General features: G+C 69.5%; 87 protein-coding genes, 4 tRNA genes and 1 pseudogene (2 of these 92 running past the window's edge). 26 read left to right on the forward strand and 66 right to left on the reverse strand.

Annotated elements, in window-relative coordinates:
* Positions 1-59: the 5' end (the start) of a DNA polymerase III subunit delta gene (gene holA, locus ABZ348_RS07115; RefSeq protein ID WP_358930196.1), read on the reverse strand. Its footprint begins 928 nt before the window's first position; only the first 59 of its 987 coding nucleotides appear in the window; it begins with the start codon at positions 57-59; its stop codon lies off the left edge, out of view.
* A gap of 56 nt (positions 60-115) precedes the next feature.
* Here holA and ABZ348_RS07120 point away from each other — a divergent pair, with 56 nt between their 5' ends.
* Entirely contained in the window at positions 116-361 is a 246-nt protein-coding gene (locus tag ABZ348_RS07120; protein ID WP_358930198.1) for a hypothetical protein, read from the forward strand.
* A gap of 97 nt (positions 362-458) precedes the next feature.
* Here ABZ348_RS07120 and ABZ348_RS07125 read toward each other — a convergent pair whose 3' ends face one another.
* Positions 459-1,340, reverse strand: a complete 882-nt coding sequence (locus ABZ348_RS07125; protein ID WP_358930200.1) for an arylamine N-acetyltransferase — start codon at positions 1,338-1,340, stop codon at positions 459-461.
* Between the two features lie 65 nt (positions 1,341-1,405).
* Here ABZ348_RS07125 and ABZ348_RS07130 point away from each other — a divergent pair, with 65 nt between their 5' ends.
* Complete coding sequence (locus ABZ348_RS07130; RefSeq protein ID WP_358930202.1) at positions 1,406-1,876, forward strand: pyridoxamine 5'-phosphate oxidase family protein; 471 nt, start codon at positions 1,406-1,408, stop codon at positions 1,874-1,876.
* Positions 1,877-2,113: 237 nt separating this feature from the next.
* Here the strand turns inward: ABZ348_RS07130 and ABZ348_RS07135 are convergent.
* The 5 genes and pseudogenes from ABZ348_RS07135 to leuS form a co-directional block, all read right to left on the reverse strand.
* Positions 2,114-4,684 (reverse strand): annotated as a pseudogene (locus ABZ348_RS07135) (ComEC/Rec2 family competence protein); the annotation flags it as partial.
* Complete coding sequence (locus ABZ348_RS07140; RefSeq protein ID WP_358930203.1) at positions 4,684-5,910, reverse strand: helix-hairpin-helix domain-containing protein; 1,227 nt, start codon at positions 5,908-5,910, stop codon at positions 4,684-4,686. The pseudogene ABZ348_RS07135 and the gene ABZ348_RS07140, both read right to left, overlap by 1 nt.
* Positions 5,911-6,126: 216 nt before the next feature.
* Entirely contained in the window at positions 6,127-6,972 is an 846-nt protein-coding gene (locus ABZ348_RS07145) for a DegV family protein (protein ID WP_358930205.1), read from the reverse strand.
* A gap of 294 nt (positions 6,973-7,266) precedes the next feature.
* The gene (locus tag ABZ348_RS07150; protein WP_358930207.1) at positions 7,267-8,055 is read right to left on the reverse strand and encodes a hypothetical protein; all 789 of its coding nucleotides are present in this window, start codon (positions 8,053-8,055) and stop codon (positions 7,267-7,269) included.
* A gap of 231 nt (positions 8,056-8,286) precedes the next feature.
* Complete coding sequence (gene leuS / locus ABZ348_RS07155; RefSeq protein ID WP_358930209.1) at positions 8,287-11,151, reverse strand: leucine--tRNA ligase; 2,865 nt, start codon at positions 11,149-11,151, stop codon at positions 8,287-8,289.
* An 808-nt stretch (positions 11,152-11,959) separates the two neighbouring features.
* Here leuS and ABZ348_RS07160 point away from each other — a divergent pair.
* Both ABZ348_RS07160 and ABZ348_RS07165 read left to right on the forward strand, forming a co-directional pair.
* Entirely contained in the window at positions 11,960-13,510 is a 1,551-nt protein-coding gene (locus ABZ348_RS07160) for a hypothetical protein (protein ID WP_358930452.1), read from the forward strand.
* Positions 13,507-15,093: an NADH-ubiquinone oxidoreductase-F iron-sulfur binding region domain-containing protein gene (locus ABZ348_RS07165; RefSeq protein WP_358930211.1), complete on the forward strand. Its 1,587-nt coding sequence runs from the start codon at positions 13,507-13,509 to the stop codon at positions 15,091-15,093. The genes ABZ348_RS07160 and ABZ348_RS07165 overlap by 4 nt, the downstream gene beginning before the upstream one ends.
* Before the next feature lie 222 nt (positions 15,094-15,315).
* Here ABZ348_RS07165 and ABZ348_RS07170 read toward each other — a convergent pair.
* The 8 genes from ABZ348_RS07170 to ABZ348_RS07205 all read right to left on the reverse strand — a co-directional run bounded on the left by ABZ348_RS07170 (position 15,316) and on the right by ABZ348_RS07205 (position 20,478).
* A tRNA-Ala gene (locus ABZ348_RS07170) sits at positions 15,316-15,388 on the reverse strand.
* A gap of 161 nt (positions 15,389-15,549) precedes the next feature.
* On the reverse strand, positions 15,550-15,783 hold the full coding sequence (locus tag ABZ348_RS07175) for a hypothetical protein (RefSeq protein ID WP_329018660.1): 234 nt from the start codon (positions 15,781-15,783) through the stop codon (positions 15,550-15,552).
* 325 nt (positions 15,784-16,108) lie between these two features.
* A tRNA-Ala gene (locus tag ABZ348_RS07180) sits at positions 16,109-16,181 on the reverse strand.
* Positions 16,182-16,534: 353 nt separating this feature from the next.
* On the reverse strand, positions 16,535-17,191 hold the full coding sequence (locus ABZ348_RS07185; RefSeq protein WP_358930454.1) for a histidine phosphatase family protein: 657 nt from the start codon (positions 17,189-17,191) through the stop codon (positions 16,535-16,537).
* Positions 17,188-17,622 carry a ribosome silencing factor gene (gene rsfS / locus ABZ348_RS07190; protein WP_358930213.1) on the reverse strand — a complete coding sequence of 145 codons (435 nt, stop codon included), beginning with the start codon at positions 17,620-17,622 and terminating at the stop codon, positions 17,188-17,190. The genes ABZ348_RS07185 and rsfS overlap by 4 nt, the downstream gene beginning before the upstream one ends.
* Before the next feature lie 229 nt (positions 17,623-17,851).
* Positions 17,852-19,627, reverse strand: coding sequence for a LytR C-terminal domain-containing protein (locus ABZ348_RS07195; RefSeq protein WP_358930215.1), 1,776 nt, complete (start codon positions 19,625-19,627; stop codon positions 17,852-17,854).
* A 19-nt stretch (positions 19,628-19,646) separates the two neighbouring features.
* The gene (gene nadD, locus ABZ348_RS07200; protein ID WP_358930217.1) at positions 19,647-20,270 is read right to left on the reverse strand and encodes a nicotinate-nucleotide adenylyltransferase; all 624 of its coding nucleotides are present in this window, start codon (positions 20,268-20,270) and stop codon (positions 19,647-19,649) included.
* Positions 20,271-20,316: 46 nt separating this feature from the next.
* Positions 20,317-20,478 carry a hypothetical protein gene (locus ABZ348_RS07205; RefSeq protein WP_358930219.1) on the reverse strand — a complete coding sequence of 54 codons (162 nt, stop codon included), beginning with the start codon at positions 20,476-20,478 and terminating at the stop codon, positions 20,317-20,319.
* 274 nt (positions 20,479-20,752) lie between these two features.
* Here ABZ348_RS07205 and ABZ348_RS07210 point away from each other — a divergent pair, with 274 nt between their 5' ends.
* Entirely contained in the window at positions 20,753-21,817 is a 1,065-nt protein-coding gene (locus tag ABZ348_RS07210) for a M48 family metallopeptidase (RefSeq protein WP_358930221.1), read from the forward strand.
* Positions 21,818-22,070: 253 nt separating this feature from the next.
* Here ABZ348_RS07210 and ABZ348_RS07215 read toward each other — a convergent pair whose 3' ends face one another.
* From ABZ348_RS07215 to rplU, 11 genes are all read right to left on the reverse strand, one after another.
* Positions 22,071-23,333, reverse strand: a complete 1,263-nt coding sequence (locus tag ABZ348_RS07215) for a hypothetical protein (RefSeq protein ID WP_358930223.1) — start codon at positions 23,331-23,333, stop codon at positions 22,071-22,073.
* Positions 23,334-23,659: 326 nt separating this feature from the next.
* On the reverse strand, positions 23,660-24,250 hold the full coding sequence (locus ABZ348_RS07220) for a hypothetical protein (protein WP_358930225.1): 591 nt from the start codon (positions 24,248-24,250) through the stop codon (positions 23,660-23,662).
* 155 nt (positions 24,251-24,405) lie between these two features.
* Positions 24,406-25,698 (reverse strand): glutamate-5-semialdehyde dehydrogenase, encoded by a 1,293-nt coding sequence (locus ABZ348_RS07225; protein WP_358930227.1) that lies wholly within the window; start codon positions 25,696-25,698, stop codon positions 24,406-24,408.
* A 573-nt stretch (positions 25,699-26,271) separates the two neighbouring features.
* Positions 26,272-26,853: a hypothetical protein gene (locus ABZ348_RS07230; protein ID WP_358930229.1), complete on the reverse strand. Its 582-nt coding sequence runs from the start codon at positions 26,851-26,853 to the stop codon at positions 26,272-26,274.
* Between the two features lie 134 nt (positions 26,854-26,987).
* A complete protein-coding gene (proB, locus tag ABZ348_RS07235; protein WP_358930230.1) occupies positions 26,988-28,115 on the reverse strand; it encodes a glutamate 5-kinase in 1,128 nt (375 codons plus the stop codon).
* A 354-nt stretch (positions 28,116-28,469) separates the two neighbouring features.
* Complete coding sequence (locus tag ABZ348_RS07240; protein WP_358930232.1) at positions 28,470-30,587, reverse strand: hypothetical protein; 2,118 nt, start codon at positions 30,585-30,587, stop codon at positions 28,470-28,472.
* Positions 30,588-30,823: 236 nt separating this feature from the next.
* Complete coding sequence (locus tag ABZ348_RS07245; RefSeq protein WP_358930234.1) at positions 30,824-32,323, reverse strand: bifunctional cytidylyltransferase/SDR family oxidoreductase; 1,500 nt, start codon at positions 32,321-32,323, stop codon at positions 30,824-30,826.
* A gap of 233 nt (positions 32,324-32,556) precedes the next feature.
* On the reverse strand, positions 32,557-34,614 hold the full coding sequence (locus tag ABZ348_RS07250) for a glycosyltransferase family 4 protein (protein WP_358930235.1): 2,058 nt from the start codon (positions 34,612-34,614) through the stop codon (positions 32,557-32,559).
* A gap of 375 nt (positions 34,615-34,989) precedes the next feature.
* Complete coding sequence (gene obgE / locus ABZ348_RS07255; RefSeq protein WP_358930237.1) at positions 34,990-36,429, reverse strand: GTPase ObgE; 1,440 nt, start codon at positions 36,427-36,429, stop codon at positions 34,990-34,992.
* A gap of 118 nt (positions 36,430-36,547) precedes the next feature.
* Complete coding sequence (gene rpmA, locus ABZ348_RS07260; RefSeq protein ID WP_329018704.1) at positions 36,548-36,802, reverse strand: 50S ribosomal protein L27; 255 nt, start codon at positions 36,800-36,802, stop codon at positions 36,548-36,550.
* A gap of 14 nt (positions 36,803-36,816) precedes the next feature.
* Positions 36,817-37,137 (reverse strand): 50S ribosomal protein L21, encoded by a 321-nt coding sequence (gene rplU, locus ABZ348_RS07265; protein ID WP_016643790.1) that lies wholly within the window; start codon positions 37,135-37,137, stop codon positions 36,817-36,819.
* A gap of 283 nt (positions 37,138-37,420) precedes the next feature.
* Here rplU and ABZ348_RS07270 point away from each other — a divergent pair, with 283 nt between their 5' ends.
* The 3 genes from ABZ348_RS07270 (at position 37,421) to ABZ348_RS07280 (ending at position 41,661) form a co-directional block, all read left to right on the forward strand.
* Positions 37,421-39,367 (forward strand): hypothetical protein, encoded by a 1,947-nt coding sequence (locus tag ABZ348_RS07270; protein ID WP_358930239.1) that lies wholly within the window; start codon positions 37,421-37,423, stop codon positions 39,365-39,367.
* A gap of 169 nt (positions 39,368-39,536) precedes the next feature.
* Positions 39,537-40,136, forward strand: coding sequence for an acyltransferase (locus ABZ348_RS07275; RefSeq protein WP_358930241.1), 600 nt, complete (start codon positions 39,537-39,539; stop codon positions 40,134-40,136).
* Positions 40,137-40,473: 337 nt separating this feature from the next.
* On the forward strand, positions 40,474-41,661 hold the full coding sequence (locus ABZ348_RS07280) for an acyltransferase (RefSeq protein WP_358930242.1): 1,188 nt from the start codon (positions 40,474-40,476) through the stop codon (positions 41,659-41,661).
* A gap of 128 nt (positions 41,662-41,789) precedes the next feature.
* Here the strand turns inward: ABZ348_RS07280 and ABZ348_RS07285 are convergent, their stop codons facing one another.
* From ABZ348_RS07285 to ABZ348_RS07380, 20 genes are all read right to left on the reverse strand, one after another.
* Positions 41,790-43,073: a nucleotide sugar dehydrogenase gene (locus tag ABZ348_RS07285; RefSeq protein ID WP_358930243.1), complete on the reverse strand. Its 1,284-nt coding sequence runs from the start codon at positions 43,071-43,073 to the stop codon at positions 41,790-41,792.
* Positions 43,070-44,701: a glycosyltransferase family 2 protein gene (locus tag ABZ348_RS07290; RefSeq protein ID WP_358930244.1), complete on the reverse strand. Its 1,632-nt coding sequence runs from the start codon at positions 44,699-44,701 to the stop codon at positions 43,070-43,072. Before ABZ348_RS07290 ends, ABZ348_RS07285 begins: the two co-directional genes overlap by 4 nt.
* Entirely contained in the window at positions 44,698-46,290 is a 1,593-nt protein-coding gene (locus tag ABZ348_RS07295) for a glycosyltransferase family 4 protein (protein ID WP_358930245.1), read from the reverse strand. Before ABZ348_RS07295 ends, ABZ348_RS07290 begins: the two co-directional genes overlap by 4 nt.
* A 20-nt stretch (positions 46,291-46,310) precedes the next feature.
* Positions 46,311-48,899, reverse strand: a complete 2,589-nt coding sequence (locus ABZ348_RS07300; RefSeq protein ID WP_358930246.1) for a glycosyltransferase — start codon at positions 48,897-48,899, stop codon at positions 46,311-46,313.
* Positions 48,900-49,004: 105 nt separating this feature from the next.
* Positions 49,005-50,030 carry a Gfo/Idh/MocA family oxidoreductase gene (locus tag ABZ348_RS07305; RefSeq protein ID WP_358930248.1) on the reverse strand — a complete coding sequence of 342 codons (1,026 nt, stop codon included), beginning with the start codon at positions 50,028-50,030 and terminating at the stop codon, positions 49,005-49,007.
* A complete protein-coding gene (locus ABZ348_RS07310; RefSeq protein ID WP_358930250.1) occupies positions 50,027-51,145 on the reverse strand; it encodes a DegT/DnrJ/EryC1/StrS family aminotransferase in 1,119 nt (372 codons plus the stop codon). Before ABZ348_RS07310 ends, ABZ348_RS07305 begins: the two co-directional genes overlap by 4 nt.
* Before the next feature lie 336 nt (positions 51,146-51,481).
* Entirely contained in the window at positions 51,482-55,591 is a 4,110-nt protein-coding gene (locus ABZ348_RS07315) for an Rne/Rng family ribonuclease (RefSeq protein ID WP_358930252.1), read from the reverse strand.
* A 276-nt stretch (positions 55,592-55,867) separates the two neighbouring features.
* Positions 55,868-56,629: a TIGR03936 family radical SAM-associated protein gene (locus tag ABZ348_RS07320; protein ID WP_358930254.1), complete on the reverse strand. Its 762-nt coding sequence runs from the start codon at positions 56,627-56,629 to the stop codon at positions 55,868-55,870.
* A gap of 256 nt (positions 56,630-56,885) precedes the next feature.
* Entirely contained in the window at positions 56,886-57,719 is an 834-nt protein-coding gene (locus tag ABZ348_RS07325; protein WP_358930256.1) for a hypothetical protein, read from the reverse strand.
* Between the two features lie 200 nt (positions 57,720-57,919).
* Positions 57,920-59,863 (reverse strand): TIGR03960 family B12-binding radical SAM protein, encoded by a 1,944-nt coding sequence (locus ABZ348_RS07330; RefSeq protein WP_358930257.1) that lies wholly within the window; start codon positions 59,861-59,863, stop codon positions 57,920-57,922.
* A 154-nt stretch (positions 59,864-60,017) separates the two neighbouring features.
* Positions 60,018-61,544, reverse strand: a complete 1,527-nt coding sequence (locus tag ABZ348_RS07335; protein ID WP_358930258.1) for a CYTH and CHAD domain-containing protein — start codon at positions 61,542-61,544, stop codon at positions 60,018-60,020.
* 58 nt (positions 61,545-61,602) lie between these two features.
* The gene (rodA, locus tag ABZ348_RS07340; protein ID WP_358930260.1) at positions 61,603-62,805 is read right to left on the reverse strand and encodes a rod shape-determining protein RodA; all 1,203 of its coding nucleotides are present in this window, start codon (positions 62,803-62,805) and stop codon (positions 61,603-61,605) included.
* 3 nt (positions 62,806-62,808) lie between these two features.
* Positions 62,809-65,028, reverse strand: coding sequence for a penicillin-binding protein 2 (mrdA, locus tag ABZ348_RS07345; protein WP_358930262.1), 2,220 nt, complete (start codon positions 65,026-65,028; stop codon positions 62,809-62,811).
* 22 nt (positions 65,029-65,050) lie between these two features.
* Positions 65,051-65,713 (reverse strand): rod shape-determining protein MreD, encoded by a 663-nt coding sequence (mreD, locus tag ABZ348_RS07350; RefSeq protein WP_358930263.1) that lies wholly within the window; start codon positions 65,711-65,713, stop codon positions 65,051-65,053.
* Between the two features lie 13 nt (positions 65,714-65,726).
* A complete protein-coding gene (gene mreC, locus ABZ348_RS07355; RefSeq protein WP_358930265.1) occupies positions 65,727-66,854 on the reverse strand; it encodes a rod shape-determining protein MreC in 1,128 nt (375 codons plus the stop codon).
* A 142-nt stretch (positions 66,855-66,996) separates the two neighbouring features.
* Entirely contained in the window at positions 66,997-68,016 is a 1,020-nt protein-coding gene (locus ABZ348_RS07360) for a rod shape-determining protein (RefSeq protein ID WP_358930455.1), read from the reverse strand.
* A gap of 252 nt (positions 68,017-68,268) precedes the next feature.
* Positions 68,269-68,682 carry a nucleoside-diphosphate kinase gene (gene ndk, locus ABZ348_RS07365; protein ID WP_358930267.1) on the reverse strand — a complete coding sequence of 138 codons (414 nt, stop codon included), beginning with the start codon at positions 68,680-68,682 and terminating at the stop codon, positions 68,269-68,271.
* Positions 68,683-68,831: 149 nt separating this feature from the next.
* Entirely contained in the window at positions 68,832-69,182 is a 351-nt protein-coding gene (locus ABZ348_RS07370) for a DUF4233 domain-containing protein (protein WP_358930269.1), read from the reverse strand.
* Between the two features lie 7 nt (positions 69,183-69,189).
* Positions 69,190-70,704: a folylpolyglutamate synthase/dihydrofolate synthase family protein gene (locus ABZ348_RS07375; protein ID WP_358930271.1), complete on the reverse strand. Its 1,515-nt coding sequence runs from the start codon at positions 70,702-70,704 to the stop codon at positions 69,190-69,192.
* 66 nt (positions 70,705-70,770) lie between these two features.
* Positions 70,771-71,931 (reverse strand): ATP-binding protein, encoded by a 1,161-nt coding sequence (locus tag ABZ348_RS07380; protein WP_358930273.1) that lies wholly within the window; start codon positions 71,929-71,931, stop codon positions 70,771-70,773.
* 829 nt (positions 71,932-72,760) lie between these two features.
* Between ABZ348_RS07380 and ABZ348_RS07385 the strand changes: the two genes are divergently transcribed.
* Positions 72,761-73,246 (forward strand): hypothetical protein, encoded by a 486-nt coding sequence (locus tag ABZ348_RS07385; protein ID WP_358930275.1) that lies wholly within the window; start codon positions 72,761-72,763, stop codon positions 73,244-73,246.
* A gap of 489 nt (positions 73,247-73,735) precedes the next feature.
* Here the strand turns inward: ABZ348_RS07385 and ABZ348_RS07390 are convergent, their stop codons facing one another.
* Positions 73,736-76,357: a valine--tRNA ligase gene (locus ABZ348_RS07390; protein WP_358930277.1), complete on the reverse strand. Its 2,622-nt coding sequence runs from the start codon at positions 76,355-76,357 to the stop codon at positions 73,736-73,738.
* A 135-nt stretch (positions 76,358-76,492) separates the two neighbouring features.
* On the opposite strand from ABZ348_RS07390, the gene ABZ348_RS07395 reads away from it, so the two are divergent.
* Positions 76,493-77,491, forward strand: coding sequence for a hypothetical protein (locus ABZ348_RS07395; RefSeq protein ID WP_358930279.1), 999 nt, complete (start codon positions 76,493-76,495; stop codon positions 77,489-77,491).
* Positions 77,492-77,617: 126 nt separating this feature from the next.
* Here ABZ348_RS07395 and clpX read toward each other — a convergent pair whose 3' ends face one another.
* From clpX to ABZ348_RS07420, 5 genes are all read right to left on the reverse strand, one after another.
* Positions 77,618-78,901 (reverse strand): ATP-dependent Clp protease ATP-binding subunit ClpX, encoded by a 1,284-nt coding sequence (clpX, locus tag ABZ348_RS07400; RefSeq protein WP_358930281.1) that lies wholly within the window; start codon positions 78,899-78,901, stop codon positions 77,618-77,620.
* A gap of 145 nt (positions 78,902-79,046) precedes the next feature.
* Complete coding sequence (locus ABZ348_RS07405; protein ID WP_358930283.1) at positions 79,047-79,721, reverse strand: ATP-dependent Clp protease proteolytic subunit; 675 nt, start codon at positions 79,719-79,721, stop codon at positions 79,047-79,049.
* Positions 79,722-79,814: 93 nt separating this feature from the next.
* Positions 79,815-80,420: an ATP-dependent Clp protease proteolytic subunit gene (locus tag ABZ348_RS07410; RefSeq protein WP_358930457.1), complete on the reverse strand. Its 606-nt coding sequence runs from the start codon at positions 80,418-80,420 to the stop codon at positions 79,815-79,817.
* Between the two features lie 238 nt (positions 80,421-80,658).
* A complete protein-coding gene (gene tig / locus ABZ348_RS07415) occupies positions 80,659-82,080 on the reverse strand; it encodes a trigger factor (protein ID WP_358930285.1) in 1,422 nt (473 codons plus the stop codon).
* Positions 82,081-82,260: 180 nt separating this feature from the next.
* A tRNA-Pro gene (locus ABZ348_RS07420) sits at positions 82,261-82,337 on the reverse strand.
* Positions 82,338-82,514: 177 nt separating this feature from the next.
* Here ABZ348_RS07420 and ABZ348_RS07425 point away from each other — a divergent pair.
* Positions 82,515-82,588 (forward strand) — tRNA-Gly (locus ABZ348_RS07425).
* Between the two features lie 218 nt (positions 82,589-82,806).
* Here the strand turns inward: ABZ348_RS07425 and ABZ348_RS07430 are convergent.
* A complete protein-coding gene (locus ABZ348_RS07430) occupies positions 82,807-83,001 on the reverse strand; it encodes a hypothetical protein (protein WP_358930287.1) in 195 nt (64 codons plus the stop codon).
* Between the two features lie 410 nt (positions 83,002-83,411).
* Here ABZ348_RS07430 and ABZ348_RS07435 point away from each other — a divergent pair, with 410 nt between their 5' ends.
* A complete protein-coding gene (locus ABZ348_RS07435; protein WP_358930289.1) occupies positions 83,412-84,605 on the forward strand; it encodes an acyltransferase family protein in 1,194 nt (397 codons plus the stop codon).
* A 65-nt stretch (positions 84,606-84,670) separates the two neighbouring features.
* Here ABZ348_RS07435 and ABZ348_RS07440 read toward each other — a convergent pair whose 3' ends face one another.
* Entirely contained in the window at positions 84,671-85,117 is a 447-nt protein-coding gene (locus ABZ348_RS07440; RefSeq protein WP_358930291.1) for an HD domain-containing protein, read from the reverse strand.
* Positions 85,118-85,410: 293 nt separating this feature from the next.
* Between ABZ348_RS07440 and ABZ348_RS07445 the strand changes: the two genes are divergently transcribed.
* Genes ABZ348_RS07445 through ABZ348_RS07455 form a run of 3 tightly spaced genes read left to right on the forward strand, consistent with a single transcriptional unit; the run spans position 85,411 to position 88,932 of the window.
* Entirely contained in the window at positions 85,411-86,682 is a 1,272-nt protein-coding gene (locus ABZ348_RS07445) for a lycopene cyclase family protein (protein WP_358930293.1), read from the forward strand.
* Complete coding sequence (locus ABZ348_RS07450) at positions 86,642-87,382, forward strand: class I SAM-dependent methyltransferase (RefSeq protein WP_358930294.1); 741 nt, start codon at positions 86,642-86,644, stop codon at positions 87,380-87,382. The genes ABZ348_RS07445 and ABZ348_RS07450 overlap by 41 nt, the downstream gene beginning before the upstream one ends.
* A gap of 56 nt (positions 87,383-87,438) precedes the next feature.
* Positions 87,439-88,932, forward strand: a complete 1,494-nt coding sequence (locus tag ABZ348_RS07455; RefSeq protein ID WP_358930459.1) for an FAD-dependent oxidoreductase — start codon at positions 87,439-87,441, stop codon at positions 88,930-88,932.
* A 40-nt stretch (positions 88,933-88,972) separates the two neighbouring features.
* Here ABZ348_RS07455 and ABZ348_RS07460 read toward each other — a convergent pair whose 3' ends face one another.
* The 5 genes from ABZ348_RS07460 to ABZ348_RS07480 form a co-directional block, all read right to left on the reverse strand.
* Positions 88,973-89,968 carry a DUF5914 domain-containing protein gene (locus tag ABZ348_RS07460; RefSeq protein WP_358930296.1) on the reverse strand — a complete coding sequence of 332 codons (996 nt, stop codon included), beginning with the start codon at positions 89,966-89,968 and terminating at the stop codon, positions 88,973-88,975.
* On the reverse strand, positions 89,965-90,978 hold the full coding sequence (locus ABZ348_RS07465) for a phytoene/squalene synthase family protein (protein WP_358930298.1): 1,014 nt from the start codon (positions 90,976-90,978) through the stop codon (positions 89,965-89,967). The genes ABZ348_RS07460 and ABZ348_RS07465 overlap by 4 nt, the downstream gene beginning before the upstream one ends.
* Positions 90,975-92,543, reverse strand: coding sequence for a phytoene desaturase family protein (gene crtI / locus ABZ348_RS07470; RefSeq protein WP_358930300.1), 1,569 nt, complete (start codon positions 92,541-92,543; stop codon positions 90,975-90,977). Before crtI ends, ABZ348_RS07465 begins: the two co-directional genes overlap by 4 nt.
* Complete coding sequence (locus ABZ348_RS07475; RefSeq protein ID WP_358930302.1) at positions 92,540-93,940, reverse strand: polyprenyl synthetase family protein; 1,401 nt, start codon at positions 93,938-93,940, stop codon at positions 92,540-92,542. Before ABZ348_RS07475 ends, crtI begins: the two co-directional genes overlap by 4 nt.
* Before the next feature lie 420 nt (positions 93,941-94,360).
* On the reverse strand, positions 94,361-94,816 hold the full coding sequence (locus ABZ348_RS07480) for a MarR family winged helix-turn-helix transcriptional regulator (RefSeq protein WP_358930304.1): 456 nt from the start codon (positions 94,814-94,816) through the stop codon (positions 94,361-94,363).
* A gap of 89 nt (positions 94,817-94,905) precedes the next feature.
* Here ABZ348_RS07480 and ABZ348_RS07485 point away from each other — a divergent pair, with 89 nt between their 5' ends.
* The 7 genes from ABZ348_RS07485 (at position 94,906) to ABZ348_RS07515 (ending at position 103,623) form a co-directional block, all read left to right on the forward strand.
* On the forward strand, positions 94,906-95,256 hold the full coding sequence (locus ABZ348_RS07485) for a DoxX family protein (RefSeq protein ID WP_358930305.1): 351 nt from the start codon (positions 94,906-94,908) through the stop codon (positions 95,254-95,256).
* A 363-nt stretch (positions 95,257-95,619) separates the two neighbouring features.
* The gene (locus ABZ348_RS07490) at positions 95,620-96,321 is read left to right on the forward strand and encodes a Crp/Fnr family transcriptional regulator (RefSeq protein ID WP_358930307.1); all 702 of its coding nucleotides are present in this window, start codon (positions 95,620-95,622) and stop codon (positions 96,319-96,321) included.
* Positions 96,318-99,305, forward strand: coding sequence for a CHAT domain-containing protein (locus ABZ348_RS07495; RefSeq protein WP_358930309.1), 2,988 nt, complete (start codon positions 96,318-96,320; stop codon positions 99,303-99,305). The genes ABZ348_RS07490 and ABZ348_RS07495 overlap by 4 nt, the downstream gene beginning before the upstream one ends.
* Positions 99,306-99,361: 56 nt before the next feature.
* Entirely contained in the window at positions 99,362-100,639 is a 1,278-nt protein-coding gene (locus tag ABZ348_RS07500) for a hypothetical protein (RefSeq protein WP_358930311.1), read from the forward strand.
* Between the two features lie 143 nt (positions 100,640-100,782).
* The gene (locus tag ABZ348_RS07505) at positions 100,783-101,931 is read left to right on the forward strand and encodes a hypothetical protein (RefSeq protein ID WP_358930313.1); all 1,149 of its coding nucleotides are present in this window, start codon (positions 100,783-100,785) and stop codon (positions 101,929-101,931) included.
* Positions 101,931-102,830 (forward strand): hypothetical protein, encoded by a 900-nt coding sequence (locus ABZ348_RS07510; RefSeq protein WP_358930315.1) that lies wholly within the window; start codon positions 101,931-101,933, stop codon positions 102,828-102,830. Before ABZ348_RS07505 ends, ABZ348_RS07510 begins: the two co-directional genes overlap by 1 nt.
* 73 nt (positions 102,831-102,903) lie before the next feature.
* Positions 102,904-103,623 carry a hypothetical protein gene (locus ABZ348_RS07515; RefSeq protein WP_358930316.1) on the forward strand — a complete coding sequence of 240 codons (720 nt, stop codon included), beginning with the start codon at positions 102,904-102,906 and terminating at the stop codon, positions 103,621-103,623.
* Positions 103,624-103,817: 194 nt separating this feature from the next.
* Here the strand turns inward: ABZ348_RS07515 and ABZ348_RS07520 are convergent, their stop codons facing one another.
* Complete coding sequence (locus ABZ348_RS07520) at positions 103,818-104,798, reverse strand: MerR family transcriptional regulator (RefSeq protein ID WP_358930318.1); 981 nt, start codon at positions 104,796-104,798, stop codon at positions 103,818-103,820.
* 178 nt (positions 104,799-104,976) lie between these two features.
* Here ABZ348_RS07520 and ABZ348_RS07525 point away from each other — a divergent pair, with 178 nt between their 5' ends.
* The 3 genes from ABZ348_RS07525 (at position 104,977) to ABZ348_RS07535 (ending at position 106,518) form a co-directional block, all read left to right on the forward strand.
* Entirely contained in the window at positions 104,977-105,597 is a 621-nt protein-coding gene (locus ABZ348_RS07525) for a sigma-70 family RNA polymerase sigma factor (RefSeq protein ID WP_358930320.1), read from the forward strand.
* 102 nt (positions 105,598-105,699) lie between these two features.
* Positions 105,700-105,939 (forward strand): hypothetical protein, encoded by a 240-nt coding sequence (locus tag ABZ348_RS07530; RefSeq protein ID WP_358930322.1) that lies wholly within the window; start codon positions 105,700-105,702, stop codon positions 105,937-105,939.
* A gap of 153 nt (positions 105,940-106,092) precedes the next feature.
* Entirely contained in the window at positions 106,093-106,518 is a 426-nt protein-coding gene (locus tag ABZ348_RS07535; RefSeq protein WP_358930324.1) for a DUF6003 family protein, read from the forward strand.
* A 15-nt stretch (positions 106,519-106,533) separates the two neighbouring features.
* On the opposite strand, the gene ABZ348_RS07540 is transcribed toward ABZ348_RS07535, so the two are convergent.
* From ABZ348_RS07540 to ABZ348_RS07560, 5 genes are all read right to left on the reverse strand, one after another.
* Positions 106,534-106,983, reverse strand: a complete 450-nt coding sequence (locus tag ABZ348_RS07540; RefSeq protein ID WP_358881813.1) for a response regulator — start codon at positions 106,981-106,983, stop codon at positions 106,534-106,536.
* Positions 106,980-108,653, reverse strand: a complete 1,674-nt coding sequence (locus tag ABZ348_RS07545) for an ATP-binding protein (protein WP_358930326.1) — start codon at positions 108,651-108,653, stop codon at positions 106,980-106,982. The genes ABZ348_RS07540 and ABZ348_RS07545 overlap by 4 nt, the downstream gene beginning before the upstream one ends.
* Entirely contained in the window at positions 108,650-109,975 is a 1,326-nt protein-coding gene (locus ABZ348_RS07550) for a fused response regulator/phosphatase (RefSeq protein WP_358930328.1), read from the reverse strand. The genes ABZ348_RS07545 and ABZ348_RS07550 overlap by 4 nt, the downstream gene beginning before the upstream one ends.
* Before the next feature lie 583 nt (positions 109,976-110,558).
* Positions 110,559-113,021: an FtsX-like permease family protein gene (locus ABZ348_RS07555; protein WP_358930330.1), complete on the reverse strand. Its 2,463-nt coding sequence runs from the start codon at positions 113,019-113,021 to the stop codon at positions 110,559-110,561.
* Complete coding sequence (locus tag ABZ348_RS07560) at positions 113,021-113,860, reverse strand: ABC transporter ATP-binding protein (RefSeq protein ID WP_358930332.1); 840 nt, start codon at positions 113,858-113,860, stop codon at positions 113,021-113,023. The genes ABZ348_RS07555 and ABZ348_RS07560 overlap by 1 nt, the downstream gene beginning before the upstream one ends.
* 265 nt (positions 113,861-114,125) lie before the next feature.
* On the opposite strand from ABZ348_RS07560, the gene ABZ348_RS07565 reads away from it, so the two are divergent.
* On the forward strand, positions 114,126-115,295 hold the full coding sequence (locus ABZ348_RS07565) for a cation:proton antiporter (RefSeq protein ID WP_358930333.1): 1,170 nt from the start codon (positions 114,126-114,128) through the stop codon (positions 115,293-115,295).
* Here the strand turns inward: ABZ348_RS07565 and ABZ348_RS07570 are convergent.
* Positions 115,227-115,343 carry the final stretch of an ATP-binding protein gene (locus ABZ348_RS07570; protein ID WP_358930334.1) on the reverse strand. It continues 375 nt past the right edge of the window, so 117 of the gene's 492 nt are visible here — the last part of the coding sequence; its start codon lies off the right edge, out of view — the gene reads right to left on this strand; the stop codon is at positions 115,227-115,229. The genes ABZ348_RS07565 and ABZ348_RS07570 overlap by 69 nt on opposite strands.

Genomic DNA, 115,343 nt, shown 5'->3' on the forward strand with positions numbered 1-115,343 from the left:
CCCACCGCGAGGGTGACGGGGGCGAGCGGATCGTCGTTGGGATTCTTCCTGGTGGCCATCGCGTCCAGCATCCCATGCGCCACTGACACTGCTCGGCGTGGAGGACAATGGCCGGGTGAGCGAGGAACGACACGTACTGGTGCTCCCCGACCGCGACACGGCCGAGGACGTGGCGCAAGAGCTGACGGAGCGCTTCGGGGTGCACGAGGAACCGCAGCTGATACGCGACGCCCTGGCCGGCGAAGACGACGCAGAAGACGCCCAATGGCTGGTCGTGGTCGAGGACCCGAAGGGCCGTCTCGACCCGCGGGCACTCGACGACTTCGCCGCCGAGTACGAAGGCTGGTTGGAAGCTCCCTAGCCCCGGCCCCAGTGAGCGGGAACTCCCTGACCCCGACCAGTACGGACGGTAGCTTCCTGACCCCACCCTATGCAGACGGGTGCTTCCCAGCCCCGACCTATGCGGACGGGCGCTGCTCCGGAGACCCCTGGACCGGCAGGCCGCCGTCAGCCTGCTCCACGGCTTCACGCGGGTCGACCGGCACCCGGTCGAGGTGCAGGCCGAAGTGCTCCCGGTAGGCAGCCAGGATCTCCGTGTCGTCTCCGAGCAGTTCTTCGCGCCGGTCGCCGTGCTCGGTCGTGACCAACTTGCGGCCGCTGAGGGTGATCCGGCCGTCGACCGTGAGCCGGGTGCAGACGGGCGACCGGGTGAAGTGTGAGGCAGGCGAGGTGCTGTGCCACCAGGCGCCGGCACGGAAGTCCGCCAGTGCCCTGGGGCGCGTCTCCAAGCGGTACTGGGGCCTGCCGTCCCGGAGCACGTCGAGATCCCCCTGTCCCGGCGCCCCTCCCACGGCTTCCACAACCCTGAACGAACCTGCGGGATCCAACTGGTCCTCGCGGTCGTCGAGGGCCAAGGGGTGGTGCGCGTGCTCACCGAACCCGACGTCGACCACCCATCGCCCGCTCCCATCAGCCGGCTCCACCAGGAGCGCCATGTGGTCGTAGGGGATGCCCCACCGGCCATCCGCGTTGTGCACTCGACCTGCGAGGAGGCTGACGGTGAACCCAAGGTCACGCAGCAGTGCGGCGAACGCTCCGTTGACCTCGTAGCAGAACCCGCCCCGACGACCTCGGACGATCTTGGTGAGGAGGGCGCCTTCCTCCAGCACGATCCCCTCGCCCAGATGCACCGACAGGTTCTCGAAGGGCACGGTGCGCAAGTGCCGCAACTGAAGCTCGCGTAGGGCCGCGATGTCGAGCGTGGCAGGTCGATCGGCGCCGATCCGGCCGAGGTAGTCGTCCATGGTGCCCATGGTGCCCGAGATGATCTCCACGTCCATGCGTCGCTGGTCCTAGGGCCGTTGGCCGAGGCGCGCCAGCGTGGAAGCGGACTAGCGTGCCGGACATGGTGACAGAGACCCCGAGCTACGATCCGCCCCGCTCGGCAGAGCAGCGCAAGCACGACGTCCTCACCCGGCTGAGCCAGGACCAGGACGTCTGGGTGGCGACCTCCTCCCTCGACGGCGGACCCTGTCTGGTGCCGCTGTCCTTCGTCTGGGACGAGGACACCGTGTTGATGTCCACCCGACGAACCAATCCGACCGCGACCAATCTGACCCCACGGGGGCCTGTCGTCCTCACATTGGGCACCACGCGGGACGTCGTTCTCATCAAGGGGAGCGCCGAAGTGGTCGAGCACTCGGCCTTGGCGACCCGATCTGGCGATGCGTTTGCCACGAAGATGAACGGCTGGGACCCGCGCGGCCAGCCACAGTGGATCTACCTCCGGGTCACCCCAAAGGCCGTACAGGCATGGCGGGAGGTCAATGAGCTCGCCGATCGCGATCTGATGCGCGAGGGCGCCTGGCTGGTCTGAGACGCGGCGCAACCGCATGCGCAGGGAGCACGAATACGACGCTGTCCACAAACAGCGCACAGTCCTCGTTCTGGGCTCGGGGCGGGGGCCGGGGCAGGGGCCTCGGCGACCGGAGCGGCAGCTGCGTTGCCCTGTGGGACGGGGTGACGAACGGCCCGTGGCGAGCGCGTGGTTGGCGCCCGGCTGGGGCCGCGGTGATGCGAAGGAACCTTCGGACCGTGTACTCCCGCCGACGTGGGCACGCAGACCTCGCCGGGCTCCGGTAACCGCGATGGGTCCGTCCCGGTCCGTGCGCAGGACCCGGGCGCCAGCGGCCTGCAAGGCGCTCACCGTACGGGGCGAGGGATGACCGTAGGTGTTCCCTCGGCCCACGGAGATCAGGGCGAGCCTGGGACGGGCGGCAGTGAACAGTTCGGGGTGTTGATGGGCTGAGCCGTGGTGGGCGACCTTCAGTACGTCCACCCGCGCGAGCCGTGGGTGTTCGATCAGCAGACCGCGTTGGGCGGGCGGTTCGAGGTCTCCGAGCATCAGCAGGGTCGGGCCCTCGGCGATGTCGACCAGCAAGGTGACACTGGCGTCGTTGGGCCCGTCCGGAGGGCCGGATCCGCCGTGCCCATGGGGTGTCCCAGCGTGTGGCAGTCCCGTTGTGGATGTGTGAGGCCGCGGCCAGAGCACCTGCCAGGACAGTCGTCCGTCCTTCCTCCGTTCTCCCATGCGGGCGTGGATCAACGGCACACGGGCTCTGGCGGCGACCCTGCGGACGAATGCGCTCTGCTCCCAGGGCTCCTGAAGGGTGGTGGTCTGCACTGCGCCCACGGTTCTTCCCTTCAACACTCCGGGCAGACCTCGCACATGGTCCGCGTGAAAGTGCGTGAGGAGGACGAGGGAGATCTGTCGGACACCCAGATCTCTCAGGCACGCGTCGACCGCTGTGGGATCGGGCCCGGCGTCCACGACCACCGCTCTGCCGTCATCTGCGGCGAGCACCGTGGCATCTCCCTGACCGACGTCACACATGGCGAACGTCCAACCAGGGGGTGGCCAACCGGTGAGCACCCGGGTGAGGGGTGCCGGACGCACCACGGCACACAGGAGCACCAGGGCGCAGACGGCTGCCACCCACGGGTGGGACGGCAATCTGCGGAGGAGGAGAACGAACATCGCGGTGAGCACCGCCAGCAAGAGCCCTCCTCGCCAACCGTCCTGCCAGTCCAACTGGGCTCCCGGTAGTGAGGCGCCTGCCCGGGCGACGGAGGCGATCCAGCCGCTAGGCCAGCCCGCGATCTGAGCCAGCGCCTCGGCAAGCGGCATGAAGAACGGGGCAGTGGCGAGGGCGGCGAAGCCGAGCACGGTCGCGGGGGCGATCGCCAGTTCGGCGAAGAGGTTGCACGGCACGGCGACCAGACTGACCCGGGCGGCGAAGATCGCGACCACGGGGGCACAGACTGTCTGCGCCGCTGCCGCCGCGGCCAGCGCCTCGGCAAGCCTCGGTGGCACGCCGCGGCGCTGGAGCGCAGAGCTCCAGCCCGGCGCGATGGTGAGGAGGGATCCGGTTGCCAGGACCGACAGCAGGAATCCATAGCTCCGGGACAGGCCCGGGTCGTAGAGGACGAGCACCACGACCGCGGCGGCGAGGGCTGGGATCAAGGATCGTCGGCGCCCGGTTCCGATCGCGAGCAGGATGATCGCTCCGCAGGCGGCGGCTCTCAGAACGCTTGGCTCCGGCCTGCACACGATGACGAAGGCCAGCGTCAAGGCACCTCCGAACAGCGCCGTTCCCCTCAGGGTGATGCCGAGTCGGGGTGCGAGTCCGCCCCTCTCGGCGAGCAGGGCGCGACCGGGTGGGCCGATCAGAAGAATGAGGACGATGCTGAGGTTGCTTCCGGACACCGCTAGAAGGTGTGTCAGGTCGGTCGCTTCGAACGCCCTTTGCAGATCGGGAGTGATCCTCGTGGTGTCACCGACGACGAATCCCGGCAGCAGGGCGCGGGCATCCGTACTCAGGTCCTTCGAGGCTTCGCGCAGCCCGGCTCTGAGGTCACCCGCCTGCTGTTGGAGGGAGGAAGGACCCCGGATGATGTCCGGCCGGTCTCCTCGCGCCTTCAGCACGGCGGCGAAGCGGTGGTCTCCGTCCAGGGGCGGTGCGAGTTGGCCTCGGACGCGCAGCCGGGTCGACGGGAGAAGTCGTTGCCAGCGCGCCAGGGCAGCCCGCGGCAGGCCCGGTCGCACGATCACCAGCACGGGGTTCCTGGTGACGGTCGTCTCTCCACCGGATGACGTGACCTCGGTGACCTCTGCGTCAAAGACCACAGCGCGCTGCGTCCAGGAATCACTCGGGGCACGGGGTCGGGTGAACCTGGGGTCGGTGGAAACCGTCAGTTCCAAAGTGGCCCGGGCGTGGGCAGCTGCCATGCCCGGCAGGGGGCCACGCCGCTGATCTGCGCTGTGGAGCCCGCCGGCCGCAGCACCCGCGGCTGCCGCCAACAACACCGCGGCGAGCGCGGTGGCGTTCAACCGCCGACGCCGGCCCTCGCGGTCCCACCCACCCTCCGCGGTGGGGATGCTCGTGCGGGCGACTGACAAAGGACTGCTGCCGTGGTGCACCGTCCGGGCCAGGAGCAGGATCGCCAGAGAGACGCAGAGCACGATCCCGAGGATCGTCAACCACCCCGACAGACCCACGGCAAGGGCCGCCGCACCCCAGACGGCGAGGGCGGGGAAGACCAAGCGCAGATCGACGGGCCCTTCTCTCCTGGAGGGGGAGTCACCCGAGGGGCGTACAGATCCACGGCCTGTTTCCTGGCTCATCACGGTCGCACCCGGGGCTTGAGATCGGCGAACCGTCGCTCCCCGATGCCGTCCACGTCTCGGAGTTGATCGACGGAGCGGAATCCACCGTGTTGGGTCCGGTAGTCGATGATGTGCTGAACCAGTACCGGTCCGACGCCGGGAAGAGTGTCCAACTCCTCCGCTGTGGCCGTGTTCAAACTCATTGTGCCGGCTGTTCGATCATGGCCCGTCGTCGAGTCGCTCCGCCCGGGACCGTCAGGTACACCTGCGCCGTCCGCCGCGGCGCTGCCGGCCCCACCGGGGCCCGGGGTGGTGGCCGCTGGCACGCCGACTGCCACTTGTTCGCCATCGACGAGCACGCGAGCCCGATTGAGGCCCGAGGTGTCCACACCCGTCCGTACCCCGCCGGCAGCCACCAGGGCATCGGCGACGCGGGAGCCCGCCGGCAACTTCAGCACACCGGGACGCCGTACCTTGCCGGCGACGTCGACGACGATCCGCCCGGCGGTCGACGGTTCCGGTCGAGGCATCGGCGCCGGTCCGGGTGTGGGCGTTCGCTCCGCGACCACCGGCTCCGACAGCACTTCCGGAGCGCGCACGGTCTCCGGCCGTCCGGCCCAGAAGTGCTGTACCGCGAAGACCGCCGCCACGAGAAACACGATCGCCAGCGCCATCAACGTCTTCGGTTCGAGCCCGCACCGGAGCTGCATCCAGAGCGGCAGCCGCTCCCGGGTGGCGAGAGCGAGCCGGTGCCAAGCACGGTGACCGCTTCCCTCGTCCGCCACTGCTTCGCCGGCAGGACGGGCTGGATCCGCGGCGGCCGAGGGCACCGTGTCCGTCATCCCTTGGGGCCCGCCCGCTGCTCCCCCTGATGAAGTCGCTCCCGTGGGGTCCCTGTCCCTTGGGCCTTCGGCCGCCCTCGTGGTGCCGTCGCCGCTGTCCGAAGGCGTGCCGAACACGGCGAACGCCCCGCGCCTGGCCACCGCGTGGGAAGAGGCCGGCGTCCTCGGACGGGAAGGTCGGGAGACACGGTGGAGCCGCCCTCGACCCGGGCCCGTCCGGGAGCCGGGACCGCCGGGTGCAGGTCCGCGGCCATGGCCTCCTGGTCGGGTGCCGAAGTCAACAGCAGGGCGCGAACGCGAAACCGGGGCGGTCGAACCCGCGCCGCGCCGGCTACGGGCACGACCATCGGACGCCGGGGCACGGCCCGGCCCACTGGTTGCAGAACGTGATCGGAGATCCATGCAAGGACGGTAAGCAGCCCTGCTCCATCTCGCTGAACGGCCTCAATTACGGTGGATGACTGCGGTGTTGTGGATAACCAGATCACCCACAGGAGTTCTGTTGCACCTCTCCCTGCACCAAGAACCCAGGGACCCGCCCAGCCACATGGAACAAGAACGGGTCGCGCACAGCCCGCCCCGAGCCCTGACAGTGACGTATCGATCGATCCGGCCCTGTCAACGCGGTGAGATCACGGCTCCCAGGAGTCCCGGACCCGTATGCGCCCCGATCACCGCGCCCACCTCGCTGACATGGAGGTCGACCAAGCCCGGCACCCGCTCGCGCAACCGGCTCGCCAAGGCCGCGGCCCGTTCGGGAGCGGCCAGATGATGGACTGCGACATCCACGGTGCCGCTGCCGGCCTCGGCCACGGCGATCTCTTCCAGACGGGCGATCGCCTTCGATGCCGTGCGTACCTTCTCCAGCATCTCGATCCGCCCGTCGACCAGTTGGAGCAACGGCTTCACCGCGAGTGCCGAGCCGAACAGGGCCTGCGCCGCCCCGATGCGCCCGCCGCGCCGCAAGTACTCCAAGGTGTCGACGTAGAAGAAGGCCGATGTGTTCGCAGCACGCTTCTCGGCCGCGGCGACCACTTCGTCGAGTGTGCCGCCGCTTCCGGCGGCTTCGGCGGCAGCCAAAGCACAGAACCCCAGCGCCATCGCGACCATGCCGGTGTCCACCACCCGCACCGGCACGGGTGCGTCCTTCGCGGCCAGCACCGCAGCGTCGTACGTACCCGAGAACTCGGACGACAGATGGAGCGAGACGATTCCGGTGGCCCCCGCCTCGGCCCGGTCGCGATAGGTCTCGGCGAAGACCTGTGGGCTGGGACGTGACGTGGTGACGGCACGCCGCTTCTGAAGGGCCAGAGCGAGTGAGCGGGCCGAGATCTCGGTGCCCTCTTCCAACGCCTCATCGCCGAGAACCACGGTCAGGGGAACGGCCACCATGCCGTGGCGCTCCATCGCCGGCTGCGGCAAGTAGGCCGTTGAATCGGTGACGATAGCGACATGGCGGGACATGAGCGGGAGGTTACCGTTCAGCGCTCGCAAACGGGAGTCCGGCCCCTCACTGGCCCGCCCGGTCCCGCCCGGCCCGGCCGTTCCAGCCCTCACCGTGCGACCAGGAAGACCCCTGCGCCGCCCCGTCGCACCCCACGAGGTGGGACGGTGGAGTGGTGGGGCCGACCGCGGACCGTTCCATCGATGCGACTCATGGTCTCTCGGATGCCCTGAACCGCCCGCGGCACGCAACGGATAGCAACCCCGGCCGGCAGCACAGGGGCCCCGGGATCCCGGAGCCTCTCCCTCGCCGTCTCAGTTGGTGGTCTCGGGGCGGGCGGACTTCTCCCACGGGTAGCTCGCCTGCCGGGGGTCGCGTGCCGTGATGGCCTGCGGCTGCTGAGCCGCCGGGCCGGCACCGGACTGACCCGAGTGCTCACCCGCCGTGCTCTCGGACTCCACGTCCGACCAGGACTGATTCGCCACGGTACGGCCGTCCGCCGTCGGCCACGACGATTCAGCCGCCCCTGAGGTGGATCCCGAAGCCGCCGGGGTCTCCGCGTCCGACCAGTGCCGCAGGGCTCCGGCCTCCATGTCGATCTCGCTGCTCAAGGTGTCCAGATCATCCTCGGCGAAGCGACGTGCCCGATCCCGGGCCGCCCAGCGGAGCGACTCGGCCGAGTGGGTGATCCGCTCCATGCGCTCACGCAGCTCGGGCATCTTGGCGGACACGGTCGCCCGGTCGGGCTCGCGCTCCAGGCGCTTCAGCTCGTCGTCCAACTCCCGCCCGTGCACGCTGAGCCGCTCGAACAAGCTGATGGATTCGGAGAGCGAAGCATCCTCGGCCACGCCTGCGTTCAGGGCGTCCTGCGTCGCCCGCATGGAGGTCCGCAGTTTCAACCGCAGCTGCGCCAGCTCGCCCGCGACCCCGATCTGGCCGTAGCTCTTGGCGCGCAGGGTGGTGTCCTCGACCGTACGGCGCGCCTGGGTGACCGTACGCTCCACGCCCTTCTTGGCGACGCGCACCGCCTTGACCGTCGCATAGACCCCGAGCGCCACAAAAGCGACAAAGAGCAGCGCCAGTATCAGAATCGCGCTTTCCATGGGCGCCCCTTCGGCTTCGGTTGTCCTGCATCCACCGTAGTCGTGCTCCTCCCACCGTAAACGCCGCAGGCAGGCCGAGGGTTCCTCGGAACCCCCAACCTGCCCTTAGTGGATACCCTGAGTGCCCCCCGGGTCGTCCTCCGCAGCCGTCGCCTCGGGACGCACCGTGCCCGGGAAAGACCTGAGACGGCCGTCGCGATCAAGCGCGGACGACCGTCTCAGGGAAGTCGACTACTCGGGGACGATGTTGACGAGCTTCGGGGCCCGCACGATGACCTTGCGGATTCCCGCACCGCCGAGGGCGTCGACGACAGCCGCGTCACCCAGTGCCAACGCCTCCAACTCCGTGTCCGAGATCGCCGGAGACACCTCCAGCCGCGCCTTGACCTTGCCCTTGATCTGAACCACGCAGGTCACGGCCTCGTCCACCACATAGGTGGGGTCGGCGACCGGGAAGTCCTGGTGCACCACGGATGCGCGGTGTCCCAGCTTCCGCCACAGCTCCTCGGCGATGTGCGGGGCGAGCGGGGCGATCAGCAGGACCAGCCGCTCGGCCACGCTCCTCGGCAGCGGGCCACCCGTCTTGGTCAGGTGGTTGTTCAGCTCGGTGATCTTGGCGATGGCCGTGTTGAACCGCAGTGCCGCCAGATCGGCACCCGCGCCGTCGATCGCCTTGTGCAGGGCGCGCAGCATGGCCTCGTCCGGTTCGCGGTCCTCAACGGTGACCTCGCCGGTGGACTCGTCCACGACGTTGCGCCACAGCCGCTGCAGCAGCCGGTACTGACCCACCACGGCACGGGTGTCCCAGGGGCGGGACACATCCAGGGGCCCCATCGCCATCTCGTACAGGCGCAGCGTGTCGGCACCGTACTCGGCGGCGATCTCATCGGGAGTGACCGCGTTCTTCAGGGACTTGCCCATCTTGCCCAGCTCGCGCTTGACGGGCTCGCCCTCATGGAAGAACTTGCCGTCCCGCTCCTCGATCTCTGCGGCGGGCACCGGGAACCCGCGGCTGTCACGGTAGACGTACGCCTGGATCATGCCCTGGTTGAACAGCTTGTGGAACGGCTCCGGGGAGGAGACGTGCCCCAGGTCGAACAGGACCTTGGACCAGAACCGTGCGTACAGCAGGTGCAACACGGCGTGCTCGGCGCCGCCCACGTACAGGTCGACACCGCCGTGCGGCATCCCCTCGCGCGGTCCCATCCAGTAGCGCTCGATGTCGGGAGCGACCAGCTGCTCGCTGTTGTGCGGGTCCAGATAACGCAGCTCGTACCAGCAGGAACCGGCCCAGTTGGGCATGGTGTTGGTCTCGCGGCGGTACCTGCGGGGACCGTCACCGAGGTCCAGGGTGACGTTGACCCATTCCTCGTTCCGCGACAGCGGGGTCTCCGGCTCGGTGTCCGCGTCGTCGGGGTCGAACGTACGCGGCGAGTAGTCGTCGACCTCGGGCAGTTCCAGCGGCAGCATGGAGTCGGGCAGCGAGTGGGCCACGCCGTCCTCGTCGTAGACGATGGGGAACGGCTCGCCCCAGTAGCGCTGGCGGCTGAACAGCCAGTCGCGCAGCCGGAAGTTGACGGTCCCCTCGCCGATGCCCCGCTCGGTCAGCCAGGCGGTGATCTGCGCCTTGGCCTCGACGACCTCCAGGCCGTCCAACGAGATCTCGTCGTTCGACGAGTTGATCGCCGGCCCCTGGCCGGTGAACGCCTCGCCCTCCCATCCGGCGGGCGGCTGGACGGTACGGATGATCGGCAGGCCGAACGCCTCGGCGAACTCCCAGTCCCGCTCGTCCTGCCCGGGCACGGCCATGATCGCGCCGGTGCCGTATCCCATCAGCACGTAGTCGGCGACGAAGACGGGAATCCGGGTGCCCGTGACCGGATTGACGGCGTACGCACCGGTGAAGACGCCGGTCTTGTCCTTGTGCTCGGTCTGCCGCTCGACGTCGCTCTTCGTCTGTGCCTGCTTGCGGTACGCGGACACCGCATCGGCGGGTGTGGCCGCGCCGCCGGTCCACTCCCCCTTGACGCCTTGGGGCCACTCGGTCGGCAGGATCGTGTCGATCAGCGCGTGCTCGGGTGCCAGCACCATGTAGGTGGCACCGAACAGGGTGTCGGGGCGGGTGGTGAAGACCGTGATCCGGGCGTCGTCGCGGCCCTCGATCGAGAAGTCGACACGGGCACCCTCGGACCGGCCGATCCAGTTGCGCTGCTGCAACTTGATGGCCTCGGGCCAGTCCAGTGCGTCCAGATCGCTCAGCAGACGGTCGGCGTAGGCGGTGATGCGCATGTTCCACTGGCGCAGCTTGGCCTTGAAGACGGGGAAGTTCCCGCGCTCGGACCGGCCGTCGGCGGTGACCTCTTCGTTGGCCAGCACGGTGCCCAGGCCGGGACACCAGTTGACCGGGGCGTCCGAGGCGTACGCCAGACGGTATCCGCCCAGGACCTCGGAACGCTCGACCGCGCTCAACTCGCCCCAGGCACGCGCGGTGTCGGGGACCGGCCGCTCACCGGACTCGAACTGCGCCACCAACTCCGCGATCGGACGGGCCTGCTGGATCTCGTGGTCGTACCAGGAGTTGAAGATCTGCAGGAAGATCCACTGGGTCCACCGGTAGTACTCCGGATCGATCGTCGCGATCGACCTGCGCTGGTCGTGGCCGAGCCCCAACCTGCGCAGCTGGCGCTTCATGTTGTCCATGGCGGCTTCGGTCGACACCCGCGGGTGCGTCCCGGTGGCGACCGCGTGCTGCTCGGCCGGCAGGCCGAAGGCGTCGAAGCCCAGGGTGTGCAGCACGTTGTGGCCGGTCATCCGCTGATGACGGGCGAAGACGTCGGTGGCGATGTACCCCAGCGGGTGTCCGACGTGCAGACCGGCACCGGACGGATAGGGGAACATGTCCATGATGAACTTCTTGGGCTTGGCGACCAGCGCGGGATCTCCCGCCAGGTCACCGCTCGGGTTCGGTGCCGCGTACGTGCCCTCGGCGTCCCAGAAGTCCTGCCAGCGTGCCTCGATATCGGCAGCCATCGCCGCCGTATAGCGGTGCGGCGCAGCCACCTCGGCAGCAGAAGCAGCAGAATTCGTCTCGCTCATGATCCTTAAAGCTCCATCGATCGTCTCTGCCCAGCGGTCGGAATGGGCATAGCCCGCAAACAAAAGGACCCCTCGCACAGGAGGGGAAGCCGCGCCGATTCCGACCGGACCTTTTCATCCGTCGGGACTGATCAGCGCGGCTCGCTAAGCAGAAGGCGTACGGCACGCATAGCGTCAGAGTACCGCAGCGGCCGATCCGGACGCGCGCTGGCATGCCCCCGGGCACACGGAGTGATCGACGGCACGACACCGGGCCAGCAGGCACGGAGCCGCGGTCACCACCGAGAAAGCGGGCGCCGGGACGACCGGTAAAGCGGATGGTGTCGTGACCAACGGTAAAACCGATGCGGCCGAGAGGCGAAGGCCCCACGGGAATGGTGGGCGGCGAAGAAGCCGCAGTGACCGGAAATTTCATCCGACCGCTCTCGGCATCGAGACGATCCGGGACGAACCCCGTATCGAATCGCGTGGACATCGCCGACAGCTCCGGAAGCCGAATGCCTCCTGCCCCTCGCAGGTCACGGGGCCCTTCCCCCATCTCGACCCCGGGATCGCCAACTCCCCCTGCTGGACGCGCATATCAACCCTATCCGGGGCAACCCCAGCATCCGGTGGGCGCAGGTCAACCCCGTAAACGCCAAAACGTCGTTCCGCCCGCCAAGGGTCGACTTAGCATTCCTCAACGGGACCGCATTTCCCGCACCCTCGGAGTTGCCCCATGAAGCCTCATCGCAAGAGCCGTTCATCGCCCGCCCCGAGTTCCGGACTCGGTCGCCCCGTGCAAGGCGGCCTGACCGTAGCGGGATTGGTGCTCATTCCTCTTCTCGCCATCGGCGGGAGCGAGAGTTTTCGCGCAGCGCTCGACTTCACCACGGGAGTCCTGGCCTTGGTGGCCCTGACGGCCTCGATCGCCTGGGGTCTGATCGCCACCGACCGACTTCTGCTCTCTCCGCGTCACCGACTGCTGGCGCAGGCCGTGCACCGTGCCACAGCGGCAGCCGCTCTGGGTTTCCTCCTCCTCCATGCCACCGTGAAGGTCGCTCTCGGTCATGTGGGCCTCGTCGGAGCGTTGGTTCCGTTCGGGCTCGGTGTCAGCGGTACGTCGGGGCTCATCGGCTTCGGTTCGCTGGCCGGGCTGCTCATGGTGATCACAGCGGCGACCGGCGCCCTGCGCAGCGCTCTGGCGGGCAGCGGAACGGCCGCAGGCCGCTGGCGAACGCTGCACATGTTGGCCTACCCGGCCTGGTGCTTCGCGCTGCTCCACGGCCTCTTCTCCGGTCGCCCCGCGGCGCCCTGGGTGGTGCTGATGTACGGCCTGGCGCTGGTCAGCGTGGCCGGGGCGCTCTCGATACGACTGCTGCCGCGTCCGGTCAAGCGCGAGATCGCCGGCAAGATCCTCGCCGTGACCAACCGCGGCAGCGCCGAAGCACCCGTCCAGGAGGCGACGCCACCTGCCCGTCCCACCACGGCGCCCTTCCCTGGCACTGATGAGTCAGAGACCGAGATCGGGCTGGAGCGGATGAACGGCATCCCCGCCCAGCGGCCCTACGGGGCGGTGCCCCCGGATCGAAGCGCCGTCGGGCGTCGTCGCCGGCAACCGGGGATCGCCCCGCCGTCCCCCCGGTTGTACGAGGTCCCACCGCGGCCTGCCGCCGAGCCGACCGGTGCGGCGGTCACGACGGGCAACGGGCCGGCAGGCGCGGGAACGGGCATAGCGGCTGCCTACCACGCCGTCTCCCGCGCGGGTGAGCCGTTCGTTCCGCTCGCGCAGCGGGTGCCGATGACCGAGGAGCTGCCGGTCATGACGGAGAGCGGCCCGGCGGGCGGCGGCTGGCCGACCCCCTCACCGCCGCCTCCGGCCCCTGCCTTCCCTCCGGCCCCGTTCGCGCCCCCACATCCCAGCGCGCCTCCCCGCCCGCACGTCCCCACCGGATACGAACCCAACAGTCCTGGATCGACCGGCTACGGATCCCACGGCTACGCATCGACCGGCTACGGATCCAACAGCGGGCCGCATCGCTACGCATCGACCGATTCCGGGTCAAACGGCTACGCATCGACCGGCTTGGGAGACGGGTTCTTTCGGCCACCCCCTGCCGACAGCCCCTTCGACGCCTTCTCCAGGCGCCCGGCGCCCACCGTTCCGACGCCGCCACCGCAGGGCCCTCCCCCGCCCTACGAAGCCCCCGTGATCGGCACCTACGAGACCGTCCGTCCCGGCTTCGAAGGATGGGACTACGGAGGTGCCCCCGGCACCGAACGCCCGGACCCGTACGGCACCGCGGAAGCCGTGCCGGGACCCTTCTTTCCGCCCCTGGCCGGAGAGCCCTGGAACGCGCCCGCAGGAGAACGACCTTGAACACCCCCCTCCCCGACGTCCCCGAGGTCCGCGTGGTCGGGCTGCCCCAACTGACCCAGGGCTTCGATCTGGTCGAGCGGCTCGATCTTCAAATGCACCTCAAGGTCCACGGCCCCTTGGAGCCGATGACCGGCGAACGGCTGGCGCAGCTCACCGAGGAGATCTCCCTCCGCGGGCGTGGAGGAGCCGGTTTCCCCTTCGGACAGAAGCTCCGTGCCGTGGCCAAGTCGGCCATCCGACGCGGAGTGCGGCCCGTCATCGTCGTCAACGGCAGCGAGGGCGAACCGGCCTGCCGCAAGGACACCGTCCTGCTCAACCGGGCCCCGCACCTGATCCTCGACGGCGCGCTGTTGGCGGCCGAGGCCGTGGGCGCGCGCACGCTGGTCGTGGCCGTCACCCGCAACTCCACCGAGATCTCCATGCGCGCCGCACTGGCGGAGCGCGGCCTCTCCGACCGGCGCGGCCAGCGGATGCGCGCCCGGGTCGTGCGCACCCCCGAGCGCATGGTCTCCGGCGAGGCGTCTTCGGTCATCCGCGCGATCAACGGAGGTCCCGCACTGCCACCCGGCCGCCGGGTGCGCGCGTCCGACAGTGGTGTCGGCGGCGCGCCCACCCTGCTGTCCAACGCAGAGACCTTTGCACAGGTCGCCGTCGCGGCCCGGATCGGCGCCCGCCGCTACGGCAATACGGGGGCGGGCTCCGAGCCGGGCACGGTGATGCTGACCATTTCGGGTGCGGTCCTTCGTCCCATGGTGGTCGAAGTGCCCACCGGGGTCCCGTTGAGGTACGTCCTCCAGATGGCCGGTGCTCCCCCCGTTCCGCAGGGGGTGCTGACCGGCGGCTACCACGGGAACTGGATCGACTCGGCCGCCGTGCAGGACGCCGTCGTATCGCGCGAGTCACTGTCGGCCGTGGGCGGTTCGCTGGGCGCGGGCGCCATCTTGCCGATCGGTCCGGAGACCTGTCCGCTGGGAGAAGCCCTGCGGGTGGCGAACTGGCTCGCGGCGGAGACAGCCGGGCAGTGCGGCCCCTGCAAGTTGGGACTTCCCGCGGCGGCAGGGGGCCTCGCGGATGTGATGAACGGTGGCGGTCCGGCGGCTCTTGAGGCCCTGCGGGAGGTCACCCAAGCGGTGAAGGGACGGGGGGCGTGCAAACATCCGGACGGTTCGGCCCGGTTCTTCGCCTCGACGCTCTCGGCGTTCACCGACGATCTGGCCGCCCACGTGCTCTACGGGGGCTGCGGCAGGGATACGACGGGTGTGCTGCCCCTGCCGCTGCCCGGCTACCAGGAATCGGAGGAGTCCATCCCGAGCGGCGAGAAGGTCCTGATCGACTGGACCCTCTGCCAGGGGCACGGCCTCTGCGCTGACATCGTCCCGGAGTTGATACGGATCAATCCCGACGGCTACCCGTCCGTGGCGGACGCCGTCGTTCCGGTGCATCTCCAGGGACGGGCCCAGCGGGCGGTACGTCGATGTCCCGCCCTGGCGATGCGGATCGAGCAGACCGCGGTTCCGACCTCGCTGGCGCGTCCCGGACTGCCGGTGTCACGCCGTAGGGAGCTGGGCAGCGGACGCGGCTGACGTCCCTCAGCCGGGTCCCGCAGTCAGGGTCTTTCAGAGACGACCGTGGCGAACACGACGACCACGGGGAACACGAGCACGTGCGATGGCTCACCGATCGGCTGGCGAGTCACCGCGCTGCCGTGGCCGAGCAGATCCCGGTGCCGTCCACCATGAAGAGGGTCTCCACGCAGAAGGTCCCGTCGGGTCATCTGACCTGACGGGACCTCGGGAGTGATTCTGTGGAGCTAAGGAGAATTGAACTCCTGACCTCCTGCATGCCATGCAGGCGCTCTACCAACTGAGCTATAGCCCCTTGCGAGATGTCGTCCGGTCGAAGCTTTCCCCCGGCGACGTCGACAACATTAACGCTCCTCGGGGCGCTTCACCAAATCCATTCCCCGGTGCTCCGAGAAGGCCACCGGCAAGGCTTCCGGGGAGCCGGACCAAGGCGGTCCGCGGGCCTGACCGCGGGGGTCAGGCGGTGGCGAACGAGTAGAAGCGCTTCAGCGTGCAGTGCTCTTCGAGCAGTCGACCGTAGATCGGCTCGCCCTCAAGCTCCCGATAGGTTTCGATGGGATCGCCCTTTATGATCAGCGCCCGCGCGCACTCCTCGCACCAGTACTGGAACTCCGGATTGAGCGGGTCCATGTCCCGAACGATGGGCGTACCGCTGCCACACCAGTCGCACTTGCGCCTATGGGCTCCCATTACTCAGCTCCAGCGGTGACGACAGGACATCCGTCCGGCCGAGAACCGTCCGAACGAGACTTCGCCACGGAGGCCGTGAGCCTGGCCGAGGCATACCGATCCATGGGAGGAAAGTCCGGGAAGGGCGGGTGTGTCCGCTGCGGCAAGCAGATCATCGGTCTCCTCGCTCCTACTGGCGGACGTCATGCTCAACCTCCCCGTACCGACCGGTGTCCACTCCGGCCGTCCGATTCTGCCATGACCGCGGTAGGGGGGCGGTGACGTTGGCGGGAAGGTGACGGGAAACGCCAGATCCCGCCCCTCGTAAGGGGCGGGATCCGAATTGTGGAGCTAAGGAGAATTGAACTCCTGACCTCCTGCATGCCATGCAGGCGCTCTACCAACTGAGCTATAGCCCCGCGTGTTCTTCGCGCTCGGCGCTGCGAACAAGTAGAACTTTAGCCTGCGACCTACCGGAAAGTGAAATCCGGGGTGCGGGCCGGCTGCCCGGTCAGGGAGCGGCCCGGGTGGGTCGCCCCCACCGGCCCCGGGGTCCTTCAACAGCACGAACTCGCGGCCGGCGGAACCGAGCGACTGTGGGCCTCGGCGGACGCTCCGAGCCCAACGCGCCCACGTGACGGCCTGCCGGGAACCGTGCGTGAAATCCACGACCGACCCACCGCCACGGGCCCGATCCGCCGGCTCCGGACGCCGGCGAGGTCGCTCACAGGACAGGCACGACCGGGCTGACCACCGAAGCCGGAACTGCGGATCAGTCGTCGTCGCCGAGGACCGGTTCGGGAAGGGTCCCCGCGTTGTGCTCAAGCAACCGCCAGCCGCGCGCGCCCTCACCGAGGACCGACCAGCAGCAATTCGAGAGCCCGCCCAGGCTCTCCCAGTGGCGGGACTCAAGGCCGAGCAGCCGTCCGATGGTCGTACGGATCGTGCCGCCGTGGCTGACCACCACGAGCGTGCCGTTCTCCGGGAGCTTCTCGGCGTGGCGGAGCACCACCGGTGCCGCCCGGTCGGCGACCTCAGTCTCCAGTTCTCCGCCGCCCCGGCGCACGGGCTCACCGCGCTTCCAGGCCGCGTACTGGTCGCCGTACTGGGCGATGATCTCCTGGTGGGTCATGCCCTGCCACACACCGGCGTACGTCTCGCGCAGTTGGGGGTCGAAGGTGACGGTGTGACCCGTCAGCCCCGACAGTTCACCGGCAGTCGTGGAAGCACGTTTGAGGTCCGAGGAGATGATCGCGTCGGGCTTGAGGGAAGCCAGGAGCCTGGCAGCCCTACGGGCCTGGGCGATGCCCGCCTCGGTGAGATCGATGTCCGTGGTGCCCTGGAAACGGCGCTCCACGTTCCATGCGGTCTGGCCGTGTCGCCAGAGGACGACACGGCGACCCGTGCGCTTGTAGGCGTCCTCGTTCAGCTCAACTCACCGTCCGGATCGGCGGCGGCCCCCTGGTGGTGCTCAGCGGCCTTGCCGCGGGTCTTCTGCGCGTCCTCGGGCAGCGTCAGCTCGGGGCAGTCCTTCCACAGTCGCTCCAGGGCGTAGAAGACCCGCTCCTCGGAGTGCTGGACGTGGACCACGATGTCGACGTAGTCGAGCAGGATCCAGCGGGCGTCCCGGTCGCCCTCGCGCCGTACGGGCTTGGCGCCCAGCTCCTTGTTCAGCCGCTCCTCGATCTCGTCGACGATCGACTTGACCTGGCGGTCGTTGGGAGCGGAGGCGAGCAGGAAGGCGTCGGTGATCGACAGCACATCACTGACGTCGTACGCGATGATGTCGTGCGCGAGCCGGTCGGCGGCTGCCTGGGCGGCGGCGTTGACGAGCTCGATGGAGCGGTCCGTAGCGGTCACTAGCTGGCTTTCGTCGGCGGTCGGGTGTCAACCCAAGGATCTCATGTACCACCGACACCGCCCGCGACTTATGCGCGGGGGCCCAGGTACGGGGCATCCTGGCTGGTCAGCCGGGTGCGCGACCTGCGGCCACCCACCCGGCGAACGTCGGCGTCTCCCAGCTGACCGCCGCACCCGACGCCGCGCCGCCCGCCCTGCGGAACGCAAGCGTCGGTACACATCGGCCGCGTCACTCGGTCTTGAAGTCCTGGCCGAGGACAACGCTGATGTCGGCGTTGGGCGGTGCCGTGCCCTTGGCCACGACGCTCACGGGCAGCCCCAGGGTCTTGGCGACCTCAACGGCTTCCGCCTTCTGGGCATCGTCACCGTACGTGATACGAGAAGTGCCGATCGTCGCGACCTTCCCGCCGTCCACGACCGCATAGCCACCGTTGACCAGCAGGATCCGTGCGGATTCCGAGACGGGTGCCTTGCCCGTTCCATTGCGGATACCGATCCGGACGGCCGCGTTCTTGTCCGGTGCGGTGATGGAACCCCCCAGAACGTCCTTGACGCTCGCGGCTGCCTGCTGGGTCAGTGTGCCGTCCGCCTGGACCGGCAGCAGGGCCGTTTGGTAGTCGCCGCCCTTTGCGTGGTCGGCGAGCTTCGCCAACGAGGCCCCGAGGTCACTCTCCGTCAGGGATGGGTCAAGGATCTGTGCCAGAGTTTCGACCGTTACGGTGGCGGACTTCTGCTCGCTCGGGAACTTCCGCAGGACGGCGTGCATGACCTGCCCGAAACGCTGGAGCTGCTTGGCCTCCACCTCGCCGGGCGCCAGATGGGTCGCGTAGGCGGCAGCCGCCCGACCGTTCAGGGTCTGGCCCTCGCCACGGGTCACCAGCGGAGGCTCGCCCTTCTTCGCGCCGGGGACCACGACGTCCGTCGTGACGTCGATGGTGCCGACCAGATCGACCAGGTTCTCCAGGAACGGGGTGTCGAGCCGCCAGGTACCGGTGATCTTCGCGCCGAGCAGGGCGCCGACCGCCTCCCGGGTGCCCTGTGAACCGTCGTCCTCGACCGACTTGCCCAAGGTGGTACCGGTGCCGTCGTCGCCGGCGACGGAGAGCGAGTTGGGCAGGAGGACCGTGGTGCCCTTCTTGGTGGTGACGTTGTCCACGAGCAGGGCGGTGGACGTGCCCTTCTTCTTGGTGTTGTGCAGATGGAGAACGATCACGTCCCGCTTCTGCGGGCCGGTGGCCTGACCCGCGGTCTCCTTGGGGTCGTCGCCGGAAAAGATGAGGTAGCCGAGTCCGATCACCAACACCAGCCCGAGGACGACCCCGAGCGCGATGCCCCGGTTACGCCCGCGCCGCTTGGCCTCCTCCCGTCTCTCCGAGCGGCTCTCGGTGAACTTCAACCAGTCGATGACGTCTTCCGAGTCGCCGTCCGGATCCTGGATGAAGGCGAACTGCTCGGTGCGGTAGTCGCGTTCGTCATCGGAACGACGGGGTCCGGGCACCAGGAGCTGATCGGCGTACTCGTCGTCGTTTCCGGGAGCCAGATCAGAGAAGTCGGACATCGGCGATTCGGGTGGAGCGATGGGCGGAGCCTGTTGCGGGATGTTCCACTCCGCCGTCTCCACTGCGGCGGTCTGCTGGGCGGCGTTCTGGCCACCCTGGTCGGCCGCATAGGGCTCGTACGCATAGGTGTAGCCCTGGTCCCCCTCGGCCGCCCCACCGTGTCCCTGGTCCGCACCGTGTCCGTAGGCGTCGTACGTCGGGGAGTGGCCCGGCTGCTCATACCCCTGAGGGAGGGATTCCTCCGTCTGAGGGAGCTGGCCGTAGGCGTCGTAACCGTACGTCTGCTCTACGGGCTGCTGCTCGGGGTAGTCGTACTGGGCACCCTGGTGCGCGTCGTACTGCTGCTGCTCCTGGGGCTGCTGGTAGACCGGCTGCCCGTACTCGTCGTAGCCGATGATCTGCGGCTGCTGGTAGTACGGGTCGAACGGGCTGTGCTGGTCGTTCACCGGGGCCCCTCTCCGTGGCTCACTCGCCGCGGTACAACTGGCGCTTGTCGATGTAGCGCACCACACCGTCGGGCACGAGGTACCAAACCGGATCGCCCTTGGCGACCCTCGCCCGGCAGTCGGTGGAAGAGATGGCGAGCGCCGGAACCTCCACCAGGGAGACCTTGCCTTCGGGCAGGCCGTCGTCCGTCAGATCGTGCCCCGGTCGGGTCACGCCGATGAAGTGGCTGAGCGAGAACAGCTCCGAAGCGTCCCGCCAGCCGATGATCTGCGAAAGGGCGTCGGCACCCGTGATGAAGAACAGGTCCGCGTCCTCGTTCTGGAGGTGCAGATCCCTCAGGGTGTCGATCGTGTAGGTCGGGCCGGGTCGGTCGATGTCGATGCGGCTGACCGAGAACTGCGGATTGGACGCCGTGGCGATGACCGTCATCAGATACCGGTCCTCAGCAGGTGACACGGCCTTGTGACTCTTCTGCCACGGCTGTCCCGTCGGTACGAACACCACCTCGTCGAGGTGGAACAGGGCAGCCACCTCGCTGGCGGCAACGAGGTGTCCGTGGTGGATCGGGTCGAACGTCCCGCCCATCACACCGAGCCGCCGCCGGCCGGAACCCGGGCCCGTAGGCACTTCCTGCTCTCCCATGCGTGCAGAGCCTACTGGCCCGCGAACCTGACTCGCTCCGCCCGGCTCAGCGGTCGCGGTTGAAGCTCATGGTGATCCACAGCAGCAGGAGCAGGGCGAGGAGGGCACCGCCGCCGGTGAGGATCGGCTCAAGGCTCGGGTGGTTCAGGGCGCCCTCGCCTCCCTCGGCGAGAGTGACCAGGTTGGGGGCGTTGCTGGGGAGGCTCATCTTCGGCGGGCCCTTATCGATCGGAAACGGAGCGGAGGGACTTCGCCCATATCGTATGCGGGCCGCTCGGGCACGCTCACGCCGACTCAGTCGTTGTCGTTGTCACGGCGCCGCTGCGGGGGTGCCGTATGACGGAAAACGGGCGTGCGGGCCTGTGTTCCAGAGTTATCCACAGCCTCGGGCGCACTGTGCTCCCAGCACCTACGCTGGGGATCGCCAGGGGGACGAATCAATCACTCGTACGACGGATCACCGGTCCGACCAGGGGGTTTGAATGACCGACAGCAGTCACGCGAAGGTGCCGAGCAGGCAGCGCAAGCGTTTCCCCGGCATCTCGTCACGGGCATATGAGCATCCGGCCGATCGCTCCGCGCTGGTCGCCCTGCGCAAGCTCAGCGGCTTCGACACGGTCTTCAAGGCACTGAGCGGGCTCCTGCCCGAGCGGAGTCTGCGGCTGCTCTTCCTCTCCGACTCCGTGCGGGTGAGCGACGCCCAGTTCACCCATCTGAACACCATGCTGCGGGACGCCTGCTACGTCCTGGACCTGGAGAAGGTTCCCGCCATGTACGTGGCGCAGGACCCTCGGCCCAACGCCATGTGTATCGGGCTCGACGAGCCGATCATCGTCGTGACGACGGGGCTCGTGGAGTTGCTGGACGAGGAGGAGATGCGGGCGGTGGTGGGCCATGAGGTGGGCCACGCCCTGTCAGGGCACTCCGTCTACCGGACGATCCTGCTGTTCCTCACCAATCTGGCGCTCAAGATCGCGTGGATTCCGCTCGGCAATGTCGCGATCATGGCGATCGTCACCGCTCTACGGGAGTGGTTCCGCAAGTCGGAACTCTCGGCGGACCGCGCCGGACTGTTGGTGGGCCAGGATCTCCAGGCATCGATGCGCGGGCTGATGAAGATAGCCGGCGGCAACCACCTCCACGAGATGAACGTCGACGCGTTCCTCCAGCAGGCCGAGGAGTACGAGGCGGGCGGGGACCTGCGCGACTCCGTACTGAAGATCCTCAACGTACTGCCGCGTTCCCACCCCTTCACCACCGTGCGGGCGGCGGAGCTCAAGAAGTGGGCGGAGAGCCGCGACTACCAACGGATCATGGACGGCCACTATCCGCGGCGCACCGAGGACAACGACACCTCCGTCACCGACTCCATACGCGAGTCCGCCTCGCACTACGCGGAGACCGTGCGGACGAGCAAGGACCCGTTGATGAAGTTGGTAGGTGACATCGCCGGGGGTGCAGGCGACCTCGGGGGCAAGTTGCGCGACCGGTTCACCGGCGGGAACGGCGGCGGCTCGGACTCGGGAGGCACCAAGGGAGGGGCTTAGCCGTATCGCCTTCCCTCGGCACACCAGGCAAGCTCTCCGATCCGGCAATCGGAGAGTGCCGTCAATCAGGGCGGCCTCAGCCGGGGCTCCGGGCTGGAACCTTGCCCCCGGGGCGAGTGGTTCTGGCCATGGGTGTCCAGGGCAAGGCCCTCGGCGGTGTTCGTCCGAGATGCTCTCAGGACTTCTGAGCATCTCGGAGGACCCCTCGGGTCTCTGCGCGTCTCTGCGCATCTCTAGAGCGTCGGGCGCGTCTTCAGGGGGTCGGGCTCGGTTGGGCCGACGACGCGAGGGAGCCGCACAGCGCCGCGGTGGCTTCCCCCTCCTCGTAGGGATCGGTGCCCGCCGGAGCACCCGCCGTTGCCCGCTCCCCCGCGAGGAGCGGATGCAGCCTCCCCGAAGCGTCGTCGGAGCAGGCCTGCGGCCCCGCCTGGACATAGCTCGCCAGCAGTTCCGCACGATGGAGGTGGAGGTCATCCCGGTCGAACCGGAAGTGCAGTACCCGTCGGACGGTGAACAGGGAAGCACCAGCCGTGCGATCCGCGCGACCGATGGCTTGATGCCGACGGCTGGCCCTCGGGGAGGACGCCTCACCGGGACGTCGTGGTGAGGCGTCGACCGTACGGCGGGAGGTATCGACGATCGCGGCCTCCGACTCGCCCTTCGTTCTGCTGCCGAGCTGAGCAGTTGGCCCTGTGCCCGTCGGTGGGCCGTGAGTCGGGGCGGGACGGAGGGCGTACGCAAAGATGTGGTCCGACGTCACTTCCAGGGCGTCGGCGCCCGCCTCCGTGACCGCCAGAGTGCCCCGGACGCGGACTTCCGGGTCGGCCAGCACCACCTTGGCCGGGTCGTAGCGGACCAACCACCCGGTCGCCGCGTGGTGGCCGTCGGCCACCGGGGTGGCCATGCTCCGGTCGAACTGTGCCAACTGGCCCGGATCGAGCAGCACCCGCACGGGCCGTACCGCTCCGCCGGTGAGGACGTCGGGATCGAGTGAGGACTCCACCAAGTAGTCCTTGGCGATCGTCAGGGCCATCACGACCTGGCTCTGGGAGAAGCTCTTGGTCCTCACGGCGCTCGGGAAGGTGATGCCGGCTGCTCCGATGCGGAACTGGGCGGCGGGACTGTTCGCGTAGAGGTCACCGGGGGTCCCTCCGGGGACCACTCCTTGGGGAGCGAGGGGGATCAGGGTGGTGCGAAGCGGGGCAGCTCTCTTGCCGCCGGGCACCGGGTTGGACGGGCGCATTCCGAAGTACGTCGCAGTACCGAACGCAACTGCCACGAGGAGGATCAGGATCAGTAGTTGTTTCGGGCCGGATCTCCGGGCCTGGGAGGGGAGACTGCGCACAGCGCGCGCGTGCTCGCCCATTCTTTCGTGCGCGGAGAACTCCTGAAGTCGCGCAGCTCGTATGAACGATTCGTCGAAGACGACGGATCGGTATTCGTCCTCTCCACCGCCGGGGAGTCCTTCGGGTGTCCCCTCAGGTGTCCCCTCAGGCGGGTCTCCACGGCCAGCCATACCTTCAGGGTGGGTCTGGCGGGGCCTCGGTAAACGCGGTGGCGTGCGACAAAGTCTGATGACTTCCCGTGCAACCGTTCGACAGTTCACGGGAAAGTGATCGATCGGAGATCAGGAACGATCGGTTCGACAGACCTTGAGTGGCCGAAAGCTAACCGTTGCTCTGTGTGGTCGACGCACTCGAAGGGGCGAGGGCGGAGCCCGTTCCGCCCCGAACTGGACTGACGGTGAGGCACTGGCCGGCGGTGAGGCACTGGCTGAATGCAAGGACTACGGAGCCGCGGGACTCGTGCCCCCATCGAAGCCGAAATGTGAAAACCCGCGTGTCAAGGCGCCGCTGGATCGGCGGGGACGGGGGGTACGGAGACGTTCGCCGAGCCGGGAGGGCCATGCGCTCGGTCAGGTGAGGCCGAGGGACTGCTGCTGTCGACACCACTCGACGCGGGTGCGGGCACCTGATCCTCGTTGTTTCCCGCCGAGCCACGGTAGACGGCGGTGAACGCGAGGGCGACCATGCCGATGCCCATCAGCAGGGCGAGGACCCAGGCCACGGGGCGGTGCCAGCGGGCGGAGCCGCGGTAGGGGCGAAGGGCGCCACCGTGTCTGCCGTACGGACCGGACTCGTCGTCGGAGGCGAATCCGTCGCCGAAGTCCTCACGGCCGAAGGAGCCGTACTCGTCCTCGTAGAGGTCGTCGTCATGGGAGCCACGGCCCGGCCCCGCCCGGGCGGCCTCCGCTTCGGCACGTGCCTGAGCTGCTGCGAGAAGTCTCTCGACGGCACTCGGCTCGTGGACCTCCGCCGCCCTGACGAAGTCCTCGTCGAACACCACGGAGGCGAAGTTCTCGTCCGCGCCACCGCGGTCGTCGTCGGGCTCCCCGTCGTCCGGGAACGGCCTGCCCCCCACGTCGTCCGGCACGCATTCAGAGTAGACCTGGCCGCCCTGTTTGGGCAGACGGAAGGAGGAACTCTCCGGTCCGAAGCGGGGGCGCCCGTCACCTTGGACGGGGACCCGACAGGCCCGGTGCTGGGCTTCTCGGGTCCCATCAGACGGGCGTCAGGCCCGGTCAGGAGCTATCGGGTGTGGCCGTCGCCAGTGACGATGTACTTGGTGGACGTCAGCTCGGGCAGCCCCATCGGGCCCCGGGCGTGGAGCTTCTGGGTGGAGATCCCGATCTCGGCCCCGAAGCCGAACTGCCCGCCGTCGGTGAAGCGCGTGGAGGCGTTCACGGCCACGGTGGTGGAGTCCACCAACTGGGTGAACCGGCGGGCGGCGGACTGGGACGTGGTGACGATCGCCTCGGTGTGACCGGACGACCAGCGGCGGATGTGGGCGACCGCGGCGTCCAGGGAGTCCACGACGGCAGCGGCGATGTCGTACGAGAGGTACTCGGTCTCCCAGTCCTCCGCGGTCGCCGGCACCACCGTGGCCTTGCTGGCAGAGGCGTGCTCGGCCACCTGCTCGTCCGCGTGGACGGTCACTCCGGCCTCGGCGAGGGCGTCGAGGGCGCGCGGCAGGAACGCGGCGGCGATGTCGCGGTGCACCAGGAGGGTCTCCGCCGCATTGCAGACGCTGGGCCGCTGGGCCTTGGAGTTGACGAGGATGTCCACGGCCATGTCGAGGTCGGCCTGGGCGTCCACGTACACATGGCAGTTGCCGGTGCCGGTCTCGATGACGGGGACCGTGGACTCCTCGACGACGGTCCGGATGAGACCCGCGCCACCACGGGGGATCAGGACGTCCACCAGGCCGCGCGCCCGCATCAACTCCCGTACCGAATCGCGGGACTCGCCGGGCACCAGCTGCACCGCGTCGGCGGGGAGACCGGTGGACTTGACCGCGTCGCGCAGGACCTCGACGAGCGCGGCGTTCGACGAGTAGGCGGAGGAGGAACCCCGCAGCAGCACGGCGTTGCCCGACTTGAGGCAGAGCGCCGCGGCGTCCACGGTTACATTGGGCCGGGCTTCGTAGATGATGCCGACGACGCCCAGCGGGACGCGGACCTGGCGGAGGTCGATGCCGTTGGGGAGGGTCGAGCCGCGGACGACCTCGCCCACGGGATCGGGCAGGGCCACGACATCGCGGACGTCCGCCGCGATGGCGCGCACCCGCTCGGGAGTGAGGGTGAGCCGGTCGATGATCGACTCACTGGTGCCGGCTTCGCGGGCCCGGTGGATGTCCTCGGCGTTGGCGGTGACGATGTCGTCCGTGCGGGCTTCCAGCGCGTCCGCGATCGCCAGCAGGGCTGCGTCCTTGGCCGCCCGCGGCAGTGGCGCGATATCGGCGGCAGCGGACCGGGCCCGCTGAGCGGCCTGGACTACCGGCGAAGGGGTTTCGTTCTGCGCAAGCGGCGAGGGCGTCGTCATACTCGCAGGGTAATGCGCGCACGGAGTGCCCCCGGCCGGTATCCCGTAGAGCGAGACGGAGCACCTGCGGCCCGTGCTCAGTCCAGGACGGCCGGGGGGGTGGCCGAGAGGCCGTCAAGTGCCCGTTCGCACCGCGGGGCCCGGACCGGACCCGTACGGCTGTGTCCCGGATCCCCCACCGGCGTTCCCCACACCCTCTCCGGCGCGAGTTCAGGCCATCCAGCGCTCCCCTGGCATCTGAGTCCGTCCCGCCTGCCCTTGGCGATGCCGTACCGGCACCCGGTCGGACTGCCTCGTACACCTGCCGCCCTGCGCCCCGGCAGACACCGCGTTCCGGTGGCTCCCGACCCAACCCCGGACAGCAGGGAAACAGCACGAGAAAACCGAAAGGGAATGAAAGACGTTAAAGAACCCACAAGGGAGCAGAAAAGCACAGAAACACCCAGCCGAACCGGAGCGCAATCGTCCGGAAACCTTGATCCAGAAACCTCGGTCCGGGAGCCGCCGTTCAGGAGCCGCCGTTCAGAAACGGTGGCCCGGAAACGGTCGTCCAGAAGTCGTCTTCCAGAAGGGCTAGAAGGGGTGAACTCCCATGGAGGAGGCAGGCGGCGGGCCGTACCCCTCAGCGACACGCTGGTGATACGTCTGCCGGTCGATCACTTCAAGGCCCACGATCGTCCACGGAGGCAGTCGAGCGGTGGAACGGTGCTCGCCCCAGAGGCGCAGCGCGACCGCCGCGGCGTCATGGAGATCGCGCGCCTCTTCCCAGTAGCGGATCTCGGCGTGGTCGTTCGCATAGCGGCTGGTCAGGAAGAAGGGATGGTCGTGGGCCAACTGCTCCAGGCCGCGCCGGACCTCCTTGAGGGGCGCTTCCGCACCCGAGACGCTCAGCGTGATGTGCCAGAGCTTCGACTGTCCGTCGCCGTGGACGTCGTTGCCGCCGTCCGTCTGCGCCGCCGCCCCGGGCCCCGGTACGGCCCCGATGGTCCGCCCGGTGCGCTCCGAGGAGCCACCGTCGTCGAAGTCGGCGCCGGCTTCGACGCTCGTGAGGGCTCGTTCCTCACCCGCCCCACGATGGTGGTCGCCCGCAGTTCTGCGGGTGTTCGGGACGCCCCCGTTCCCACGGGGTGCATCCCCCGGGCGCGCTCGTCTCACCGGCGGCCTCCTGTTTACCTGTGTCGTCTTGCCGTCCCCCGCCATGTGCCCCGCAACAAAGTTGACCAGTCCTGGACCGAACATGGGGCGTTTTTCATGAAGGTGTCTGTCGGATGACGGGACTTTCAGCCGTTTCAGGGGTGCATGACGACCAGATCGTCCCTGTGTACGACTTCTCGCTCATATTCGGGTCCGAGCTCTTGTGCGAGCTCTTTGGTGGAACGCCCGAGAAGCTGTGGAATCTCCTTGGCGTCGAAGTTGACCAATCCACGGGCAACGGCCTGCCCCCCGGCGTTCCGCAACTCCACCGGGTCCCCCGCGCTGAACTCCCCCTCGACTGCCGCGATGCCGGCCGGGAGCAGCGACTTCCTTCCGAGGACGACCGCGTCGACCGCGCCGTCGTCGAGGATCAGGGCGCCGCGAGGGGTGGAGGCGTGGGCGAGCCAGAGCAGGCGGTCCGCGGATCTGCGGCCCGTCTGGTGGAAGTAGGTGCCGGTGACACGGCCCGCCAGTGCGTCGGCCGCACGCACGGTCGACGTGAGGACAACGGGCACACCCGCGGCGGCTGCGATCCGGGCCGCCTCCACCTTGGTGACCATCCCGCCCGTGCCGACGCCGGCCTTGCCGGCACTGCCGATCTCCACCTGCTCGATGTCGGCAGGCCCGTGGACCTCTTCGATGCGTGCGCTGCCCGGCCTGGCCGGGTCCCCGTCGTACAGGCCGTCGACGTCGGAGAGCAGGACCAGCAGGTCAGCGCGGACGAGATGGGCGACGAGGGCGGCGAGGCGATCGTTGTCACCGAAGCGGATCTCATCGGTGGCAACGGTGTCGTTCTCGTTGACAACGGGCACCGCCCCCATGGTGAGGAGCTGGTCCAGGGTGCGGTACGCGTTGCGGTAGTGGGCACGGCGGCTGGTGTCGTCGCCGGTGAGGAGGACCTGGCCCACGCGTACGCCGTAACGGGCGAACGAGGCCGTGTAGCGGGCCACGAGGAGGCCCTGTCCAACGCTGGCCGCGGCCTGCTGGCGCGCCAGGTCGCGCGGGCGTCTGGCGAGCCCGAGCGGAGCGAGTCCGGCGGCGATCGCACCGGACGACACGAGCACGATCTCCTTCTCGCCGCCGCTGCGTGCTTTGGCGAGTACGTCGACGAGGGCGTCGACCCGGTCGGCGTCGAGTCCGCCCGACGCCGTGGTCAGGGAGGACGAGCCGACCTTGACGACGATTCTGCGGGCCTGCGTTACCTGCTGTCTTGCCTCTGTCACGGGCTGAATCTATGCCAGGGTGCCCTCCGGGCGCCCCGGCATTTCACCCGCTGGACATGAAGCTGGACACCCCCGGGCATCCGGGCTCCCGAGCGGCTTGCTGCGGAACGCAGAACGCTCCCCCTAGAGCCCGTGCACGGCCCGGGCGCGGACCCCGAGCAGCCGAGTGCACGGCCCGTGGGCCGCGTCTGAGGCGCCCGCACCGCTCCGCGTCCGGGAAGGTGCCCGTACGAAAGCGGAGCAGGGCCCGTACGGCGCCGAGCGGCGTACGGGCCCTGCTCTTCGTTCCGGTGCTGCTTCCCCTGTTCCGGCCGGATCGACCGCTCAGGCCAGGCCAGATCAGGTCGGAACAGGTCAGCGAGCCAATGGAGCTTCCTGCTCAGTGGCGGCGGCGGGAGCGACCGGGCCGGCGTCCGGCTGCCGGTTGAGCTCCTTCTGTGCCTGCTCGGTCAGCCGCTGCTGGACACCCGCATTGCGTGCCTCGGCCCCCGCACGCAGCGTACGCACGGCGGTGTTGAAACGCTCCATGGAGGTCGGGTGATCGGGGCCGAGGAGGTACTCCTTGAGCTCCCGCCGGGAGTCCGCGAGCCGATCGAGCGCCGGCGACTCCACCGCGGCCAGCAACTGCACCAGTTCGACCGCGCTGTTGGACAGGACGACCGCGGCCCGTGCCGCCGTGTTCTGCCGCTGGAACTCCTCCGCACCGAGGGCGGCCGAGTCGGTGACCGCGTACGGCTTGCCGCTCGCCATGAAGTCGGACACCACGCTGGAGATGTCGGAGACCATGGCGTCCGCCTCGTTGAAGCAGTCGTACAGCTTCGGCTCGGCGCCGGTCACCACGAGGTGCTCCCACCAGCCGGTGGAGCGCCAGTAGGCGTCGTTCCACTCGGCGCGCAGCCGCTTGATGCGCTCCAGTCGGACGGGGTCGGCCAGTGAGACGCGCGACTCCTCGGCCTCGTCGCCCCCGGAGCGTCCCGGTGCGGCGAGTACGGCGAGTTCGGCTTCGATGCGGGTACGGGCGAGTCGGGCTTCCGCCTGCCCGGACTTCGCCGCCGCTGCTTCGGAGGCCCAGCGGGGATCGACGGCGCGTTCGGCGGCTGCCGCTCGCACCATGCGCATGATCCGCTCGTGGACGGCCTTGGCCTTCTTGTTGCGGATGCCGGTGAAGGGGTGGGGCTTGTAGATGAGCCGTACGGGCTTCCCGGCGTCGAGGAGCCCGCGCACGATGTTCTCGCCCGCCAGCAGCAGCGAGGTGTTGCCGGGATTGTCGTCCCAGCCCTCCCACGTGGGGGCGTACAGGATCGTGGGGATGGGGTTCTTCGGGGTGCCCGTCCAGGTCTTGATGGGGGCGAGCTGGGGCCTTCCGACCTCGACGACGTCCTCGTCGCGCACCCCCACGTCGGCCAGTGCATAGCGGTCGCGGCCGGCCCGGCCCGCGGTCCAGACCTCGTCGTACACCTTGCTGAACGGGTTGACGCTGGCCAGCTTGTCGCTGTCACCGTGGCCGATGAAGACGTGCTGCATGGTCGGTACGCGCAGCAGATGGATGTTCTTGCCGACGTTGGCCGGGTAGAGGGCGACCCGGACGGTCGAGAGGTCCAGGTTCATCAGATGGGTCGCAGCCGGTACGCAGATGACCGGCACGGCGGTGGTGTTGACCTTCGTCACCAGCTCGCGTTCCCGCATGATGATCAACGGTCGCCCGTCGACCTGCTCCATCGTCTCCAGCCACATGTTGATCTGGTACGCGGATTCACCGGAGCCGGAGAAGTAGAGCACGGTGGTGGGGCGGTACTCGAGCAGCCAGGCGCTGATGCTCTTGAGGACGGCACCCGCTCCCGGGACGCGCCTCCTGCGCAGATAGGGCACGAGGGCGACGGTGTAGAGCGTGCCGCACGCGAGGGTGACGGCGATGCCGGCGTAGCCGATGGCGTCCCGGTCGACGACGACCGCGGCGAGCACACAGGCCATCGCGGGCAGGTCCAGGTGGAGCATCTTCTCCGCGGAGCGGTGCATCAGCACGTTCGGCGGGGCGTCGGGGATGCGCAGTCCGGCGAGGTCCACGTTGCGGGTGACGATCGGCAGCGTGCGGCGCAGCCGGATCAGGGTGGTGAGGGCGCCGTGGGGTGCCTGGAGTGCGTAGAAGACCAGGAGTCCGGCGACGGCCGTGTAGAAGAGCGGGCTTTCCGCCAGCCCTTCCCGGGCGAGGAGCAGCACCAGTAGCAATTGGCGCAGCAGGAACCGGATCGGAAGCCCTATGCGGACCTTGTTGAGGCGGTTGATCAGATAGCTGCCCTTTTGGTGCAGATACCAGTCAGCCAGATAGGTGGCGGCACCCGCGGCGGCAAAGAGCCAGATGCTCGGGAGCAGCGCGGCGAGCATGACGCATGGGTAGCCGAGTCCGATCAGAGCCGCTGCGGCCAACTCTGATCGGCTGCCGACACGTGCCAGACGAATGGCGGTCGAAATCACGAGGAACCTGCTCCAAAGGGTGCCGGTTAGTCCTTATTCATATTGCTAAATGAATGGTGAAGTCGGAATTCCCAGAAGTGGTATTGAGGACTTCACTGAGGCGGGCCTCCCCATCCCCCACATCCCCGGCAAATCATGTCGAGGGTGTTTACGGAGGCCCGCAGCACGCTGATTGTGCGGTGACTGCCCGCGATCACCGAGAACGGGATCGCGACCACTGCATTAACAGCGAATTATTACACGTCTCCCTCGCGGTCGAGGACCGCGGCGAGTGCCTGCTCGAAGTCGGACGACTCGCTCGCACCGCGGGTCGGGTCCTGCTGGCGCACGTCGATGACATGGCCGGTGAGCTCGGACAGCAGCACGTCGAGCGAGGTGCGCGCGACCGCCTCGGATGAGAGGAGCGAGCCCGCGGGTTCGTCGCCGAACGCCTTGGTGCGCATGGGGGTCGCGGTGCGCTCGGGGTTGACGCAGTTCACCCGGATACCGTCGTTCGCCCACTCGTCCGAGAGCGCCTGGGTGAGATTCACCATGGCGGCCTTGGTGGAGGAGTAGAGGCTGTACTCGGCACGGCCCCGCGTATAGCTGGAGGAGGTGTACAGAAGCAGCTGCCCCTTGGTTTCCGCCAGGTATTTGTAGGAGGCACGTGCGATCTGGACGGGAGCCAGATAGTTGACGTTCAGCGCTTCCAGGATGGTGGTGTTGTCCGTCTCGGCGAGTTTCCCGATGCGCAGGACGCCCGCCGTGTTGATGACGTAGTCGATGCGGCCGGTCTCCGAGTACGCCTTGGAGAGGGCGTCGTCGACGTGTTCCGGGTTCTCCACGTGGGTGCCGGTGGTGGAGCGGCCGAGCGCGTAGACCTGGGCGCCGTACTTCTCGGCGAGGGCGGCGATGTCAGCGCCGATGCCGTAGGAGCCGCCGAACACGACGAGGGTCCGGCCGGCGAGCAGCTCGCGGTAGGCGGCTTCGTCGGCCTGGCGGGGTGCGGCCGTGGAGGCGAGTTGGAACAGCTTGTCGGCGATGAAGACGTCGACGGGCTGGGTGACCTTCATGTTGTACTCATCGCCGGCGACGACGTGGATCGGTACGTCCGGCAGGTACTTCAGCACGACCGAGCAGTCGTCGGTCGCCTGGAAGTTGGGGTCGCCCGCGGCGACCTCGTACGCCTTGCGGATCGTGGAGAGCTTGAACGCCTGGGGCGTCTGGCCGCGCCGCAGGCGGGAGCGGTCGGGCACGTCGGTGATGAACTCGCCGTCGTCCCCGTGGGTGCGGGTCACGATGATCGTGTCCGCGGACGGGATCGCCACGTCGACCGCGGCGTGTCGCTCCAGCGCGTCGACGCAGTCCTGGATCACTCGCTGTGACAGGAGTGGTCTGACGGCATCGTGGAAGAGGACATTGCGGTCCTCGCCGTCGGGCAGGCCCTCGCTGAGCGCGGCGATCGCGCGCTCGGTCGTCTGGTTGCGGGTGGTGCCGCCCTCGATGATCCGGGTGACCTTGGTGAGTCCCGCCTTGGCGACGATCCGCTCGATGTCGGGCACGAAGCCGGGGGCCATCAACACGATCACGTCGTCGATGGAGTCGGCCTGCTCAAAGATGGTCAGTGTGTGCTCGATGACAGCCTTGCCGGCGATCTTCAGCAGCTGCTTGGGGATGGCCAGTCCCACCCGCTGACCGGTGCCTCCGGCTAGGACAACCGCTGTGGTGCGGGGCTTGGCTTCGTGCGGCACAGACACAGAACGACCTACCTTGAGACGAATGGGGGACGCTGCGATGGTCGCACTCTGCGTGACCGTCGTGCAAGGTGGGCGTCCACCGCCTCACCCCCCAGGGACACCTGGGGTTCATCCTCGTCAGCGGTCGTCCAGCGATCCGACCTGCGAGCTGTGTGCCCGAGGAAGTGACGAATGCCCTGCCGTCTGCGGGTTTGTGCAGGTGGGGCGGCATCCCTCACTCCTCTCGGGCCTGATCAGCGATCGCTGACGTGGAGTACGAGCGCATTGTCGCGGTCATACGCGAGCTTCACCTTGACGAGCCGCTGCTGACGGTGCCAGAGCCTGCGAAGCACGCGGCGGGCCAGCAGGAGCGGGCGCTGCTTGTGGAACAGGACCTCGGGGTAGACGAAGACGTCACCCTTCTGGACCACGTCGTCAAGGACGCGGCCCACCCGTACCGGCTCCTCACCCGGGGAGTACCGCAGCCACACTTCCCAGGTGTCCTTCGGGCTCCGCTGGTGAGCGACGGCGACCTCGCACCCGATGGTCACCTCGAAGCCTCGGGTGCCCTCCCTGGTGCCGGGGAAAACCAGCTCGTTCTGCTGGGGGTCGTCTGCGCGGCGCAAGAGCAGTGACGGTTCGCCCGAAGGCTCCGCTTCGCCCACCAGACGGCCGGTCAGGGTGATCTTGCGGTTGACGAGCAGGACGTCGGCGGCCTCCGCGTGGACGGAACGCACCCAGGAGCGCAGCACGAGGTGCTGTTTGGGTGGCCTCCGGTACGGGACGAGATGGCGGACGCCCGCCCCGGTGGTGAGCCGGTCGGAGACCCGTAGGGAGCCCCGCTGGTCAACCGCTCGGGCGAGTATGCCGACGCGGAGCCCGGTGGCTGGCTGGTCGGCGTGGCACATCCAGTGGCCGTCCGCGAAGTCGTCCGTCACCGGGATGGTGACGGTGCCGTCGAGATCCAGCGGATAGGTGCGCGGCAGTGACCCGTCACCGATCCGGGTGCAGAGCAGTTGCAGCCCCGGGTGTTTCAGTACGGCGGCCTCCGGGGTGACCAGTCGTACGGTCACCGATCCGTCGGGCCGGGCGACGGCGTCGGCCACCGGGGCGAAGCCCGTACTGCGGGGCCCCGTGGAGACGGGCGCTCCGCCGTTGCGCTGGGTGGCGCCGGCGCCGAGTTCGGCGAAGAGGTCCGCGTACCGCTTGGCGACCGCGGCCGGGTCGTAACGGCGGGCGTTCTCCCGGGCCTTGGCGCCCATCGTGCGACGCAGTTGCTCGTCGTCGATGAGGCGGAGCAGCGCATCGGACACGGCGCCCGCATCGCCGACCGGTACGAGCAGCCCGTCCACGCCGTCCTTGATGATCTCCCGCGGTCCGTAGTCGCAGTCGGTGCTGACGACCGGCAGCCCACCACGCATCGCCTCGACGAGCGTCATGCCGAACGACTCGTGGCGGGAGGTGGAGACGGCGATCGCGCCCTTGACCCACTCGGGCTCGATCGGGGAGCGCGGCCCCATGAGTTGGACGCTGTTGTACAGACGCAGCTTCTGGACGCGCTGCCGGAGCTTCTCCCGCTCGGGGCCCCACCCGTAGATGCGCAGGGTCCAGTCCGGCCGGAGGGCCACCACCTTGGCGAACGCCTTGAGCAGGACCTCGTACTGCTTCTCCCGGGAGAGGCGACCGGCGGCGACGATGATGTTGCCGGTCGTGTCCGACGGGGGGACGTCCGGTTCGGGGACGCTGTTGGGGATGGAGAGGATCCGGGTGTCCGGCAGGGGCATCCGTTCGCGCCAGACCTCCGCGTCCCCCTCGGAGACGGTGACGAAGGCGTCCGTCTCGGTGAGGAAGGTGCGCATCTCCTCGCGCAGTGCCTCCTTGTGGTGGTGGTAGGTCATGTGTTCCTGACCGATGACCACCGCGGCGACGGGGGCGAACTGGGCGGCGTAGGCGACGAGTCCCGGCCGGGTGCCGATGACGACGTCCGCGTCGGAGCCCGTGTAGTGGGCGCGGACCCGGTCGTCGGTCAGTTGGCTGTACTCCTTGTACCGGGCCTCGTGCCGGGGGAAGAACTCGGCCGGCTTCTGGTGGTCGGGGTGCTCCTTCTCGTTGTCCGGGAATGTGGTGCGCGTGTCCACCAGGGGCACGACGGTGATGCGGGGGTCGATGTCGAAGAGGGGGATGTCCCGGTGGCGGAAGACCGAGACGATCTCCACCTCATGGCGGCTGGCCAATTCCTCCGCCAAATTCAGCGTGGTGCGAATGGTGCCACCGATGCCGTAAATGGTGTGGATAAGTAAGGAAATCTTCACCAGCGCTCCGCTTCTCTGCCGGGGCCACTCGTCTTTGCCCCCGCGTATTAGACCGGAGGAAGACATGAGAGGTTGTGCCTCGCCGTGCACCAATACGGCATCGGACCGCCGTGGTGAGCCGCTCACCACGAGACACGCGGAAAAGGGTGTGGTGCGTTCCCGGAACGGGTGAGCGGACACGGGTGAGCGGACACGGGGCCGGGCCGGCCGTGCCGAACGGGCACCAGTCGGCGGGGCTCACCCGGCAGGGGCCACCGGGCACAGGCCGCCGGGCACAGGCCGCCGGGCACACGTCAAGGCCCGCCCGGGAGCGGGCACTTGCCGTGCTCCCGGGCGGGCCTTGACGCAGCGACTCGGTACGGAGCCGCCGGAACCCTAGTTGAAGGGGTCGAACTCGTCGTACGCGCGCTGTGCCTCGTCCTTCTCGGCGTCACGGTCGCGTCGGCGCTGCGCTGCGGGGCGCGGCGCTTCCAGGCGGTGGTCCTCACCGCGGCGGCCGAGCATCTCCGCTCCGGCCATGACCGTCGGCTCCCAGTCGAACACCACGGCGTTCTCCTCGGGTCCGATGGCCACCCCGTCACCCGAACGGGCACCGGCCTTCATCAGGGACTCCTCGACACCGAGACGGCTCAGCCGGTCGGCGAGATAGCCGACGGCCTCGTCGTTGCTGAAGTCGGTCTGCCGCACCCAGCGCTCCGGCTTCTCGCCACGCACCCGGAACAGCCCGTCGTCCTCGCGGACGACCGTGAATCCGGTGTCGTCGACGGCCTTGGGGCGGATGACGATACGGGTCGCCTCCTCCACCGGCTTGGCGGCGCGTGCCTCGGCGATGATCCCCGCCAGGGCGAAGGACAACTCCTTGAGCCCGGTACGGGCCACGGCGGAGACCTCGAACACCCGGTAGCCGCGGGACTCCAGATCGGGGCGGATCATCTCGGCGAGGTCCTTGCCGTCCGGGATGTCGACCTTGTTGAGGACGACGACCCGGGGACGGTCGTCAAGACCGCCGTACTGCGCCAACTCGGCCTCGATGACGTCGAGGTCGGACAGCGGGTCGCGGTCGGACTCCAGGGTCGCAGTGTCGAGCACATGCACCAGCACCGAGCAGCGCTCGACGTGGCGCAGGAACTCCAGGCCCAGCCCCTTGCCCTGGCTCGCGCCGGGGATGAGACCGGGAACGTCGGCCATCGTGTAGACGGTCGAGCCTGCGGTGATGACGCCCAGGTTCGGTACGAGCGTGGTGAAGGGGTAGTCCGCGATCTTGGGCTTGGCCGCGCTGAGCACGGAGATCAGCGAGGACTTGCCCGCGCTCGGATAGCCGACCAGCGCCACGTCGGCGACGGTCTTGAGCTCCATCGTCACATCGCGGGCCTCGCCGGGCTCCCCCAGCAGGGCGAAGCCGGGGGCCTTGCGGCGGGCCGAGGCCAGCGCCGCGTTTCCGAGGCCGCCGCGACCGCCCTGACCTGCGACGAAGGTGGTTCCCTGACCGACGAGGTCGGCGAGCACATGGCCCTGGGCGTCGAGCACGACCGTGCCGTCGGGCACCGGCAGGATCAGGTCCCTGCCGTCCTTGCCCGAGCGGTTGTCGCCGGCTCCCGGCTGTCCGTTGGTGGCCTTGCGGTGCGGACTGTGGTGGTAGTCGAGGAGCGTGGTGACCGACTGGTCGACGACCAGGATCACATCACCGCCCCGACCGCCGTTGCCGCCATCGGGTCCGCCGAGCGGCTTGAACTTCTCCCGGTGAACGGAGGCGCAGCCGTGGCCTCCGCTACCCGCGGCGACGTGCAGCTCGACGCGGTCCACGAAGGTGGTCATGGGTGTCCTCCAGATACGTACGGGATTGTCTTTAGCTCTAACACAACGGAGGCGGACCCGCTTCCCGTGCGGGAAGTGAGGTCCGCCTCCGCGGAAAACGCTCTGGGGCTGCCTTCGATCAGGCGACCGGAACGATGTTCACGACCTTGCGGCCACGGTGACGGCCGAACTCGACCGCGCCGGGCAGCAGGGCGAACAGGGTGTCGTCGCCACCGCGACCGACGCCCGTGCCGGGGTGGAAGTGGGTGCCGCGCTGGCGGACCAGGATCTCACCGGCGTTGACGACCTGACCGCCGAAGCGCTTCACGCCGAGCCGCTGAGCATTGGAGTCGCGACCGTTCCGGGTGGACGATGCGCCCTTCTTGTGTGCCATGTCTCCTCAGTCCCTTACTTCGCGGCCGTCGGGATGCCGGTGACCTTGATCGCCGTGTACTGCTGACGGTGACCCTGGCGGCGGCGGTAGCCGGTCTTGTTCTTGTAGCGCAGGATGTCGATCTTCGCGCCCTTGTGGTGGTCCACGACCTCGGCCGTGACCTTGATGCCTGCGAGCACCCACGGGTCGCTGGTCACAGCTTCGCCGTCGACAACGAGCAGGGTAGAGAGCTCTACCGTGTCGCCAACCTTGGCAGTGGAAATCTTGTCAACCTCAACGATGTCGCCGACAGCAACCTTGTGCTGGCGACCACCGCTGCGCACGATGGCGTACACGCGGATCTCTCTTTCGCTCGGAACGGACCCCTGACGCCAGCCGTTCGCGCAGGCCGGAGCCTGCGGTGATCCGGAAGGACGAGCGGCCTCTCCCAACGGCCCGAAGCCGGTCGGGAGGGAGATGCTCAGGGGTGGGCGCGCATGGAAACACACCGATGGACCAGGTTACGGGGACGGATCCGGGTGGTCAAACCAGCTCCTCGCCCCGCACACGGTGCCCACGCCGTCGCACACGTACGCGATACCTGGTGAACGGCCGCCGCTGCCTGTTCAATGGGCAGCTGTGTCGCTGCGCTCCCTGATGTCCATGCCCAGGATGCTGCGCCATGGCTCCGCCGTGGGCGCGGATCTGCCACCCGACGAGGCCGTCACGGTCGATGCCGTGACCGACCCCGCTCTGTGCGATGCGCTGACGGCCGCCGCACTCGGTGATGCGGCGCCCGCGCGGGAGCTGCTGGCCGAGACCCGGCTCGGCGCCCAGTGGGAACGGCGCAGCAGCTGTGTGTCCGCCCTCGCCACGAGTGCCCTGCGCCACCCCGGCTGGCTGGAGAACTGGCTGGACGCGAGCCCCGACGACCCGGACGCCACCTTGCTCACCGCCGGTCTGCGGGTGCAGCGGGCCTGGGAGGTCCGCACGGGCGAGGACGCCGGCGAGATCTCGGACGAGCAGTTCCGGGTCTTCTTCTCCCTGCTGGAGGAGGCCGTGCCGGTGCTGTCCGCCGCGACCGAGCTCAATCCGACGGATCCGGTGCCCTGGGAGATCGCCCTCACCCATGCGCGGGGTATCCAGTCGCCGCGCGACGTCTTCGAGTCCTACTGGTCGGAGGCCGTCGCGCGGGCCCCGCACCACTTCGGCTGCCATGCCTCCGCCCTCCAGTACCTGTGCGAGAAGTGGTACGGCTCGCACACCGAGATGTTCGACTTCGCCGAGCGGGCGGCCGACCGCGCACTGCCCGGTTCGCTGCTGAACGCACTGCCCCTGCTGGCCGCCATCGAGTACGAGGTCGTCTCGCCGGACCCGCCGGAGACCGGGCCGATCACCCGGGGCCGGCTGGCGTCCGCGGTGGCGCGCGCCCTGGAGCTCTCCTCCTGGTACGAGCCCGGCGACCCGGAGGCGGCGGAGTTCCGCAACCATCTGGCCCTGATGTTGATCTTCGACCAGCGCTGGGAGGACGCGCTGGAGATGTTCCGGGCGATAGGCGTGCACGCCCGGGAGTTCCCCTGGGCGTACTTGGGTGAGAGCCGCAAGGAGTTCCTGGAGTTCCGGTTGGGCGTACGGATGCAGGTGGCATCCAGCACGCCCTTCTTCGGCAGACCGCCGCAGCCCACTCCCCCGCCCGAGCCCGAGCAGGTGGTCACCGACTCCGACGGCGTGCACCGCTCGCTGGCGATCGTCGCGGCGGCACCGGACCGGGTCGCCGAGGCGGCGCTCATGTGCGGCGTCTCGCTGCGGATCGCCCCGGCCCCCTGGGGTGCAGGACAGGGCTCACCCGGCACCCCAGAACGCGGGACGGGGGAGGGACAGCCAGCCGGTCAGCCGGGCGGTCAGCCGGGGACGCCCGGCACCGCGGGCACTCCGGGTACGGGCCCGGGGCCCGCAGCCTTCTGGTCGGACTCCGAACCGCCCGGGCCCGGTCCCCTCCTGTGGGGAGCCGGCCCCGGCATCCCCGGCACCGGTCCCGCCGCCTGGAAGGCGGGCGGTCCACCGCTGCCCGCGTCCCCGTCGCCTTCCCCGGGGGCGCGGCTGAGCTATGTGGAGGTCGCGCCCGACCTCTTCCCCAACCGACGCACGGGCGCCGCGACCGGTGAGGAGTTGTTGACGACGGCCGTCGTCGGCTTCACCACGGGCGAGCCGTGGCCGGCGTTGGTGCTGCACCACACCGCGGGCCGTCATGGGTTCGCCCTCTTCGGCGAGGGCACTGTCCTGGCGTCCCACCAATGGGACCCCGCCGCTCCGGTGCTGGACCACCCCCAGGCCGCTGCGGTCGCCCGGGCACTGGCATCGGCCTTCCCTCCCGCCGGCCCCCGCCCGCTGATCACCCTGCTGCGCGGCGGGGACGACCCGGCCCGGAGGCAACGCCAACTCCTGGCCGCACTGGGGCTGCCCCCGCTGCCGGACGGATTCGGCGAGCGGGACGACATCCTCAAGGACGCACCGGGGGCCCAACTCGTCCTGCGCCGCGGAGTGCTCAAGGGCATCCGGGACAGCATGCGACGACGGCGCCCCTGACGGCAGGGCGAGGGGGACGGCCGGTGCGAGGGACGCGAGGTTCCGCGCCGTGGGAGCGGGGCCGAACCGCCCGTACGAGCCCGTCGGAGGTCCGTTCCGGGCGCCCGCTGTCCCTCGGCGGCCGAGACGTATGCTCGGCGGGCCAAGACGCCACCGGAAAGGCAGCAGAGTGAACTACAGGGTCCAGCCCACCGCACAGGTCGACGAGACGGCGGAGATCGGCGCCGGAAGCAGCGTCTGGGAGCTCGCCCAGATCCGCGAGAAGGCCCGGCTGGGCGAGGGCTGCGTGGTGGGCCGCGGCGCCTACGTCGGCACCGGTGTGCAGATGGGCGACAACTGCAAGCTCCAGAACTACGCGCTCGTCTACGAGCCGGCGGAGTTGGGGAACGGCGTCTTCATCGGGCCCGCCGTGGTGCTCACCAACGACCACAACCCCCGCTCGGTGGACCCGGACGGCAAGCAGAAGCGCGGCGGCGACTGGGAGGCCGTCGGTGTGAAGATCGCCGATGGCGCCTCCATCGGTGCCCGTGCGGTGTGCGTGGCCCCGTTGCAGATCGGTCGGTGGGCGATGGTCGCCGCCGGTGCCGTGGTCACCAAGGACGTACCGGACTTCGCGCTGGTCGTCGGCGTCCCGGCCCGGCAGATCGGTTGGGTCGGCCACTCCGGCGTACGGCTGGTGGAGCGCGCTGACGAGCCCGGGCTGTGGGAGTGCCCGAAGACGGGGAAGCTGTACCGCGCGTCGGAGGGGACGCTCACCGAGGCCCCGTAGCCGAGCGCGGACGCCCCGCGCCCCGAAGTGCCGTGCACACCGCCACCGGACGGCATCGACACCGGACATGACCCGGTGCACGGCTCCGCGGGGCGTGGGGTGCGGGGCGTGGGCGAACCCTCCGTACGGGATGGACACAGCACACCCACGCTCGGGCGACGACCCGGTGCGGATCACACGCCCCACCGGCCTCCGGGAACACCCCCGCCACCGTGACCAAGCCGGAAATTGGCGTGTACGTGAGGAAACCCACTCCCTGAAGCCCTGCGTCTCCGGCTGGTGCATAGGATGCAGACCGGTTTCCTACGCCCCCCTCCCCCGTGAGCAAGGCCGACGCATGTCCCACACTCCTGTCGCCACCCCTCCCACCACGGACCGCAGCGGCACCGCGGCCGTTCCGGCACCACCAACCAGAAAGGCCCCGCCGCGCCTCTACGCGCTCGACGCGCTGCGCGTGGTGGCCGCCCTGGCCGTGCTGCTGTTCCACTTCACCGGTGTCGACGCGGCGACCAAGGCCAACTGGGGTGTGAATCCCAAGGAACTGTTCCCGGAACTCTTCCCGATCACGTCCTACGGCTCGTACGGCGTCCAACTGTTCTTCATCATCAGTGGTTTCGTCATATGCCTGTCCGCGTGGGACCGGACACCGGGCCAGTTCGTACGAGCGCGCTTCCTGCGGCTTTTCCCCGCGTACTGGTTCTCCGTGGTGGTGGCCCTGGTGATCTGGCGGGGGCTGCCGGACGGCCAGCGCGCGGTGCCGAGCATCAGCGACTCGCTGACCAATCTGACGATGGTCCAGGTGCCGCTGTCGGCCCAGCACCTGGTCGGCGCCTACTGGACGCTGTGGGTGGAGCTCACCTTCTACCTGATCTTCCTGGTGGTGCTCTGGAAGGGTCTGGACTACGTACGGGTCTCGGTCTTCTGCTGGCTGTGGCTGCTCGCCAGTGTGCTCGTCCAGCAGGACGACATCCCGTTGTTGGGGATCTTCGCCCAGCCGCTGAACACCGCCCTCTTCGTGGCGGGCATCGCGATGTATCTGATGTACCGCTTCGGACCGGACCTCAAGCTGTGGGGCCTGTTGGGCGCGAGTTGGCTGGTGATGCAGAGCGATCTGATCGAGCACGCCGACAACGTCCGCGAGAAGCAGGGCCTGGACCGCGATCCGTACGTCGCACTCGCCCTGGTCACGGTCTTCTACCTGCTGGTGCTGGCGGTGGCGCTGCGCAAGGCGGGCTGGTTCAACTGGAAGTGGCTCACCACCGCGGGCGCGCTGGTGTACCCGCTCTATCTGCTCCACGAGGAGTTGGGTTGGGCGATGATCCGGGAGCTGTACGGCCGACTCGGCGCATGGCCGACGCTGTTGGTCACCACCGGTGTGCTGCTCGTGCTGTCGTGGGTGGTGCACGTGTTGGTGGAGAAGCCTTCGGTGCGGTGGCTGCGCAACCGGTTGGCGAAGGAGAGGGTCCCCGAGTTGTCCATCGAGGAGCGGGCGGAAGCGGCGCGGAAGAGCGCACCGACCGCTTGACCCGGCACGATCCCGCGGTCGTGATGCCGCGAACGACACAGGGGGAAGGCCCCCCGCCCACGGAAACAGATGTGGGCGGGGGGCCTTCCCCCTGTGGACCGTCCGTCGTGGACTGTCTGGGGACCCGATCAGCCGCCGATGACCAAGCGGCGCACGCCTTCCCAGCGGGCCGGGTCGGTGGTGCGCCGGCCGTCGACCAGGACGCGGACGTCCGGCAGATCGGTGGCCGCCAACTCGCGGTACTCGGCGTGATCGGCCTGGAGGATCGCCGCCGTCACGATCTGGCCCTCGTGCGGGGTCAGGCCGTGGGCGGTGAGTTCATCGGCCGTGTACATCGGGTCGGAGACGAACGGAACCGCACCGCGCGCCTTGAGGGCCTCGACGACTCCGTAGACACCGGAGAACGCGGTCTCCTTGACACCGCCGCGGTAGGCGGCGCCGAGCACGAGCACACCGGCGTCCTTCAGGTCCCCGTAGGCCGCGGCCAGCAGATCCACGGCGTACTCCGGCATGGCCGCGTTCGCCTCGCGCGCCGAGCGCACCACGGTGGCCTCGGGGTCGTTCCACAGGTACATCCGGGGGTAGATCGGGATGCAGTGGCCGCCGACGGCGATGCCCGGCTGGTGGATGTGGCTGTAGGGCTGCGAGTTGCAGGCTTCGATGACCTTCTTGATGTCGATGTCGTTCTGGTCGGCGAAGCGGGCGAACTGGTTCGCCAGACCGATGTTGACATCGCGGTAGGTCGTCTCGGCCAGCTTGGCCAGTTCGGAAGCCTCGGCGGTGCCCAGGTCCCACACGCCGTTGGGGCGGGGCAGGTCGTCGCGCTCGTCGAAGTCGAGCACCTGCTCGTAGAAGTCGACACCGTGGCGTGCCGAGGCGTCGTCGATGCCGCCGACGAGCTTGGGGTAGCGGCGCAGATCGGCGAAGACCCGGCCGGTGAGGACCCGCTCCGGCGAGAAGACGAGGTGGAAGTCCTCGCCCGCGGTGAGCCCGGAGCCCTCTTCCAGCATGGGGGCCCAACGGGTCCGGGTGGTGCCGACCGGCAGTGTGGTCTCGTACGAGACGAGGGTGCCGGGCTTGAGTCCGCGGGCGATGGCCCGGGTGGCGGAGTCCATCCAGCCGAAGTCGGGGGTGCCCTCGGCGTCCACGAAGAGCGGGACGACGACCACGACGGCGTCGGAGTCGGCCACGGCCGCCGCGGTGTCGGTGGTGGCGGTCAGCAGACCCGCGCCCACGGTCTCCTTGAGCAGTCGGTCCAGGTCGTGCTCGCCGGGGAAGGGCTCGGTACCGGCGTTGACCAGTTCGACGACCTTCTCGTTGACGTCCGCGCCGATGACCTTGTGGCCCTTGGCGGCGAACTGCACGGCGAGCGGCAGACCGATCTTGCCGAGCGCGACTACACAGATATTCATCGGGTCAGTTTCCTCTTCACACGGGACATCGTCTGTCGCACTCGCTTGCCCACGCCCAGGGCGGGTTCCCAGAGCGGGGCCGTCGCAATCACCAGACCGCCGTTCGGACCGGCGGTCGCCGAAACACGGTACGGGACTCTCTCACGCCACCGTCGAGCCAGGGGCAGGGGAACGTCCTTGGTCGGTACCGCGACCTCGTGCCAGATGCCCGCGATCTCCAGATAGGCGCGGGCGAAAGCCTTGGTGCTGACCGCGGGCAGCGGAATCGTGGCGTTCAAGAGCGTGCCGGTGCCGTCATCGGTCGGCTCGCGGGTCAGCTCCCCGTCGAAGGGGGGCAGGGCGGCATCGACGGGGAACCGTCGCGCGCCCGTCTTGGCAGCGTTCTTCGACAGGGCCTTCGGGGCGAGCCGCAGCACTGCGGAATCGATTGTTCCGGTAACCGGTACGCGAACCGACATCGTCAGGGCCATCTGATCACCGGCCTGCTGCCACTGTGCGGAGACCAGCGAAGTGCCCTCCGCGACCCGCTTGGGCGCAGCCTCCCCGATCAGCTCGAAGACCCGGTCCTCCAGCGCGAGCACCGGGTCCCGGAAGCCGGGGTAGCGGGCGAAGGCCCGCTCGCCCTCCAGCAGGAAGGGCACCGCGCTGCCGGGCGTCTCGGCGGCATTGGCCTCGATCAGACGATGGACCGAACCCCGGCGGGCCAAGGCGATCCGCACCCGGGGCTGCACACTCAGGGAGTCCTGGAGCGGCTCGGTGAGGTAGTCGTCGGCGAGCTGCGAGATGCCCGCGCACACCTGGTACTGGACGTCACGGTCGAGGGTGGCGAAATCACCCTGCACGAGTTTCGCGAGTTCCCAGGTGAAGTGGCGCTTGAAGACGGCGTCGCGCTGAGGGCCCGGCTCGATGAGAGCGGCCGTGTGCTTCATGATCCGGTCGGTGCACCGCAGCCGGGCCAGATGGTTGGCGCGGTAGGTGATGTTGCTCGCGTCACCGCGCTTGACCGCGTAGTAGAAGGTGTAGTCCGCGAGAACGGAGATCCTACGGGCCCGCACGCACGCTTCTATGGTGAACGGCTGGTCGCTGCCGACCGGCAGGTCCTCGGGGAAGCGCAGCCCGTGCCGCTCGACCAACTCGCGCCGGAAGAGCTTGGTGTTGGCGAGGGTGAAGGGCAGTGCCGAGTCGTAGAGGCTGACGTCCGGGTCGTTCTGCTGATAGAGCGCCTGGTGGACGTACCGTCCGTTGGTGCCGACCATCTTGCCGACGACCACGTCCGATTCGTGCTTGTCGGCGTAGTCCACCAGCCGTTTCAGTGCCTCGTCGCCGAGATAGTCGTCGGAGCCTATGAAGTAGACGTAACGGCCGGTGGCCAGTTCCAGGGCCCTGTTGCTGGGGCCGGCCGGGCCGCCCGAGTTCTCCTGGTGGACCACCTTCAGAACATCGGGGTAGCGCTCGGCGAAGCGGTCCAACTCCTTGCCGCTGTCGTCGGTCGAACCGTCGTCGACGGCCACGATCTCCAACCGGTCCCGACCGATGGTCTGTCCGAGCAGCGAGTTCAGACACTCCGTCAGATACGGCATCGTGTTGTAGACCGCGATGACGACCGTGACGTCCGGGGTTCTGGTCATGCGCCACCCCCGGCAGCGGGCTTGCCGGTCACCAGATGGGAGTACAGCGCATCGAGGACCTCGGCCTGCGCCTCCCACGTCCAGTTGTCGAGCAGACCGGGCTTGTCGTAGGCGGCGCGGTAGCGCTCGGGATCGGCCAGCACGGCCTTGATCGCCCGTGCCAGGTCGTCGACGTCCTCGGCCTTGCAGATCTCGCCCTGCCCGGTGGAACGAGTGACCTCGGACATGGTCTTCACATCGCTGACCACCAGCGGCAGCCTGGCGTGCGAGTACTCGAAGAACTTGGTGATCAGCGCGATCTCGTGATTGGGCCAGTGGTGGATCGGAATGCACCCCACGTCGGCGGCCGACAGGAAGCGCACCACCTGCCAGTGCGGCACGTACGGCACCGCGTGCAGCCGCTCGCCCACGCCCAACTCCTCGGCGCGGCGCAGCAGCCCCTGGATGTACCCCGCGGCGGGCGCGGGCACCACGAAGGCCATGTGGACGCCGTCCAGCTTCGGCAGCGCCTCCACCATGTCGCCCAGGCCCCGCTGCGCACCGGGGGAACCGCTGTAGACGACCAGCGGCACCTCGGGCCCGATGCCGCACAGGGCCCGCAGGTCCGGCACGGGCTCGTCGGCGTCGTCGAGGATCGGATCGACGTCGACCGGCCGGTCGGGAGCGTTCAGCACCACGGTGGGCTGTTCCTTGAGACCGTGTCGCTCGCGCAACAGGTCACCGAGGCCCTCCGACACCGTGACCACGGCATCGGCGTACGGGGCGAACTCGCTCTCGTGCGCCGTGTTGCCCGGGATCCAGTGGGCGTTGTCCTCCCAGGGGCGCACCCCGGGCAGGAACTCATGGGCGTCCCAGACGAGCTTGCACGGGCGGCCGGCAGCCCGGGCGCGCACCGCGGCCCGCGCCCCCACACCGAGCATCCGGAAGTCGTTGGCGTGGATCAGATCGGGCTTGAGGGCGTCGATCTCCTTGCCGTAGGTGAGCTCGTAGTCCCACAGCACCGGCTCCAGTCGGCGCCAGGCGCGGGGCCCCTTGACGGTCTTCCAGGAGGCGGTGAAGGCACGGTCGAGCGGGCCGCGCAGCGCACGGCCGGCCTTCTGCGCCTGCGTGGTCTGCCGGGAGCGGAGCCCGACCCACTTCTGGAGGAACTTGGAGACCGGACCCGCGACGACCAGTCGGGCCTGCTCCGTCTTGCGGAACAGCGGCGAGCCCACCGCTGCGGGCGCCACGCGCAGGGCGGCACGCCGGGTGGCGACATCGGCGCGCCACGCCTTGGCCCACTGCCGGCGGTAGGCGGCGAGCGGCCCCGGCGGGTAGGCCAGCGGGCGGCGCAGCAGTGAGCGGTGGCGCTCGGCGTGTCGCTTGGCGAGCGGGGTCTTCAGGGGCAGCAGCCGCACCTCGGCGTCACCGAGCTTCCAGGTGCGCCCGTTGCCGGAGCGTACGAGACCGAGGAGGACGACGTCCCAGCCGGCCGCCGCGGCGGACTCGGCCGCCTTCTGCACCCGGGAGTCGCCGTCGACCTTGTTGTCGACCAGCATGACGACGCGCCCCTTGGCGGGACGGCCCGCGTCGGCACTCTGCTTTTCCATGAACAGCCTTTCTGGACCGGTCACTTGAGGAAGCCACTCAGAACCTGCGCGGTCCAGGTCCCGTCGTGGTAAGTGCGGGCGAACTCCACCGAGTCACGGCCGATGCGGGCGGTGTTCTCGGGGTCTTCGATCAGGGACTCCAGGACTTCGCGGAGGTTGCGGGGGGTCGCGCTGACGATCGGCAGGGCACCCTCGGTGACGGCCTTGACCTCGTCGCTGATGTAGCCGACGACGGGGCGGCCGGCCGCCATCGCCTCGACCGCGAACGTTCCGTAGCTACCGGTGGTGAACTGGTCGAGCACGAGGTCACAGCTCTTGACGAGTTCCTGCATCTCGGCCCAGGGGATGCCCTCGGCGAGCCGGAAGTCGATCGCGCCCTTGTCGTGCAGTTCGGTGAGGATCGGCATGATCCGGTCGGTGCCCTTGGTCCAGCGCTTGGACGGGGCGTGCATCACGACCGGCCGCGAGCGCTCCATCACCGGGCGATCGGTCCCCCAGGAGGCGACGTCGACGACGAGCGGGGCCCAGGTGGCGGACGGCAGGTCGTCGAGGAGGTCGGGGGTGGTCACGAACAGCGGCAGACCGCACTCGTCGGCGATCCGCTTGTTCGCCTCCGCCTTGGCCTGGAGCTTCTTGGCGATTCCTGGGGGCGCATCACGGAACAGTGAGAACTCGTGGCGCTCCAGGTGCTGTCCGGGGTGCCGGATGTCACTGCCGTGGGCGAGCAGCGCCACCTTGATCTTCGCTTGTTTGAGCGCTGCGAGGTCACCGGCGATATTCGGCCCATTGAGCTGTCCGAAGACCGGCATAAAGGCGTCGACGAGCAGATGCGTATAGCGGCCGACAATGCGCTGCACCTGTTCGAACTGAACGTCGAGTTCGGTGAGGCGAGAGGCGTCGACATAGACGTCCGCGGGATAGTCGAATGACTGCGGAAGCTTGTTCATCACGACCTCGGCGGACACGTCCGGGTTGAGGCGCGTGATCGCCTGGGCGTACGCGGCGGCCTGACCGGCGTAGTTGGCCGGGCCGAGGCCGAGCTTGACCCGCGTACCACCGAGCTTCTTCCAGCTCAGCGTGCCGTCACCGTCGGAGACCTCGACGGTACGGGCGGCTCCGGGGGTCTCCTGAACCGTCCAGGACACTTCGGGGCGCGGGCCCGGCGGGGTCTTCCCGGCCAGTTCGCGGTAGAGCGCGAGGAGCTTGCCGCTCTGCGCCTCCCAGGAGAGCTCGGTGAGGACGTCCTCGGTGATCTGCTGGGCGAGCTGTTCCCGCTTCTCCATGGCACGGGCCGCGGCGCCCGCGAACGTCTTCGGGTCGTCCCAGGTGAACACCTCGCCGAGGCCGCGCTCCTGGACGTACGCCTTGATGACCTTCACATCGCTGGTGACCAGCGGCAGCTTGGCCTGGAGGTACTCGGAGACCTTCGTCGGCAGCGACACCTCGCAGTTGGGGACCCGCTTGAAGGGGGTCAGTCCCAGGTCCGCCGAGGACAGGTAGTCGGCGACCTCGTGCTGCGGCACGTACGGAACGAGGTGGATCCGGTCGCGCACGCCCAGGGTGGTGGCGTGGGCCAGCAGCTCCTCCAGGAGCGGCGTGGTGCGGCCGACGACGAGGGCGAGGTGGAACCCGGGCAGCTCGGGCAGTCCGTCGATGACCGCGTCCACACCGCGTTCGCGACCGATCCAGCCCGAATACACCATCAGGGGGACCTCGGGTCCCAGACCGCACGCCTGGCGGACCGAGGAACGCGACTTGCCGGAACCGATGACCTCACGGACCGGTGAGTTGCCGACGACCAGCGGCAGGGTGCCCAGCCCATGGTCGTTCTTGAGCAGCTCGGCCATTTGGGTGGAGACGGTGACCACGGCATCGGCGCGGCGGATGTACTCGGCCTCCATGGCGGGCAGCGCGGACGCCTGCCGCGGATTGGGCCATTCGACGCCCTTGATGTACTCGTGGGCGTCGTACAGCCAGGTGCAGCGGTGGCCCTGGGCCTTGAGGCGGGCGGCGCTGCGGGCGGCGGTGACGATCATGGTGGCGTCGTTGGCGTGGATGACGTCCGGCTGGAGCTTCTCGATGACCGGGCCGAACGCCAGGTCGAGATCGATCACCTGCGGCCAGTCGCGGCGCCAGTCACCGATCGGCGCCGGGTCCTTGGGGCGGCGGCGCTGTTCCCACTTGAACGCCTTCACCCGGATGCGGTGCACGGCCCTGCGCGCCCTCAGCATCACCTTGAGGGAGGTGCGGCGGGGGGCGCCGGCCCAGCTGGTCTCCGCGGACGTCTCCCGCACCCAGGCCCGGTAGGCGGCGCTGTAGCGCTTGAGCGCGGCCGGGTCGTGGATCTGGAACTGAGTGGCGGCAGCGCGCACGGGGTGGGTCTTGCGTGCGTTCACCGCACGGAGGTAGTCGGTACCGACCGGTACCCGGATCACGTCGATCGGACCCATCCGGGAGTGCTGGACACGCTTGGTGTCGCTCCTCCCGATCAGGGTGACGTCCCAGCCGTCGCGGGCCGCGGCGACGGCAGTCTTCTGAACCCGCGAGTCGCCGGTGATTCCATTGGCGACGATCACCGCGAGCCGCGGTCGGCGGGCAGGGGATTCCATGACGTACTTCCTCCGTTTGGAAGACAGAGTTCGGCGTCCCCGGCCTCCGTCGCACAGGAAGCCGGGGACCGGCAGATCAGCGGCGGCAACCGCCACGGCGGAGGGTCAAGCAGATTCCCCGCCGAGGCCATCGAGACGAACGGTGACGCCGGCTGCCGCTGACTCCAGGACGGCGGCAGCCACCTCGACGGTACGCAGACCCTGACGCAGCGTGCAGATGTCATGCGCCTTGCCGAGAACAGCGTCGCGGAACAGCTCGTGCTCGACCAGCAGCGGCTCACGCTTCGGAATGGCGTAACGGATCATGTCGCCCTCGGCAACACCGCGGAACGCCTGGAGGGCCTCCCACTCGGTGGCCTGGGCGGCGTTGGAGTAGAAGGTGAGGTCGGCGGTGAGGGTGTCCGCGATGAAACAGCCCTTCTCACCGGTGACCGAGGTGAAACGCTCCTTGAGCGGGCTCAGCCAGTTCACCAGGTGGTTGACCATGGTGCCGTCGGAGAGCTGACCGACCGCGGAGACCATGTCCTCGTGCTTGCGGCCCGACTTCGACACCGTGCGGGCGGAGATCGAGGTGTAGGTCTGACCGGTCACCCAACCCGTGAGGTCGATGTCGTGGGTCGCGAGGTCCTTGACCACGCCGACGTCGGCGATGCGGTGCGGGAACGGGCCCTGGCGGCGCGTGACGACCTGGTAGACGTCTCCCAGCTCACCGGCCTCAAGGCGCTGGCGCAGCGAGAGCAGCGCCGGGTTGCAGCGCTCGATGTGACCGACACCGGCCACCAGACCGCGGGACTCGAACGCGTCGACCAGTCGGCGCGCGCCCTCCACGGTGTCCGCCACCGGCTTCTCGATCAGGGCGCTTATGCCCGCATCGGCCAGTGCGAGGCCGACTTCCTCGTGCAGGGCGGTCGGACAGGCCACCACCGCGTAGTCGATGCCAAGGGTGATCAGCTCCTCGACCGTGGGGAGCACGGGGGCGCCCTGCGCCCATCCGTTCTTGTCCCCCATCGGGTCGACGACACCGACGAACTGGACTCCGTCGAGTCCGGCGAGTACCCGGGCGTGGTGGCGGCCCATCGAGCCCAGGCCGATCAGTCCGGCGCGCAGCCCCTGTGCTCCCGCGGTGGTCACAGATTCTCTCCAAGGTCATTCACGGCGACGACGATGCGGTCAAGGTCTTCCGCGGACAGCGACGGATGCACCGGCAGGGAGATGACCTCGGCAGCGGCTCGCTCGGTCTCGGGAAGGTCCCAGATGCGGCCGGCCTTCTGGTCCGGCTCCCAGAACGGCCGCAGCCGGTGGACCGGGGTCGGGTAGTAGACGGCGTTGCCGACACCGGCTTCGGTGAGCTTCGCCATCGCGGCGTCACGGTCACCGCTGAAGCGGATCGTGTACTGGTGGTAGATGTGACGCGCGCCCGGCGCGACGACCGGAGTGGTCACATTGGGCGCGGTGATGTGCTCGGTGAGGTAGGCGGCGTTCGCAATGCGCTGCTCGGTCCAGCCCGCCAGCTTGGCCAGCTGTACGCGGCCGACCGCGGCGGCGACGTCCGTCAGGCGCATGTTCACACCGACGATCTCGTTGGCGTACCGCTGCTCCATGCCCTGGTTGCGCAGGAGGCGCAGGGTACGGGCGATCTCGGCGTCGCCCGTGGAGACCATGCCGCCCTCAAGGGAGTGCATGTTCTTCGTCGGGTAGAAGCTGAAGGTGCCACCGACGCCGAAGGCACCGACCGGAGTGCCGTTCAGCGCCGCGGCGTGTGCCTGGCAGGCGTCCTCGACGACGGCCAGCTTGTGCTTGGCTGCGATCGCCATGAGCTGGTCCATCGCGGCGGGGTGCCCGTAGAGGTGCACCGGCATGATCGCGGCGGTGCGCGGTGTGATGGCGGCCTCGACGGCGGCCGGGGAGAGGCCGTAGTCGTCGGCATCGATGTCGGCGAAAACGGGGTCGGCACCGACCAGCCGCACCACGTTGGCGGTGGCGGCGAACGTGAACGAGGGAACGATCACCTCGTCGCCCGGGCCGATGCCGAGTGCCAACAACAGCAGGTGGAGCGCAGATGTGCCCGAGTTCACGGCGACGCAGTGTCGACCGTCCACCAACTCGGAGAATCCTTCTTCGAAGGCCGCCACTTCGGGGCCCTGTACGACGCGCCCGGTGCGCAGAACCCGTACTGCCGCCTCGATCTCTTCTTCACCGATGATCGGGCGGGCAGCGGGAATGGGCTGCTGATTGCTGCTCGTCATGGACGTCCTCCTTGAACACCGCAAGAGCTCTCTGTGGCAGGAGGTCTGGGGCGGTGCGGACGTCTCGCGAGGCCGTGCACACCCCTTCGGCGCAAAGCCAACGCCCTACCGAGGATCTGGGACCGGTCGTGTCCCGAGCCGGGCCGGTCACCCGCCGGAGTGTCCGGAACGGGTTCCACAAACCCGGCAGCGACCGCCGTCACATTATCAGGGATTTCCTAGGCAATTTCGGGGGCCCTTAACCCGGGACTGCATCAATTCGGAGACAAAAACCGTGTCCCATCCCGGAGTCTGTGGGATGGGACACGATTCGTTCACTGAGGGCACATCAGTTGTTCAGCTCTCGGTGGCCGCCGTCACAGACGCGGGCGCCTGCTGCTCGGCCGCGGAAGTCTTCTTCGCGCTGGCCTTCTTGGCGGTCGTCTTCTTCGCAGCGGTCTTCTTGGCGGTCGTCTTCTTGACGGCCGCCTTCTTCGCCGTTGCTTTCTTGGCCGTCTTGCGCGCCGCCGTCTTCTTGGCGGGAGCGGCTTCGACACTTTCGGCGGCAGCGGCATCGGGCGTGTCGGTGGCCTGGGCCTCGGACGGCACGGCATCGCTCTCGACCGGCTGGGCCTTCGGCTCGGCAGCGACCACGACGACCGCGGCCTCCTCGGCGCCCGAGGGGGAACCGGCAGGAGCGGTGACCTTGCGGGTCACCCGACGACGGGCCCTCGGCGGTGCGGCCTCGACGGCCGGCGCCTCGACCGGTGCCTCGGCGGTCTCCTGGGGAGCCGCCACGGCTTCCGGAGTCGGCTCCACGACGGTTGCCGCCTCCGACTCGGTCACCGCGGGCGCACCGGCGGGAGCGGTCGCCTTGCGGGTGGCACGACGGCGGGTACGGCCGACAGGGGCCGCCTCCTGGACCTCCGGCTCGGAGACCGAGGTCTCCTCGGCCGCGGGCTGCGGCTCGGGCCGGGGCTCCGGCTCCACCGCGGGCTTCGCCTCGGCGCTCGCCTTGGCCTCGCTGGACCGCGGCGCCCCGCTGGGAGCCGACGCCCGACGCGTCGCCCGACGACGACCACGGCCGCCGCGCTGGGCTGCGGCCTCCGCCTCGGCGGCACTGCTGTAGAGCTCCTCGTCCGGTACGAACTCGGGCTCGGCGAGCGCGGCGGGCTCCGCCACCTCCGCGGCGACCTCCGCCTCGGTCTCCACCCGCTCGTCGGCAACGGTCGTGTCGTGGTCGTGCGTCTGCTCCGAGCCACCGCGGCCACGCTTCTTGGAACGCTTGCCGCCACCGCCACCGCCCACGGAGGACGGCTGCTCCATGTGCACGATCACACCGCGACCGTTGCAGTGGACGCAGGTCTCCGAGAAGGACTCCAACAGGCCCTGACCCACGCGCTTACGGGTCATCTGAACCAGGCCCAGCGAGGTGACTTCGGCAACCTGGTGCTTGGTCCGGTCCCGGCCCAGGCACTCCAGCAGTCGACGCATCACCAGATCGCGGTTGGATTCGAGCACCATGTCGATGAAGTCGACGACGACGATGCCGCCGAGGTCGCGCAGCCGCAGCTGACGGACGATCTCCTCGGCCGCCTCCAGGTTGTTCCTGGTGACGGTCTCCTCCAGGTTGCCGCCCTGGCCGGTGAACTTACCGGTGTTGACGTCGACCACGATCATGGCCTCGGTCTTGTCGATGACGAGCGAACCGCCGGACGGCAGCCAGACCTTGCGGTCCAGTGCCTTCATCAACTGCTCGTCGATCCGGTAGGTCGCGAAGACGTCGACCTCGCTGGTCCAGCGCTGAAGTCGGTCGACGAGGTCGGGCGCCACGTGCGAAACGTAGCCGTGGATGGTCTCCCACGCCTCGGAGCCGCTGACGATGACCTTCGAGAAGTCCTCGTTGAAGATGTCGCGCACCACACGGACGGTCATGTCCGGCTCGCCGTAGAGCAGTGCGGGCGCATGGGAACCGCCGCCGCCCTTCGCCTTCTTCTGGATGTCCTCCCACTGCGACTGGAGGCGCTCCACATCACGGCGCAACTCGTCCTCGCTGGCACCCTCGGCCGCGGTGCGCACGATGACGCCGGCGTCCTCGGGGACGATCTTCTTGAGGATGGTCTTCAACCGGGCGCGCTCGGTGTCGGGCAGCTTGCGGCTGATGCCGGTCATCGACCCTTCGGGGACGTACACCAGATAGCGGCCGGGCAGGGAGACCTGGCTGGTCAACCGGGCGCCCTTGTGGCCGATCGGGTCCTTCGTCACCTGGACGAGCACGGACTGGCCGGACTTGAGCGCGGCTTCGATGCGGCGCGGGCCGTTGGCCATGCCGAGCGACTCGAAGTTGACCTCGCCGGCGTACAGGACCGCGTTGCGGCCCTTGCCGATGTCGACGAACGCCGCCTCCATGGAGGGCAGTACGTTCTGCACCTTGCCCAGGTAGACGTTGCCGACGTACGAGGTGGCCTGCTCCTTGTTGACGTAGTGCTCGACGAGCACGTTGTCCTCAAGGACGCCGATCTGGGTGCGCTCGCCGCTCTGGCGGACGACCATCACCCGCTCCACGGCCTCTCGGCGGGCCAGGAACTCCGCCTCGGTGATGATCGGAACACGGCGGCGGCCCTGCTCGCGGCCTTCGCGGCGGCGCTGCTTCTTCGCCTCCAGACGCGTGGAGCCCTTGATGGACTGCACGGCGTCCTGGAAGTCGGACGCGTCATCGCCCTTGGCCCGGGAGGCCCTCGGCTCGCGCACCTTCACGACCGTGCGCTCAGGGTCGCCGGTGCCCTGCTCCTCGTCGGCCACGGGCTCACCGCTGCGGCGCCGACGACGGCGCCGACGACGGCTGCTGGAGGTGGTGGCGGAGGCACCGGAGTCCTCATCGGCGTCGGAGTCGTGGTGCTCGTCACCTTCGTCACCCTCGTCCGACGACTCGCCCTCCTCCTGGGCGGGCTCGTCGAACTGCTGCTCGTCGGCCTCGCCGTCGGCGTTCTCGCCCCGGCGGCGGCGACGGCCGCCACGGCGGCGGCGGCGTGAGGGACGGTCCCCGGAGTCGTCGTGCTCGTCGTGGTCGTCGCCGTCGGACGCGTCCACCGCTTCGGGCTCGTCGGTGCTCTGCGGCACCTCGTCGGCGGCGTGGCGCTCGTCGCGCTCGTCCTGCTCGGCGGGGGCGGCTGCGGGCTCACCCCGGCGACGACGCCGACGACGGCCGGTGGGCTCGGCGGGAGCGGGTGCGGGTGCGGCGGGTGCGGAAACCTCCGCCTCGGGGGTCTCCGTCAGCTCCTCGTCCTCGTCCTCGACGTCCAGAGCGGCTGCGGCAGCGGCGGCAGCGGCCGTCTCCGGGGTCTGGAACATCGGCTCGGTGAACACGGGGGCCTGGAAGACGGCCACTGCGGGACGGGCCGCGCGGCGGGCACGGGAGCCCTCCTCCGCGCTCTTCGCCGGCTGGGCGGTGAACTCGGGCGAGACGACACGACGGCGGGCCCGGCCACGGGGCGCGTTCTGCTCGGCCGGGGCCTGCTCCTGCGGCGCGGTCTGCGCCGCCGCGGGCTGGGCCTCAGCGGCGGTGGCGCTCTCCGCCACGGCAGCGGCGGGCGACTCGACGGGGGCGGTGGTCTCACGGGTGGCACGGCGGCGGGTACGCGGCGCAGGAGCCTCCACAACCGGCTCGACAGCAGCCGGAGCCTCGGCCTCAGCGGCAGGGGCCGCGGCCTCAGCAGCCACCGGCGCACCGGCAGGCGCAGAAGCACGACGACGCCGACGCGGCGCAGAAACCTCCACCACAGGCTCCTCGCTCACCGCAACAGCCTCCTCAACAGCAGGCTCGGCAACAACCGGCTCCGGAGTAGAAACCTGGCGGGTGGCACGGCGACGCTTGCGCGGAGCGGCACTCTCTTCGGCCTCTGCGGCGGGCTCGTCGACGGCCGCTTCCGGAGCGGACTCCTCAGCAGCGGGTTCGGCGGCGACCGGCTCGGGTGCAGAAACCTTCCGCGTGGCACGGCGGCGAGTACGCGGCGCAGGAGCCTCCTCAATCGGCTCAGCGGCCTCGGCCTCGGCATCGGCCTCCGCGGTAGGCGCCACAGCCTCAGCAGCCACCGGCGCACCGGCAGGCGCAGAAGCACGACGACGCCGACGCGGCGCAGCAACCTCCACCACAGGCTCCTCGCTCACCGCAACAGCCTCCTCAGCAGCAGGCTCGGCAACAACCGGCTCAGGAGTAGAAACCTTCCGCGTGGCACGGCGGCGAGTACGCGGCGCAGGAGCCTCCTCAATCGGCTCAACAACGGCCGGAGCCTCCACCGACACCGATGCGGCGTCGGTCTCGGCGACAGGTGCCGTGGCCTCTGCGGCACCGGGCGGCCCCGCGGGTCGGGACGCAGCCCGGCGCCGACGGCGCGGCGGCAGGGTGTCGCTCGGCGAGTTACGGTCTTCGGTGTTCCCGGCGGTGCCGGGCTCATTCGACTGGTGCATTGCGGGCGGTTCTCCCGTCACGCTCCCGGGCGCCGCGCCTCTTTCCGGTCCGGTCACGGTCCGCACATACGCGGTACCGCCGTCCGGGGCGCGTGCGCCGCACGGGAGCTGATGTCTGGCTCGCCGGTTCCGTACGCGATGTACGCACGGCCTGGCGAAAGTCTTCTGGGCTTCGCGCGGCCCGACCCAGGTGGCTCCCGAGTGCCAGGGCTGCGCTACGACGACTGCCTGGATGCGCGGCGGGACCGATGTGGCACGCGCGCCGTCGCGGGCCCCCTAGCCGAGCTGGGGGGAGGCCGTCCCGACGGCCGTGGGTGGAGCGGCCGGAACTGCCTCGCGGTCGAGCGCGAGCGGGTCGGTCACCGTGCCGGACTCCTCGTCGAAGAGCCCCTGCGCCAGCCTGGTCACCGCTGCGGGGACCGGCGGCGCCAGGTCGGCCACAGCGCGGAGACCGGACAGGACGTCGTCGGGTCGCACGGCAGGCGTTACGTGCCGAACAACCAGCCGCAGTATCGCACAGGGCCCGACCGCCGTCCTATCAGGCTGCGCATGAGCCGTGAGCTGGGCCACTGCGACCCGGGCGTCGAACGTCCGCATCCCGTTCTTCGTCCTGCGCTGGACCTCCACGGTCTGCGCCTGGAGGAAAGCGGCCACGGCCCGCTCCGCGTCGGCGACCTCGACCCCTTCGAGCCTCAGTTCCCACACCGAGGCGGTGAGGCGATCGGCGAGGCCAGAGGTGCGTGCCTCCACCGCGTCGGTGATGTCCAAGCCGGGCGGCAGGGACTCGTTGAGCAACTCACGCAGGGTGATCGGATCACGGTGCTGGGTGAGGGCGATCTCCAGGTACTCGGCCTCGCTGCCCGTGCCGGTGGGTGCGGCATTGGCATACGACACCTTGGGGTGCGGGGTGAAACCAGCCGAGTACGCCATCGGCACCTCGGCACGCCGAAGAGCCCGCTCGAAGGCGCGCTGGAAGTCGCGGTGACTGGTGAACCGGAGGCGGCCACGCTTGGTGTAGCGCAGTCTGATGCGCTGCACCGCAGGTGCGGGCGGCGGGCCTTCGGGCTGTCGCTTGCCCAGGGGTTCTTCTCCTCGCTGCGGGGCGGGCGCGGGTGGCGCGCCCGCCCTCGGGAATTCGGCTTCCCGTGGGGGCCTGCCCGGCTCACCCCTCCTGGCGGAGGGAGATCTCGGGGCCGGCCGCCGCGCCGGGGACAGTCGTCGTACTACCCAGAGTACGCTTCGCCGGCCCCACCGGTTCCCCACGTTCCGCTACCCGGGCCTTCGCCGAGGCTGCTCACCGGCTGTTGCGTCCCTCTCCGCGGACGGCTCCCCGCACCGATCGCAGGGCTGTACGGGCCGCTCCCCACGCCTCAGCGGCGGCGGTACGGGCGGGTCGCCAGAAGCTGTCGCGCAGCACGTGCCCGACCGGTGTGCAGATCGTCCGGTAGAACCAGCGCAGCGCACTGCCCAGCGCACGGGAGACGCGCCCGGCGACCTTCCAGGCGAAGCCGAGGGCCGGGGCGAGCACACGACGCCAGAGCAGGGCGAACGGCGGGGCGATCACATGCTTGACCAGCCAGACGAACGGCCGCACCACCAGGTGGACGAGACACCAGAGCAACCCCTCCCAGCAACTGCGCACCACCCAGCTGCTGCCCCGGCCGAGCGGTGTGAGGACCCAGGTGTAGATCCAGTGGAGCGGGACGATCAGTGCGTACCGCAGCAAGGGCGCGGAGAGCCGGCCGAGCCGGGTGAGGACCTCGCGGTAGATCCAGACGAGGGGTGCCGCGATGCCGTAGGTGGCCAGCGGCACCAGCAGATAGCGCCAGAGGCCGACCCACGGCCAGACGAAGAGCAGTTTGATCAGAACGCGCAGTACCCACACGAGTGCACGCCCCAGTGGCGCCATCACGTGCTCGCCGAACCACCGCAGTGCCGGCCGCAGGGGCTCCAACAGATGCCGTCGCACTCCCCTGCCCAGCGCCACCAGCAGGTCCAACAGAACCCGGAGCGGTACCACGACGACCAGCACCACGATCCGCACGGGCACGCGCACGGCGGCACCGAGACAGCCCCCCGTACCCGTGCCGTCGGAGGGGCGGCCCGGCGTACGGGATATGTCGCTCATGAGGGCTGGGGCATGTGTGAGGACTCCGAGGGCAGGACGGGCAGGGATCTCGCGAGGCACGGGAGGCCGCACCGCGGCGCGACCTCGTGCGGACGCTACTCGATCTACTGCTCCGTCCCGAGTCCCCGGCGGAACTCGGGACGCTCCGGTCCGTCGTGCCGGTCGGAGTCAGTACCTCAGCCGACCGGCATCACCGCTGCTCAGGTCGGGGTCTTCACCGACAGCGGCAGCAGCTTCTTGCCGGTGGGGCCGATCTGGATCTGCGTGTCCATCTGAGGACAGACCCCACAGTCGAAGCACGGCGTCCAGCGGCAGTCCTCGACCTCGGTCTCGTCCAGCGCGTCCTGCCAGTCCTCCCAGAGCCAGTCCTTGTCGAGACCGGAGTCCAGGTGGTCCCACGGCAGGACCTCCTCGTAGGTGCGCTCCCGCGTCGTGTACCAGTCGACGTCCACCCCGAACTCGGGCAGGGCCTTGTCGGCGCACGCCATCCAGCGGTCGTACGAGAAGTGTTCGCGCCAGCCGTCGAACCGGCCGCCGTCCTCGTAGACGGCCCGGATGACCGATCCGATCCTGCGGTCGCCGCGGGAGAGGAGTCCCTCCACGATGCCGGGCTTGCCGTCGTGGTAGCGGAAGCCGATGGAGCGGCCGTACTTCTTGTCGCCGCGGATCTTGTCGCGCAGCTTCTCCAGTCGGGCGTCCGTCTCCTCGGCGCTCAACTGCGGGGCCCACTGGAAGGGGGTGTGGGGCTTGGGGACGAAACCGCCGATGGAGACCGTGCAGCGGATGTCGTTGGAGCCGGAGACCTCGCGTCCCTTGGCGATGACGTTGACCGCCATGTCGCCGATCTGGAGGACGTCTTCGTCGGTCTCGGTGGGCAGACCGCACATGAAGTACAGCTTCACCTGCCGCCAGCCGTTGCCGTAGGCGGTGGCGACGGTGCGGATGAGGTCCTCTTCGGAGACCATCTTGTTGATGACCTTGCGGAGCCGCTCGGAACCGCCCTCGGGGGCGAAGGTGAGTCCGGAGCGCCGTCCGTTGCGGGTCAGTTCGTTGGCGAGGTCGACGTTGAAGGCATCGACGCGGGTCGAGGGGAGGGACAGGCCGATCTTGTCCTCCGTGTACCGGTCGGCGAGGCCCTTGGCGATGTCGCCGATCTCGGAGTGGTCGGCGCTGGAGAGCGAGAGCAGACCCACCTCTTCGAACCCGGTCGCCTTGAGTCCCTTCTCCACCATGTCGCCGATGCCGGTGATGCTTCGCTCCCGTACGGGACGCGTGATCATGCCGGCCTGGCAGAAGCGGCAGCCGCGGGTGCAGCCGCGGAAGATCTCGACGGACATCCGCTCGTGGACGGTCTCCGCGAGCGGGACCAACGGCTGCTTGGGGTAGGGCCATTCGTCGAGGTCCATGACGGTGTGCTTGGACACGCGCCAGGGCACGCCCGACTTGTTGGGGACCACGCGCCCGATGCGGCCGTCGGGGAGGTACTCCACGTCGTAGAAGGCGGGCACGTAGACGCCGCCGGTCCTGGCCAGCCGGAAGAGGACCTCCTCACGACCTCCCGGACGGCCCTCGGCCTTCCAGGCGCGGACGATCTCGGTCATGTCGAGGACGGCCTGCTCGCCATCCCCGATGACCGCGCAGTCGATGAAGTCCGCGATCGGCTCGGGGTTGAAGGCGGCGTGGCCCCCGGCGAGCACGATCGGGTCGTCGAGTCCGCGGTCCTTCGCCTCAAGGGGGATCCCGGCAAGATCGAGGGCGGTGAGCATGTTGGTGTAGCCGAGTTCGGTGGAGAAGCTGAGCCCGAAGACGTCGAACGCCTTGACCGGACGGTGGCTGTCCACGGTGAACTGCGGTACGCCGTGCTCCCGCATCAACGCTTCCAGGTCGGGCCAGACGCTGTAGGTGCGCTCCGCCAGTACGCCCTCGCGCTCGTTCAACACCTCATAGAGGATCATGACGCCCTGGTTGGGCAATCCGACCTCGTAGGCGTCGGGGTACATCAGAGCCCATGTGACGTCACAGCTCTCCCACTCCTTGACGGTGGAGTTGAGCTCACCGCCGACGTACTGGATGGGCTTCTGCACATGCGGGAGTAGAGCTTCGAGCTGGGGAAACACCGACGCAGCAGACTCAGCAGCAGACATCTCTGGACTTTCGTGGGCTGGCAGGGGGCGACTCTCTAGCGTAACGGGTTGCCGAGGGCCGCCCGCACGGTTCGATCGGGCCGCGGACCGGGGCCCACCGGTGTGCCGGGGGCCTGATCGCAGCTGATGCAGAGGTCGACGGCAGGTCCGGAGGTCACCCGTCCAGGACCCCGCCCAGCTGGTCCGGGGATGCCTTCGCCCACACCTGGGGCAATTCCCGCTCCAACTCGGCCGCGGCCCACTCCTCACGCCCGTACAGCAGGCCCCAGGCGAACGCCGACTCCCCGGCCGCATGGGCCTGGATCGCCAGGTTCCGCAGGGCCTCACGGGCCACCACGCTGTCCTGGTGGTCCCCGAGCACGGTTTGGACGGCCTTCATCCTCTTGGCGAACCGTTTGGCCGGCTTGCCGAGCGCCGACTTCGCGGCCTCTCCCGCGTACCGGGCGCGCTTGGCCGCCTTGCGGGCCTCGTGGAGGGCGAGGTCACGTTCGTGGCCCGCGGGCAGTTCCAGGGCGTGGGCGATCCGCTCGGACAGCCGCTCGTAGTCCTTGGCGAGGGCCTTGGGCAGTGCCTGCTCGGGCGGCTTGGCCGCGGCCCCCAGCAGGGGCGGTTCGGCCAGCAGGGCATCCAGCGTCGCCAGCAGGGCGAGGTAGCGCTTGCTGTCGAGTGCCGTGAGCGCCTTGCGGCGCGAGCCGGCGCCGTGGGCCGCTGTGTAGATGCGCAGCCGGCCGCGGACCGGTCCCAGCAGCAGGGTCCGTGGGATCTCCCCGATGCCCGCCCGGAGCCGTTCGGTGAGGACCTCCTGGTCACGGGCGACACCCAGCTCGGCCGCCAGCCACTTCAGCTCCTCGCCGATGGGGTCGGTCACCGCCCGGTCCAAGACCTTGCGGAAGGAACGGAAGGCGCTGCGCAGCCGTCGGGTGGCGACCCTCATCTGATGGACGGCGTCGGGTAGGTCACGCCGTACGCCGGGGTCGTACGCCAGCAGGGCGACGACCTGTTCCCGCAGGTAGACGAGGATGTGATCGCCCGCGGTCTGCGGCTCGGCCGGGTGCGCGGCACTCGTACCGGGTGCGCCGAGGCCGGTCTCGGCGAGGGCGCGGGCGAGTTTGGAGGGGGAATCGGCCGCCTGGATCCCGGCCTTGGTGAGCTTCTGTTCGACGGCGTCCAGGATCGCCGGGTCGGCGTCGTCGGCGAGCTCGACCTCGATCTCGTCCCACGAAGCGGTTCGGCCGGCCCCGTCGTCGAGACGTTCCGCGCGGACGGCGTCCCGGCTCAGCTCGGCCAGGGGATTGCCGTCCACGTCGGTCAGCACGCGGATCTGCCGGGTCGAGAGCAGTCGTACGACGGGGACGAGTTCGGCGCCGCGGACGCGGGCCCGCACGAGGGCGGCGAGGTTCCGCGGCAGCTGGTCGGAGAGGGGGGCGCCGATCTCGTCGCGGACACCGGGGGCGACGGGCAGTTTGAGGTGCCAGCCGGCGTCGTTTCCGCCGGTCCTGCGCCGCAGGGTGATGGAGGCCGCGGCGAGTCTCAGATCGGCCGTGTCGTAGTAGACCGCGTCGAGTTCGGCGGTGCCGTGGTCGACGACGGCCGAGACTCCGACCACTTTGGTGAGTTTGGGCAGCTTGGTCTCGGGGGTGGCTTCGTACTTCCGCTCGATCTCGCGCTTCGTGTCCGCCATAAAGTGAATCTAGTTCGCCGACGCCCGGTGCGGCAGTCCCACACCGGGCTTTGTTGGCTCAGGCAGTTATCGGCCGCTGGACCCGGATGGATTGCAGCAGTCCGATCGCGACCCACACGGCGAACATCGACGAGCCGCCGTAGGAGACGAACGGCAGCGGCAGTCCGGCCACCGGCATGATGCCGAGGGTCATGCCGATGTTCTCGAAGGACTGGAAGGCGAACCAGGCGATGATGCCGGCCGCGACGACCGTCCCGTACAGCTCGGTGGTTTCGCGGGCGATCCGGCAGGCCCGCCAGAGGACCACGCCGAGCAGGACCAGGATCAGACCGGCGCCGAGGAAGCCCAGTTCCTCACCGGCGACGGTGAAGACGAAGTCGGTCTGCTGCTCCGGCACGAACTGGCCGGTGGTCTGGGAGCCCTTGAAGAGTCCGGTGCCCATCAGCCCGCCGGAGCCGATGGCGATCCTGGCCTGGTTGGTGTTGTAGCCGACGCCCGCGGGGTCGAGTTCCGGGTTGGCGAAGGCGGCGAAGCGGTTGATCTGGTACTCGTCCAGCAGGCCGAGTGCGGCGACCAGGAACGCCCCCGCCGCCGCGCTGCCGATCAGTCCGAGGATCCAGCGGTTGGACGCTCCGGAGGCCAGGAGCACCCCGAGCACGATGACGGCCATGACCATGACGGACCCGAGGTCCGGCATCAGCATGATGATCGCCATCGGCAGGGCGGCGAGGCCCAGTGACTTGGCGACCGTGCGGTGGTCGGGGTGGAGTTGATCGCCGGCGTCCACCCGGGCGGCCAGCAGCATCGCCATCCCGACGATAATGGTGATCTTGGTGAATTCGGAGGGCTGGATGGTGAAGCCGCCGCCGATGACGATCCATGCGTGGGCGCCGTTGATGGTCGCGCCCAGGGGGGTCAGGACCAGCAGGATCATCAGCACCGAGAGCCCGTAGAGCACCGGGGCGGCACCGCGCAGGGTGCGGTGCCCCAGCCAGATGGTGCCGATCATCAGCGTGAAGCCGATACCGGTGTTCAGCAGGTGGCGGAAGAGGAAGTAGTACGGATCGCCCTGGTTGAGTTCGGTACGGCCGCGGGTGGCCGACCAGACCAGCAGTGCGCCGATGCCGGAGAGGGCCAGCGCGGAGAGCAGCAGCGGCCAGTCGAGGCGGCGCACGACGGAGTCGCGGGCGGACATCTGGGACCAGAGTCCGCCGCGCTGGGGTCCGTATCCGGAGACGGAGAAGCCATGGGAGCCGGCCATGTCTCAGTCCCTCCGCGCGGGCGAGCCCGCGAGCAGTTGGCCGCCGTCCCGGGGGACGTCACCGGACGGGAGTCCGCCCGCGACGACCTGCTGGTTCGGGTCGACCGGCTTGCGCGGCTTGTACGGCTTGATCGACGGGGCGTCGATGGTGCCGTCGGCCTGGATCTTGGGCAGGGACGTGAGCGGCTTGGGCATCAGGGCGCGCTTGAGGTCCTGTTCGCCCTTCTCGTCGAGTCCGTACATCGCCTCGTATATCTTCCGCACGGCGGGCCCGGACGCTCCCGAGCCCGTACCGCCCTGGGAGATCGTCATCACGATCGTGTAGTCGTCGGTGTACGAGGCGAACCAGGAGGTCGTCTGCTTGCCGTAGACCTCGGCGGTGCCGGTCTTGGCGTGCATCGGGATCTTGTCCTGCGGCCAGCCGCCGAACCGCCAGGCGGCGGAACCGACGGTGACGACTCCCGCGAGGGCATCGTTTATCTGCCGGTTGGTCTTCTTGTCCATGGGGAGCTTGCCGTGCGTCTGCGGCTTGATCTCCTGGATGGACTTGCCGTCGGCGCTGATGATGGCCTTGCCGACGGTGGGGTTGTAGAGCTTGCCGCCGTTGGAGATCGCGGCGTAGATCGTGGCCATCTGGATCGGGGTGACGAGGATGTCGCCCTGGCCGATGGAGTAGTTGACGGAGTCACCGGCACGCATCCGGTTGCCTTCGAGGCAGTTCTCGTACGCGATGCGCTCCAACTCGGAGCCGTCCCGCTTGCCGCTCTTGCACCAGCCGGACTTGTTGGCCTCCCAGAAGTCCTGCTTCCACTGGCGGTCGGGGATCCGGCCGGCGACCTCGTTGGGGAGGTCGACACCGGTCTCCTTGCCGAGGCCGAACTGGTGGGCCGTCTTGTAGAACCAGTCCTTGGGCTTCTTCTTCGGCGTGATGCCGCCGTCCTTGAGCCATTCGCGGTGCGCGAGGCCGTAGTAGACGGTGTCGCAGGAGACCTCCAGGGCCCGCCCCAGGTTGATGGAGCCGTACCCCTTGGACTCGAAGTTCTTGAACTCCCGGCCGCCGAAGGACAGGGAGGAGGGGCAGGGGTAGGTGCCGTTGAAGGAGTATCCGGCGTTGACGGCCGCGGTCGAGGAGATGACCTTGAAGATGGAGCCGGGGGCCGCCTGCCCCTGGATCGCCCGGTTCAGCAGCGGGTAGTTGGAGTCCTTGCTGGTGAGCTTGGCGTAGTCCTTGGCGGAGATGCCGCCCACCCAGGCGTTGGGGTCGTAGGTGGGCTGGGAGGCCATCGAGATGATGCGGCCCGTCTTGTTCTCCATCACCACGACCGCACCGGCGTCGGCCTTGTAGTTCTTGCCGGTGTTGTTCTTGTCGATCTCCTTGCGGGCGGCCTTCATGGCCTCGTTGAGTTCGTACTCGGCGACGGCCTGCACCCGGGCGTCGATGGAGGTGACGAGGTTGGCGCCGGGCTGGGCCTCGTCGCGGTCGGCCTCGCCGATGACCCGACCGAGGTTGTCGACCTCGTAGCGGGTGATCCCGGCCTTGCCGCGCAGCGCCTTGTCGTAGGTGCGTTCGAGGCCGGAGCGTCCGACCTGGTCGGAGCGGAGGAACGGGGAGTCGGTGTCCTTGGCCTTCTGGATCTCGTCGTCGGTGACCGGCGAGAGGTAGCCCAGCACCTGGGCGGTGTTGGACTTGCCGGGGGCGGTGTACCGGCGTACGGCGGTGGGCTCGGCGGTGATGCCGGGGAAGTCCTCCGCACGCTCACGGATCTGAAGGGCCTGCTGGGTGGTCGCCTCGTCGGTGACGGGGATCGGCTGGTAGGGCGAGCCGTTCCAGCAGGGCTGGGGGGTCTTGGCGTCGCAGAGCCGGACCTTGTCCTGGACTTCCTTGGCCTGCATGCCGAGGACGCCCGCGAGTCGGGCGAGGACGGCCTTGCCGTCGTCCTCTATCTTCATCAGCTCGGTGCGAGACGCGGAGACGACCAGACGGGTCTCGTTGTCGGCGAGCGGCACTCCGTGGGCGTCGAGGATGGCCCCGCGGACGGCCGGTTGGACGACGCGCTGGACGCCGTTGTTCTTCGCCTCGTCCGTGTACTCCTGGCCGTTGCGGATCTGGAGGTACCAGAGCCGCCCGCCGAGGGTGAACAGCAGGGAGAAGACCAGTACCTGGATGACGACGAGACGGATCTGGACCCGGGGGGTCCGCCCGGTTTCCGGGATGTTGCTCATGATGCGAGTGCCCCCTTCTGGATCACAGTCGCTTGACGCCCTTGATGCGGCCCGCTCGGGCGGCTCTGGTGCGCGCGGTCTTCATCCGCAGCCCGCCGCGCTGACTGCCGATGCGCAGTCCGGTGCCCGAGGAGAGCCAGCCGGAGGCGACGTCGCCGCCGCTCTGGCTCTCGGCGAGCGGATCGTTCTCGGTGCGCCGGGCCAGGGCCATGATGAGCGGCACCGTGAAGGGCGCGAGGAGCAGGTCGTAGATCGCGGCGGTGAACAGCAGGCTGCCGAGGCCCACGTGGCGGGCCGCGGTGTCGCCGACGAGGGCGCCGACGCCCGCGTACAGCAGGGTGGAGCCGATGGCCGCCCCCACCACGACGAGCATGGGTGCGGTCGCGGACTTCAACTTGCCGTGCTCGGGACGGGCGAGCCCCGCGAGATAGCCGATCACGCACAGGACCAGGGCGTACCGCCCGGCTGCGTGGTCGGCGGGCGGGGCGAGGTCGGCGAGGAGGCCGGCGCCGAAGCCGATGAAGGCGCCCGCGGTGTGCCCGTACACCAGGGCGAGCCCGAGGACAACGAGCAGCAGCAGATCGGGGACGGCGCCCGGCAGTTGCAGCCGGGCGAGGACGGAGACCTGGATGACGAGCGCGACCACGACGAGGGTCGTCGAAAGAAGCATCCGGTTGAGACGCATGACGGATCAGCTCCTACTGCTGGTCGTTCTGGCCGTCGCCCTGGGCTTGGCCGTCCGTGCGGCCGGTGCCCTGCGTCTGCCCGTTGTTCACGCCGTTCTGGTCGTTCTGGGCGGTGTTCTGATCGCCCTGATTGCTGTTCTGGTCGTTCTGGGGAGTGTTCTGGTCGTTCTGGAGTTCGTCGGTCCGGCCGTTCTGCGTCTCGGTCTGATCGTTGCCCTGGGCGTCGTTCTGACCGGGCGTGACCGTGACGGTGACCGTGGGCGTGGGCTTCGGCGCCGCGGGCTTGGCCGGCAGCACGGTGTCACGCGGGTCTGTACGGGGCGCTTCCACCACCACGCCGACGATGTCGAGCTTGCTGAACCCGACGTACGGATTCACATAGATGGTCCGGGTGAGGTCCCCGCCCGAGGGGTCGACCCGGACGACCTCACCGATCGGCACACCGGGCACGAACGGCTTGGACGCCTGGGAGCCGAAGGTGACCAGACGGTCGCCCTTCTTCACCTTCGCCTTGCCGTTGAGCAACTGCACGGCGAGCGGGCGGTCGCCCTGTCCGGTGGCGAAACCGAGTTCGTCCGTCTTCTCCATGCGGGTACCGACGGTGAAGTCGGGGTCATTGGCGAGCAGTACGGTCGCCGTGTGCGGGCCGACCGTGGTGACACGGCCGACGAGACCGTCACCGTTGAGCACGGTCATGTCGCGCTGGATGCCCTCGCGCGAACCGATGTCGATGGTGACCGTCCAGGAGAAGCCCTGGGCCGCTCCTATGGCGATGACCTCCGCGCCCTTGATGCCGTACTGACCGGCACCGGCCTTCTTCAGCATCTTGTCCAGCTCGCGGGCCCGACTGCGATTGCGGTCATCGCTGCCGAGGCGCGCCTTCAGTTCGGCGTTCTCGCGCTCCAGGGCGCTGATGCGGTCGTGCCGCCGCCCCGAGTCGCGTACGGCCCCGATGGCGTTGCCGACCGGGTCGACCGCTGCCGCGACCCCGTTCTCCACCGGTCCGAAGACGGTGGCGGCGGCCTGCCGGGCGCCGTCGACCGGTGAGTCCTCGCCCCCGCGGATGTCCACCGTGATCAAAGCGAACGCGATGGCGATCAGCAGCACCAGGAGCAGCCGGCTCTCTCGTGTGTCCCTCACGTGCGGCGGCCGTGCCTTCCTCGTAGGAATGTGAGTGTCTGTATATCAACGATCAGCTGTACGGGACGGCAGGCACCCATACAGGCGGTCCCCCGGGGTCCGTCCGGACCCCAGGGGAAGATCGTGCCCCCCACGTAGACGTCTATCGACGCGGCTGCGCGTCCAACACCTGCTGGAGCGCCTCGAACTCCTCCACGCACTTGCCGGAGCCGAGCGCCACCGAGTCCAGCGGGTCTTCCGCGATGTGGATGGGCATGCCGGTCTCGCGACGCAGACGCTCGTCGAGACCGCGCAGCAGCGCACCGCCGCCCGTGAGGACGATGCCGCGGTCCATCACGTCGCCCGACAACTCGGGCGGGCACTTGTCGAGTGTCGTCTTGACCGCGTCGACGATCGCATTGACGGGCTCTTCGATCGCCTTGCGGACCTCGGTGGCCGAGATGACCACGGTCTTCGGCAGACCGGAAACGAGATCGCGACCGCGAATCTCGGTGTGCTCGTCCTGGTCGAGGTCATAGGCCGAACCAATAGTGATCTTGATGTTTTCGGCGGTCCGCTCGCCGAGGAGAAGCGAATACTCCTTCTTGATGTGCTGGATGATCGCATTGTCCAGCTCATCGCCGGCCACGCGGATGGACTGCGCGGTGACGATGCCGCCGAGCGAGATCACCGCCACTTCGGTGGTGCCGCCGCCGATGTCGACGACCATGTTGCCGGTGGCTTCATGGACCGGGAGTCCCGAGCCGATGGCCGCGGCCATGGGCTCCTCGATGATGTGCACCTGACGGGCGCCCGCCTGCGTCGACGCCTCGATGACCGCGCGGCGCTCGACACCCGTGATGCCGGACGGCACACAGACGACGACGCGCGGACGGGCGAGGTAGCGACGCTTGTGGATCTTCAGGATGAAGTAGCGGAGCATCCGCTCGGTGATCTCGAAGTCGGCGATGACGCCGTCCTTCAACGGCCGGACGGCAACGATGTTGCCCGGTGTCCGACCGATCATCTTCTTCGCCTCGGCGCCGACCGCGAGGATGCCGCCCGTGTTGGTGTTGATGGCGACGACGGACGGCTCGTTGAGGACGATCCCCCGGCCCCTGACGTACACCAGCGTGTTGGCGGTCCCGAGGTCGACAGCCATGTCACGGCCGATGAACGACATGTTGTTCCCCATGAGGATGCGTCTGGCCTTCCCAAATCGAAGCGTTGACTGCTTTTCAGGATGGCGAGGTGGGTGCTGTGGCGTGAGGCTCCATCGTAATGCCGCCTCCACGGACACGGCGCGGTGGTCCACCTCTATATAGGTGACGAGGTGTCGCAGCGATCCGTTCCCGCATTGCGTTCGCATATACCGAAGGGCGACCGAATTCCTTCGGTCGCCCCAGGTCATGAGCGCTGTATGGCTGACGACAAGTCAGGAAAGCCCCGGAAAGAAAATCTTCAGTTCCCGAATGGCGGACTCCTCGGAGTCCGACGCGTGGATCAGGTTCTCACGGACGATAGTGCCAAAGTCACCACGGATGGAACCGGGCGGCGCCGCAATGGGGTCCGTGGGCCCGGCGAGTTGCCGCACACCCTCGATAACCCGCTCACCCTCGACCACCAGAGCGACCACGGGGCCGGACGCCATGAATTCGACCAGAGGCTCATAGAACGGACGCCCGACGTGCTCGGCGTAGTGCTGCTCCAGAATCTCCCGGTCCAGCGTGCGCAACTCCAACGCCGCGATCGTCCAGCCGGCTTTGGCCTCGATGCGACCGACGATCTCGCCGACCAGTTTCCGACTGACCGCGTCCGGCTTGAGCAGGACGAGAGTGCGCTGGGTCATGGTGTGGGGCTCCTTGCAGGCATACAAATGCGGTGGTGTGAGGTTACAGGGGGCCACCGGAGTGATGGCACCCGGACCTGATTACCGATCAGGCAGAGATTACGACGGCCCACTCGCACCCACCCGGGGTACGAGCGGGACCCAGCACGCTACGACGCCTCCGGCTGCCCCTGCTGCGCTGCCCAGCGCGCCTTCACGTCATCGATCTTCCGCCCGTAGTGAACCGACGCCCACCACAGGCCCGCGAAGCACGCGCCCAGGAAGAACATCAGCGGAACGACGAAACCGCTGACGATCAGACCCACCTGGAGCGCCCAGCCCAACTGCACCCCGATCGGGCGACCGAGCATTCCGCAGAGCAACACGGACAGGGCCATGGCCACACCACAGACCGTCCACACCGTGGCCATGGACAGATCCGGATCCTTCATCGCCACCAGACCCGCGAACCCCAGCAGAAAGAATTCACCGATCAGGGTGGACGCGCAGAGCATACGCATCAGATGTCTAGCCCTTCCCCAACAACAGCCGGGCCTCGCCGACCGTGATCACCGACCCGGTCACCAGCACCCCGGCGCCCGCGTACTCCGCCTCTTCCTCCGCGAGGGTCACGGCCGCCTCCAGTGCCTCGTCCAGCCGCGGCTCGACCACGACCCGCTCGTCCCCGAAGACCTCCACCGCGACCGCGGCCAAGGCATCCGCGTCCATCGCACGATGACTGGAGTTCTGGGTGACGACGACCTCAGCGAACACTGGCTCGAACGCCTCCAGGAAACCCCGTACGTCCTTGTCAGCGCTCGCACCCACCACACCGATCAGCCGGGAGAACCCGAACGCCTCGGTGATCGCCTCCGCGGTCGCCCGTGCACCGGCCGGATTGTGGGCCGCGTCGAGCACCACCGTGGGGCTGCGCCGCACGATCTCCAGCCGGCCGGGTGACGACACGGCCGCGAACGCCTTGCGGACCACGTCCACGTCCAGCGTCCGGGCGTGCTGCGAACCGATACCGAAGAACGCCTCCACCGCGGCGAGCGCCACCGCCGCATTGTGCGCCTGGTGCGCCCCGTACAGCGGGAGGAAGACATCCGGGTACTCCCCGCCGAGACCGCGCAGGGTCAGCAGCTGACCGCCGACCGCCATCTCACGGGCCGCGACACCGAACTCCATGCCCTCCCGGGCGACCGTGGCATCGACCTCCACGGCCTTCTTCAGCATCACCTGGGCCGCATCGACCGGCTGCTGCGACAGGATCACCGTGGCGCCCTGCTTGATGACCCCGGACTTCTCCGCGGCGATCTCGGCGTGCGTACCACCGAGTCGATCCGTGTGGTCCAGGTCGATCGGGGTGACCACGGCCACGGAGGCGTCGATCACGTTCGTGGCGTCCCACTCACCGCCCATGCCGACCTCGACGACCGCAACGTCCACGGGCGCGTCGGCGAAGGCGGCGTACGCCATGCCCGTCAGCACCTCGAAGAAGGAGAGCCGGAAGTCCTGGGAGCTGTCGACCATCTCCACATAGGGCTTGATGTCCTCGTACGTGGAGATGAAGCGCTCCGCCTCGATGGGGGCGCCGTCCAGGCTGATCCGCTCGGTGATCGACTGCACGTGGGGCGAGGTGTAGCGACCCGTGCGCAGCTCGAACGCGGAGAACAGACTTTCGATCATCCGGGCCGTCGACGTCTTGCCGTTGGTGCCCGTGATGTGAACGGACGGGTACGCCCGCTGGGGCTCCCCCAGCACGTCCATCAGCGCCGCGATCCGAGTGACGGAAGGCTCAAGCTTGGTCTCGCCCCAACGGGTGGCGAGATCCGCCTCCACCGCGCGGAGCGCCTTGTCCACCTCCGGGTCGGCGGGTCGAGAAGGCACCGCATCGGCCTGCGGGAACCCGGCCTGGGTACGCAGCGTGCGGCTCCCGGCCTCGATCACCGCCAGGTCAGGGTCACGGTCGGTCTCCGCCTCGACGATCTCGTCGAACGGGTCGGGCTCGCCTGCCTCGGCGTCATGCGGGTGCTCGCTCACGGGTCCAGTCTAAAGTCCGGGGGTACTCCGACACCCCCGGGTCGCACCAGAAGCACCTCCTTGGCGCTACGGACCCGGCCGCCCCACGGGGAGCAGGGCCACCACCTCGTACGCACCGCCCTGGGGCGCCGCGGTCAACGTCCCGCCCATGCTGCGGACCCGCTCGCGCATGGAGAAGGTACCGGTCCCGCTGGACACGGGCGCCCGCGGCGGAGCCGACTTCGGCAGCGCGTTGCGGGCCGTGACCCGGAGCCGGCTGCCCTCCAGGGCCATGGTCACCGTCACCCGTTCACCGGGGGCGTGCTTCGCGGCGTTCGTCAGACACTCCTGGACCACGCGGTAGACGGCCGACTGGCGCAGCGGTGAGATGCGGCGCGCCTGCTCCCCGATGTGCAGGGAGACCGGACTGCCCATCCGCTCGCTCTCCCGGGCCAGCTCCGGGAGCCCCTCCAGACCGGGGGTGGCCGTGCGTTCGTCCGCACGGTGGACAATGGTGTCGTTGAGCATCAGATGCGCCCGTCGCGCGGTGTCCGCGAGTTCCTCGAAGTCCTTCTGCCAGTCGGTGCCGCGGGACCGCGCCGACAGCACTTCGGCCCGCACGGCCAGGACCGTCAGCTCCCGCCCCACCAGATCGTGTACGTCGCGGGCGACCGAGGTCCGCTCGTCCTGTACGGCCTGGAGCGCGGCCGTCTCCGCCCGCTGGGCCTCCAGCGCCCGCACCAGGTCCGCCCGGTACGCCGCTATCCCGACACCGCACGCCAGCACCCCGATCGGGACCACCAGCCCGAGGAAACCGGAGAGGCTCGCGGGGTGCTCGGGCCAGCCCGGCAGGGTGAAGAGGGCGTACGCGACGACGATGTAGCCGCAGGTGGCGAGAGCCCCCGTCCATCTGCCCCGGAACCGGCCCAGCGAGTACAGCGCGAACTGGATGAGGGTGAGCTCGTGCAACCACCCGAGCAGCACCAGGGCCACCAGGTACGGCACCCAGGGCAACCGCCGCCGCAACACCAGGGTCGCGGCGCCCACCGCGAGCACCAGGGTGGCCGTCAGCCCGGTGAGGGCATTGTCGGCACGGGCGAGCCCGGGGACGTCGAGCACCATCAGGGAGAACGCGCTGAGCGCGGTGATGCAGTCGAGCGCACGAGGAGAAGTCGCCCAACGATGGGCACACCCACGCCCGACGGCGATGACGCGCCGCAGAACGTAGGAGACGGGCACAAAGGGCATGGGGGCATCATCCCGCGGAGGGGGCGGCCCTGGGGGGCTTGGGTGGGGCCGGGGGGCGTTCTTTGGGCTCAGCCTTGGGGGCTGGGGGGTCTGTCCTCAAGCGCCGGACGGGCTGAGCTTGCCGGGGCTGGGCCCTTGCCAGGGCCTCGGGTGCGTGTGGTCCGGGCTTGTTCCGGGCGGGGCTTGTTCGTTGAGCCCAGCCTTGGGGGGCTGGGGTTCCGTCCTCAAGCGCCGGACGGGCTGGGTTTGCTCGGGTTTTGGGGTGCTGGGGCTTTGGGGGGGGTCCGGGTGCGGGTTGGGGTGGGGTGCGGGTGGTGGGGGTGCTTTCGGGCGTGACTCCTCACCGTCGGCGGCCCGAAGCTGGTCCGTAGGTGTCAGCTCTGGATGCCGCCGACGCTTCCGGGGACACCCCCTGCGCGCCCCCAGAACACCAGCCAAGGGGTCCGGGGTCCCCGGCCCGATCCACGAGCGCGGGTTCGGAAGAGAGACAGGGGCTCGCGCCCCAGAACACCAACCAGGTTCAGGGGCACTGAGCTCCATCCATGGGCAGGGGTTCGGAGACAGAGGTGCCCCAGAACACCCCCCACCAGGGCAAGGCTGCCCCGGCCCGATGCAGAAGTCGCGGTTCGGATGAGGGGCTGTGCGCTCCTCGAAACCATGCCGGGTGGGGGCAGAACGTGCTGGCGTGCAGTATCGGGATAGCAACAGGCCCGTCCACCACCGACCGGCACTCTTCCACCCGGCTCGCGTCCTTATGGAACCGCCTTTGTCTGATCGTGAGCGAGAACTCTCTGAGGCCGGGTGGCGAGTGTCTCCTATGCTCCTGGCCGTGGACGGATACCAGGACCTGACGGCATTGATCGAATCGGCCTGGAGAGAGCTGCACACCTCCGATGTGGGCCGCCGGGATCTCTGCCTCGATGTCGTCAGCGACGTTCTGGAGACAGGTCGTCTGACGCCGGCCGACGCTGAGCAGGCCGTCGAGCGCCTCGTCATGGTCGCGCTGTCTGATGAGAGCTTCCCAGTGCGGGAGTCCGCGCTACACGCAGCCTGCACCGCCTCCACGCACTACGAACTTCCCTACCGGGTGGTGGAACCGCTCGGCGTCAGTGTGGATGTCTTCGAACCCTTGCTCCTGGACTACGTCCTGGCCATCCTCGGTGCGACCCACGACCATGAAGCGCTGCTGGTTGCTGAGCGGTTCCTCCAGCACCCCCACCCCGAGGTGCGCAGGGCTGCGGCAGAGGCAGTGACCGAATGCGTTGGATCCGGGAGTCCGCCCAGGAAAAGGCGATCCAGCAGCTCCGGGACCTAGGTGGCTCAGTCACAAGGCGACATTGGGCCTCGAAGGCTCCTGGCCAGCATTTCCGGCACCCTTCGCCCCCGTCCACCTGTGGATCAGTCGGGGGTTCCGGATGCCGTGGTTGGTGTTCTGGGGAGCGAGCCCCCATCTCTCCCATACCCCTTGCTCGTGGATCGGGCCGGGGACCCCGGAGCCTGTCGGCTGGTGTTCTGGGGGCGCGCAGGGGGTGTCCCCGGAAGCGTTGGCGGCATCCAGAGCTGACACCTACGGACCAGCTTCGGGCCGCCGACGGTGAGGAGTCACGCCCGAAAGCACCCCCACCACCCGCACCCCACCCCCAACCCGCACCCGGACCCCCAAAACCCCCACACCCCCAAACCCGAGCACCCCCAGCCCGTCCGGCGCTTGAGGACGGAACCCCCAGCCCCCAAGGCTGGGCTCAACGGACGAGCTCCCCCGGAGACACCCAAGCCCCCCAGGGGCCGCTCCCCCCGGAGCGGATCAGGCTGCCGGAAGGTTCGCGAGCTGAGTCGTGATGCGGGTGATCTCTTCCTCCGCCTTGGTCAGCCGGACCCGGATCTTCTCCACGACGTTGTCGGGCGCCTTCGCCAGGAACGCCTCGTTCCCCAGCTTTCCTTCTGCCTGCTGCTTCTCCTTCTCCGCCGCCGCCAGGTCCTTCGCCAGGCGCTTGCGCTCAGCAGCGACGTCGATCGTTCCCGACAGGTCGAGTGCGACCGTCGCCCCCGCCACCGGCAGGGTCGCGGTGGCGTTGAAGTCGTCGCCCTCCGGCTGGAGCCTGAGCAGTTGACGGATCGCCGCCTCGTGCGGTGCGAGCGCCGTGGTGCCGAGGTCCAGGCGGGCGGGGACCCGCTGCCCAGGCTGGAGGCCCTGGTCGTTGCGGAAGCGGCGGACCTCGGTGACGACCCGCTGGACCAGCTCGATCTCTCGCTCGGCGGCTGCGTCACGGAACCCGCTGTCGCTGGGCCAGTCGGCGATGACCAGGGATTCCTTGCCGGTGAGCGTGGTCCACAGGGTCTCGGTGACGAAGGGCACGATGGGGTGGAGCAGGCGCAGCGTCACGTCCAGGACCTCGCCGAGGACCCGGGCGGAGACCTTGGCCTGCTCGCCGCCGGCGAAGTACGTCGTCTTCGAGAGCTCGACGTACCAGTCGAACACCTCGTCCCACGCGAAGTGGTAGAGCGCGTCCGAGAGCTTGGCGAACTGGTAGTCGCCGTAGAAGGCGTCGACCTCGGCCACGGTGGTGTTGAGGCGGGACAGGATCCATCGATCGGCCGCCGAGAGCTGCTCGACCGGGGGCAGTTCGCCTTCGACCGTGGCGCCGTTCATCAGGGCGAATCGGGTGGCGTTCCAGATCTTGTTGGCGAAGTTGCGGGATGCCTGGACCCAGTCTTCGCCGATCGGCACGTCCGCACCGGGGTTGGCGCCGCGTGCGAGGGTGAATCGGACCGCGTCGGAGCCGTAGGTGTCCATCCAGTCCAGCGGATCCACCGCGTTGCCGAAGGACTTGGACATCTTCTTGCCGTTCTCGTCGCGGACGAGGCCGGTCAGGGCGACGGTCTTGAAGGGGGCTTCGCCGTCCATCGCGTAGAGGCCGAACATCATCATCCGGGCGACCCAGAAGAAGATGATGTCGTGTCCGGTGACCAGGACGTCGGTGGAGTAGAACTTCTTCAGGTCCTCGGTCTGTTCGGGCCATCCGAGGGTGGAGAACGGCCACAGGCCGGAGGAGAACCAGGTGTCGAGGACATCTTCGTCCTGCGTCCAGCCCTCACCGCTCGGGGGCTGTTCGTCGGGTCCGACGCAGACCGTCTCGCCGTTCGGCCCGTACCAGACGGGGATGCGGTGCCCCCACCACAGCTGTCGGGAGATGCACCAGTCGTGCATGTTGTCGACCCAGTCGAAGTAGCGCTTCGACAGGTCGGCGGGGTGAATGGCCACACGGCCGTCGCGGACCGCGTCGCCCGCGGACTGGGCGAGGGGGCCGACCTTGACCCACCACTGCAGGGAGAGTCGGGGTTCGATGGTGGTCTTGCAGCGGGAGCAGTGTCCGACGGAGTGGACGTACGGGCGCTTCTCGGCGACGATCCGCCCCTGCTGGCGCAGTGCGGCGACGATCGCCGAACGCGCTTCGAAGCGGTCCAGTCCCTCGAAGGGGCCGGGCACGGTGATCACGGCCCGCTCGTTCATGATCGTGAGGGATTCCAGGCCGTGGCGCTGGCCGATGGCGAAGTCGTTGGGGTCGTGGGCCGGGGTCACCTTGACCGCGCCCGTCCCGAACTCCGGGTCCACATGGGTGTCCGCGACGACGGGGATCGTACGGTCGGTCAGCGGGAGCTTGATCCGCTTGCCGATGAGGTGGGCGTAGCGCGGGTCGTCGGGGTGGACCGCGACGGCGGTGTCACCGAGCATCGTCTCGACCCGGGTGGTCGCGACGACGAGGGTGTCGTCGCCTTCGCCGTACTTCAGGGAGACCAGTTCGCCGTTGTCGTCCTGGTAGTCGACCTCGATGTCGGAGATCGCGGTGAGACAGCGGGGGCACCAGTTGATGATGCGCTCGGCGCGGTAGATGAGCTCGTCGTCGTACAGGTTCTTGAAGATGGTCTGGACGGCCCGGGAGAGGCCCTCGTCCATGGTGAAGCGTTCGCGGCTCCAGTCGAGACCGGCGCCGAGTCGGCGGAGCTGGCCGAGGATGCGGCCTCCGTACTCTTCCTTCCACTGCCAGACCCGGTCGGTGAACGCCTCACGGCCGAGGTCGTGCCGGGACTTGCCCTCTTCGGCGAGTTGCTGTTCGACCTTGTTCTGGGTGGCGATGCCGGCGTGGTCCATGCCGGGGAGCCACAGCGCCTCGTAGCCCTGCATCCGCTTGCGGCGGGTGAGGGCGTCCATGAGCGTGACCTGGAAGGCGTGGCCCAGGTGGAGCGCTCCGGTGACGTTGGGCGGCGGAATGACGATGGTGTACGGGGGCTTCTCGCTCTTGGCGTCCGCCGTGAAGTAACCGCGCTCTACCCAGCGCTCGTACAGCTTCCCCTCTACCTGGGCCGGCGCGTACTGGGTCGGCAGTTCGGGGGTGCTGGCTGGCTGCTGCTGAGTGTTCTCGGTCACGGGCCCAGTTTAGGGGTGTCACAGCGTCGTACTGAAACGGGAATGTTCGGTAACGGTGTGACCCCCGTCGCCCCATTCGAACTGGCATTAGGTGAGGATGTTGGGGCCACATAAAGATCTGGAGGGGAACCCAGAATGAGTGAGAACCAGCCGGGCCCGTACGGGGGACAGCCGCAGCAGCCCGGGCCTTACGGCCAGCCGGGCCCCTACGGCCAGCAGCCGCAAGCCCCGCAGCCCGGCTACGGATATCCGCAACAGGGCCAGCCGGGCCCGTACGGATATCCGCAACAGGCTCCCCAGGGTGTACCCCAACAGCCGAACCCGTACAACCAGCCCCCGCCCCAGCAGCCGGGGCAGTGGAGCGCACCGCAGCAGCCCGGCCCGTACGGTCAGCAGCCGCAGTACCCCGGGCAGGTTCCGCCCCCGCCGCCGGCTCCGAAGAAGAAGACCGGACTGATCATCGGCATCGGCGTGGTGGCCCTCGCGGTGGTCGCCGGTGGGGCGTTCTTCCTCCTGCGGGAGGGCGGCGCCAGCAATAGCGATGTGGCCGACAGCACCAAGGGGTACAAGCTCACTCCCACCGCTTCGCTGGACGGTTACACCCGGAAGGGTTCGGCGGATTCGCGCGACCCCTCCGCCGACGAGAAGAAGAAGGCGGAAGAGGTGGGGGTCAAGAACCCCCAGAAGGTCGGCGTCGAGTACGAATCCCCCGACACCGGCAACCCGCTGGAGCGCACGGGCCTCATCTTCAACGGCCTGTGGGGCGAAGTCACCGATCCGGCCAAGGCGATGGACACCTTCTTCAGCCAGACCGGCTTGGAGAAGAAGTCCGAGAACGATCCCGACGTCAAGCTGATCGGGGAGCCCAAGTCCTATGAGCCGGCGGGGCTCGACGGCGCTCTGGTGAAGTGTCAGAACGCCAAGTTCACACCGCCGTCCACCGGCCAGACCGCCGGGCTCAAGATGAAGGCCTTCGAGCTGCCGATCTGTGTCTGGGTCGACTACAGCACCATCGGTCAGGTCATCGCCATGGACGCCAAGCAGATGTTCGGAGCGGGCGGTCAGCCCATGAGCCAGGAGAAGCTGGCCGAGTTGGCGGCGAAGCTCTACGGCAGCTCCCGCACCAAGGTCTGAAGACCCGCACGTCCGAGGCGAATTCGCTGCGTACCGCCGATAGGGCAGTGGAGCGTCGATGTACAAGCGAAAGGGGGGCGCGGCCGTAACCGGCCGCGCCCCCCTTTCAGGCTTGTACGGGAATCCCTACGCCGACTTCTCGTGCCGTCCGTCGTTCTTCACGATCCGCGGCACCAGCGTCGGGTTGACGTTGTTGCGCACCACGTCGGCCGTGATGACCACACGGGCCACGTCCTTGCGGGACGGGACCTCGTACATCACCGACTGGAGAACCTCCTCCATGATGGCGCGCAGACCGCGGGCACCGGTGCCGCGCAGGATGGCCTGGTCGGCGATGGCTTCGAGGGCGGGCCGGTCGAAGTCGAGCTCGACGCCGTCGAGTTCGAAGAGGCGCTGGTACTGCTTGACCAGGGCGTTGCGCGGCTCGACGAGGATCTTCAGCAGGGCTTCGCGGTCGAGGTTGTGCACGGAGGTGATGACGGGCAGACGGCCGATGAACTCGGGGATCATCCCGAACTTCACCAGGTCTTCCGGCATGACCTCCTGGAACTGGTTGCTCGCCTCGATCTCCCGCTTGGAGCGGATCGTGGCCCCGAATCCGATGCCCTTGGCGCCGGCGCGGGACTCGATGATCTTCTCCAGGCCGGCGAATGCGCCGCCCACGATGAACAGGACGTTCGTCGTGTCGATCTGGATGAACTCCTGGTGCGGGTGCTTGCGCCCGCCCTGGGGCGGTACGGAGGCGGTGGTGCCCTCCAGGATCTTCAGCAGGGCCTGCTGGACGCCTTCGCCCGAGACATCCCTCGTGATCGACGGGTTCTCGCTCTTGCGGGCGACCTTGTCGATCTCGTCGATGTAGATGATCCCGGTCTCGGCCTTCTTGACGTCGTAGTCGGCCGCTTGGATCAGCTTGAGCAGGATGTTCTCGACGTCCTCGCCGACGTAACCCGCCTCCGTGAGCGCCGTGGCGTCCGCGATGGCGAACGGTACGTTCAACATGCGGGCCAGGGTCTGGGCGAGCAGGGTCTTGCCGGAGCCGGTGGGGCCGAGGAGGAGGATGTTCGACTTGGCGAGCTCGATCGCGTCCTCGCGGCCCTGGGCGCCGCCGTTCTCGCCGGCCTGGACGCGCTTGTAGTGGTTGTAGACCGCTACGGAGAGCGCCTTCTTCGCAGGCTCCTGACCGACGACGTAGCTTTCGAGGAACTCATAGATCTCGCGCGGTTTGGGCAGTTCCTCCCACCGCACTTCGGAGGTCTCGGCGAGCTCCTCCTCGATGATCTCGTTACAGAGGTCGATGCACTCGTCGCAGATGTACACACCCGGGCCTGCGATGAGCTTCTTCACCTGCTTCTGGCTCTTTCCGCAGAACGAGCACTTGAGCAGGTCGCCGCCATCACCGATGCGTGCCACGAGGTGCTTCCCCTTCGCCTGGGAGCGGCTTGGTTCAGCCTGCTCCTGGTGCCTCATATCCGACGGTACCTTGCCGGGGCCCTCGTTCGGGCCCCCCTTGGTGCGGTTCACATGGTCGTGCACCGCACCAAGGGTGACTCACCGGTCAGGCCGCAGCGGCGGCCGTGCTCTTGCGGGTGGAGACGATCTGGTCGATGAGACCGTACGCGAGTGCGTCCTCAGCGGTCAGGATCTTGTCGCGCTCGATGTCGTCGCGAACCTTCTCGATCGGCGTGGTGGAGTGCTTGGCCAGCATCTCCTCCAGCTGCTCGCGCATCCGCAGGATCTCCTTGGCCGCGATCTCCAGGTCGGAGAGCTGCTCACGGCCGGTCTGCGAGGACGGCTGGTGGATGAGGACACGGGTGTGGGGCAGGGCCATCCGCTTGCCGGGGGTACCGGCGGCGAGCAGCACGGCCGCGGCGGAGGCCGCCTGGCCCATGCAGACCGTCTGGATGTCCGGCTTCACGAACTGCATCGTGTCGTAGATGGCGGTCAGCGCGGTGAAGGAACCACCGGGGCTGTTGATGTAGATGGAGATGTCCCGGTCGGGGTCCATCGACTCCAGGCACAGCAGCTGCGCCATGACGTCGTTGGCGGAGGCGTCGTCGATCTGCACGCCGAGGAAGATGATGCGCTCCTCGAACAGCTTCGCGTACGGGTCGTACTCGCGCACGCCCTGGGAGGTGCGCTCGACGAAGCGCGGGACGACATAGCGGTTGTCCAGCTGCGTGCCGGTGTAGAGACCGCTCGCGGAGAAGTTGCTCATGTGGGTGTTCACCATCCTGGTGGCGTTCTGCGGGGCGTTTCGCGGGCTGGGGTGGCGGAACGGGGCCGTGGAGCGGGTCCGGTGCGCCGTGGGGGCCGTGCCGGGCGCTCAGGCGCCGGTGCCGCCGCCGCCCGGGACACCCGACGCGGCGGAGATGATCTCGTCGATGAGGCCGTAGTCCTTGGCCTCCTCCGAGGTGAACCAGCGGTCGCGGTCGCCGTCGCGAATGATCGCCTCGACGGTCTGGCCGGAGTGGCGGGCGGTGATCTCCGCCATGCGCTGCTTCGTGCGCAGCAGGTACTCGGCCTGGATCTTGATGTCGGAGGCGGTGCCGCCGAGTCCGGCCGAACCCTGGTGCATGAGGATGTCGGTGTTCGGCAGCGCGAAGCGCTTGCCGGCCGCGCCACCGGTCAGCAGGAACTGGCCCATGGAGGCCGCCATGCCCATACCGATGGTGACCACGTCGTTCGGGATGTACTGCATGGTGTCGTAGACCGCCATGCCGGCCGTCACCGAGCCGCCGGGGCTGTTGATGTAGAGGTAGATGTCCTTGTCGGGGTCGGCGGCAAGGAGCAGCAGCTGTGCGGTGATCTTGTTGGCGATGTCGTCGTCGACCTGCTGGCCGAGGAAGATAATGCGCTCGCCGAGCAGCCGGCTGTAGACCTGGTCGCCGAGGCCACCACCGAGGGACGGCTCACCGGCGGCGAAAGGCATCAGATTCGTCACGTATCCACCTGCTCGTCTCTGACGGCTGCCTGCCGTCTCAGCGTCTTCGTAGCCGGGGGCGGGTACTCCCCTGCCCTCGTACTCATGGACCCTAACGCGCAGGTCGGACAACGCCATCCCGGTTCCCGAACTGTTCGCTCGGAGCGCAAGGTGGTTAGGGAAACCAGAGAGCGCAGGGCCCGGACACTTCGGCGTCCGGGCCCTGCGCTGGAACTGCTGGGGAGGCTCAGGCGTCCTTGGCCTGCGTGGTCTCCGTGGCTTCGGCGGCCTCGGTGGACTCCTCCGCGACCTCGGCGGTCTCGGTGGCGGCCTCGACCGTCTCGGCGGCCTCGTCCTCGTCGACGTCCAGGTCAACGGGCTCGCCGTCGGTGTCGACGACCTTCACGGCCTCGACGACCAGGGCCAGCGCCTTGCCGCGGGCGACCTCGCCGACGAGCATCGGAACCTGGTTGCCCTCGACGACGGCCTGGGCGAACTGGTCGGGGCTCATGCCGGAGGAGGCCGCGCGCCGCATGAGGTGCTCGGTGAGCTCCTCCTGGTTGACGTTCAGCTTCTCCTTGTTGACCAGCGCGTCGAGCAGGAACTGGGTCTTGATGCCCTTGACCGCCTGCTCCTTGGTCTCGGTCTCGAACTCCTCGACCGTCTTGCCCTGGATCTCCAGGTACTTCGCGAGGTCGAGGCCCATCTGACCGAGCTGGTGGTGCTCAAGGTTGTGCTTGCGGGTGTTGACCTCGTCCTCAAGGAGCTTCTCGGGGATCGGGATCTCGGCCAGCTTCAGGAGCTCTTCGAGGACGCGCTCCTGGGCCTGGGTGGCCTGGTCGTACTGCTTGGTGTTCTCCAGGCGCTTGCGGCTGTCGGCCTTCAGCTCGTCGAGTGTGTCGAACTCGCTGGCCAGCTGCGCGAAGTCATCGTCCAGCGCGGGCAGCTCGCGGGCGGCGACCTGGGTGACCTTGACGGTGACCTCGGCCTCCTTGCCCGCTGCGGAGCCGCCCTTGAGCTCGGAGGTGAAGGTGGCCTCGCCACCGGCCTCCAGGCCCTTCACGGCGTCGTCGATGCCGTCGAGGAGCTCGCCGGAGCCGATGGTGTAGGGAATGGCGTTGGCGACGCCGTCCTCCAGCACCTCTCCGTCGACCTTGGCCTCCAGGTCGATCGTGACGACGTCGCCGTCTTCGGCGGCGCGCTCGACCGGCGAGGTGGAGGCGAACCGCTCGCGCAGCTGCTCCACGGCCTTGTCGATGTCCTCGTCGGTGACCTCGACGGAGTCCACGGTGACCTCGATGCCGGAGTAGTCCGGGATCTCGATCTCGGGGCGGATGTCGACCTCGGCGGTGAAGTTCAGCGTGTCGCCGTCCTTCAGCTCGGTGATGTCGACCTCGGGCTGGCCGAGGGGGTTGATCTCCGCCTCGTTGACCGCTTCGGTGTAGAACTTCGGAAGGGCGTCGTTGACGGCCTCCTCCAGCACAGCACCACGGCCGAACCGCTGGTCGATCACTCGGGCCGGGACCTTGCCCTTACGGAAGCCCTTGACCGTGACCTGCTGGTTGATCTTCTTGTACGCCGCGTCGAGGCTGTCCTTGAGCTCCTCGAAGGGCACCTCGACAGTGAGCCGAACCCGGGTCGGGTTCAGGGTCTCCACGGCGCTCTTCACGGTTCGGTCTCCTTGGTGGCTGAAATACTGGGGTTCTACCGCGTCCGCCGCACACTGTGGGGACTCAGCTGATCGGCCCGGATCACGTCTCAGTCGTCGGACACACGGGCACGCAGCTTGCATAGTAGCCGCACGCAGGATGAGCCCCACAATGTGATCTTGTGCGGGCTCGGATGATGTTGGTCGGGGTGGCCGGATTCGAACCGACGACCTTCCGCTCCCAAAGCGGACGCGCTACCAAGCTGCGCCACACCCCGTTGGTGCGAGACGTAGGGTACAGGGTCTTCGAGGGCCACGGCTGCCGGTTATCGCCAGGGTGAGGGGCGTACGCAGGGGGCTCGCGCAAAGCGGTGTGCGTGCTCGCCCCGCGACCCGCTACGATGCTTCTCGTACCGACGGCCGCCCTCACGGGGGTGACCTGCGGTGCAAGCTTTGCGGGCGTAGCTCAATGGTAGAGCCCTAGTCTTCCAAACTAGCTACGCGGGTTCGATTCCCGTCGCCCGCTCCATATGTCTTCGGGCCTGGTTCGACACGATGGTGTCGAACCAGGCCCGAAGTCGTTTTGTACAGGGCCGCTTCGTGTCGGGCGTTCTCGGCCTGCGTGGTGTTCGCCGGGCATGGCGCACGGCGCGGCCGGGTGGCTCGCGCCGTGGGGTCGTCGGGCGCCGGCGGGTCACGCGGCGCCCGGGGAGCCGGCTCTCCGCTGAGGCCGGATGGGGCCGCTCGTCAGAAGCTGATGTCGTTGATCGTGTCGGCTATCGACGTCAGGAATCTATTGATCGACGGGGCCATGCCCGACGACGCCAGGAAGAAGCCGAAGAGGATCGCAACGATGCTGGGCCCGCCTTTGAGCGAGCCCGAGCGGATCATGACGACCATGATGATGCCCAAGAGCAGCACCACAGACAGTGAAATGGCCACAACAGATCACACCCTAGGTCGGTCCGCTCGCCGGCAAGGGTCATGCGACTCTGCACATCCCCCGCCTCATGAACATCGTGCCACCAACTGCGCCTTCTATGCCGCCATCTGACACATCGACGACGACGGAATCTCGCCATCCGGACCGCCCGGGTGACGATCACCACGGCGGAGAGGGGGTACGGGGGAGGAATTCGACCCGATCGTTTCGCCGTGGGCACCGGTCGGTCACATGGCACTCATAACTACCGCGTGGAGCGGCTCACACTCATCAGATCCACGGGAGTTATGGGACATTTAAGGTGGATTAAATAGGTGATAGCGGACAAATATTAGTGGTTTGAGATTCCCTGACAGGGCAGCCGAAGAGTGTTTTACGTCCTCCCATACGGCTAGTTAGGGTGCCTCGAATGTTCCACGCTCCCCTTGGATCGCGCAGGACCCCGGGCGCCCAAGCCCGGGAGCCGAGTTCCGTTTCCGCGGCGACTGTGACCGATACGACGTCCCCCGAGAGGGTCTCAACGCCGGCCGCCCCGGCGACACATGACGCAACCGCCGCGCCCCGGGGCGAATCGGCCGCTCCCGGGCGGGACGCCTTCTTCGACAACGCGAAGTACCTGGCGATCGTCCTGGTCGCCATCGCCCATGCATGGGAACCGGTCATGGAGGGCAGCCGCGCCTCACGGGCTCTCTACATGCTCGTCTACACCTTCCACATGCCGGCGTTCATCATCGTCTCGGGCTACTTCTCGCGGAGTTACACCGGTCGTCCCCACCAGGTCAGACGGCTGCTGACCGGAATAGCGCTCCCCTACGTGGTCTTCGAGTTGCTGTACTCGCTGTTCCGGCGCTGGGCCGGCAACGAGCCGGGGCAGCCCATCAGCCTCCTCGACCCCTTCTATCTGACCTGGTTCCTGGCGGCCCTCTTCATCTGGCGCTTGACGACCCCGCTGTGGCGGCAGATCCGTCGGCCGCTCCCCGTCGCGCTGGCCATCGCCTCGCTCGCGGCGCTCACTCCGGGCATCGGCGACGACCTCAACCTCCAGCGCGTGCTCCAGTTCCTGCCGTTCTTCGTCCTCGGGCTGGTCCTGCAACCCGTGCACTTCCAACTCGTGCGCCGTCCCGAGATCCGCGTGTTGTCGCTGCCGCTCCTCGCGGGGGCGTTCGCCGTCGCCTACTGGCTCGCCCCGTCGATGGACCTCGGTTGGTTCTACCGCTCCTCCAGTGCGCAGGAACTGGGTGCGCCGTGGTGGGCGGGCATCACGACGACGCTGCTGCTCTTCGTCTGCGGTGCGATCCTGACCGTGGCGTTCCTGTCGTGGGTGCCGCGTCGACGGACCTGGTTCACCGTGCTGGGCGTCGGGACCATCTGCGGCTATCTGCTGCACGGCTTCCCGCTGAAGGCCGCCGAGTACGCGGGGGTGTTCGACACCTACGCCTGGCTCAGCGAGCCCGCCGGCGAAGTACTGCTGACCGTGGTCACCGCGGCCGTGGTGACCGCGATGTGCACCCCGCCGGTCCGCAGGGCCCTGCGCTGGGCCACCGAGCCGGAGATGCGGTGGGCGTTCCGCCGGGACGCCACCGACCTGGGGCCGGGGCGCTGAGTGCGGTGCCGACGCCATGCCCGTACCCGTACCGACACCAGTACCAGTACGGGCAGCGGCAGCGGTCAGGCGAGACCGAGGAGCTGTCGGGTCTTCGCGTACTTCGCGATCAGTCGGGTGCGGGTCGCCTCGTCCAAGGCCGCCAGCCGTTGCGGATCGGTGTTGTGCGCGAGATCGGCCTCCTTGACCAGCAGCGCGCCCGGCGTGGCGAGGATGCGCCGGGCGTAGCTCTCCATGTCCTCGCCTTCGCCCTTGGTGAGGGCGAGGACGATGTCCTTGACGGACTGGTGAAGCTCCGCGGTCTGGAGCCACTCCAGGGACAGGACATGGTCCTCCACCGTGTCGTGGAGCCAGCCGGCGGCGATCTGCTCATCGCTGCCACCACGGGCGCGCACGCCGGCGGCGACCGCGGCGATGTGTTCGGCGTAGGGCCGACCGGTCTTGTCGGTCTGGCCTTCGTGGGCGGCTCGGGCGATGGCCTCGACCTCGTCGAGCGTCAGGGACTGCGACATGGGGCGACTGTACGGCTCCGGGGTGCCGCGCGCCCCTCGTACGGGGACGACCGTCGACCGCGCGGACGAATCGGAGCGATCTGCATCCAACGGACCCGCTCGACCGGAATCCACCGTGCGGTTCGCTCCGCCCCGCCACGCGGGGCCGCCCAGGTTGGCGGGGTTCGCGAGGCGGAGGCGGGCAGACTCGGCGCCGTCGTACGGATGCCACGGATGCCGCACGCGTGCCACCGCAGTCCCACCGCCGAATGTGGAACCAGGGCTGATCACGACAGAGCCAGGAAGGAGCCGAAGTGACTCAGGAGCTGATCGCGGCCGATGTGGTGATCGTCGGTGCCGGAGCGGCCGGGCTCTGTCTGGCCCACGCGCTCACCGCGCCCGGCGGCAAACGGCTCTCGATCGTCCTGGTCGAGGCGCCCGAGGGCCCGCTACGGCCGCCCGATCGCACCTGGTGCTTCTGGGAAGAGGGCGAGGGGGAGTTCGAGGACGCCGTGGTGGCGTCCTGGCGGCGGTTGCGCGTCCACGGCCCGGACGGCGAGCGGATCGAACGCCGCTTGGACGCCCTGCGCTACAAGATGGTCCCGTCCGCCCGGCTCGAAGAAGTGGTCACAGAGCGGTTCGGCAGCACCTCGGGGGTGCGCCGGGTGGAAGCGACCGCCCATGAGGTGCGACGGGTGACACAGGGCGCGGAGGTCCGTTGCACCACCGTCGACGGGACCGAGTTGACCGTACGCGGACAGTCCCTCTACGACTCCCGCCCTCCTGCAGTGCGCCCACCGGCCCGCACCACCCTGCTCCAGCACTTCCGCGGCTGGTTCGTGCGCACCGACGAACCGGCCTTCGATCCGGGCGTCGTCGAGTTGATGGACTTCCGCGTGCCCCAGCCCCGCCATGGGCTCGCCTTCGGTTACGTCCTGCCGCTCGGTCCCCAGGACGCCCTGGTGGAGTACACCGAGTTCTCCCGCGCTCCGCTGTCCCGGCAGGCGTACGAGTCCGCGTTGGAGCTGTACACGCGGGAGGTGCTCGGCCTCGGGCCGATCCTGGTGCGCAGCGCCGAGGAGGGGGTGATCGCGATGACGGACGCACGCTTCCCCCGCCGGGCGGGGCCCGCTTCCTTCCGCATCGGTGCGGCGGGCGGCGCGACCCGACCGGCCACCGGGTACACGTTCGCGGCCGTGCAGCGGCAGAGCCGCAGGATCGCCGCCGAACTGCGCGGCGGCGGGGTCGGCAGCGCCCCCGCCCCCCATCCGCGCCGGGCGCTGGCCATGGACGCCGTACTGCTGCGGGCTCTGGACACCGGCCGGATCGACGGCCCCGACTTCTTCACCGGCCTCTTTCGCCACACGCCACCGGATCGGCTGCTGCGTTTCCTCGACGGCCGCACCCGGCTGTGGGAGGACGTCCGGATCGGCTTCACCACTCCCGTACGCCCCATGCTCCGTACCGCGCTGGAACTGCCGCTGCTGCGGCGCACCGCCGCGCACGGGAAGGGGCGGACTCCACCCTTCGTCGAGGAAGGCACTGATGACACTCCTGCGGGACCAGGACCTCGCCCACGCCTTTGACCGCGCCGCCGACAGCTATGACCGTCTGGTGGCGATGAACCCGGGCTACCACGCCGATCTGAGGCGCTCGGCCCGGCGACTCCAACTGCCCGACGGCGGGGCCGGGTTGAGGCTGTTGGACCTCGGCTGCGGGACGGGGGCCTCCACGGCGGCGTTGCTGCGGGCCGCGCCCCGCGCCGAGATCACCGCCGTGGACGCCTCGGCGGGCATGTTGGAACGAGCGGCGGCGAAGTCCTGGCCGTCGCGGGTGACTTTCGTCCATGCGTCGGCGGAGGAACTGGCCCTGCGCGAGACCGGGGGGACGGGTGCGTACGACGCGGTGTTCGCCGCCTATCTGCTGCGCAATGTGACGGATGTGGACGGTGTCCTCGCGTCGGTCCAGGCGCTGTTGCGGCCCGGCGGCCGGCTGGCCGTCCACGAGTACAGCCTCAGCGGACGGGCCCTCCACCGGGCCCTGTGGACGGCACTGTGCCGGACCGTGATCATTCCGGCCGGGACGCTCACCGGCGACCGCGACCTCTACCACCATCTGTGGCACAGCGTGCTGGCCTTCGACACCGCACCGGAGTTGACCGCCAGGCTCGTGCGCGGCGGCTGGGGCGGGGTGCGGAGCGTGCCGATGCCGGGGTGGAGCACCGGAGTCGTCCACACCTTCATCGCCCGCCGTGATGCGCTCCGGCCGGCCGGGGCCACGGCGTGAGCCGGCCCGGGAACGGCACCCCCCGGCGGGGCAGGGACCGCAGGGCCCGGGTGCTGATGCCGGCACCCGGCCGGGACGGCTGTACGGGACCGGGGCCGCGCACTGCGGTCGTCGGGGGCGGTATCGCGGGCCTTGCGGCAGCGGTCGCCCTCGCCGAACGCGGGGTGCGCGTGACGCTCCACGAGAGCGAACCCGTCCTCGGGGGACGCCTCGCGGGCTGGCAGGAGAAGCTGGCCGACGGCTCCACGGTGACCATGAGCCGCGGCTTCCACGCCTTCTTCCGCCAGTACTACAACCTCCGCGGACTGCTGCGGCGCGCCGACCCGTCCTTGGAGGTGCTCACCGGGCTGCCGGACTATCCGCTGCGCCACCGCGACGGGCTCACCGACAGCTTCGCCCGGGTGCCGCGCACCCCGCCGTGGAGCGCGCTGGGCTTTGTGGCGCTCAGCCCCACGTTCGGATGGCGGGACCTGGCACGGATGGACCCAAAGGCGGCGCTGCCACTGCTCGATGTCCGGGTGCCCCAGGTGTACGAACGGTTCGACGGGGTCAGCGCCCGGGACTTCCTGCACGCGATCCGCTTCCCGGAGGCCGCGCACCACCTGGCGTTCGAGGTGTTCTCGCGGAGCTTCTTCGCGGACCCGAGTCAGTTGTCGGCGGCCGAACTGCTGGTGATGTTCCACATCTACTTCCTCGGCTCGTCCGAGGGGCTGCTGTTCGACGTGCCGCGCGAGCCGTATCCCGAGGCCCTGTGGGATCCGCTGGAGGAGTATCTGACCCGGCTCGGTGTGCGGGTGCACAAGGGCTCACCGGTGGAGGAGGTCCGCCCCGGACGTCACCCGGACGGCGACCTCTGGGTGACGTCCGGGGGCCGGTCCGAGCGGTACGACGCGGTGGTGTTGGCGCTCGACCCGGGCGGGCTGCGCCGGCTGGTCGCCGCTTCACCGCTGCTGGGGGACGCCGGTTGGCGGGAGAACATCGACGCGCTGCGCACGGCTCCGCCGTTCGTGGTCTCGCGGCTCTGGCTGGACCGGCCGGTGCGCGCGGAGCGGCCGGGGTTCCTCGGGACCAGCGGGTACGACGGTCTGGACAATGTCAGCGTGCTCGACCGCTGGGAGGGGCAGGCGGCCCGCTGGGCGGCCAGGACCGGTGGGTCGGTGGTGGAGTTGCACGGGTACGCGGTCGCCGAGGACGCGGACCGGGCCCTGGTGGAGAAGCGGTTGTCGGCGCAGCTCCACGAGGTGTATCCGGAGACGCGGGACGCCCGGGTCGTCGATGCCCGCCATGAGTGGCGGGCGGACTGTCCGTTGTTCCCGGTCGGCGGGTTCCGGGCCCGGCCGACCGTCCGCACCCCGCACGCCGGAGTGATGGTGGCGGGTGACGCGGTGCGGACGGATCTGCCGGTGGCGCTGATGGAGCGGGCGGCGACGACCGGTTTCCTGGCGGCGAACGCCCTGCTGGAGCGGTGGGGCGTGCGCGGGCATCCGCTGTGGACGGTGCCGCTCACCGGGCGGTCGGCCGTGTTGCGGGCGCTGGCCGCGCTGGGGTGAGGTGCCGGCGGCGGCTGGCGGGGTCCGGGCCGTGGGTGGCTCAGCCCGGGAAGCGGCCCGTGCTCCGCAGCAGCCAGCGCCGTTCGGCGTAGGCGAGGTCGTCCCGCCAGAGGCGTCCCGCGGCCCAGCGCATCAGGGGGCGCAGTGCGGGTGCCGCGGCCCGGGCGGCGGCGAAGCCGGGGCGGTCGGACGTGGCCACCACCGCTTCCACGACCGCGGTGCGCGGAGTGCCGTGGGCGTCGGGCGCGAGGGGGGTGGCGTGGGTCTCGACGACCGAGGTGGCGCCCTCCCCCTCGGTGATGTGCATGACCACCGTGCGCGGTTCGGGTGCGGTGAAGACGGCCCGGACCGGGACCACGAGCCGACCGGCCACCTTGAAGGAGACGTCGACGGCGAACGCGTCCTCTCCTTCGGTGGTCTGGCCTTCCGGGGCCTGGACGACGGTCAGGTCCACGAAGGAGTACGGGTGGAACCAGGCGCCGTGCCAGGGGTCGAGCCGGTTCGCGACGATGTCCTCGGGCTCGCAGCGTCCCACCGTCGTGAGGACGGCGTCGACGGTGGCTGCGGCGGGCCGCGGTGGGATCACCGGTTCGGGTAGGGGTTCCTCGCCGCCGAGTGCGTCGAGCCTGACCCAGGCCAACACCCCGTCGTCGTGGGCGGGGTAGGGCTCCCAGCCGGCGAAGGGGGAGCCGTCGAGGGCGAGGCCGTGCCAGTGGCAGACGAGGGTGCCGCAGGAGACCCGGCTGTCCTTGAGCGGAGCGCCGAGGTGGGGGCAGGCGCCGGGGCCCGCGGTGAGTTCACCGGATCGGGAGCGCCAGACGACGACCTCGATCCCGCCGACGGTCCGGCCGAAGGGGCGGTCCGCCGTGATGTCCCGGGACGCGCCGATGACGTACCAGTTGCCGCTGGGGCGGGCCGTGGCCCGTTTGAGCGCTGCGTCGATCAGGGCGGGCTTCGCCTGCCGCCAGGTGGGTTCCTGTTCTTCCCAGGGGACGCGCCCCCCGGTGCGGAGGGGGAAGGTTCGGCGCGGGGTCATCGGCTCCACCTCACGGGCTCGGTCACTGGGGCGGCTTCCTCTGCATGCGTGGCCTGCGGGGGGCGGGCGGACGTCGGTCGGGTGCGCAGCCGTGCGCCCGCGATGGCGGCGAGGCCACCGAGTGCCACGGCCGTCCGGCGTCTGCGCGGAACCACGGCCCGGCGGTGCAGCACGCGGTACCCGTCGTCGGCGACCGCGTCCAGGATGCCCCCGTACAGGGTGAAGGCGGTGCGGATGCAGGGGCGGGCGCGTGGGTCGAGCAGGTCGATTCCCGGTTCGGCTTCCCGGTAGACGTCCCGGTTGAGTACGCAGGCCGCGATGAGGGCCCGTCGGATGCGGGGGTCTTCGCGGCCGGTGCGGCGGCTCCAGAGGAGGAGGTCGCGGTCGACGTCATGGGCGGAGAGCAGGTCTTCGGGGAGGTAGACGCGTCCCCGGTCGAGGTCTTCGCCGACGTCCCGGATGAAGTTGCTGAGCTGGAAGGCGACGCCGAGGGCTGCGGCGTGGGGTGCGGCTTCCTCGCGCGGTGCGACCGTGCCGAGGACGGGGAGCATCTGGAGCCCGATGACGGCGGCGGAGCCGTGCATATAGCCGCGGAGGTCTTCGTACGTCGGATAGCGGGTGATGTGCAGGTCACTGTGCATCGCGTGCATGAAGTCGGTGAAGAGGCCGGCGTCGATGTCATGGGTACGGGCGGTGTCGGCCAGCGCCCGGACGACGGGTTCGGCGCTGTGACCGTCGTGCAGGGCGGTGACGAGTTGCCGTTGCAGCGCGGTGAGCGCGCGGTCGCGTTCCTCGGGGGGAGCCGGGGAGTCGAGGTCGTCGACGATGTCGTCGGCCCAGCGGGCGAAGCCGTAGAGCGCATGGACGGCGGAGCGGCGTTCCACTGGCAGGAGTCGGGTCGCCAGGAAGTAGGTCTTTCCGTGGTGGGCGTTGAGCCGACGGCAGTGGGCGTAGTCGGCGCGCAGCTCCGGGTCCGTGATCCCTGCCGCATCGAGTTCTCGCCGGGTCATCGCAGCTGCCTTTCCGGTCGGGGAGTGGTGCCGGGCGCCGGGCGGGGTGCGCGGGTTCGGAGTGTGCGGGTTCGGGGTGCGCGGGGCAGTCCGGTGATCCGGGCGGCGGCGAGCTTCCCGGAGATGAGGACGGTGGGTACGCCGACTCCGGGGGTGGTGCCGCAGCCGGCGAGCACAGCGTTGTCGATGCCGCGCACCAGGTTCCGCGGCCGGAACGGGCCGGTCTGCGCGAAGGTGTGCGCGGCCGAGAAGGGGGTGCCTGCGGCGTGGCCCTGGGCGGCCCAGTCGGCGGGTGTGATGAGGCGTTCGGCTTCGATGGAGTCGCCGAAGCCGGTGAGTCCGCGGTGTTCCAACTCGGTGATGAGTTGGTCCCGGTAGCGGGGGCCGAGTCCCTGCCAGTCGGCGGCCGAGGGCCCGACGTCGGTGTTGGGACAGGGTGCGAGTACGTAGTGGAGGTGCCGGCCGTCGGGGGCGAGGGACGGATCGTGGGTGGTGGGCCGGGTGATCAGCAGGGAGGGGTCGCTCATCAGCTGTCCGGTGCGGGTGAGTTCGTCGAAGGTGCGTTCCCAGGCGTGGCCGAAGGAGAGCGTGTGGTGGGCGAGTTCGGGCCAGGTGCGATCGGTGCCGGCGTGGATGATCACTGCGGACGGTGAGTGGCGCAGCCGGAGCGGGCGGCGCGGGGCCTTTCCGAGCAGCCCGTAGACGATGGGGAGGTCGGGGGTGAGGACGACGGCGTCGCAGGGCAGTTCCCCTCCGGAGGCCAGCTCCACGGCGGTGATCCGGCTGCCCGAGCGGCGCAGTCCCGTCACTTCGCTGTCGTAGTGGAAGACGGCCCCGGCGTCCGCTGCCGAGTCGGCCATCGCCCTAGGCAGGGCGTGCATCCCGCCGCGCGGGAAGTAGACGCCTGCGACGGTGTCCATGTAGGCGATCACGGCGTACGCGGCGAGGGCCCGGGCCGGCGGGACTCCGGCGTAGAGGGCTTGGAAGGAGAAGACCCGGCGCAGACGGGGGTCGTTGAGGAAGCGGCCGATCTGGGCGTCGAGGGTGCCGAAGGCGCGCAGGGCGGCGAGCCGGGCGAGGTCGGGGTGGAGGAGTTGGAGGGGCGAGTCGAAGTTGGTGTCGATGAATCGATTCATCTGAGCCCGGTAGAGGTCGTGCAGCCAGCGCCGCAGCCGACGGTAGCCGGCGGCTTCTGCGGGTCCGGCGAAGCGACGGATCTCCTCTTCCATGGCATCGGCGCCCGTGTGGACGTCGAGTTGGGTGCCGTCGGCGAATCGGGCCCGGTACGCGGGGTGGAGTTCGGTGAGGTGGAGGCGGTCGGCCAGGCTGTCGCCGACGGCGGCGAAGGCGTCGTCGGCGAGTTCGGGCATGGTGAGGACGGTCGGGCCGGTGTCGAGGTGGTAGCCGCCGATGCGGTCGCGGCCGGCCCGGCCGCCGGGCTCCGGGGAGCGTTCGACGACGGTCACCCGTCGACCGGCGCCGAGGAGGTGGAGTGCGGCGGCGAGCCCGGACAGTCCGGCTCCGACGACCACGACATGGTCGGTGGCTCCGCTGACGGTCTTCATGGCCGACCTCCGTCGGTGGCTGCCGGGCGGCTGTCGTTCGTGGGCCGTGCGGGTGCGGCGCGCCGGTCGGCTGTCGGGGGCGGGCCGGTGGGGGCGGCGGCGGCGCGTTCGATCAGCCGGGTGAGTGCGTCGATGGTGTGGGGGGTGTGGGGTGCGCGGGGGATGGCGTGCAGATGGCGCACGCTCAGTTCCACCAGGCGCTCGATCTGTTCCTCGACCGCGCTACGGGCGCCGGTGCGCTCGATGACATCGCGCAGCGCGTCCAACTCCCCCTCGTCGAAGGGCGCGGAATCGGAGAGTGGGGAGTCGGACGGTACGGGGTCGGGGGATGCGGGGTGGGGGGATGCGGGGTGGGGGGCGCGGGTGAGTGCCCGTACGGCCTGGTGATCCCCGGCCGCGACGGCCCGTTGGACGGCGAGGGCCCGTAGATAGGTGGGTTTGGCGTCCCGGAGGTCATCGCCCGAGGGCTTGCCGGTGACGGCCGTTTCGCCGTAGACGCCGAGGAGGTCATCGCGCAGTTGAAAGGCGATGCCGGCGCAGCGGCCGGCGGAGCGCAATGCGGAGGTGGTGGCTTCGTCGGCGCCGGCGAGTGCGGCACCGAGGGCCAGGGGGCGTTCGACCGTGTAGAGGCCGCTCTTGAGTCCGGCGATGCGGACGGCTTGGGCGAGGTCCGTCGAGCGGTTGGCCTGGCCGTGGACGTCGAGATACTGGCCGGCGATCAGTTCGGTGCGCAGGGCGCGCCATTCCTGGTGCAGCCGACTGCCGTGGGTACAGGACAGGGCGGTGGCGCTCGCCAGGTCATCGGCCCAGGTCAGGGCGAGGTCCCCACAGAGCACTGCGGCGGTGGTGCCATAGGCGGTGCTCGATCCGTGCAGCCGGGCGCGTGCGTGGACGGCGGTGAAGTCGGTGTGGACGGCGGGTGCGCCCCTGCGGACGGGTGAGGCGTCCATGACGTCGTCGTGGATCAGGGCACAGCCTTGGAGGAGTTCCAGGGCCGCTCCGATGTGGAGAGCGGCTTCGGCCTGGTTGTCTTCGCCTCCCGCGGCCTGCCAGCCCCACCAGACGAATCCGGCACGCAACCGTTTGCCGCCGCGCAGGACGAAGTCGGCGAGCCGTGCGGCCATGTGCTCGGCGAAGACCGGGTCGATGCGGGCGGCTTCGCCCACGCGGTCGTTCAGATGGCGTTCCAGGACCCGTTCGACGGCGGTGACTAGTTCTTGATGGGTGAACGGGTCCGCCTCGGAGGCCCGCCGGGGACGGCCGTCGTCCGTGCCGTGGTGGCCGTCCACGCCGTGGGTGGCGTCCGTGCCATGGTGGCCGGTCGGTGCCGTGGGTGGCGGCTGTGCCGGCTTCGGCTGTGGTGTCCGCATGGGCTGTGTCGTCCGCGTATCGATCACGCATACCCCCTTCGTTCGGCTTCGTTCGGTGCGGCGAGTGCGCAGGACACTGACTCTTCGGCCGAAACTGCCCGTCTGGATGCGGTGATGCCTGCCCGTTCGACGGTGATCCTGGCGGTGCTTCGCCCCGATGGGCGCGTGGGAGTGCCGGACGGGTCGGTGTGTCGGGGCGGGATGAAGGGGCGCGGGGGTGGGACGGGTGGGGCGCGGGGGTGCCCAGATGCACCGGTCCCCCATGGGGTCGGTGGGGCTTCGTGCGGCGGGCTCGGAGAAGCCGTGCCGGGACCTCGGAGCCTTCCCATGATGATCAGGCCAGGGGGTCGGGGCGCCGCCCGGGGGCGGCCTCGCAGGTCAGGGCCTGAGCCCGGCCCTGAGAGCCCGCCCCTGGGAGCTCAGTCCCAGAAGCTCAGTCCCGGGAGCTCAGTCCTCGGTGCAGGCAAGGTGGTCGGGCGATGTGTTGATCCTGGTCAGGAGGGCACGCAAGGTGCTCCGTTCCTGCTCGGAGAGGTCAGTGAACAGCTCTCCCTCGACCTCTGCGAGAACCTCGTCGGACCTGCGTAGAGCGGCAATGCCCGAGGTCGTGATCTCCACGATGTGACGACGGCGGTCCGCCGGGTCACGGCGGCGGAGGGCCAGTTCCTCGCGCTCCAGGTCGTTCAGGACGGCCACCAGCACGCTGGGGTCGACCTCCAGCATGTCGATCAATGCCTGCTGGCTCACCGGGCCGGAGTCGAGGTGCTTCAAGGTCATCATGTGCCGCGGGGTGAGCCCGCTGGAGCTGAGGGCGCTCCGCAGCAGGACTTGGGCGATCGCACCATGCCTGGCCAGCAGAAACGCCAGTCCTTCAGCCATCTCTTCTGCCTTGCGCGCCACCATGTGAATACCCTAACAGGCCCCTATTACCGAACCTCATCAATCATTGTTATGGTTCAACGATATTTCTAGCTCAACCATAGGGGTCACCCATGTATATCGCCTACGTCGTCGTCGCCGTCCTGTTCGCCCTGATGCTCATCGGTTCCGGGCGGGGCAAGCTGGTCCGGGAGAAGCGGGTCACCGAGACCATCACCGGACTCGGTGTGCCGCTGAGCTGGTTCGTTCCCCTCGCGCTGCTGGAGATCGCCGCGGCGGTCGGCCTGCTCGTCGGCATCGCCTACCGCCCGCTCGGCATCGCTGCGGGCATCGGCGCCTTCCTCTACTTCGTCGGTGCGGTGATCACCCACTTCCGGGCCAAGGACGCCAAGGGCAGCGTGGCTCCCGGTGTGCTGATGCTCGTCTCCGTCGCTCCGGTCGTCCTGGGCTTCCTGTCGCTCTGACCCGGCCCCTCCGGCACACCACCACCGAGGCCCGCGAACCGAGGCCCGCGAACCGGGGCGCGCGGGCCCCGATCGTGAGCCCCTCGCTCGCGCCCCCGGCCTGCCGGGCGAACACCGCGCACACGATGCGCACGACCGCCCCCACCAGGCACCGGGGGCCGCGCCCGCCCGACCCGTAGATCACGACCCGCACCCTGTGGGGCGTGGTGCCGGGAAGGTCAATGTCCGTGAGCTCTCGTCATATCTTGTGCAGGCTCTCCCCCTTCTGGCTGAATGTGCTCGAACGTCAACGCCTCAGGGGGGCGGGCAGTGAGCGTTGGAGAAATACGCACGCATCGACGGACAGCGCACCGGGTTCAGGGTTTGGACTGGGCGCCGGGAAGCCTGCTGCACGAGTTGGCGCGCAGCGGGCCGGACGGTCTGGAAGCCCGCCTCGCACTGGAACGCTGCGGCACCGCACGGGTCTATGCCCGTGGAGAGACGATGCTCTTGGCCCATGCACGCGACACCTTCGTCCTGCTGATGCTCGACGGCTTCGCCAAGGTGACACTCACCGACGCCTCCGGCTTACCCGTCCTCATCGATGTGCGCGCCGCGGGTGACATCGTCGGGGAGACCGCGGCGTTCGACGGCGGGCCCCGGTCCGCGACCGTCACCGCCGCCCAGTCGCTGCACGCCCGTCGGATCTCGCAGGACGAATGGCTGCACTGGGCCACCGGGAACCCGGCCGCCGCACGGGCCGTCATGCGCAACCAGACCCACCGCGGGCGCACCGCGTCCCGCCGCCGCCAGGACTTCGTCAGCGGCCCGGTGATCGCCCGGATGGCACGGGCCGCTTTGAACCTGGCCGAGCAGTACGGGACGCGTGAGACCGAGGGGATACGGGTCAGACCGGGGCTGACCCAGGCGGAGTGGGGCGGCTTCATCGGGGCGAAGGAGCGTCGCGTCCATCACGCCCTGCACGAACTCGCCGATGCCGGTGTCATCTCCTTCGGGCGGTGCAGGCTCATCATCCGTTCCGTGCCCCGACTGCGGGAGTACGCCGCCATCGGCGGCGACGAGTGAGGGACCGCCCATCTGCCGCGGGAGGTTGGAGACCCGTCGACGGCAGTACCACCGTCGAACCCTGGGGGTTCCGGCTGCCCGAACTGGCCGCGGCGGACGTCATCAGCGGGCCGCAGGAGAGCGGGCAACGGATGCGCCGACGCCTTCGTACCCTGCGGCTCGCATTGACGGACGACGGTGACCTCTTCCTCCACTGGGGCCGGGGGCGGGGCCGAAGCCGCTGGTCGGGATCGTGGACCCAGGGCCCGGACGGATCGGCCAGGCTCACCGCTTCCGACGGCGCCGACGGATCGTTCGACGGCTGGTTGACTCCCACCGGCCCTGCGGCTGCTCGACTGGACGCGCTCAGCGTGCATTGCGGTGCCACCTGGCCGTACGCCGTACGCATCCGGGCCGCGCTGGAGCCCGCCACCAACCTCCCGGAGTCACCTGCGACGGAGGGCGAAGCTCCGTGGGGCCGTACCTTCACCGGCCGGCTCGTCCCGCTGGCTGCCGAAGGACCAGAAGGCGTGGCAGGTGCAGCGGGGCACAGTGAACCGTCCTCGGGCCACCCCGTCGAGGTCTCCTTCGGCCCGCCGCCCCGCGTCTGCCGTGCGACGACCACACCCGCCATGTCCCTCCACAGCAGCGACCCGACCCTGCCGTCGTCGGTGTTCTGGATCGCCCACTGCACGGACGGGGCCGCCTTCACCACGGGCGGTACGGACGACACCCGGCTGACCGTGCGGTACGGGCCCGAGCACACGAGCACCGACGCCCCCGTCTGGAACATCCCCCAGCACTCCGCGCTCCTGCCCGACTTCTCCCTCCCGGTCAGTGCCGGAACCGGTCTGGCCCGGCTCGTCCTCACCGCCGATCGCCTCTCGGGGGCCATCGAGTTGACCGCACTCGATCCGTTCACCGGTGGGAGCCTCGGGCTTCGGGCACATCTCGACGCGACCGCCGTGGACGAAACGGACCCGCCGGAGCCCACGGCCGAAGCACCGACCGGGCCGCCACTGCCCGCCCCCCGCGCTCTGCACGGCCGTTGGCGCGGCCGATGCGGGCCGCTCCCCCGCCTCGACCTCACCACCCACGCGGACGGGCCGAACCCCTCGCCCGATCCCGAAGGCTGGCGGTTGACCGCAGCCGATCGCGCGATACGGAACGACGGCCTTGCCGTGCTGCGGCTGTTCCGCCCGCTCGACCTGGCCATCGGGCTGATCGCACCCCCGAACGCTCCGCCGGCTGATATGGGCCCCGGATCTCCCCCGGCTGACGCCGAGTTCGCCGTCCTCGCCCGTACCGCCGCCCACCCGGTGCCTCCCGAGGCCCGGGCCGTCTGGCACGACCGCATCGAACTGCGCGATCTGGGCCAGCGGTTGACCCTGGCCCGCCGCTATGCGGAGGCCCGCCCCTTGTTGCGGCGCGCTCTCGCGCTCTATCGGCGGGCCATGATCGGCGCCCGGCCCACCCAGCAGGACCAGGAACGCATCAGCGCCCTCCAGATCGTGGAGCACCAGTCCGTCTGCGATGCGGCCGCCCGGGACGAAACAGCGTTGGTCAACCGGCTCACCGATGCCGCTCGGCTGCGCACCGCCCTCATCGCCCCCGACCCGGAGCGTCCCGGCGCCAGCCGCTTCGCGCGCCCCCTGGTGACGGGAACCCTGCACACCCTCCTCGCACAGACCCACCGGCTCGAACGGAGTCGGACCCTGCTCGACACCGACGAGGAACGCATTGCGCAGGGACAGACCACGGCGCCCTACCACGAGCGGCTGGTGGCGGCCCTGCTCGACCTCGGGGAACCCGGGACCGCGCTGCTGGCCGCCGAGGCGGGTCGGGCCCGCGCCTTCGCCGACCTCCTGGGCCGGACGGATGCTTCCCCGCCCCACGACCACGGTTCCGGATGGGTGTTCGGCGCCCCGCCCCCGCTGAACGAGGAGCGGCTGCGACGGCTGGTGGCCCGCCTCGGCACTCCGGTCGTCGCCTACCACCTCCACGGCGACCGACTGGCGCGTTGGACCGTCGGGGCCGACGGCACCCTGAGCACCGATGTCCGTCCGGTACCCGCCCATCGGCTCGCGGCGGCGGCCCGCACGGTCCGCCTCGCGGGTCTGCCCGGCCAGCACTCCTCCGCCCGACAGGTCCGGGAAGCACTGCACTGGCTCGGTGACCTGCTGTGGCCGGCCGCCCAGGACCAGCGGCTACCGGTCGACCCCGAACGACCGGTGGCGGTCGTTCCGCACGGCGTCCTGTACGAGGTGCCCTTCGCCGCGCTGCCGGACCGGGAGGGGCATCCGCTCGTACGGCGCCACGCCCTGACCCTCCTTCCCGCGCTCTCCCTCCTCGACGGACTGCTCGACCGCAGGGAAGCGCGCTCGACCCGCACACCACGGCTGTTGGCCTTCGTCGACCCCGAGCCCATGCCGGACGGCCTGGCCCCGCTGCCGTGGACCCGGGAGTCGTTCCCCTGGGTGGCCGAGTTGTACGGGGAGGGCGCGAGCACCGTGCACAGCGGCACCGCCGCGACCGCGGCCCGGCTGGGAGAGCTGGCCGACGACGCTTCGGTGCTCTGTCTCGCCACCCACACCCGGGTGTACGGCGACGGCCCGCAGAGCCCCCTGGATTCCTTCGTCGCCCTCGCCAGGACCGCTGACCACGACGGCCGGCTGCGCGCCCGCGACCTCGCCGAACTGCGTCTCGGGGCGGACCTGGTCGTCCTCACCACCTGTGAGAGCGGCTTCGGACGGATCACGGCCGACGGGGTCATCGGCCTCGGCAGGGCCCTCCTGGTGCGGGGCCCGACCGCCGTCCTCCTCTCGCTCGCGCCCATCCGCGAGGAGGACAGCCTCGATCTCGTACACCGCTTCCACCAGCACTGGTTGCACGAGAGCGTCGGCCGGGCAGCCGCGCTGCGCCGTGCGCAACTGGCCTGGGCCGAGATGTATCCCGATGCGCCCGCCCGCTGGGCGTCACCGGTCCTCCTCGGCCTCGGCGACTGAACGAACAGCCCGTCAACCATGGCACCACAGGACCGTACAGAAGGGGATCGAGACGCATGGACGACGAACTGCGGCCGGAGGACTTCGACGACGTGCTCGCCACGGTCGGGCTCTACACGGACTCCGTGCTGCTGGGCGACGACCGCACGCGGGACCGCGAAGCCTCGGTGACCTTCGTCCGTCCCCTCGTCTACCGCATCGCCGGCCCCCAGGACGACGGCGCACCGGTGGACGTGCTGCTCTGTTTCCCCTTCGACCTCGCGCCCCTGACCGGTGCGAGGACCTACACCAGCGTTCAACTGGGCGTGGAGTTGGACGACATGTCGGCGCGGGCCCTTGAACCAGCGCCCGCCTCGGGCACGGTGCTCCCCGACGGCACCCAGGCGTCGGTGTTCGGCCGCGGTGGCCACCGGCTGCGCTGGGTCTTCGAACGGCCGCGGGGCGGACTGCGTCCCGATGGGCACTGGGCGCAGGTCCTGGTGCGGCTTGAGCCCGACCGGACCGAGGTGTCGGGGCGGCTGACGGCCGAGGTGGTGATCCGCCGCACGCTGCTGGGCCGTCCGGTGGGAGCGTCCGCGGGAACCCGGGAGAGCGTCCGGTTCCAGCTCTCCGTCGCGGACGCCTGGCCCCTCGCCGCGCCCGGTCCCGCCCTCCCCTTCTCCCTGGCCGCGGAGCGCCACGACGTACCGGAGCCGGTCCCGGACGACACCGCGGAGGCCGGCGGCTTGGCGCAACTGCCCTGGTTGCGGCGGCTGATGTTCGCGGTCGACGTGGAGCGGTACAGCCATCGGCACGACACCCAGATGCCCCGCATCCAACGGGATCTATGGCGTGCCGTGCGCGGGGCCTGCACGGCATCCGGGATCGATTGGCACACCTGTGGACGGCAGGCGTCCGGCGACGGCTATCTGCTGGTGCTGCCGGTCGGCGTGGACGAGCCGCGTACCGTCGATCGGCTGCTGCGCGGGTTGACGTTCGCCCTCCACGCCGCGAACAGCGACCCGAACCGCCCCGACGACCTGCTGCCCACCCGGATGCGCGCCAGCCTCCACCAGGGCCTCACCCGCGAAGGGCACAGTGGGTTCCTCGGCACGGCCGTCGTGGAGCTCTTCCGGGTGCTGGATTCGGCACCGCTGCGGACGGCGCTGCGCGAGACCGACCGCGCCGACCTGGCCGTCGCCTGGTCGGACCCGCTGTACCGGGATCTGGTCCCGCACGCGTACCTCGGGCTGGACGAGCGGTCCTTCGAGTGCGTCCGCGTCGAGATCCCGGAGAAGGAATTCACCTCCCGGGCGTGGATACGGGTCCATCCGCGGCCCGGCCCTGCGGTCTGACGGCGCGAACCCGCACTGAGACCGGTTGCGCCGCTCGACGAACGGCTCTACTGGGCGTGGGGGGAGCTCCGGGGGAAGGCCAAGGGTCTTCCCCCGGCCGCACCTCCCTCGACGTCACCGGCGCGTTTCCTGTGAGGCAGCACATGCCAGCCATTCCGGTCACCGTTCTCGGCCCGCACCAGTCAGGCAAGACCGTCTACCTCGCCAGCCTCTTCCACCGGCTGGCCCTCCAACGCAGCGACACCGGATTCTTCATCCGACTCCCCCAGGACCAGAGCAAGAGGCTCAACGAGGTCTACGGGGAGATCATCAGCCCGGACAGTTGGCCCGACCCGACCATCCTCGCCGATGTGTCGGAGTGGAACTTCACCTGTGCCATCCGCACCGCGACCAATGAAGTGTTCAGCCCCTTCACGATCAACTACATGGACTTCGCCGGTGAGCACCTCACCAACTCCGCCCTCACCAGCGAGGCGGGGCAGCGGGTCTGGAAGCGCATCGACGACTCGGAGTTCTTGCTGATCCTCCTGGACGGGGCCAAGGTCAAGCGGTGCTTCGAAGGGGACTACACCCTGATCCAGGAGCTGCTGCCCGTCTTCAACCGGCTGGAGCACAGCAGTGCCGTGATGCACTTCGTGATCACCAAGTGGGATCTGGTGGAGGCCGCGGGACACTCGGTGAACCAGGTGCTGGAACAGTTGCTGCGGCACCCCCACTTCCAGACGATCTACGAGAACCGGATGGCGGCGAACGACACCAAGGGCGCCCTGCGGATCATCCCCGTCAGCGCGTTGGGTGCGGGTTTCGCCCTGCCCGACGGTGACAACATGGTCAAGCAGGGCGGGTTCCCCCGTCCCACTCATGTCGAAGTGCCCCTGATGGCGGTGTTGATCGACCTGTTCGAGCAGAACGTGCGACGGTTGGCCGCCGAGGACCGGGCGGGCCGCAAGGCGGTCGAGGTGGAGCAGCACACCCGCAAGCTGTCATGGGTGCGCGCCCTCCAGGGGGGACTGCCGCGGGTGAAGGTCCTGTTGGGTGCCGCATCCGTCAATCAGCCGACGATGCGCCTGCTCCAGCAGGAGTTCCTTGGCCCGTTCATGGACTTCGTGTCCCGCAAGGTCGACGACTACGGGCAGCAGGTCGAGCGGGATGTCTCGGCCCTGCGCAACCAGGTGTTGCACGCACGGTCCGAGCAGGACGCCCTCACCGGTCTCGTCGCGCTGTTCGAAGCGCGACTGGCGGAGTTCGAGGCGTCCCACCCCGGCTCGCACCCGGGTTCGGGAGGCGAGTGATGGGACAGGAGGAGCACATCGAGCACGGGGCTGCCTGGCCGTTCGCCATCACCCGCTCGGTGAAGACAGGGTTCCGGATCGTGGTCGCCCCCGATTTCCTGGTGGATGCCGAACAGCACCACCTGTTGTCGGACGCGGCAGGGGGGACCGTGTCGGAGGACGTGGTCTACCGGCGCGAGTTCCGCGATCGGGGTGCCGTGCGGCTGTGGCTGTTGTACCGCGTGGTGTACCTGCGGGGCGGCGACGTGGGCCTGGACGACGACTTCGACCGCCACACCCGACGTACGCCCCTGATCGAAGGGGTGGTCTATCGGTCCGGCCCGGGGCCGGAGGCCACGGACGCGTTCTTCACCCTGCTGCACGAGCTGTGCCTGCCGACCATACGGGCCTTCTACCTGGAGGACTCGTCCTCGTTCCCGCTGTACCGCTCGCTGCCGATCGCCGCGGCGGGTACAGGGCGCACCCTGCGGGTCGAGGCGCAGACCCCCTACTTGTCGGAGAGGAACGTGCAGGCGGCCCTTCGGGGCCGCCACCCACGGTCTGACGGCCCGTTCCTCCCCAGCCAGGAGGAGGCACGCGTCGGACCGGGCGCCACTGACGGAGTGGGTGGTGGTGATCGCCCAACTGGCGATCTCGCTGACCCGGTACACGGGCCGCAGGGCGGTACGGCTGTGGCAGGTGACACGGGGAGTGCAGGGCGGGACGAGACCGGAGGCGGGGCGGCGGAGCGGGTCGACCAGCAGCACTCACCACGGGGAGAACCCAACTCGGGGGACGGGGACGAGGGGTACGAGCGATGGCAACGCGAACGGCGTCGGCTGATCGGGGCCCTGGCCGTCGTGAGCACCGCACTGGTCCTCGCACTGTTTCTGCTGGGTCTGCTGGGTCTGCGCTGGTGACCCCGCGGGTGCCGAATCGTTCCGTGGTGGGCCCCGTCGTCGCCGTGTCAGCGACGGGTCCTAGTCTGCGTCCGTGACGTCCTACTTCCAGCGGTATGCGAGCGGTGAACACGAAGCGGTCTGGCGGGAGTTGCGCGCCCTCGGACCGGTACCCGCCGATCTTCTCGACGACGTGGCCGCGGTGTGCGCGGTCACCATGGAGCGGGTCGCAGGCCATGTGGCCCGCTTGGCCGCGACACTGCCCGAGCTCGGGTTCGTCGGTGTGGACAGGGCACTGCACCGGCCGCCGACGGACGCCGACCGTCGCACGGTCGCCGAGCTCGACGAGGAGATCGGCGGGCTGCCGGCGGCGCTCGCCGCGTGCCTCCAGGTGGTGGGTGGGGTGTCCTTCCTCGGCGACTGGGCGGCGATCAACCTCCACTACCAGCACGGCCCCGGGCACACCACGATGCCGCCCGGTCCCGAGTACCCGGACCCGTTGTGGCTGTGCGACGCCGCATTGTTGCGGTGTGAGTGGGAGGAGTTCCAGGAGGAGCCGGACGAGGACGGCTTCTTCTTCGTCGTAGCACCGGACGAACTCCACAAGGCCAATGTCAGCGGCGGTTCGCACGATGTGGCGCTGCCGGACCGGTGCGCGGACCCGGTCCTCCACGGTGTGGCGGGGCGCCCGGGGACCACTCTGGTCGAGTACCTCAGGGAGTCGATCGCCTGGGGCGGCTTCCCGGGCTGGTCGTTCCACCGGGGACCCGCGCCCGACGCCCTGGCTCCGCTGCGGGCCCGACCGGACTTCTGACCGGACTACTGACCGGATTACCGAACCGACTTCTGAGCGGACTTCTGAGCGGACTTTCTGCGGAGCCGGACTTTCCGCAGGACCTGGCCCCCGCGGAGCCGGACTTTCCGTGGGTCCGGACTTTCCGTAGCTCCGGACTTTTGGATGTCCGGCGCGACCCGACTCCTGAGCGCGCCGACTCCCCTCGGGGTCGGCTAGCGCGAACGCACCGACTCCAGGGCGTCGATCGCCTCCTCCAACGTCAACGGACGCACTGCCCCCGCCACCGGAGCCCCCGCCCACCCGGGCCCCGCGACCAGCACCAACGGCTGTCGGCGAGCGCCGCGCACGCCCCAGCTGATGCCCGCGACATGCTGGGCAAGAGGTCGGCTCGCCGTCGTACGGGACTGGGCCCACAGCACCACCGCCACCGGGCCCATCCTGCGGACCGCTCCGTCCAGTGCCTCGACGGGCAGCGCCGCACCGAACATCCGCACCGGGAAACCCCGTTCCGCGAGGGCCGCCGCCAGGGCCTCCAGCGGAAGCGTGTGTCCCTCCCCCGGTACGCAGGCGAGCAGTACGGGCGGCCCCGCCGACTGCACGGGCGGAGCGGCGTGGGCGCGGCGCAGCGCGCTGGAGACATGCCAGGAGAGCAGGTGCTCCACCTCGACGTACCGTTCGCCCGAGCTCTCCCACTTGCGGCCCACGGCGAGCAGTGTGGGCACGACGACCTCGTTCCAGGCGGTGACGAGCCCGTGGTCGGCGATGGCTGCGGCGAGGAGGGTGTCCACGGCTTCGGCGTCGAGCCGGAGTGCGGCCCGTGCGAGGCCGCGGCACTCCTGGCGCACATCGCCGAGTTGCAGTCCCGTACGGGCTCCGCGCCGCGGGCTCCGTCGTTGTGCGGGCGGTCCGGTCACGGTCGTCGGGTGCATCGCCCCTTCGGCTGCCGGTGTGGTGCGGGCCAGCCGCGCGGCCTCGGCCGGGGGCAGTCCCGTACTGGTCAGATCGCACATCCGGGCCAGTACGGCGATGTCGCCGGCGGTCCAGCGGCGGTGCTTGCCGCCCACGTGTGCGGCGGGCCCTATCCCGTACCGCCGGTCCCAGGAGCGCAGGGTGGTGGGGGCGACTCCGAAACGCCGTGCCACCGCGCCCGTGGTGAGGCCGCCTTGCTCCGTCCGCTCCAGGTCCGTTCCCATCGGTGGATCATACGACGCACAAACGATGCATGTTGAAGGTGTCGTTTGCCGGACCCAACACTGGGACACCCGCCCCGGGACGCCCCCCGCCGTCCCGGGTCGGACCCGCAGTGAACGGAGTGGGGCGACTGCGCCGGTTGCAGACGTACCGGCTCCGACCGGCAGAGGGAGCGACGGCATGAGCACCACATCACTGGCCCGATCGACCGGCCGGACCGCGGCGGTCGGACCGCTGCGCCCACCGGTCGAGGAGAGCCGCGAGTGCGAACGGCTCGCCAGCGGTCTCCTGGCCGGCGACGAGCGGTGCTTCGCCGCGATCTACCGCCGCTGGGGACCGCTGGTGCACACGCTGGCGACCCGTACGCTCGGGGACGCCCGCGAGGCGGAGGACGTGACACAACAGGTGTTCCTCGCGGCCTGGCGCGGTCGCAGCGGCTTTCGGCCCGAACGCGGCACGCTCGGTGCCTGGTTGGTGGGGATCGCCCGCCGCAAGACCGTGGACGCGCTGGCCGCCCGCAGTCGCCGCGGTGAACTCGTCACCGCCGCCGCCCGGTCCCCCGCGCGGCGCACTTCGCACGACGGCACCTCACCGGACGGCGCGCTGGACCGGGTGCTGATCGCCGACGAGTTGAGCCGGCTCCCCGGCCCGCAGCGCGAAGTGCTGTGCCTCGCCTTCTACGAGGACCTCACCCAGGCGCAGATCGCCGAGCGGACCGGCATTCCGCTGGGCACGGTCAAGAGCCATGCCCGACGGGGGCTGCACCGGCTGCGCCGACGTATCGGCGAGCCCGGCGACTGACCGTGCTCGCAGCCCCGCCCCGGCTGCGGGTCGTGCGGTACGGACCGGTCGCCCTCGCGGCGCCCACGGCGTTGACCGTCCCGGTGCGGAAGGGAGCAGGACGTGTCCGAGCACCTCGATACCCGGACGTTGGGCGAACTCGTACTGGATCGCGCCCCGTGGCCCGAGGCGGATCCACGCCTCGCCCACGTCGAGGGGTGCGCCGTATGCGGGAAGGAGTTGGCCGCCCTGCGTCGGGTGGCCAGGGCGGTGCGCACGGCGACGGCGGCGGACCTGCCGATCGCCCCGCCCGAGCGGGTCTGGCACGCCATCGTCCACCGGTTGGCCGACCCGCGCGCATGAGATCCCGGGCGAATCCGCCGGTGGCAGGCGTACCGGCCGCATTCGGGGGAAGCGTCCGCCTTGAGCGCCCCGGTCGGTCCGGGGCGCTCAAGGCGGACGACCCGCACACCCCGGGGAGCCCCCCAAGGAAGAGGATGGAAGGCGGTTGGTGCCGTGGCCGATGAGGCTCAGCTGTTTCTGCTCCCGGAGCGCCGTGCTCGGCTGGGTGCCGCGCTCGGTGCCGTGGGCGCGCTGGAGTGCCTGGACACGCCTGCCGTACGGGCCTGGCTGGATGCGCACGAGATGTCCGCGTCGTCGGAGCGGGTGCGGATCGTCCCGGCCGGTTCCGAGGTGTTGATCCCCGAGGACGCCGACCGGCTGCCCGTACCGCTGGGTGACGAGGAGGTCGAGCGGGTGCAGCGGGAGTGCGCACCGCAGTCGATCACCGATGTGGAGGACGAGTTGCTGGCGTTCCGGGACACCGCGCAGGACTGGGAGGCCCTGGTGCTCAGGGCGTTGACGGCCGGGGTCCCCGCGGCGCGGATCGTCGCGTTGACCGGTCTGGACGCGCAGGAGGTCGCCCGGGTGGAGGCCGCCTGACGGTCCGCGGTCGGTTCAGCGGTAGCGCGGCAGCTTGACGACGGTGACGAAGAAGTCGTCGATCTGTCGGATCGCCTGCATGAACTGGTCGAGGTCGACCGGCTTGGTGACATAGGCGTTGGCGTGGAGTCGGTAGCTGCGGAGGATGTCCTCCTCGGCTGCCGACGTGGTGAGCACCACGACGGGGATATGGCTCAGGTCGGGGTCCGACTTGATCTTCTCCAGCACCTGGCGGCCGTCGTACTTCGGCAGGTTGAGGTCGAGCAGGATCAGATCGGGCCTCGGCGCGTCGGTGTGTCCGTTGCGGCGGTAGAGGAAGTCCAGCGCTTCCAGACCGTCGCGCACGACGTGCAGGGTATTGCCGATCTTGTTGTCCTCGAACGCCTCGCGCGTCATGAGCTCGTCGCCGGCGTCGTCCTCGACGAGGAGGACCTCTACGGGCTGGGAGAGGGCTGGGGTACTCATGGGGCTTTTCCTTCAGGGGCAGGGGTGGTGACGGGGGACGGCAGCGCTGAGGCGTCCGCCGCTGACTCCGCGGGCTCGGCGGGCGATGCTGCCACCGGGAGCGTGAAGACGATGCGGGTGCCCTCGGTGTGGTCGGTGTCGACCCAGATCCGGCCACCGCTGTGCTCGATGATCTTCTTGCACAGGGAGAGTCCGATGCCGGTGCCGCTGTAGCTGTCGCGGCTGTGGAGCCGCTGGAAGATGACGAACACCTTGTCGGCGAACTCGGCCGGGATGCCGATGCCATTGTCGGTGACCGCGAACCGCCAGAAACCTTCTTGGTCGTCGGGTTCGGCGGTGACGGTGATGTGCGGCGTGCGGTCGGGGCTGCGGAACTTGACGGCGTTGCCGATCAGGTTCTGCCACAACATCGCGAACAGGGTGGGATCGCCCTGTACGGACGGGAGTTCGTCGCGCTTGTCGACGCTCGCCCCGGAGTCCGCGATCGTGACGGACAGATCGCGTACGGCCCGGTCGAAGGCGGAGTCGAGCGGGACGGTCTCGACGCTGTCGTGCAGTCGCCCCACGCGCGAGAAGGTCAGCAGGTCGTTGATGAGGATCTGCATCCGCTTGGCACCGTCGACGGCGAAGCCGATGTACTGCTTCCCCCGGTCGTCGAGTTCTTCTCCGTACCGCTTCTCCAGCAGCTGGCAGAAGGAGGCGACCTTGCGCAGCGGCTCCTGGAGGTCATGGGAGGCGACGTACGCGAACTGCTCCAGTTCGGCGTTCGACCGCTCCAGTTCGACGCGCTGCTCCTCCAGGTCGGCGGCCTGCTGGGTGAGGGTGGCTTCGTTGCGCTGGGAGGCGTCGAGGTCGGCGACGACACGGACGCGCATCGCCTCCACGGCCTCGGCCAGCGCCTGGAGGTCGGCGGGGCCCTGGAGCGGGATGTGGTGCTGGAACTCGCCGTCGGCGACCCGCTGGGAGGCGCTGCGCACGGCGCTCAGGGGACGGCCCACCGCGAAGTGGATCAGTACGGCGAGGCCCACGGCCGCCGCCAGGAAGGTGGCGAGGATCAGGGCCAGGGAGAAGTCCTGGTGTTCCCGGGCCTCGGTGAGTTCGTCGCGCCATTTCGCGCGCTCGTCGACCAGCCGGGTGTGCTGGGCGTCGAGGCTGCTGCGCACCCGGTCGAAGGCCGTCTTGCCGGCGGCGGGTGCTTCGACCGGTCCGAGTTTGCGGGCGGCGATGGCGGGCTCGGCGAACTCGGTGCGCCAGGTCTCGGCGGCTTCTTCGACCGCGGCCAGGTCGGCCGCCGGTCCCTTCTCCGCTCCCATGAGTTCATCGAGCCGGTTGCGGCTGCGCTCCTCGGTGGTCACGCCCCGGTAGTACGGCTCCAGCAGATCGGGGTCGGCGGTGAGCAGATAGCCGCGTACGCCGGTCTCCTGATCGAGGAGTGCGGCCTTGAGCTGGAACGCTTCGGCCCGGGCTGGGGCGATGTCGTCGACGAGATGGACGTTGGCCGTCTCGGTCCGGTCGAGCGCGCGGGTTCCCACCGCGGCGGCGACCGCGGCCACCACGCCCATGAGGACCAGGGCGAGGAGGAACCACGCCTGCACGGTCAACCCTCGAAACCCCCTGCGGGCCTTGCGGGCACTGTCGGGGGCTATCGGACGGGTGGTGCCGGAGGTCACGAGTGGTCGTTCCATTCGAGGTGGAGGAGGGCGATGTCGTCGGACGGGCCGCCCGCTTCGGCGGCCAGGGACTGTGCGGTGTTGAGGAGGACGTCGACGAACTCGTCGGCGGGCAGTTGCGGGTGGTGCCGGGCGATGGCGAGGAGTCCTTCCTCACCGAGGCGCTCGGGGCCGCTGCCCGTCTTCCCTTCGATGAGCCCGTCGGTGAAGACGACGACGGCGCCGCCGGACGGGACCGTGAGCCGGGTGGTGGGCCACTCCGCGAGCTTCGGGAGCAGCCCGAGGACGGGACCGGGCTGCACTTCCTCCAGTCGCACCTCGTCGGGGGTGCGGACGAGGAAGCCCGGGTGTCCGGCGCGCATCACGTCCATCACCCGCTCCTCGGTGCGGAAGGTGAGGCTGGTGAGGGAGGCGAAGATCTCCGGTCCCGAGCGTTCGGCGACGAGGACCTGCTCCAGGAGTTCGAGGAGGTGCTGTCCCCGGGTGCCCGCGAGGACGAAGGACCGCCAGGCCACCCGTAGACAGACGCCGAGTGCGGCTTCGTAGGGGCCGTGCCCCGATACGTCACCGACGACCGCGTGGGTGATGCCGTCCTCGGTCTGGACGACGTCGTAGAAGTCTCCGCCGAGCAGGGCCTGGGCCCGGCCTGGCTGGTAGCGGGAGCAGATCCGGACGCTGTCGTCGAGGAGGAGCGGGGTGGGCAGCAGTCCGCGTTCGAGTCGGTTGTTCTCCTCGGCGCGCAGCCGCTCGGCCTGGAGGGCGGCGGCTGACTGCTCGGTGTGCTTGCGCTGGATGGCGTAGCGGATGGCGCGGGCGAAGAGGTCGGGTTCCAGTCTCCCTTTGACCAGGTAGTCCTGGGCACCGGAGGCGACGGCGGCGAAGCCCGCTTCTTCTTCGGCGAGACCGGTGAGCACGACGACCGCGGAGCTGTCGGCGACCGCGATGACCTTCTCCAGCGCTTCGAGTCCCTGGGCGTCGGGGAGGTGGAGGTCGAGCAGCACGCACTGGGGGCGCTCGCGGCGCAGCAGGGGCAGCGCGTCGGAGAGGGACCGGGCCCACTGGAGGTGGAGCGGGACACCGCTGTCGGCGACGAGTTCTTCGACGAGCAGGGCGTCGCCGGCGTCGTCCTCGATCAGCAGGACCGTGGGGCGGCCTTCGTTCCAGAGCACCCGGGAGGGGTCTTTGGCGGCCTGGGGTTCCGAGAGGCGGGCCGCCTGGGGTTCCGAGAGGCGCGTCTGACCGCTTCGGGACTGCTGCGGGGGTACGGCAATGGTGTGTCTGCTCTTGCTCGACACAGAGGTGTCACGGTGACCAGTCCCCATGACAGGGAGTCTCCTCTCGCGGCGGGCGCTCCAGCTCACGGGGTCGCGGGTGCGTCCACACTGAGGCCATCAAACCATTGACCTGAAACAATATTTCACGCCTGAATCCTGTACCGGAAGCCGCGTCGGTCATCCAGTACCCGTCAGGCCCGTGTCGATTCCACCGGGGAGCCCCGGATTTACCGGGCAGTAGAACGACGTCGGTGGGCCCAACATACGGGGTGCGGACGAGGAGCACAGCGGGGGTGGGCCTTCGAGAAATTGCGCGATCGATCATGCGAACGACCCCCTGAACGCCTGCTTCACCTTCTGGACCAGGGAACTCGATCCGCCCCATGAGTCCCATCGGCTGGGCGTTCACCGCCATGCGTGACATGCGTCTCGCCCGGTGCGGGGAGGGAGGCGCCCGCCGCTTCGCGAGACAGGGGACAGCGGGAATTCACAGGGAATTTATCGACCTCCGCCCCTTCACATCGGGACCGGCGGCCCTCCAGCGCCGGGTCCGAGGACTCCGCGCGCAGCCGACGAAGTGCCCCGGGAGCCGTGGAGGCTCCCGGGGCACCGAGGGTGCTGATGAACTGGTTCAGATGGTGCGGTCGCGCAGGGCGGCCCTGGCCGGGAGGACCGTGGCGGCCAGCCCCAGCAGGACGCTCGCCGCGACGAACGATCCGTACACCAGCGGCGGCACATGGGGCGCCTGTCCGGTGAGGCCGTTCGTCATCGGCACCAGCGTGGCCAGCGCGATCGCCGAGCCCAGGACCACTCCGGCCCCGGTGACCAGCAGCGCTTCCCAACGGATCATGCCGAGCACCTGTCGGCGGGTGGAGCCGATCAGTCGGAGCATCCCCAATTCGCGCCGACGGTCCAGCACGGTCATGACCAGGGTGTTCGCCGCCGCGATGGCCGCGAAGCCGCCGAGGATGGCCGCCATGACGCGATTGCCCCAGGCGTTGAGTTCCCGGTCGACGCTCGCCGCGGACGCATAGCCCTCACGGTCCTGCACGGTGCCGAGGGCGGCGAGCTGTTCGGCCGCCTCCGGGGCGCCGCGCACCAGCAGGTCCTGTGCGTAGGGAGAGGTGACCCGGCCCTTGAGGTCGGCGGCGGCCAGGGTGATCTCGGCGAAGCCGAGGCCCCTTCCGTACAGCGCCACGATCTCGGGCTGGGCGGGGGTCCCGTCGGGCAGGCGGATCTGCATCCGGTCGCCGACCTTCGCTCCCGTACGGTCGGCCACGACCCGGTCGACGGCGATCTTCCCGGGGGCGAGTGCCCCGATCGACCCCTTGCGCACATCGAGGTCCTGCACCTTCACCAGCGCCGCCGGATCACCGTGGACGCCCTGGACGGAAGCAGACTGCCAGGAGGTGTCACCGGCTGTTTCGGAGGACACCAGGACCGAGGTGCGCACCAGAGCGACGGCCGCGGAGACCCCGGGGATGCGCTCGGCCCGCTCGGTGGCGTCCAGCGGCAGCCCACCGGGTGCGCTCACCAGGTGGTCGGCCTTCATTCCGGCGCGCTGCTGCTCCTCGGTCGCCCGGTCGGTACTGGTCTGGAGGAAGATCAGTACAGAGGAGAAGGCCATGGCCAGCACGATCGGGGTCATGGCGGAGGCGAGTCGACGGGCGTTGGTACGGGAGTTGGCTGCGGCCAGGGATGCCGAGGCGCCGGCGGCGCGCAGCGGCAGGCCGAAGAGTCCCGCGCAGGCCCGGGCGATCAGCGGCCCGAGCAGGGCCACGGCGAGCATGAAGCACATCACCACGCCGAGGGCGGTGTTGGCCGCGTCCTCCCCGGAGGTGCTCGCCGCCACCCCGGTGAGCGCGATGCCGCCGACCAGGGCGGCGATGCCCAGCGGGGTGCGGATCTTGCCGAAGCGGACCCGTTCGACGGCTGCGTCGGCCAGTGCCTCACCGGGCTTGATCTTCGCCGGTCGTCGGGCGGCGGCCCAGCCCGCGATCAGGGCGGTGATCAGACAGGCGGCGACGGCGATCGACAGGGGAAGGGGGGAGACGGCCAGCTCCACGGCTTCGGGAACGGCGCCCTTCTCCTTCAACTGTCCGAACCACCAGTGCGCCAGGGCCACTCCGGGCACACAGCCCAGCGCTCCGGCGAGCGGGGCGACGAGGAGTCCTTCGGTGGCGATGGTGCGGCGGATCTGGCGCGGGGTGGCGCCGATCGCCCGCAGCAGGGCGAACTCTCGACGCCGCAGCCCCACGGAGAGCGCGACCGTACCGGCGGCGGTGAAGACGGCGACCATGGTGGCGATGCCGCCGAAGGAGGCGCCGAGGGCGATGAGTGCTTCCTTCGCCGTGCCGAGGAGGGGGTCCTCCAAGGTGCCGCGGGTGTCGGCGGTACGGACCTTCGCCTTGCCGTCGACGGCCTGGCGGACCTGTCCTGACAACTCCCCAGCGGAGACCCCGGGCTTGGGGAGTACGGCGATGGCGTCCAGCTTGCCGGGGTGTCCGGACAGCCGTACGGCCTCGGCGGTGTCGAACCACACGCCCGCGCCCTGGACGAGCCCGGAGACTCGGAACTCCCGGGCGCCCACGGGGGTTTCCAGCCGGATCCGGTCGCCGATCTTCGCGCTTCCCTCGCCGAGGACGACATCGCCGGTGCGCGGCGCCGCGCCTCCGGTCAGTTCGGTCCCGGTGAAGGCGGTCGACCCCCAGCCCTGGGCGTTCAGGGCGGCCTCTCCCCGGTTCGGGGCCTGTACGGGGAAGGTCACGTCGGGGACGGCCGCTGCCACACCGGGGGCCGCGGCCACGGTCCGTACGAGGGATGCGTTCACCCGGGCCCGGTCCGGAACCTGTACGTATTCGGTGGATCTGTCCTCGCCCGCACCGACGGTGTACCGGATCTGCTGATCGGCTGCGACCACCACGGGTGCGGCCTCGTAGCGGGTGGGCGGCACGCTGGCGCGAACTCCGGTCTCCAGCATGATCCCGCAGGCGGAGACGATCGCGGCGGTCATCAGCAGGGCGACGAGGGTTCCGATGAACGCAGACGGTTTGAAGCGGATCGCGGCCCGCGCCAGGCCGTTGGGCCCGGACATCAGGCCACCATCCCGGCGTAGGCGTGGGCGGGGGCGGTCAGGGCGCGCATCCGGTCGGCGATCGTGCCGGGGTCGGCACCGGCGAGGCTGTCGACGATCGAACCGTCGGCGAGGAACAGCACCCGGTCCGCGTAGGCGGCGGCGATCGGGTCATGGGTGACCATGACGACGGTGGCACCGAGGCCGTCCACGGCGGAGCGCAGCAGTTGGAGCACTTCGGATGCGGTGGTGGTGTCCAGTGCCCCGGTGGGCTCGTCCGCGAAGATCACATCGGGCTGGGTGACGAGCGCCCGGGCGAGGGCCACCCGCTGCTGCTGCCCGCCGGAGAGTTCGGAGGGCCTACGGGCCCCCTTGTCCCCCAGGCCGACCTGTGCCAGCACCTCGGCGGCGCGGCGCCGGTCGGGCCGTTCACCGGCGAGCCGCACGGGCAGCAGGACGTTCTGTTCGACCGTGAGCGACGGCAGCAGATTGAACGCCTGGAAGACGAAGCCGAGCCGGGTGCGGCGCAACAGGGTGAGCTTGTTCTCGCTCATGCCGGTGATCTCGGTGCCGCCGAGGCGTACCGATCCCTCGGTGGGCCGGTCAAGTCCGGCCGCGCACTGGAGGAAGGTGGACTTGCCCGAGCCGGACGGGCCCATGACGGCGGTGAAGGAACCGTGCGGAAGGACGAGATCGATGCCGCGGAGTGCGTGGACGGCAGCGCGCCGGGTGCCGTACTGACGCCGTACGCCACGGAGTTCGACCGCCGCGGCGCCGCCCTGACCGTAGCCCTGGCCGTGGTCGTAGGCCGCTCCCGCTGCCGCCGACTCGTTCCGCCGCTTGCTGCGCCGCAGCCCCATGATCGTCTCCGTCTTCACTATCCGTGCAGGTCAACGGGTTAGACGCTACGGATCAACGGGCCCCTACAACCATGGCGTTGACCGGCCGATCGGGGGTGGGGATTGCCCCACCACCTCCCGGCGGCAAGCACCCGACTGCGCCCCGCAATAGTTGCAAGGTCAATCATTTGGTAAACTAATTACTGACGGTTTCTTGACGCCCTCTTGATGCTCCCGTTTACACAGTGAGGATGAGCCCATCGGACACGCAGACACCCTCATAGCCATGGGCGGCGCCTTCCTCGCAGCCGCCTTCCTCGCCCGCCTCGGTGGCCGCATCGGTCTGCCGACGATCCCTCTGTTCATCCTGGCCGGCATCCTGCTCGGCCCCCACACTCCCGGCATCGTGCTGCTCTCCGACCCGCACGACCTGGAGATGCTCTCGGCCCTCGGCCTGGTCCTCCTCCTCTTCTACCTGGGCCTCGAATTCCACCTGGACGACCTCAAAGCGGGCGGCCGGAAGATGGCCATCGCCGGTGGCGTCTATCTGCTGCTGAACGTCGGAGCCGGCCTCGGCTTCGGCTTCGCGCTCGGTTGGGGTACGGGCGAAGCCCTGGTGCTCGCCGGTGTCCTCGGCATCTCCTCGTCCGCGATCGTGACGAAGGTCCTCGTGGACCTGGGCCGCATCGGCAACCCCGAGACCAAACCCATCCTCGGAATCATCGTGGTCGAGGACATCTTCCTCGCCCTCTACCTCGCCGCCCTCCAACCCATCCTGTCGGGCGCGGACAGCCTGTCGGCCGCCGTGATGGACGGCGGGAAGGCGTTCGGCTTCCTGCTGCTGCTCGCCCTGGCCGCACGGTTCGGCACCAAGGTCATCGGCCGGTTGATGAACACCCCGGACGATGAACTCCTGGTCATCTCCTTCCTGGGCGCGGCCGTGTTCATGGCCGGAGTCTCGGAGTGGTTCGGGGTCGCGGACGCCATCGGCGCCTTCATGGTCGGTCTGATGCTGGGGAGCACGACCTCCGGGGAACGCATCCTCAAACTGGTCCACCCACTGCGGGACGCCTTCGGCGCCATCTTCTTCTTCGGCTTCGGCCTCTCGATCGACCCGGGCGACCTGCCCTCCGTCCTGTGGCCGGTCCTCGCGGCCGTGGCCGTGACCCTCGCCATGAACGTCCTCGCCGGGCTCGCCGCGGCCCGGATCTACGACTTCGGCCCGGGACCGGCCGCCAACATCTCCACCACCCTGCTCGCCCGCGGTGAGTTCGCGCTGATCCTGGCGACGATGGCGGCAGCCGCCGGCCTGGACAACCGTCTCTCGCCGTTCATCGCGGGATACGTCCTGGTCCTGGCCGTACTGGCGCCCATGGTCGCCGGCAGGTCACACCTGCTCGCCCGTTTCCTGCCGAAGGCGAGGAAACCCGAGCCCGTCCCCTCCCAGGTCGGCTGACACCGAAAGCGGCTGCGGCGCCTCGCACTCGAACCACACGGTCTTGCC

The organism is Streptomyces sp. NPDC005963, from assembly GCF_040638655.1.
Classification (GTDB): domain Bacteria; phylum Actinomycetota; class Actinomycetes; order Streptomycetales; family Streptomycetaceae; genus Streptomyces.

Bases quoted from the DNA above. Each gene is read 5' to 3' on its own strand.
- ABZ348_RS07125 (WP_358930200.1), bottom strand. From the start codon at position 1,340: ATGGACGTGGAGATCATCTCGGGCACCATGGGCACCATGGACGACTAC.
- ABZ348_RS07130 (WP_358930202.1), top strand. From the start codon at position 1,406: ATGGTGACAGAGACCCCGAGCTACGATCCGCCCCGCTCGGCAGAGCAG.
- ABZ348_RS07140 (WP_358930203.1), bottom strand. From the start codon at position 5,910: ATGGATCTCCGATCACGTTCTGCAACCAGTGGGCCGGGCCGTGCCCCG.
- ABZ348_RS07145 (WP_358930205.1), bottom strand. From the start codon at position 6,972: ATGTCCCGCCATGTCGCTATCGTCACCGATTCAACGGCCTACTTGCCG.
- ABZ348_RS07150 (WP_358930207.1), bottom strand. From the start codon at position 8,055: ATGGAAAGCGCGATTCTGATACTGGCGCTGCTCTTTGTCGCTTTTGTG.
- leuS (WP_358930209.1), bottom strand. From the start codon at position 11,151: ATGAGCGAGACGAATTCTGCTGCTTCTGCTGCCGAGGTGGCTGCGCCG.
- ABZ348_RS07175 (WP_329018660.1), bottom strand. From the start codon at position 15,783: ATGGGAGCCCATAGGCGCAAGTGCGACTGGTGTGGCAGCGGTACGCCC.
- nadD (WP_358930217.1), bottom strand. From the start codon at position 20,270: ATGGGAGAGCAGGAAGTGCCTACGGGCCCGGGTTCCGGCCGGCGGCGG.
- ABZ348_RS07205 (WP_358930219.1), bottom strand. From the start codon at position 20,478: ATGAGCCTCCCCAGCAACGCCCCCAACCTGGTCACTCTCGCCGAGGGA.
- ABZ348_RS07210 (WP_358930221.1), top strand. From the start codon at position 20,753: ATGACCGACAGCAGTCACGCGAAGGTGCCGAGCAGGCAGCGCAAGCGT.
- ABZ348_RS07215 (WP_358930223.1), bottom strand. From the start codon at position 23,333: ATGGCTGGCCGTGGAGACCCGCCTGAGGGGACACCTGAGGGGACACCC.
- ABZ348_RS07225 (WP_358930227.1), bottom strand. From the start codon at position 25,698: ATGACGACGCCCTCGCCGCTTGCGCAGAACGAAACCCCTTCGCCGGTA.
- obgE (WP_358930237.1), bottom strand. From the start codon at position 36,429: ATGACCACCTTCGTGGACCGCGTCGAGCTGCACGTCGCCGCGGGTAGC.
- rpmA (WP_329018704.1), bottom strand. From the start codon at position 36,802: ATGGCACACAAGAAGGGCGCATCGTCCACCCGGAACGGTCGCGACTCC.
- ABZ348_RS07280 (WP_358930242.1), top strand. From the start codon at position 40,474: ATGTCCCACACTCCTGTCGCCACCCCTCCCACCACGGACCGCAGCGGC.
- ABZ348_RS07285 (WP_358930243.1), bottom strand. From the start codon at position 43,073: ATGAATATCTGTGTAGTCGCGCTCGGCAAGATCGGTCTGCCGCTCGCC.
- ABZ348_RS07290 (WP_358930244.1), bottom strand. From the start codon at position 44,701: ATGACCAGAACCCCGGACGTCACGGTCGTCATCGCGGTCTACAACACG.
- ABZ348_RS07295 (WP_358930245.1), bottom strand. From the start codon at position 46,290: ATGGAAAAGCAGAGTGCCGACGCGGGCCGTCCCGCCAAGGGGCGCGTC.
- ABZ348_RS07300 (WP_358930246.1), bottom strand. From the start codon at position 48,899: ATGGAATCCCCTGCCCGCCGACCGCGGCTCGCGGTGATCGTCGCCAAT.
- ABZ348_RS07310 (WP_358930250.1), bottom strand. From the start codon at position 51,145: ATGACGAGCAGCAATCAGCAGCCCATTCCCGCTGCCCGCCCGATCATC.
- ABZ348_RS07315 (WP_358930252.1), bottom strand. From the start codon at position 55,591: ATGCACCAGTCGAATGAGCCCGGCACCGCCGGGAACACCGAAGACCGT.
- ABZ348_RS07325 (WP_358930256.1), bottom strand. From the start codon at position 57,719: ATGAGCGACATATCCCGTACGCCGGGCCGCCCCTCCGACGGCACGGGT.
- ABZ348_RS07330 (WP_358930257.1), bottom strand. From the start codon at position 59,863: ATGTCTGCTGCTGAGTCTGCTGCGTCGGTGTTTCCCCAGCTCGAAGCT.
- ABZ348_RS07335 (WP_358930258.1), bottom strand. From the start codon at position 61,544: ATGGCGGACACGAAGCGCGAGATCGAGCGGAAGTACGAAGCCACCCCC.
- rodA (WP_358930260.1), bottom strand. From the start codon at position 62,805: ATGGCCGGCTCCCATGGCTTCTCCGTCTCCGGATACGGACCCCAGCGC.
- mrdA (WP_358930262.1), bottom strand. From the start codon at position 65,028: ATGAGCAACATCCCGGAAACCGGGCGGACCCCCCGGGTCCAGATCCGT.
- mreD (WP_358930263.1), bottom strand. From the start codon at position 65,713: ATGCGTCTCAACCGGATGCTTCTTTCGACGACCCTCGTCGTGGTCGCG.
- ABZ348_RS07360 (WP_358930455.1), bottom strand. From the start codon at position 68,016: ATGTCGTTCATCGGCCGTGACATGGCTGTCGACCTCGGGACCGCCAAC.
- ndk (WP_358930267.1), bottom strand. From the start codon at position 68,682: ATGACCCAGCGCACTCTCGTCCTGCTCAAGCCGGACGCGGTCAGTCGG.
- ABZ348_RS07370 (WP_358930269.1), bottom strand. From the start codon at position 69,182: ATGCGTATGCTCTGCGCGTCCACCCTGATCGGTGAATTCTTTCTGCTG.
- ABZ348_RS07380 (WP_358930273.1), bottom strand. From the start codon at position 71,931: ATGCCCTTTGTGCCCGTCTCCTACGTTCTGCGGCGCGTCATCGCCGTC.
- ABZ348_RS07395 (WP_358930279.1), top strand. From the start codon at position 76,493: ATGAGTGAGAACCAGCCGGGCCCGTACGGGGGACAGCCGCAGCAGCCC.
- ABZ348_RS07405 (WP_358930283.1), bottom strand. From the start codon at position 79,721: ATGGTGAACACCCACATGAGCAACTTCTCCGCGAGCGGTCTCTACACC.
- ABZ348_RS07410 (WP_358930457.1), bottom strand. From the start codon at position 80,420: ATGCCTTTCGCCGCCGGTGAGCCGTCCCTCGGTGGTGGCCTCGGCGAC.
- ABZ348_RS07435 (WP_358930289.1), top strand. From the start codon at position 83,412: ATGTTCCACGCTCCCCTTGGATCGCGCAGGACCCCGGGCGCCCAAGCC.
- ABZ348_RS07440 (WP_358930291.1), bottom strand. From the start codon at position 85,117: ATGTCGCAGTCCCTGACGCTCGACGAGGTCGAGGCCATCGCCCGAGCC.
- ABZ348_RS07450 (WP_358930294.1), top strand. From the start codon at position 86,642: ATGACACTCCTGCGGGACCAGGACCTCGCCCACGCCTTTGACCGCGCC.
- ABZ348_RS07455 (WP_358930459.1), top strand. From the start codon at position 87,439: ATGCCGGCACCCGGCCGGGACGGCTGTACGGGACCGGGGCCGCGCACT.
- ABZ348_RS07460 (WP_358930296.1), bottom strand. From the start codon at position 89,968: ATGACCCCGCGCCGAACCTTCCCCCTCCGCACCGGGGGGCGCGTCCCC.
- ABZ348_RS07465 (WP_358930298.1), bottom strand. From the start codon at position 90,978: ATGACCCGGCGAGAACTCGATGCGGCAGGGATCACGGACCCGGAGCTG.
- crtI (WP_358930300.1), bottom strand. From the start codon at position 92,543: ATGAAGACCGTCAGCGGAGCCACCGACCATGTCGTGGTCGTCGGAGCC.
- ABZ348_RS07480 (WP_358930304.1), bottom strand. From the start codon at position 94,816: ATGGTGGCGCGCAAGGCAGAAGAGATGGCTGAAGGACTGGCGTTTCTG.
- ABZ348_RS07485 (WP_358930305.1), top strand. From the start codon at position 94,906: ATGTATATCGCCTACGTCGTCGTCGCCGTCCTGTTCGCCCTGATGCTC.
- ABZ348_RS07500 (WP_358930311.1), top strand. From the start codon at position 99,362: ATGGACGACGAACTGCGGCCGGAGGACTTCGACGACGTGCTCGCCACG.
- ABZ348_RS07505 (WP_358930313.1), top strand. From the start codon at position 100,783: ATGCCAGCCATTCCGGTCACCGTTCTCGGCCCGCACCAGTCAGGCAAG.
- ABZ348_RS07510 (WP_358930315.1), top strand. From the start codon at position 101,931: ATGGGACAGGAGGAGCACATCGAGCACGGGGCTGCCTGGCCGTTCGCC.
- ABZ348_RS07520 (WP_358930318.1), bottom strand. From the start codon at position 104,798: ATGGGAACGGACCTGGAGCGGACGGAGCAAGGCGGCCTCACCACGGGC.
- ABZ348_RS07525 (WP_358930320.1), top strand. From the start codon at position 104,977: ATGAGCACCACATCACTGGCCCGATCGACCGGCCGGACCGCGGCGGTC.
- ABZ348_RS07540 (WP_358881813.1), bottom strand. From the start codon at position 106,983: ATGAGTACCCCAGCCCTCTCCCAGCCCGTAGAGGTCCTCCTCGTCGAG.
- ABZ348_RS07550 (WP_358930328.1), bottom strand. From the start codon at position 109,975: ATGGGGACTGGTCACCGTGACACCTCTGTGTCGAGCAAGAGCAGACAC.
- ABZ348_RS07555 (WP_358930330.1), bottom strand. From the start codon at position 113,021: ATGTCCGGGCCCAACGGCCTGGCGCGGGCCGCGATCCGCTTCAAACCG.
- ABZ348_RS07560 (WP_358930332.1), bottom strand. From the start codon at position 113,860: ATGGGGCTGCGGCGCAGCAAGCGGCGGAACGAGTCGGCGGCAGCGGGA.
- ABZ348_RS07565 (WP_358930333.1), top strand. From the start codon at position 114,126: ATGGGCGGCGCCTTCCTCGCAGCCGCCTTCCTCGCCCGCCTCGGTGGC.